Below are 115,343 nucleotides of genomic sequence, written 5' to 3' on the forward strand. Positions count from 1 at the left end.
GCGAGGCCTACACCCTGCTGGACCTGCAGACCTATTTCACGGTCGGCCCCAAGGAAGCCCGCGCCTGGACCATCCACGTCGGCGACACCGGCCCGCAGGCGGCCGGCGTCATCCACACCGACTTCGAGAAGGGCTACATCCGCGCCGAGACCATCGCCTTCGATGACTTCATCAAGCTGGGCGGCGAAAACGGCGCCAAGGAAGCCGGCAAGATGCGGGCCGAAGGCAAGGAGTACGTCGTCAAGGACGGCGACGTGATGCACTTCCGCTTCAACGTCTAAGCGTTCAGAACAAGCCAGCGGCCGGAGCGGAAACGCCCCGGCCGTTTCTCATTGGGGAGTACGCCTATGTCCGACACCGTCACCCTGACCTCCGCCGCCGACGGCTTCCAGTTCACCGCCCTGCACGCCCAGCCTGAAGGCCAGCGCAAGGGCGGCGTGGTGGTGGTCCAGGAGATCTTCGGCCTCGACCAATACGTCCAGGCCGACGTCGCGCGCTGGGCGGCCCTGGGGTTCGAGGTGCTGGCCCCGTCGATCTTCGACCGCGCCGAGCCCGGCTTCGTGGCCGAGCATGACCCCAAGGGGTTCCAGACCGGCGTCAGCTACGTGCAGAAGGTCGGGATCGACGCCATGCTGTCGGACATCCAGGCCTGTATCGACGACCTGGCGGCGCGCGGGCCTGTGTTCGCGGTCGGCTACTGCCTGGGCGGCTCGCTGGTCTGGCTGTCGGCCGGCCGGTTGAGGGGTCTGGCGGCGGGCTCGGCCTATTACGGCAGCATGATCGCCGCCAATGCCGAGCTGGCGCTGACCGCGCCGGTGATCGTGCACCTGGGCCGCAAGGACGCCCATATCGCCGCCGACGAGGTCAAGGCCAGGGTCGAGGCCGCTCATCCCGATGTTCCGGTCTACATCTATGAGGCCAGCGGCCACGGCTTCAACAACGACGGCCGGCCCGACAGCGATCTCGCCGATGCGGAACTGGCGCGCGCCCGGACGCTGGCGCTGTTCGTCGCCAACGGGGCCGCATGATGGGCGAGCGGATCCCTCTGGCCTGCAGGGAGGATGGCTCGCCCTTCGCCGCCTACCACGCCCCGCCCCGGGAGGCCCGGCGCGGCGGCGTCGTCATGCTGCAGGCGATCTGGGGCGTGACGCCGCATCTGCGCGGGCTGGCCGACAACCTGGCCGAGCAGGGCTATGAGGTCATCGTCCCCAGCCTGATGGACTCGGCCGACGCTGACTTCCCCGTCGAGGACACCACCCCCGCGATCCTCGACGCCCGCATGGCCATGGGCAAGGCGACCGGCTGGGGCGTCTCCACCCTGCCCCGCGTCCAGGCCTGCATCGACGCCCTGGACGGTCCGGTGTTCGCCATGGGCTTCTGCTATGGCGGCACCACGGCCTGGCTGGCGGCCTGCCGCTGCGAGCGACTCACGGCGGTCTCGGCCTTCTATGGCGGCGACATCGTCGCCTATCGCGATGAGACGCCCAAGGTCCCGACCATCCTGCACTTCGGCAAGACTGACAGCCTGATCCCGCTGGCCGATGTCGACGCCATTCGCGACGCCCACCCGGACCTGCCGATCTATCTCTACGAGGCCGGCCACGCCTTCGTAGCGCCGAACGGCCATCACCCCGACAGCGCTCGGCTGGCTCTTCTGCGGACCTCGCAGCTGTTTCATCGTTCGGGCGGCAGCAAGGGCGAGGCTTAGCTCACCTTCGCGCAGGCCTGCTCCAAGCGAGGCCTGCGGAAATCGCAGGCCAGCCGGACGAGGGCGGGATAGGCCGGTCCGCTCCAGACCACCGTCGCGACGATCGGGTTGCCCGGCGCGCCGATGCGGCGAATCTGCAGGCTTTGCTTGCGAGGCCCGTCCAGCCGCAGCTCATGCCGGGCGGCTTGTGACACGCATGCGCCGTTGGCGAAGGTGCAGCCAGAGATCCGCTCGTCGGGCGCAAGGGGTCCCGAATGCATAGGATCGGCGCCCCGCTCTCCATAGACGATCAGCAGCTGTCTGGATCCGCCCAGGGCTGCGCGCCCCTCGGCGTCGATCGTCACGCTGGGCATGACTGGGCGCCAGTAGGACGTCGCCGCCGCGTAGACCAAGGCGCCCAGGGCAGCGACGCCGACGATGAGGACGCCCAGAATGGAGCCCTTTGACATGACCACTCGCTCGAAAGTTGATTTTTGTTTTTGATACGGCGGCGCGCACTGCGGCGCCAGGGCCAATTTCGGGATCGTCCGTGCTGTCGCCCCGGGCGCTTGCGGTTCTTCGAGAGCGAGAGAGACGTCAGTGTCCCCGCTCCCGCTGGCATGCCCAGACCATCGCGCCAGCGTCATAGCTGAGTTACGCTGACGCCATGCGTCGCTGCGTAATCGTCCTGGCCCTGATGCTCACCCTGCCCCTCGCCGGCCCGGCCCGCGCGGGGGAGACGGCGTGCTGGTTCGAGAACGGCGCCGTCATCGTTCCGGCGGCGATCGCCGACATGGCCGGCGACTATGTTCTCGACCTTTCGGCCCCGCGCACCCTGCTGCACGAGACCAAGGCCCAGATGGAGGGGATCATCGCGCCGGAGCTGCCTCTGTCGGTGGAGGTGGCGGGCCTCAAGGCGCCGGCCGTATCGGTCAAGGTCGCCGACCTGGACGCCCGCGGCGCCGGCTTCGTCACACCGATCGCCGGGGTCATCGGCATGGACGTCCTGGCCGGCCACGGCGTGGAGATCGACTTCGCCCCCTGCCGCGTGCGCATCGACCAGCCGTGGAGCGCTGCCCGCCAGGTCGTGTTTCCGGTCGAGGTGATCGACGGCCTGCCGACCATCGTCGCGGCCGTCAGCGACGGCCCCACGGCCCTGCGCGGAGCCTTCGCCATCGACACCGCCTCCAAGGCCATGACCCGGCTCTCGACGCGCGGAGCCGCCGCGACCGGCAAGCTCGACCCGAGCGCCCGCCACATCGCGCCGGCGCGGCTGCGCGCCCTGTCGGTCGGCGGGGTCCTGGCCGAGAACGTCCCCGCCACCCTGGCCGACGACCTGCCCGAGGGCGTCGACGGGACCCTGGGCACGGCGCTCTGGGCCCGTCACCGTCTGCGCCTGTCGGCCGACGCCCGCACCTTGTCGGTCGCGCCCTGATGCTGATCGAAGCCAAGCCCGACGACTTCGCCGCCCTCATTCGCGGCCAAGCACCCGCCCCCTATCGCCTGGCCGACAGCGCGGTGGCTCCGCCCGAGGTCCTGGACATGCTGGCGAAGCTGGCCGACCACATCGCGGCGGTGTTCAGTCCCAGCGCCTGGATGATGGTGGAAGACGGTGAGGTCGTCGGCCTGATCTCGTCCGTCCAGCCCCTGGGCGCCGCCGACCGATCCTTGATGATCGGCTATGGCGTCGCGCCCACCCGGTGGGGTCGCGGCGCCGCCACCCGCGCCGTCGCCGACCTGGTGGCCTGGGCGCGAGGGGATGACCGCGTGCTGGCGCTCACCGCCGAGACCTCGGTGGACAATCCGGCCTCCCAGGCTGTGTTGGCCCGCAACGGCTTCCTGGCCGTGGGCGAACGCGAGGACAGCGAGGATGGGCCGCTGATCGTGTGGCGGCTGGAGCTGTAGCCCGAAAAGAAGAAAGGCCCGGTGTTTCCACCGGGCCTTTCGAACTTCAGTCCTTTAGGCGCTGAGCCTGCTTAGTGCGACTCGTTGCGCCACACGGTCTTGTAGCTGGCGTACAGCAGGCCCGAGAGCAGGACGAGGTAGATCAGAACGGCGAAGCCGGTCTGCTTGCGCTCTTCCAGCTTGGGCTCGGCGGCCCACATCAGGAACGCCGAGACGTCCTTGGCTTGCTGGTCCAGGGTCGACTTGGTGCCGTCGTCGAACGTCACCAGGCCAGCCTTCAGCGGCGGGGCCATGGCGATGAAGCCGCCCGGCGGAACATGTTCATGGCTACCCGACCAGTACGACGCCAGGTCGCCGGCCATGTAGGGATTGTAGTGCTGGCCCGTACCGACCTTCAGGCCCTTGGGCGGGTCGACGTAGCCGGTGACGATCGAATAGATGTGAGCCGGACCCTCTTCGCGGGCCTTGGCCAGCAAAGACATGTCCGGCGGCAGGGCGCCGCCGTTGGAGGCGCGGGCCGCGGCTTCGTTGGCGAAGGGCGCCGGGAAGTGGTCGGCGGCGGTGGCGGGACGCTTGATCGCGTCGCCGGTTTCACCATCGATGTCGGCGACCTCGTAGTCCTTGGCGATCGCCTTGACCCACGGGTTCTCGTTCGAGTTCGGGTACTTCTCGCTGTAGAACGGGCCGCCCTTGTCGCCGAGGTTGCGGAAGGCGACCAGCTTCATCGAGTGGCAGGCCGAGCAGACCTCGCGATAGACCTTGTAGCCGCGCTGCAGCTGGGCCTGATCGAACTTGCCGAACGGGCCTTCGAACGACCAGTGGACTTCCTTGGCCTTCAGCGCGCCGCCATTGGCGAGCGCCGGACCAGCGGCGCCGACGACCAGGAGACCCGCCGCAGCCGCGATAACCGAGAGTTTGCGGAGCATCGGGATCAACCCTTATGAGCGTCGGCCGAGAGGGCCGGCGAAGCGATCGAGTCCGGAACCGGCAGGGTCTTTTCGACCAGACCCAGGACCGGGAGCACGACCAGGAAGAAAGCGAAGTAGTAGAGCGACGCGACACGGCTGAGCCACACGAAGCTGTTCATGTCCGAGCCCATCAGCTGGAACGTGGTCAGGTGCGGGATCACCGGATCATCCGGCAGCTTGGCGCCGCAGAAGCCCAGGATGATGCAGGCCACCAGGAAGAACAGGAAGTAGATCTTCGCGGTCGGACGGTAGCGCATCGAGCGCACCTTCGACGTGTCGAGCCACGGCAGGGCGAACAGGCAGGCGATGGCGCCGAACATGGCCAGCACGCCCATCAGCTTATCCGGCACGGCGCGCAGGATCGCGTAGAACGGCAGGAAGTACCATTCCGGAACGATGTGCGACGGCGTCACCAGCGGGTTGGCTTCGACATAGTTGTCGGCGTGGCCCAGGGCGTTCGGCATGTAGAAGACGAAGAAGGCGAAGAGGATCAGGAAGACGCTCATCGCGAAACCGTCCTTCACCGTGGCGTACGGCGTGAAGGGAACGGTGTCGGCCTTCGACTTCGGATCGACGCCGGTCGGGTTGTTCTGGCCGACCACGTGCAGGGCCCAGACGTGCAGGATCACGACGCCCGCGATCATGAAGGGCAGCAGGTAGTGCAGCGAGAAGAAGCGGTTCAGGGTCGGGTTGTCGACCGCGAAGCCGCCCCACAGCCAGGTGGTGATGCTCTCGCCGACCAGCGGCAGGGCGCCGAACAGGTTGGTGATCACGACGGCGCCGTGGAACGACATCTGGCCCCAGGGCAGGACGTAGCCCATGAAGGCGGTCGCCATCATCAGCAGGTAGATCACGCAGCCCAGCAACCACAGCACTTCGCGGGGCGCCTTGTAGGAGCCGTAGTAGAGGCCGCGCAGCATGTGGATGTAGACGGCGATGAAGAACATCGACGCGCCGTTGGCGTGCATGTAGCGGATCAGCCAGCCGTAGTTCACGTCGCGCATGATGTGCTCGACGGACGCGAAAGCGCCTTGGGCGCTCGGCGTGTAGTGCATCACCAGGATGATGCCGGTGATCAACTGCGAGGCCAGGCACAGCGACAGGATGCCGCCGAAGGTCCACCAGTAGTTCAGGTTCCGCGGCGTGGGATAGTCGACGAACGAGTCATAGCCCAGGCGGATGATCGGCAGACGAGCGTCGAGCCAACGCTCGATGCCGGTCTTGGGTTGATAGGTCGAATGTCCGCTCATCTCGCTTAACCGATCTTGACCTTGGTGTCGGTGAGGAAGGCGTATTCCGGAACCACCAGGTTCAAGGGCGCGGGGCCCTTACGGATACGACCCGAGGTGTCATAGACCGAGCCGTGGCACGGGCAGAACCAGCCGCCGTATTCGCCACCGCCGAAGGTCGGCACGCAGCCCAGGTGGGTGCAGTTGCCGCCAACGATCAGCCAATTGGCCTTGCCCGGCTTGACGCGCGAGGCGTCCGTGGCCGGGTCCTTCATCGACGCTTGATCGTCAGCGACGGCCTTGGCGATCTCGGCCTTGGTGCGATTACGCACGAAGAGCGGCTTGCCGCGCCACTTGATGACGACCTGCTGGCCCTCGGCGACCTTGGTCAGGTCGAACTCGGTCGAGGCCAGGGCCCGCGTATCGGCGGACGGGTTCATCTGGTCGATGAACGGCCACACCAGGCTCGCTGCGCCGCCGGCCGCGGCCGCGATCGCGGCGATGTGAATGAAGTCGCGCCGGGAGGGATCGCTCCCGTGTTCCGGCTCGGTCGTTGCGCCCACGGCGGTGTCGGCCACCTACGTCACCCTCTAATTCCGCCGGTCCGCGAAAAGCGGTCCGACTTGGAGAAGCGCTTTGCAGCGCCATATCTTGCTCGACCCGCAAGCGGATCTCCGCCACAAGGCAGCGGTCGGATCGTCGTATCGGACGCGCGGACCGAGTCCGCAAGCCCTTTCGATTCCCGGCAAAGCCCCTGCTGCCCTTGTGGTTGGTTCGCTTATTATGCGTATCGCACTTTTTCAACCAGGCATTCCCCAAAACGTCGGGGCGGCCATCCGGCTGTCGGCCTGTTTCGGGGTCGGGCTGGACGTGATCGAGCCTTGTAGTTTTCCCTTGGATGACAAGAGCTTGAAGCGCGCGGCCCTCGATTATGGGCCGCTGACTCAGCTGATGCGCCACGACAGCTGGGAGGCTTTCCTTAAGGCGCCGGAGCGCGTTGACGGGCGCCTGCTGCTCTTCACGACCAAGGGCGCCACGCCCTTCCACAGGTTTTCGTTCGAACCCGGAGATACCCTGCTGTTCGGCAACGAGAGCCGCGGCGCGCCGGAAGAGGTCCACGCTGCGGCGGAAGGCCGCATCGTCATCCCTATCCGCGCCGAGACGCGCTCGATGAACCTGGCGACCACCGCGGCGATGGCCCTGGGCGAGGCGCTACGGCAGACGGGCGGGTTTCCGGGGAGCTAGTGATCCCCGAAGTCGACGTCGCGACGGGCGGCGACGATCGTCACGATGAAGCCGGCCAGGACGTCCAGCAGCACCATCAGGGTGATCAGGAAGAAGGTCGAGGTCGCGAAGGCCGGGGCGAGCAGGAACTCCACCAGGCACAGGATGAACAGCACCATCGACAGCGAGTGATTGATGATCGCGATCTTGCGGCTGGTGGTCGATTTCAGCAGCTCGACGAACAGCACCACCAGCGAGGCGGCCAGCAGCAGGTCGCCCAGGCTGACGCCCCACTCGGCGCGCGAGGTCATGTGGATGGTGAACAGCCGGTCGGTCATCCGGACACTGGCGTCCACGGCCTTGAAGCCGCCCGTCAGGGTCAGGGCGATCAGATTGTAGATGATGACCGGCAAGGCCAGCAGCGGAACCGCAGCGAACATCGAACTTCCCCCTACGGCGGATGCAAGCCGCCGTCTTGGTTAAGGCGTAGCCGGAATTTGGCCGGGGGTGAAGCGGCCTCGCCCGTGAAGCTTAAGCTTCGTCCACGCCCTGGGGATTGCGGGCCCGCGACTGCAACCACATCACGCCCAGCAGATCGGAGACCGAGGCCTTCAGCCGGCCGAAGTTCGTGTACTTCGACACGCCGGTCTCACGGTGACGGTGATTGACCGGCTGGAAGGTCACCTCGTAGCCCTCGCGCAGCATCAGGGCCGGGATATAGCGGTGGATGTGATCGAAGTACGGCAGGCGCAGGAAGGCCTCGCGGCGGAAGGCCTTCAGCCCGCAGCCGGTGTCGTTGGCAGTGTCCTTGAGCAGGCGCTTGCGCACCCCGTTGCCGAACTTGGAGGCGAAGCGCTTGGCGTTGCTGTCCTGGCGCTTGACCCGTTCGCCGCCAACCAGGGCCAGGGTCTGGGGACCCGCTTGCAGCGCCTTGGCCAGGCGCGGGGCGTCGGCGGGATCGTTCTGGCCGTCGCCGTCCAGGGTGACGATGATCGGGCCGCGCGCGGCCAGAATGCCGGTGCGCACGGCGCGGCTCTGGCCGGAATTCTTCTGGTGGCCCAGCACACGCAACTGCGGAATCTCGGCCTTCAGCGCGACCAGACGGGCCTTGGTGTCGTCACGGCTGGCGTCGTCGACGAAGATCATCTCGTAGTCTTCGCCGGCGAAGGCGGTCGCGATCTCGCGCGCAAGTTTTGGCGCGGCCTCGCCCTCGTCGAAGACGGGCACGACGATGGAAAAATCGGGGGTGGCGTTCATCGGCTTCTAATAGCGGAAAAATTTCCACACGAAAGGATCGTGCTAAAGCTGCGGCCATGACGCTTGAATCTCGCCTGGATGACTGGAGCCGCGGCTGGCGCGGCCCGCTGTTCGCCGCGCTTGTCGCTCTGATCGCCGGCCTGCCCGGCCTGTTCGCCATGCCACCGCTGGACCGGGACGAGTCGCGCTTCGCCCAGGCCACGTCCCAGATGCTGGAGACGGGCGACTACGTGGTCATCAAGTTCCAGGATCAGCCGCGCTTCAAGAAGCCGGTCGGCATCCACTGGCTGCAGGCGCTGAGCGTCAAGGCGTTCTCCGACGCCGAGGACCGCCGGATCTGGGCCTATCGGATCCCGTCCTTGCTGGGCGCGATGCTGGCGGCGGCGGCTTGCGCTTGGGGCGCGGCGGCGCTGTTCGATCCCCGGACGGGCCTGCTGGCCGGCTCGATCCTGGGGGCGACCTTCCTGTTGTCGTCCGAGGCCTTCATCGCCAAGACCGACGCGGCCCTGTGCGGAACAACCACCCTGGCCATGGCCGCCCTGGCGCGCGTCTATGCCGGCCACCTGACGGGCGAGAAGGCGGGGAAGCTGACCAAGCTGTTGTTCTGGTTGGGCCTCTCCGTCGCCGCCCTGATCAAGGGTCCGGTCGGCCTGCTGGTGGCGGTCTTCGCCCTCATAGGCCTGGCGATCTGGGACCGCAAGGCGGCCTGGATGAAGGACCTGGGCTGGACCTGGGGTCTGATCCTGTTCGCGGCCATCTGCCTGCCCTGGGCGATGATGATCACCGTGGCCACCGACGGCGCCTTCTGGGGCGCGGCCGTGGGCGGGGATCTGGCGCCCAAGCTGGCCGGCGGCCAGGAGGGCCACGCCGGCCCGTTCGGCTATCACGCCCTGCTGGCCCCGCTGCTGTCGTTCCCCGCCACCCTGCTGCTGCCGGCCGCTCTGGTCGTCGGCTGGACTCGGCGCAACGAGCCGGGCGTGCGCTTCGCCGTCTGCTGGCTGGTCCCGACCTGGCTGATGTTCGAGATCCTGCCGACCAAGCTGGTTCACTACGAACTGCCCGCCTATGGCGCCCTGGCCATGCTGATGGCCGCGGCCGTGCGCAAACCGCTGGGTAAGCTGGTCCGCTGGCTCGGCGGCGGGCTGTCGGTGCTGATGGGCGCCCTGCTGGCCGCCGTCGCCGTCTACGGCCAGACGCAGTTCGGCGATGGCGGCGATCTCGCCTGGACCGTCTTGGCCGCTGGCCTCGCCCTCGCCGCCGGGATCGCCGGCGCGGTGCTGCTCCTGCGCCGCCACTCGGCCCGCGCCCTCATTACGGCCGGGGTGCTGGGCATCGGCGCGCACATCGCCCTGACCGCCGGCCTGATCCCGCATCTGGAGCCGCTGTTCCTGTCCAAGGACGTCGCCGACGCCCTGGACCGCACCCGGCTTTCGCCCCGCTCGGGCGCGGCCGGCCCCGTGGCCGTCACCGGCTATGCCGAGCCCAGCCTGATCTTCCAGTTGGGCACGGCCACCGAACTGACCGACGGCGAGGGCGCGGCCCAGGCGATCATCGAAGGCCGCCCCGCCGTGGTCGAGGGGCGCGAGGAGAAGCCCTTCCGCGACACCCTGGCCGACCTGGGCCTGACCGCGCATCCGGTCGCCACGGTCGAGGGTTTGAACTATTCCGATGGCGACCAGGAACGCCTGACCATCTACCGCGGCGAGCCCCAGGCCCCCGCGCCCGAAGACGAGGTCCAGCCGTGAGCCGCTTCATCCAGATCGTCGAGGTCGGGCCGCGCGACGGCCTGCAGAACGAGAAGCTGTCCTTGTCGGTCGACGAGAAGCTGGACCTGATCCGCAAGCTGGAGGCCGCCGGCGCCAGGCGCACCGAGGTGGTGTCGTTCGTGAACCCGAACCGCGTGCCGCAGATGGCGGGCGCGGAAGAGATCATGGCCGCGCTGCCGGCCGATCTGGAGCACTCGCGGATCGGCCTGGTGCTGAACATGCGCGGCTGGGAGCGCTGCGTCGCCGCCCAGTGCGACGAGGCCAATGTCGTGGTGTGCGCCTCGGACGGCTTCGGTCGGGCGAACCAGGGCGCGACGGTGCGCCAGCAGATCGATACGCTGGCCGCCATCGCCGAGCGCCAGGCGGTCGAGGGCGGCCCGCCGATCACCGCCACCATCTCGGTGGCCTTCGGCTGTCCGTTCGACGGCGAGATCTCCGAAGACCAGGTCGTGGCCATCGTCCGCGAGGCCGCCGCCCTGGGCGTGCCCGAGATCGCCATCGCCGACACCATCGGCGTCGCCGATCCCTGGACCGTCCGCAAGCGCATCGAGGCCGCCCGCGCCGCCGCGCCGGGCACGCGCCTGCGCATGCACTTCCACGACACCCGCAACACGGGCCTGGCCAACGCCTATGCCAGCGTCGAGGCCGGGGTCGACGTGCTGGACGCCTCGGTCGGCGGCCTGGGCGGCTGTCCGTTCGCGCCGAACGCCACCGGCAATATCGGCACCGAGGATCTGGTCTACATGCTGGAACGGGCCGGCTTCGAGACGGGTTACGATCTGGCGGCCCTGATCGAGATCGGCCGCGAGATCAGCGCCAAGCTGGGCAAGGCCCCCGCCTCGTCCCTGGCCCGCGCCGGAGGCTTCCCCGCATGATCCGCTTCGCCGCCCTGCTGACCCTTGGCCTCGCCGCCTGCGCCGCCGCACCCGTCGACAGCGGCGTCACCGCCCGCTGCGACGTGACCATCAAGTTCGGCAGCTATGGCATGGGGATCGATCAGCCGCTGGCCGCGACGGTCGCCGACATGGTCAGGACCGACCCCGACATCGCCCGCTCGGAGCGCAAGCCCTGGGGCCGCGAAGGCGAGTTCGACCAGTGCCTGACGGTGAAGCCGGGGCGCAATGTGAAGGCGATCTACGAGCGGTACCGCGCGCTGCTGCCGGCGAAGAACCTGAAGGCCCCGACCTCGATCGAGGGGCCGGATGGGGTCAGGTTCGAAACGATCGGGCCGATGTGACGGCGAAGAGCGCCTAAATCGGCCGTCCGGTCAGCTTCCACAGCAACGGCCGGCACACGCTCATCAGCATGATGGCCGGGGCCAGCAGCACCGCCGCCGCGAACAGTTGCAGGCTGTCAGCGCGCTTGATGAAGTAGCGGGTCAAGCCGACGCCCTTGTGGAACTCGACCTTCAGCGGGTGTTCCTGGCTGGTGTGGCCCAGATGGATGACCTTGGCGTCCGGCTGGAACAGCACCTGTCCGCCAGCCCGACGGGCGCGCCAGCACAGGTCGATGTCCTCGACGTGCAGGAAATACCCCTCGTCGAAGCCGCTGAGCACCTCGAAGTCGCCTCGGCGCATGGCGAAGCAGGCGCCCGAGATGGTCGGCATCGGCGCGGGACCGCGCGGCAGCGGCTCGTTCTCGCGATGGATCTCGAAACTGGCCAGCTGAGGGTGGCGACGCGTGAACTGGCCGAAGGTCAGCACGGTGGTCATCGGGGTGACCTCGCCGCGGCGACCGCCACGCTGCTCGGTCCCGTCGACATTGAGCACGCGCGCCCCGACCACGGTCGGGGTCGGCTGGCCCTTGAAGGCGGTGACCAGCGCCGCCACGCAGCCCGGCTGCAGGTTGGCGTCGGGATTGAGGAAGACGATGTATTCACCGCCCGCCGTGCTGGCGCCCAGATTGGCGCCACGGGCGAAGCCGATATTGCCGTGGCCCTGCTTGAGCACGACGCGCGGCTCGGTCAGGGCCAGCGATCGCAGCATGTCCTCGTCGCGAGAGTCCGAGCCGTTGTCGACGATGATGAATTCGTCGACCAGCGGTTCGGCCAGGACATGTTTGATACTCTGCGCCAGCGCCTCTCCCGTCCGGTAGACGACCATGACGACGGACACGTGCGGACGAGCCGGACGCGCACCCGCGGCAAGGGTCGAGATGGACGGGAGAATGCTGTTCATCAGGCGGTCGCGGCCTCCGGAGCGGGTTTGGCCACGCCCTGATTGCGGGCGATATCGGGCGGCGTAGCGTCGGCCTTCAGGACGCGGAGGGCTTCCTCAAGCGACAGGATGTTCTGACCTTCACCGCCGAGGCGACGAAGGGCCAGTTGACCCGTCTCAGCTTCCTTACGACCCACCACCGCGATCACAGGCACCTTGGCGAGGCTGTGCTCGCGAATCTTGTAGTTAATTTTCTCATTACGCAGATCCACTTCCGCGCGCATCCCCAAGCTCGTCAATTTTTCGACGACCTCACGGGCGTAATCATCGGCGTCGGACGTGATCGTGGCCACGACAACCTGAGTCGGCGCCAGCCAGACAGGCAGGGCGCCCGCGAAGTTTTCCAACAGGATGCCGATGAAACGCTCGAAGGACCCCAAGATCGCCCGGTGAAGCATCACAGGACGCTTCTTGGAACCATCCTCCGAAACGTACTCAGCGTCCAATCGTTCCGGCAAAACAAAATCGAGTTGCAGCGTGCCGCACTGCCAGACGCGACCAATGGCATCCTTCAGCGAGAACTCAAGCTTCGGGCCATAGAAGGCGCCTTCACCTGGCTGCAGCACCAAGGTCTCGCCCGCTGCTTCAGCGGCGGCGGACAGAGCGGCCTCGGCCTTGTCCCAGACCTCGTCCGATCCTGCGCGCAGTTCAGGACGCGTGGAGAACTTGGTGTCGGCAAGCGTCATCCCGAGGTCGTTATAGACCGAGCGCAACAATTCGATGAAGCGGGCGCTTTCTTCCGTGACCTGCTCTTCTCGGCAGAAGATGTGGGCGTCGTCCTGGGTGAAGGCGCGCACCCGCATGATGCCGTGCATGGCGCCCGAGGGCTCGTAGCGGTGGCAGGCGCCGAACTCGGCCATGCGCAGCGGCAGCTCGCGATAGCTCTTCTGGCCAACGTTGAAGATCTGGATGTGGCCGGGGCAGTTCATCGGCTTGACCGCCAGGATCTCGCCCTCGGCGCTCTCGCACATGAACATGGCGTGGCCGAACTTCTCGGCGTGGCCCGACTTCTCCCACAGGCTCTTGTCGAGGATCTGCGGCGTCTTCACTTCCTTGTAGCCGGCCGCGTCCAGGCGACGGCGCATGTAGTCCTCGAGCACGCGGTACAGGGCCCAGCCCTTGGCGTGCCAGAACACCATGCCCTTGCCCTCTTCCTGGATGTGGAAGAGGTCCATCGTCTTGCCCAGCTTGCGGTGATCGCGACGCTCGGCTTCCTCGATGCGCTTCAGATAGGCTTCCAGGTCGGCTTCCGAGGCCCAGCTGGTGCCGTAGATGCGCTGCAGCTGGGCGTTGTTCTGGTCGCCACGCCAGTAGGCGCCGGCCAGCTTGGTCAGCTTGAAGGCCTTGCCGACCGCCTTGGTCGAGGGAAGGTGAGGCCCGCGGCACAGATCCTTCCACTTCTCGCCCTGGTGATAGACCGTGATCGTGTCGCTGACCGGCAGGTCGCGGATGATCTGGGCCTTGTAGCTTTCGCCCATGGCCTCGAAGTCGGCGATGGCGGCGTCGCGATCGACCTCTTCGCGGCGGATCTTCTCGTCGCGATCGACGATCTGACGCATCCGCTCCTCGATCTTCGGCAGATCTTCCAGGCTGAACGGCTCGTCACGCGCGAAGTCGTAATAGAAGCCGTCCTCGACGTTCGGACCGATCGTGACCTGGGTGCCGGGGAACAGCTCCTGCACCGCCTCGGCCAGGACGTGGGCCGTGTCGTGACGGATGACCTCCAGGGCGTCCGGCGACTCGCGCGTGATGATCTCGAACTTGCGGTCGCCGGCCAGCAGGTCGGCCGTCAGCGGACGGTCGAGGTCCAGCAGCACGCCGTCCAGCTTGATCAGCAGCGCCTTCTTCTCGAGGGACTTGGAGATGGCGGCGGCGACGTCGCGCCCCGTCGAGCCATCAGGGTACTGACGGGCCGAGCCATCGGGGAAAACCAGATCGATCATTCTTCACATATCCACTTGCGTGGCTGGTGTCGCGGCGGCGGCGGGTCGTACCCAGATCCACCTAACGGATTGCATCGGCAAATCCGTCGCAACGCCAACCAGGAACCCTTGAGCGGGCCATGATCCTTGAGGGCGGCCGCCGCGTACTCCGAACAACTCGGCGCGAAGCGGCACTGACGCCCTATCAGAGGCGAGAGCGTCAACTTGTAGGCGCGAAGGCCAAGGTCGACGGTGCGGTCGTAGAAGGTCATGCCGGCGCGCGACTTTATTGCAATGCGGTTACACACTCCCCGGAGGGAGGGATCAAGCCGCGCCGGCGGTGCTAGTTCGCGTTTCGGAGACAGCTGTGGCCTTACGGACAGCCTCCACCGTCGCTTCAAACGCCAAAAGCGTCGAGGCATGACGGGCGGGATAGTCCTTGACCGGCTCCAGCACGGCGAGCTCCGCAAACCGGCCCGCAGGGTGCGGACCGTTCGTCTTAAGCATAGCGGCAAGAGAGTCGCGCGCCAACTCGATGTCGGAAAGTTCCGCGCCGATGACATGGGCGCCCAGGATCGCGGCGGCGGCCTGGCCCAGGGCGCAGGCCGAAACCTCCTGGGCGTAGTCGACGACCCTGCCGTCCTTCACGACCACGTCGACGACGATGCGGCTGCCGCACAGCTTGGCGTGCTTCTCGCTGCTGGCGTCGGGCGCGGACAGGCGTCCGGCTCGCGGCATGTTGGCCACGAGCGTCAGGATCCTGGCGCTGTAGAGGTCGTCGATCATCCCAAACCTTCGATAAGGGCTGGCCTAAGATGGGGTCTTCTGGCGCTCGGACCAGATAGCCTCGGCGCGGTCGCGCACGGCCTCGCCCATCTCCGTGAAGGCGGCGCGCAGCTGGCGACGCTCCTCGCGCGAGACGAACCGCAGCAGCAAGCCCATGAACAACTCGCCGTTGGAGAAGGTCGCGTTCTGGGGACCCATGCTCTCGATCTCGAGATAACGGATGGCCGTCACGAAGCCGCCCATCCGGCTGGAGCGCCAGTGCAGTTGCTCATAGGGCACCCAGTCCTGGACGATCGGCGCGATGACCTTGGCGGGCTGGCCCGGCAGGTGCTGCTCCAGCGTCAGGGTCGTGCCGATCTTCATCTGCCCCTCGGCCTTGCGGTAGAGGGGGTTCCAGTGATGCCAGGTCTCGAAGTCGGACACGACTTCCCAGACGATCTCGGCGGGGGCCTGGACGCCCAGGCGATGTTCGACGGCGCGCTTCATGACGCGGGACTTACCACTACGGCGCGCGGACGCTCAACTTGGCTCATAGGACGACGCTCAGTCCTTCATGCGCCAGGTCGCGCCCGACGGGCCGTCCATGACCACCACGCCCAGGGCGTCGATCTCGGCGCGGATGGCGTCGGCGGCGGCCCAGTCCTTGGCGGCGCGAGCGGCCAGGCGCTTGGCCAGCAGATCCTCGACCTGGGCCTTCAGCTCGTCGGACGCATCGCCCTCGAACCAGCTGTCCGGATCGGCCTGCAGGAAGCCCAGCAGGGCGCCGGCCTCGATCAGGCGGGCCTTGTTGGCGGCGATGGCGACCGTGTCGCCGGCCGTCACGGCCCGTTCGATGGCGCTGGAGACCTCGAAGAAGCTCGACACCGCCAGCGGCGTGTTGAGGTCGTCCATCAGGGCGGCGACCACCTCTTCCGGAGCCTCCATGGCCTGATCCAGCGGCACGTCCTTGGCGCGGCGCAGGGCGCCGTACAGGCGGTCCAGCGACTTCTTGGACTGCTCCAGAAGCTCCGGCGTCCAGTCCAGCGGCTGGCGATAGTGGGCCGACAGCAGCGCCCAGCGGATCACCTCGCCCGGGACGTTCTTCAGCAGCTCGTGCGGGATGACGACATTGCCCAGGCTCTTGGACATCTTCTCGCCGGCCATGTCGAGGAAGCCGTTGTGCATCCAGTAGTTGGCCAGGACCGGCGTGCCGTGGGCGCAACGGCTCTGGGCGACCTCGTTCTCGTGGTGCGGGAAGGTCAGGTCGATGCCGCCGGCATGGATGTCGATGGTGTCGCCCAGCGTCTTCTCGATCATCGCCGAGCATTCTATGTGCCAGCCCGGACGACCCGCGCCCCAGGGGCTTTCCCACTCGGGCTCGTTTTCCTTCGAAGGCTTCCACAGCACGAAGTCGGCCGGGTGGCGCTTGTACGGCGCGACCTCGACGCGGGCCCCGGCGATCATGTCGTCGAGATCCCGGCCCGACAGCTGGCCGTAGTCGGCGAAGCTTTGGGTGTCGAACAGCACGTGGCCTTCGGCGGCGTAGGCGCTGCCGTTGTCGACCAGCTTGCCGATCATATCGACGATCGCGGCGATATGGTCGGTGGCGCGCGGCTCGAGATTGGGCCGCAGCGCGCCCAGGGCGTCGGCGTCCTGGTGATAGGCGGCGAGGTAGCGCTCGGTGATCACCGAGATGTCGACGCCTTCCTCGGCGGCCTTCTTGTTGATCTTGTCGTCCACGTCCGTGACGTTGCGGGCATAGGCCACCGCATCCTCGCCATAGAGACTGCGCAGGACGCGATACAGCACGTCGAACACCACGACGGGCCGGAAATTGCCGATGTGGGCGTGGTTCCAGACCGTCGGACCGCACACGTACATCGTCACCCGCTTGGGATCGGCGGGAACGAAGTCGCGCTTCTCGCGCGCCAGGGTGTCGTGGATCTTCAGGGTCATTGGGTCGCAGCAACCTAACGTAACGGAGGTGTTGCCCCCGAAAGGGGCCGGCCCCATATATCGTCCTGATACGGTAAGGGCCATGTCGCGATGCGTCTAAATCGCTCCCTGCGCCGTATATGAAACGGGTGGCACGCGTAATTCCGGAGCGAGAGGCGCTTCGGCGCAACTCAGCCCGTGGAAAGACCTCTGAAAAACATGGACGCCTTGTCCCGCGAGCGAACCCTGATCGGCGCCCCCTTCTCTGAAAATGGGGACACCGGTCTTGATCTTGAACCCGGTCAACGCCCCACCCGAGACGAGGCCATGGCCGCCGTCCGGACCCTGCTGGCCTGGGCCGGCGACAATCCGGACCGTGAAGGCCTGCTCGACACGCCCCAGCGTGTGGTCGACGCTTATGGCGAATGGTTCGCCGGCTATCAGGGCGATCCGGCCAAGGAGCTGTCGCGCACCTTCGAGGACGTCCAGGGCTATGACGACATGGTCATGCTGCGGGGCATCGACGTGCAGAGCCACTGCGAGCACCACATGGCGCCGTTCCTGGGCAAGGCCTGGGTGGCGTACATGCCGACCGGCAAGGTCGTCGGCCTCTCCAAGCTGGCGCGCCTGGTCGAGATCTTCGCCAAGCGTCTGCAGACCCAAGAAACCATGACCATGCAGGTCGCCGACGCCATCGAGGACCATCTCTCGGCCGCCGGCGTCGCCGTGCTGATCGACGCCGAGCACCAGTGCATGTCGACGCGCGGCGTCCACCACCACGACGTCTCGACCATCACCACCCAGTTCCGCGGCGTGTTCAAGACCGACAAGGTCCTGCAGCAGCGGTTCATGGATTTGGTGACGCGGAAGTAAGCGGTCGATCCTCCCCCGTATCACGGGGGAGGTGGCCCAGAGGGCCGGAGGGGGCCGGCACGGCCGAGCTCCAGCTTGCCCCCTCCGTCGGCTCCGCCGACACCTCCCCCGCAACGCGGGGGAGGATCTTGTCCCCTAAGCCGCCCGCCAGATTCCCTCGCGCAGCCGCGCCACGCAGGCGTCGACCGGCCGGTGGACCAGCGTCACCAGCACGAAGCTGATCAGCATCAGAAGATACCAGGCGCCTATCTTCTCGATCGGCACCAGATGCCAGCCCTTGGCCTGGCTGGGATAGATCCAGGCTCCGGCGAAGGTGCCGAGGTTCTCGGCGAACCAGATGAACAGCGAGACCAGCACCGCGCCCATCAGCATCGGCATGCGGCGCGCGGTCTGATCGGGCGTGAACACGAACCACGTCCGCCCGAACAGGATCGCCGAGAGGGCGAACAGGCCCATCCGGAAATCGACGATGTAGTGGTGACTGAAAAAGTTGGCGTAGATCAGCACCGCCAGGATGTGGGTGCTCCAGAACGGCGGATAGCGCACGAAGGTGATGTCGAACAGCCGCCAGATCCGGGCGATGTAGCTGCCGACGCAGGCGTACATGAACCCCGTGAACAGCGGCACGCCGCCGATCCGCAAAAGGCTGGGCTCGGGATAGATCCACGAGCCGTGGGCGGTCTTGAACAGCTCCATGAGCGTGCCGACGGCATGGAACATGAAGATGACCATCGCCTCTTCCCAGCGCTCCAGCTTCAGGGCCAGCAGCATCGCCTGGATGGCGACGGCGGCGATGACCAGGAAGTCGTAACGCGCCAGCGGCGCGCCGGCCGGCCAGAACAGGTGGGTGCCGACCAGCAGGGCCAGCATCAGGCCGCCGAACAGGCAGGCCCAGGCCTGCTTCAGCCCGAACAGCAGGAACTCGTAGGCATAGCCGTTCCAGCGCGACTGGCGCGCCCACGGCCTGGCCCTCTCGTCCAGCGCCGCCACGCCGGCCTTGATGCGGTCTTTGAGGTTCATCTCTTCCCCGTGAGATCGGCGCGGAAGCTAGCGCAGGCTCAAGCCCTGCGCCATATGTGGCGCCATGAGCACCGACCTGTTCCCCCAAGCCTACAGTAAGCACGACCTGGAGCGCGGCTCGGCCCTCGCCCCGCGCTTCAACGCCGACGGCCTGGTCGTCGCCGTGGCCCAGCATGCCGACTCCGGCGAGATCCTGATGCTGGCCTGGATGAACGCCGAAGCCCTCAAGCTGACGGTCGAGACCAACATCGCTCACTACTTCAGCCGCTCGCGCAACGAACTCTGGAAAAAGGGCGAGACCAGCGGCCAGCTGCAGGACGTGGTCGAGTTGCGGGTCGACTGCGACCAGGACGCGGTGCTGCTGAAGGTGCGTCCGCGTGGCGACGGCGGCGCCTGCCACGTCGGCTTCCGCTCGTGCTTCTATCGCGTGCTGGAAGACGGCGCGCTGGTCGAGAAGCCCTGAGGCTTTCGACGTAGTAGCCGCGCGGCCCAGGGCTCGAACCAGCGGTGCGCGGCCCAGGACGCGCCCAGCGCCAACGGGATCGCCAGGCCGTTCAACTTCCAATGCGCCAGGCCCATCACGATCGGGATGTGCAGGGCGTAGAGCGCGTAGGACATCCCCGCCAAGCCATTCAGCGGCGGCCTTAACGCCCGGCCCACCTCCGCCCGCGCCGCCGAGGCGACCAGCAGTGGGAAGACGACCAGGGCGGCGACCAGATCGAACACCGCCCGCCCGGCCGCCGGGACCGGCGGCGACAGCGCCAGCACCACCGCCGCCAGGATCGCCAGGATCGGCGCAGCCGGGATCTTCAGCCGTCCCTCGCCCATCAGCCTCGCCAGCAGCACGCCGGCGAAGAAGCCGTAGATCACGCGCGGCGCGCCGGCCCACCAGTTGAAACCATAGGGACCCAACGAGCCCGTGCCGTAGGTCAGGGTCAGCGCCACGTGCGCGACGCCGCCGACGACGACCAGCGCCGCCAGCCATCGGGTCGTCAGCCACGGGGCGACCACCGCATAGACCAGGTTGGCCGCCAGCTCCCACATCAGCGACCACTGCGGGCCGTTCAGCGGGAAGACGTCGCGACCGCCGTTGAACGGGATAAAGGTCAGGCCCAGGACCATCAGCAGCAGGGTCGTCCCCGGGTCCGCGCCCTGGGCCAGCCAGATCCCCGCGCCGAGCAGCAGGCCCAGCAGCGCCATCGGGTAGAGGCGCTTCAGCCGCTTGAGCATGAAGCCCGCGCCCTCGCCGGCGGCCAGGCCCGCGTCATACGCCCGCGCCAGCACGAAGCCGCTGATCACGAAGAACAGGTCGACCGCCAGATAGCCGTGGCCCAGCACCTCGTAGGGCCCGATCGCTCGAGGAAAGGACAGGCCGCGCGCGTGGAAAGCCAGCACCAGCAGGGCGGCGAGGCCCCGCAGGGCGTCCAGGCCGGGGATGCGGCTTGCGGTCATGATCGCATGACGCCATGGATTGGTTGAGAAACCCGGAAAGGCCCGCCCAGGACACCCCGATGACCACGCCCGAGGCGCTTGTCGCCTTCACCCTGGCCGCCGGCCTGCTGACCCTGACCCCGGGCCTGGACACCGCCCTGGTGATCCGCACCGCCGCCGCCGAGGGGCCGCGCCGCGCGACGGGGGCGGCGATCGGGATCGGCCTGGGCTGCCTGATCTGGGGCGCGGCCGCCTCGTTCGGGGTCGGGGCGCTGCTGACGGCGTCCGAGCTGGCCTACACGGTGCTGAAGTGGACGGGCGCGGCCTACCTGGCCTGGACCGGGATCCGCATGATCCTCAAGCCCCGCGACGCCTTCGAGCCCGGCGAGATGAAGGCCATCGACGCCAGCCCGATCGCGGCCCTGCGGCGGGGCCTGCTGACCAACCTGCTCAATCCCAAGGTCGGGATCTTCTACGTGTCGTTCCTGCCCCAGTTCATCCCGGCCGGCGCCGATCCGGCCCGGTTCGGCCTGCTGCTGACCAGCATCCACGTGGTTGAAGGCCTGCTGTGGTTCGCCGCCCTGATCGCCGCGACGGTGCCGATCGCCGGCCTGCTGCGCGTGCCGGTCGTGGTGCGCTGGCTCGACCGGGTGACAGGCTGCGTGTTCGTGGCGTTCGGCCTGCGGCTGGCGCTGGAGCGGCGGTAGGCAATTGCTCCTCCCCCTTCATGGGGGAGGTGTCGGCGAAGCCGGCGGAGGGGGCAGCGCAGGCGCCCTGCGGCGTCGGACCCCATCCACCACTTCGTGGTCCCCCTTCCCCATAGAGGGGAAGGAGAAGCCGTCTACGCTTCCTTCAGCGCCTCGACCCCGCCGCCGCTGGCCGGCGTCACGACGAAGCGCTTCAACACGCTGGTCGTATAGTCGGTCTTGTGAATGGTCGAGACCTGCATCAGCTCGCCCGTCGCCTTGCCGTGCTCCAGGGTCAGCAGCAGGAAGCCCTTGGCGCTGGGGTGAGCGTACTTCACTTCCTTGTTGCGCTGAACGAAGGCCTCGCCCAACGGCACGCCGGGCAGGATGTCGCCATAGCCGGGCGAGGTCACCGAGGTCGCGCCGAACTCGGCCGCCACACGGGTCTTGCCGGCGTCGTCCCACAGCTCGTTGACCCAGAACATGTGGCTGTCGCCGGCCAGCACGATCGGCCGGGCCTTGGCGGCGGTGAAGATGTCGTAGACCCGCTGGCGGTCGGCCGGATAGCCGTCCCAAGCGTCGAGGTTCGAGGGAATGTCGTAGGCCGACATGTCCACGGTCTGGGCCACGCGCTTGGCCGCGTACTCCGGCAGCTTGGCCAGCAGGCCGGCGAACTGGGCTTCGCCCATGGTGGCCTTCAGGTTCGGCGGCGCGACGCGGGCCATGACCACCTGGTTGCCCAGCACCTGCCACGCCGTGCCGGCCTTGGCCGAGGCCCCGACCTGGTCGGCCAACCATTGTTCCTGGCCGTCGCCCATCATCCGGTGCGCGGGGTCTTTCCACTTCTTGACGAAGCCCGCGACGTCCGGCTTGCCGTCGACGATCGCCATGTCGGTGTCGTAGTCCAGCTCGTGCGTGCGGGCGGTCAGCCGCGTCTCGACCATCAGCAGGCTGGCGACGTCGCCGAACTGGAAGCCGCGCCAGGCGGCCTCCGGCAGGGTCCCGGCTTCGCGGATCGGCATCCACTCGTAATAGGCCTTCAGCGCCGCGGCCTTGCGGGTCGCCCAGTCGCCTTCGGTCTTGGGATCGTGGTTCTCGGCCCCGCCGATCCAGCTGTCATTGGCGGTCTCGTGGTCGTCCCAGACGACGATCCAGGGCGCGCGCGCGTGGGCGGCCTGGGCGGCAGGGTCGGTCTTGTACTGGGCGTGGCGGCGGCGATAGTCGTCCAGCGTCACGATCTCATGCACCGGATCGGGCGTGCGCGAGGCGGCCACCGGCGAGTTCATGCCGTAGTCCTTAGGGTCGCCGCCGTACTCGTAGATGTAGTCGCCCAGGTGCACGACCGCGTCGACGCGCTTCAGCTTGGCGATGGCGTCGTAGGCGTTGAAATAGCCGTTCGGATAGAGGCTGCACGACACCACCGCCAGGACGACGTCCTTGGTCGCGCCCTTGGGCAGGGTCTTGGCGCGGCCGACCGGCGAGGTCACCGCGCCCCCTTCCTGGTTTGGCACCTTGAAGCGGTACCAGTACTCGGTCCCGGGCTTGAGGCCGTCGCCGTCCAGGTCGTGCTTGACCGTCCAGTCGCGGCTGGCGCGGGCGCGCAGGCCCTTGCTGCTGGTGACCGGGGTCTTGAAGTCCGGATCGGCCGCGACTTCCAGGTCCAGACGGATGTCGCCAGTGGTCGCGCCCTTGGGCGTGACGCGGGTCCAGAACACTACGGCGCTAGTCGTGGGATCGCCGCTGGCCACCCCATGCTCAAAGGCCACAGGGCCCTTGTAGTCGTTGATGGACTGGGCGGCGGCCTCGCCAGCGGCGGCGCCCGACAGGCCCAGAAGGCCCAGAACCTTACGGCGATCGATCTTCATGGCGCGGCTCTCCGGCGAGCGTACGAAACAACGGAAATAGCCCGCCGACATCCCGCGACGTGTTCGCGGGATGTCGGGTTGAGGAGGTTAGTGACGGAACGTGACGCCCACGCCCATGAAGCGCGGCTTGCCGGCGATGAAGGTCGGGATGCCGAAGCTGTCGCCGGTATTGCCCGCGTCCTTCAGGTACTTCTCGTCGCCGAGGTTCTCGACGAAGGCCTCGACCTTCCAGCGATCGTCCACGGCGCCGAAGCCGACGCGCACGTTCAGCAGGCCGTAGGCGTTCTGGTACTCGTCGACCTGGGTGTCGGGGAACAGGCCCGCCGACTGCAGGTCCGAGCGGTCGTTGTCATCGTCGAAGAACATCTTCGAGCGCCAGGTGTAGGTCGGGGTGAAGGTCAGCTTGCCGCCCAGGGCTTCGTGGCTGAACGCCGCGCCGACCGAGAAGGTGCTGTCCGGCGACAGGCGGAAGTGGTTGCCCTCGCGCAGGCCGGTCTTCAGGCGGGCGTGGTTGTAGCCGTAGGTCGCGAACAGGGTCCAGTAGTCGTCGGCCTGGACGCGGGCCTCGCCCTCGAAGCCGTAGGCCTTGGCCTTGCCGGCGTTCAGGGTCACGACCTGCGCGCCCTGGCGGAAGCTGGTGGCGAAGTTGTCGTAGTCGTAGTGGAACACCGCGCCCGACAGGAACACGCGACCGCCGGCCAGCTTGGCCTTGGCGCCGCCTTCGACGCTGTTGACCTCTTCGGCGTCAACGACGCTGAAGCGCGCCGGACCCAGCGGCGTGGCGGGCGCGCTGGTCGAGATCACGTCCGGGCGACGGCCGCGGGCGTAGGAGGCGTAGAAGCTCAGGTCTTCCGAAGCGGCGTAGCGACCGACCAGGCGCCAGGTCAGGCCGCTGTCGCTGATCTTCTTGCTGAAGCGGTCCCCGTTGTTCGCCGTCGGCTGGGTGATCAGGCCGACCATCGGCAGGGCCGGGTTGTTCACCGCGTTCGGCTGGGCGGCCAGGAACAGGTTGGTCGCGGTCGGGGCGGCCAGCAGGATGCCCAGGATCGAGCGGCCGTTGTCGACGCTCGAGGCATAGGCGGCCTCGCGGTCTTCGCTGGTGTAGCGGATGCCGGCCGTGATCTCGAACTTGTCGGTCAGCTTGAACGTGCCGTCGGCATAGACGTCGTACGCGGTGTTCTCGCTGTAGTTGGCGAAGGTCTCGCGGTGGATCGGCTTCAGGTTCGAGACGATGCCCGGCGCGATCGACGACGGAATGCCGAAGCCCAGCTGCAGCACCTGCGCCAGATAGGCCGGGTTGGTCAGCACGGCCAGCGGCTGCGGGTTCGGACGGCTGATGCCCAGCGGCGTGTTGCCGGCCAGCAGGGCGAGCACGAGCCGCTCGTCGAACTGGCCCGGGATGCGCCAAGAGCCGGTCTCGTGGAAGTAGTTGCCGCCGACGAAGCCCGAGAACCGGCCGCCATTGTCATAGCGCAGGCGCAGCTCCTGGCTCTGCTGACGGCCCTTGGCGTCCTCGGCGAAGGTCAGGATCGGCAGGCTCGTACCGTCCGGATCGAACACTTCGGTGGAGTGGAAGGCGCGCGTGGCGGTGATCGACGACAGGGTCAGGCTGTCGCTGAGCTTGTACTCGGCCAGGGCGGTCAGGCCGTAGACCTTGCGGTCCAGGCCCAGCGGCTTGCCGCCTTCGAAGCCGGCGCCCGGCGACAGGGTCGCGGCGGAGGCCACGCCGGTATCGCCCAGCACGGCGCCCGTGACCGGGTTGGTCGGGTTGAAGGTGTGGCTCTTGAACGAGGTGCCGCTGGTGTCGTCGACCTGATAGTTGCCGATCAGGTCGAGCTTCAGATTGCCCGGCTCCAGGTGGTAGGCGAGGCGCACGGCCTTGCTGTCGGTCGAGTTGAAGGCGTCGCCGCCGGCCGCGTCGTCGACATAGCCGTCGATCTGGCGGGTGCGGGCCGCGATGCGCAGCGCACTGCCGTCGCCGAACGCGAAATTGACCATGGCGTCGCCGGTGAAGTAGCCGCCGGTGCCGCCCTCGGCCTTCAGAGCCCAGTCGTTCTTGGCCGGGTTGGCCTTGTTCTGCACCAGGTTCACCGCCCCGATCAGGGCGCCGCGGCCGAACAGGGTCGACTGCGGACCCTTGGCGACCTCGACGCGCTCCATGTCGAACAGCTCGACATACGAGCCGCGCGAGCGCGAGATCGACACGCCGTCCTGATAGATCGAGACCCGCGCCTCGTCGGCGGACGAGCCGGAGTCGGAGGTGATGCCGCGCATCACGAAGCCGGAATTGTTGTTAGACTGGTTCTGCACCAGGAAGCCGGGCGTGAAGGCCGACAGCTCCTCGAACGACTTGACGCCGATGGCTTCCAGGAACTTGCCCGAATAGGCGGTGACGGCGATCGGCACCTCGACCGGGTCCTGGGCGCGCTTCTGGGCGGTGATGACCAGTTCGCCCAGTTGCGTGGTCTGATCGTTGTTGGTCGGCGTCTCGTCCGCGGCCATGGCGGGAACGGCGACGGCCAGGGCCAGGAGGCTGGCGGTCAACAGCGTGGTGGTGCGGAAAGCGTGCATCGATTATCCCCTCGGCGCCATACTAGACCTGGGCCGTAGGCATGGGCCATGTCGGCTACGCGACGAGTGCGTGACGGAGCGATGAAACCCCCCGTGGGAGGCCGTGTGGATAGAGTCGAAGACCCGCTGGATGACGACGCCCTGGACGCCGATGCTCCGGAAGCGGGCGCCGGCGAGCGCCTCACCGCCGAGCTGCCCGACAGCCTGGCCGGCCAGCGGCTGGACAAGGTGCTGGCCCCACTGTTCCCCGACCTCTCCCGCGCCCGGCTGCAAGCCCTGATCGGCGAGGGCCGCCTCAGCCTCGATGGCCAGCCTATTACCGACGCTTCGCGCAAGGCCAAGGCCGGGACCTATGTCCTGTCCGTCCCGCCGCCGACTCCGGCCGATCCCGAACCGCAGGCCCTGCCGCTCTCCATCCTCTACGAGGACGAGCACCTGATCGTGGTCGACAAGGCCGCCGGCATGGCCGTGCACCCGGCGCCCGGCACGCCGAACGGCACCCTCGTCAACGCCCTGCTGCACCACTGCGGCGCCAGCCTGTCGGGCATCGGCGGCGTGGCGCGGCCGGGCATCGTTCACCGCCTGGACAAGGATACCTCCGGCGTCATGGTGGCGGCCAAGAGCGACGTGGCGCACCAGGGCCTGTCAAAGCTGTTCGCCACCCATGACATCGACCGGCTCTACGTCGCCCTGACGCGGGGCGCGCCGTCGCCGGCCCACGGCACGATCGACACGCAGCTTGGCCGCTCGCTCAGCGACCGCAAGAAGATGGCGGTGCTGAAGTCCGGCGGCCGCCAGGCGATCACCCACTATCGCGTCGAGGCTTCATTTGGGCCGCTGGAGCGGCCGCTGGCCGCTCGCGTGGAATGCCGCCTGGAGACCGGCCGCACCCACCAGATCCGCGTCCACATGGCCAGCAAGGGCTCGCCGTGCCTGGGCGACCCCGTCTACGGCGCCAGCCAGGCGGCGGGGCCGGTGCGCGAGCAGGTGGCGGCCGCGGGCCTGAAGCGCCAGGCTTTGCACGCGGCGGTGCTGGGCTTCGTCCATCCCGTAACGGGCCTGACCCTGCGCTTCGAGACCCCCCTGCCCCCGGACATGGCGGCGCTGCAGGCGGGACTGGAAACGCTCTGAACCCGGCCCATATTCGCAAGGCGGGTTAAACTTGCGCTGCGGCAACAAAAGCGCCCTAATTGCGCTGGCTTGCCTGTCTAGTTTGTCAGTCTGGTCATGTTGGAGCGTCCCATGCGGCATCATCTCGCGATTATCGCCCTGACCGCCGCAAGCATGAGCGCCTCGGCGCTCGCTGGCCCCGCCTTTGCCAGCGACGATGACGAGGTCATCGCGACCGCTCAGGCCAAGCCCTCGGCCCAGGCCCTGACGGCGACGGCTCCGGCAGCTCCGACGCCCATCGCGCCCGTCAAGCAGCTGACCACCCAGGAACAGATCGCCGCGTTCATCGCCGCCAATCCCGGTCCCGAGATCGACGACGGTCCGCGCGGCCTGCTGCCCGCCGACCGCGACGAGAACGGCAAGCGCAAGGTCCATGGCGAGATGGGCGTGTCGGTCGGAACCGGCGGCTATCGCAGCGTTTACGCCTCGGGCCTGTTCCCGGTCGGCGAGAACACCACGGTCGGCGTCGCCGTCTCCAAGACCGACTTCGGCAAGCGTGGCGGCGGCTGGTACGACCCCTACTACGGCGGCGGCTATGGCGCCGGTTACGGTGGCGGCTACGGCCCCGGCTATGGCCGCACGCGCGGCGGCGAGAGCCAGTCGGTCGCCCTGTCGATCATGGCAGGCAACCGCCGCGGCGGCTCCGACACCCCCGACGGATGCGCGCCCGGCTTCCGCGATGGGGGCCGTTACGTCGAACCCCTATGGGTCGAAGGCATGCGCGACGGAAGCCATCCCTGCGCCGCCGCCGACAGGCGCTAAGCCGTCCAGCGCCAAACAGCCTGAAAACCGTCGAAAGCCTCAGCGCTGTTCGCGGATGTTTAACGGCTTGGCCCTCATGGTGCCGGCCTCGGGCGTCTAGGGCTTGTTGATGCAGCCGGAAATCACCGCATACCGCCATCCCGCAACTGGGACGGTGACTTATCTGATCGTCGATCCGGCCACCTTTCTCTGCGCCATCGTCGACCCCGTGCTGGATTTCGATCCGGCCAGCGAAGCCGTGGACACCAGCTTCATCGACAAGATCATCGCCGACATCCGCGCCAAGGATCTGGGTCCGACCTGGATCCTCGAGACCGGCCTGCACGCCGGCCACGTGTCCGCCGCCGGCCACCTGAAATACGAGACCGGCGCCTCGGTCTGCATCGGCGCCAAGGTGGTCGAGAGCCTCAAGCGCCTGGCCCCCAAGTTCGGCGAGACCATGGTCGACCTGGACGGTTGGGACTTCGACAAGCTGGCCAAGGACGGCGAGCCCCTGCCGATGGGCGGGCTGCAGATTTCCACGATCGCCGTGACCGGCCGCCTACCCGGCGCCGTAGCCTACAAGCTAGGCGACGTCCTGTTCACCGGCGACCTCTTGCTGGCCCCCGCCGAGGGCGCTGGCCGCTGCGACGTCCCTGGCGCCGACCCCGGCAAGGCCTGGGACGACGCCCGCAAGTTCCTCAAGCTGCCGCCGCAGACCCGCATCCTGCCCGGCGTCTGCGCCGGCGAGACGTGCGAGTCGACCGTGGCCGAGGAAAAGGCCGCCAACATCCAGCTGAACGACAAGATCGACCGGCTGGACTTCATCGCCCTGCGCACCGCCGCCGACGCCATCCTGCCCGACCCGGTGCTGGCCTCGGCCGCCCTGCGCGTGGCCATACGCTCGGGCAAGCTGCCGTCCGAACCGGACAGCGGCCCGCGCTTCCCTGTGGTGGACATCACCCGGCTCTAGCGCGGACGACTGGGGCTCGCGCTCGCGTCAGACGCCGGCTCGCGCGAGATCATTTCTTTTCGAAACGGACTTGCACGCCAACTTGCGCCACGGATATGGTTCGCACGCGAAACATATGGAGCATGCCGTCATGACCGAGGATTTCAGCGCCGCCCTGACCACCGGCCAGACCGGCTTTCTGCCCGACCTCCTGGGCCTGCAGTGGCAGATGGCCGTACCGGGCCACGTCAAGGGCCGCTTCGACGTCGACAAGCGCCACATGGCCCCGAACGGCTTCCTCCACGCGGCCAGCGTGATCGCCCTGGCAGACTCGGCGTGCGGCTATGGCTGCGTGATCTCGCTGCCCGAGGGCGGGGCCAGCTTCACCACCATCGAGCTGAAGTCGAACTTCCTGGGCACCGCCCGCGACGGCGGCGTGGCGGTCGAGGCCAGACTGGTCCACGGCGGCAAGACGACCCAGGTCTGGGACGCCGTTGTAACCGTCGAGGCCACCGGAAAAACCATCGCCCTTTTCCGCTGCACTCAGATGATTCTGCGACCCAAAGGCTGAAAGCCCGTCCACGTAGGATCTCCCATCCGAAACGGACAAACAGGCTCTCTTTCAAGCGTTTGGAGCATGGTGGTCGCCAAAACCGGCGCCCCCTTTCGGCCGCCATGCTCCAGGCGGAAAAAAGCTGGGAAGAAGGGCTTGCGTCCCGGCGGCGACGCCGCTAGGTATCGCGCCCTCGACCTCGGGCGGTTCAAAAACCGCTCGGAACGGCGGCCTGGAGAGGTGGCAGAGTGGTCGAATGTACCGCACTCGAAATGCGGCGTGCCTGGAAGGGCACCGTGGGTTCGAATCCCACCCTCTCCGCCACCACCCTCTATAAATAATAGCCTTTTCAACCGCCTACGGGCGGAAGCGGCAAACTACACGCGCCGGTTTGCCAACGGCCCGCTCCCCAGAGCTTCTTTGCCCCTCCCAAATCTATTTCAAGCGGGCTATCGCCGCAGAGGCCATGGCGACTTGGTCGAAGGCTTTGGCGTACCGCTCGACCTCCTTGAGGCCCTGGCGCCCGGTGATCGACATGATCTGATGCCGAGGTACATCCCGCCTCAGCGAGACGCCTAGCAGCCGCCTTGCGGAGACCATGGGGGTTAGGCCTGGGGGAAGACCCTCCTCCGCTACACGGTCAACAAACCAACCCGTAAAACCAGCTGGGCTGAATGGCCTTCCTAACTGTGTCATGAGGTAGGTCAGTTGCTCACTAGGCATGGCATCCCACGCCCGCTTGAGCTTGGGATGGAGCGGGATGATTAGCGTCTTGCCGGTCTTCTGCTGTCGAACGGAAATCTGATCGCCAGCACGGTGCTGACGCCCCATACGAACGACATCTGACCGACGCTGCCCGGTGTACAGGAGTAGGCCCGCCGCTCGCTCATCTCGTAAGTCGACAGCAGATAGGCCCCCGCCTCCCGCTCGCGTCGGATCCCGGTGATCTGCTCTTCCGTGAACCGTGATCGCTTCATTCGTCCGTCCCTGTCCTAGGGCGGACCCTAATTATTTCTGGAGGAGTTTCAGGGGGTCGCGTCAACCAGCACGCGCTTGGATATTTCACCCTCAGGTAGGTCTTGCCTGTAGAGCTCATACCGGGCATTGTGCCAAAATGCTCATTTTCCAGGCACAAGTTGTACGGTTCTCGTCGGCGTGCTGTCTATTTACCGGTAGCTGATGACTATGCCGCGTTATCACTTCATTTCGGGCCTTCCGCGATCGGGCTCCACCCTGCTCGCTGCGCTTTTGCGCCAGAACCCAGCGATCAGCGCGGGGATTTCCAGTCCGCTGGGGGCGCTCTTCCACGCCACTCGAAACGCGATGGGCGCGTGGAACGAGACTTCCAGCCTGTTGACGGATGCCCATCGGGAACGCGTTTTGCGTGGGCTTTTCGAGTCTTACTACGCTGATCAGCCGGATAAGCGTCTGATCGTCGACACGAACCGGGCCTGGTGCGCCAGACTACCCGCCATCAAGCGGATGTTTCCCGAGGCCAAGGTGATCTGCTGCGTACGCAGCGTCGCCTGGGTCATGGACAGCATCGAGCGGCTGACCCGCGAGCATCCGTTCACCGAGAGCAAGCTCTTCAACAACGACTCCGAGCGCGCGACCGTGTTCACGCGGGTCGAAGCGCTAGCGCAACATGATCGCCTGGTGGGATTTCCCTGGGCCGCGCTGAAGGAGGCCGTCTACGGAGAGCATGCCGAAAGCCTGCTGCTCGTAGACTTTGACCTGCTGACCTCTGCGCCGGACAAGGTCATGGACCTCGTCTACGACTTTCTAGGCGAGCCGCGCTTCGCGCACAGCTTCACCGACATCGTGTTCGACGAGCCGGCCTTCGATCAGCAGTTGGGGCTGCCAGGTCTTCACAAGGTCCATTCGAAGGTCGCGCCCATCCGGCGCGCGACCCTGCTGCCGCCCGATCTTTTCGACCGCCTCGACGCCATGTCGTTCTGGCGGGAGTTGAAGGGCAGTCGCGCCAATCTCATAGCGGCGACTCCTGTCGCCGCCTGAACCGTAAAAATACAAAAGGGGGGAATCTTCTCATGACCATCGGTGGGGAAGCTTTGGCGCGCGCGCCGGCTCAGGCTGAAATCGTTTTCGTCGACATGCGGGTGGCGAACTACCAGGCGATCGTCGACGCTGTAGCGCCAGGCGCGCAGGTCGTTCTGATCGATCCCTCCCAGGAGGGGGTCCACCAGATGGCGCAAGCGCTCGAGGGGCGAAGCGATATTTCGGCGATCCACGTCGTCAGCCACGGCGCCGATGGCGTCCTGCTGGTCGGCTCCGAGGCGCTGCATGCTGGGAATCTTGCGCAGCACGCTCAAGACCTGGCGACGATCGGCGCGGCCTTGAGCCCTGATGGCGACATCCAGCTCTGGGGCTGCGACATCGCCGCCACAAGTGCAGGGCAAGCGTTTGTCGAGGAGCTCGCCCGGGCCACCGGCGCGGACATCGCCGCCTCCTCGAACGACACGGGCAGCGCCCCCGGCGCGGATTGGACGCTGGAGATCACCACCGGCGACGTCGTCGCCTCTCACGCCTTCGATACCACAGCCCTTGCCGGGTTCCAGGGTAGTCTCGCCACCCTGACAGCCTCGTCCCTGGCTGAGCTCAAGAGCGCTCTGACGACGGCGTCCGGTAATGGCCAAGCCGACACCATCACGCTGCTCGCCGACATCGCGGCGACGGGGACTGGAGACACCGTCAGCGGCTCCGACGGCGCCAAGACCGTGGTCGAAATCAACATTACCGACGGCCAGGCCCTGCAGATCGTCGGCGGCAATCATACGATCGACGCCAACTACTATGGCCGCGTGCTGGAGGTGCAGGCCGGATCTGTGACGATCTCCAACCTCACGCTGCGCGAGGGCTTGGTCTCGGCCAACGGCGGGGACCGAGGGATCGCTGGCGGCCAAGCGCTGGGGGGCGGCATTCTGAACGCCGGCAACCTGACGCTCTCGGGTGTGACGGTGACAGCCAACGGCGCTTCCGGCGGTGGCGGTGGTGGCGGCGCCAGCGGCCTGAACGCAGGCGGCGGCGGCGGCGGCGGCGGTTTGGGCGGCAAAGGCGGGGGCGATGGTGGCACAGGCGGCTACGTCGGCGCTAATACCTTCCTCTATCCTGGGTCTTCGGGCGGCAGTGGCGTAGGCGGTAACGGCGGCGACTGGACCACGCCTACTAACAACCTGTTGAGCGGCAGAGGCGGGGCCGCGACGGGCGGCGCGGGCGGCTCGTATGGCTACTACGCCAACGGCGGCGGAGGTGGCGCCGCCACCAACGGTTCGATCACGATCGGCGGCGGCGGCGGCGGTGGGTCGAATGAAAACAACGGCGGTGTCGGTGGAGCGGCGGTTGGGGGCGTTTACAACTCAGGCACGCTTACGCTGCTCTCCTCGGTGATCAGCGGCAATGTTGGAGCCGGCGGCGGCGGCGGCGGCGGCGGCGCCAATCCCTTCCCCGGGAATGCGAGTGGATATGCTGGCTCTGGCGCCAATGGCGGGCGCGGAGTCGGCGGCCTCTGGAACGCGATCGGCGCCACCCTGAATCTGGATGCGGCGAGTAATTCGGCCTTCGCGTCGAACAATGGCGGCGGCGGCAGTGGCGGCGATGGCCGTGACGGCAATGGCTCCGCGGGCGCCACGACCGCCGACATCCTGAACCTGGGAACCCTAAACATCGTCAACACGGCGCCGACAGCGACGATAAGCTCCGCGCCGGACGTGACCACGGCGGGCGCGACGACCTACACGGTGCGCGTAACCTATGCCGATAGCGATGGCACGGTGGCCAGCGCCTCGATCGGCACGGATGACCTCAAGTTGGGCGGCGTCGCCGCGACCGGCTTCTCGGTCATCTCGGGCGCCGATACCGCCACGACCGTCGTCGACTATACGTTCGCCGCGCCGGGCGGCAGCTTCGATCGCGGCGACAACGGCGTGCTGTCGCTCACCCTGGGCGCCAGCCCAGTAACCGACGATGGCGGCGCGGCTGTGGCCAGCCTCACGACCGGGGCGGCGGACGCCAACGTCACCGTCAACATACCGAACACGAGCCCGACCGGGACCGTCACGGTCACGGGCACGGCGACCGAAGACCAGGTCCTGACGGCCGACACCTCGGCCCTGGCCGACGCCGACGGTCTGGGAACGCTACACTATCAATGGCAGCGCTCGAACGGCGCGGGCTGGGACAATATCGGGGCCGACCAGGCGACCTACACGCTGAACGATCCGGACGTGGGCAAGACCATCCGCGTGGCGGTCACCTATACCGACGGCCAGAGCACGGCCGAGGCGGTCAACAGCACGCCCACCGCGACGATCATCGGTGTCAACGACGCACACACTGGCGGCGCCAATATCACGGGCACGGCTGCCGAGGATCAGGTCCTGACGGCGGTGTCGACCCTTGCTGACGCCGATGGCATTGGCACGCTGCATTACCAGTGGCAGCACGACAACGGCGGCGGCTACGTCAATGTCGGCGCCGATCAGGCGACCTACACCCCGGGCGATGGCGATATCGGCGGCGTTGTGCGCGTCGTGATCTACTACACCGACGCTGGCGGCACGGTCGAAAGCGCCACCAGCGGAGCGACGGCGGCTATTTCGGCGTCGAACGACGCGCCAACCGGCGGAGTGTCGATCACCGGCACGATCACCGAGAACCAGGTCCTGACGGCCGACACCTCGACCCTGGCCGATAGTGATGGGCTGGGGACGCTGCACTATGACTGGCAGCGGAACACGGGCTCGGGCTTCGTGAGCACCGGCGCGGCAGACCAGGCGACCTACACGCTGAGCGATCCGGACGTGGGCGGATCGGTGCGCGTGGTCGTCAGCTATACCGACGGCCAGGGCTTCTCCAACAGCGTGACCAGCACCGGCTCGTCGGCCATCGCCGGGGTCAACGATCCGCATACCGGCGGCGCATCGGTCACGGGCACAGTGACTGAGAACCAGGTCCTGACCGCGGTCTCGACCCTGGCCGATATCGATGGCCTGGGGACCTTGCACTACCAGTGGCAGCACGATGTCGGCTCGGGCTTCGTCAACATTGGAACCGACCAGTCTACCTATACTCTGGGTGACGCCGACGTCGGCGGGGTGGTCCGTGTGGTGGTCAGCTACACTGACGGCCAGGGCTTCTCGGAGTCCGCGACCAGCGCCGCGACGGCCGCCATCGGCGGGGCCAACGACGCGCCAACCGGCGGAGTGTCGATCACCGGCACGATCACCGAGAACCAGGTCCTGACGGCCGACACCTCGACCCTGGCCGATGTCGATGGGCTGGGGACGCTGCACTACGACTGGCAGCGGAACACAGGCTCGGGCTTCGTGAGCATCGGCGCGGCCGACCAGGCGACCTACACGCTGGGCGATCCGGACGTGGGCGGATCGGTGCGCGTGGTCGTCAGCTATACCGACGGCCAGGGCTTCTCCAACAGCGTGACCAGCACCGGCTCGTCGGCCATCGCCGGGGTCAACGATCCGCATACCGGCGGCGCATCGGTCACGGGCACCGTGACTGAGAACCAGGTCCTGACCGCGGTCTCGACCCTGGCCGATATCGATGGCCTGGGGACCTTGCACTACCAGTGGCAGCACGATGTCGGCGGCGGCTACGTCAACATTGGAACCGACCAGTCTACCTACACCCTGGGTGACGCCGACGTTGGCGGGGTGGTCCGTGTGGTGGTCAGCTACACTGACGGCCAGGGCTTCTCGGAGTCCGCGACCAGCGCCGCGACGGCCGCCATCGGCGGGGCCAACGACGCTCCGACGGGCGGAGTGTCGATCACCGGCACGATCACCGAGAACCAGGTCCTGACGGCCGACACCTCGACCCTGGCCGATGTCGATGGGCTGGGGACGCTGCACTACGACTGGCAGCGGAACACAGGCTCGGGCTTCGTGAGCATCGGCGCGGCCGACCAGGCGACCTACACGCTGAGCGATCCGGACGTGGGCGGATCGGTGCGCGTGGTCGTCAGCTATACCGACGGCCAGGGCTTCTCCAACAGCGTGACCAGCACCGGCTCGTCGGCCATCGCCGGGGTCAACGATCCGCATACCGGCGGCGCATCGGTCACGGGCACAGTGACTGAGAACCAGGTCCTGACCGCGGTCTCGACCCTGGCCGATATCGATGGCCTGGGGACCTTGCACTACCAGTGGCAGCACGATGTCGGCTCGGGCTTCGTCAACATTGGAACCGACCAGTCTACCTATACTCTGGGTGACGCCGACGTCGGCGGGGTGGTCCGTGTGGTGGTCAGCTACACTGACGGCCAGGGCTTCTCGGAGTCCGCGACCAGCGCCGCGACGGCCGCCATCGCCAATGTCAACGACACGCCGACCGGCGCGGTGACGATCAGCGGCACGGTCAGCGAGAACCAGGTGCTTACGGCCACCACCTCGGCTCTGGCCGACGCCGACGGCCTAGGGTCGCTTCACTACCAATGGCAGCGCAACACGGGCGCCGGCTTCACCAATGTCGGGAGCGACCAAGCGACTTACACGCTGGGCGACGTCGATGTCGCCGGTACGATCCGCGTGGTTGTCAGCTATGTCGACCAGCAGGGTACGGCCGAGGCGGTGACCAGCCTCGCGACTGCGGCGGTGGCGGGGGTCAACGACCCGCACACGGGAGGCGTGTCGATTACAGGCACGACGACCGAAGACCAGATTCTAACGGCGGTCTCGACCCTGGCTGATGTCGATGGTCTTGGGACTCTCCACTACCAGTGGCAGCGCGACACTGGCGGCGGCTATGTCAATGTCGGTAGCGACCAGGCGAACTATACGCTGGGCGACCCCGATGTTGGCGGTACGATCCGGGTGGTCACCAGCTACACCGACGCTCAGGGCTTCTCGGAGTCGGCGACCAGCGCGGCCACCGCCGCCGTGGTCAACGTCAACGATACGCCTACGGGCAGTGTGACCTTCACCGGCTCGCCGGTCGAGGGACAGGTCCTATCCGCCGCCAACACCTTGGTCGACGCCGACGGTATGGGGACTATTACCTACCAGTGGAAGGCCGATGGCGTGGATATCGCCGGGGCGAATAGTTCGACCTTCCTGCTAACCTCAGCCCAGGTCAGTAAGTCGGTGAGCGTTGTGGCCCGCTACACCGACCAGCACGGCACGAACGAAGCCGTGGCGTCGACTGGCCTCAACATCGCCAGCGCAGCGGTTCCTCCGACCTCGACGAGCAACCTGATCGACGGGGCTCCGGTCGATGTGATCCGCACGACCAATGCCGACGGTTCGATCACTCAGACCACAATCGTCTCAACGGTTACGCCGGTCGCGACCGGACAAACAGCGGACTTCCCCTTGCTGACCTTCAACGGCCAGGAGTTGCTGTCGGTCTCCGCGCCTGTGGGGTATGGCCTGACCATCACCGGTGATGATCGCCCTAGCACGCCGGCCAATTCGCTCAGTGACCTCATCACGGCGATCCGGGGCGCAGGCGGCAACAACGCGCAGACGGGCTCGGGTACGGACTTCCTGCGCGGTCTGCTGCCGACCGACCAAGTCCTGGTCCAGACCATCACGCCGACCGTCAAAGGCGCGCCAGACGAAACCCTTAGCTTGCGGTTCGATGGCGGCCCGGCCAATGACGGGGTCTACACCGCTATCGTGCTGGACGTGAGTCACCTGCCCAAGGGCACGGTCATCAGTCTGAATAATATCGACTTCATCACGCTGGTCGGCGAAGGCCGTTTCGGTGGCGGCGATGGGCGCCAGGTGGTCTACGGCGACGACGGCGCGCAGTACATCGTCCTGGGGGCGGACGATGACGTGCTGCATGGCGGCGGCGGGGACGACACCGTCGGCTCAAAAGGCGGCAACGACAAGCTCTATGGCGATGCCGGCAACGACACGCTGTTCGGCGGCGAAGGCAACGACCTGATGGACGGCGGCACGGGCTACGACACCGTGCTGATGGGAGGTAACCTCAAGGATTACATGTTCTTCCACACGGCCAGCGGTCTGCAGTCCACGAGTTTCGAGGGCAACGACACCATGGTCAATGTCGAGGCCTTGAAGATGGTCGACGGCTCGACGGTCACCGACCTGAACAAGCTGGTGGCCGGGACGACGTCGGTTGCGGTGATGACCTACGAGTTCTTCACCGGCAAGACGCCAACGGCGGCGGGGCTGGAGTACCTCCTGCATGCCCCGGACACCGTCAATTCCAACGACCTGAGCGACGCCTATTATACGAAGTTCAATGTCGACAACCGCTACATCAACTTCGCGATCAATCTGGCCTCACCCCAGGGCCAGGCTCATGCTTGGTTCGAGACGAACTACGGTTTGCTCAACTATGAGCAGACCCTGACCAAGGCCTACAAGGAGATCTTCGGGGTTACTCTCACCAACGACAAGATTCAGCACCTGCTCTACGATCAGGTTGGCCAGGACATGACCCGGGTGCACTATTTCGAGCTCTTTGCCGGCTCGACGGATGGCGCCAAGGCCGGGATCATCGGCTGGTTGCTGGCCGTGGCGGTCCTCGAGAACACCGGCCGTTATGCTGCGGCAAACACCGCCTTCCTCAACGACTTCGCCGATGGGGACGCCAAACTCAATGTCGACCTGGTGGGCGTCTACGGCGACGGCCACGCCTGGGGGGCGACGATCTAGGGCCTACGGCCAGTGCCTCCCGGCAGCCCTTGCGGGCGGGCCGGGCGAGACTTTGGACGGCGGTGCGCTCCGGTGCGCCGCCGTCTGTTGTTTTGGGGCCCAAGACGATTAAGGCGAAGACCTTCCTGAAAGAGCCCGGGCTTGCCGGAGGCCGCAACTCCTGAGAGATACGGGCATTACGAGCAACAAGACGGCGAACAGGTTTTCGCCTGAGGTGCGCGAGCGCGCGGTGCGGCGGGTGTTGGAGCACGAGGGAGCCCATCCCTCGCGCTTGGCAGCGACGATTTCGATCGCAGACAAGATCGGCTGCACAGCCCAGACCCTGAACGAGTGAGTCAAGAAGACCGAGGTCGACGCCAGCAAGCGGGCGGGCGTGCCCGACACCGGTCGCGACGCTGAGCTCCAAGGCGGCCGGTCCAATACGGAGGGCGGCGCGGTTGCGCTCGATGAGACCGCGCCGGGCCGCCCAGCCGAGCAGGGCTTTTGAGACCTGCACCCCATAAGCGGCGCGACGGTCGCGCAAGGCGAAGATCCGCTGGGCGGGGGCCTTGTCGTCCAAGGCGCTCAGCGGTTCACGGCCAAAGGCCCGGCCGATCCGGATGAGCTGCTCGCGATAGTCGTCCTGGGTGCGCGCGGCCAGGCGCTTGAACTCCGGAGACTGTTGATAGCCCCAGATCAGATGAGCAAGGGAGCCGGCCGAAGGCTCGTCGCCGACAATGTCCGCCGGCTGCGCCGAGATTCAGCGCTCAGCCAGGAGGATCTGGCCGGGCAGGCACAGGATTTATGTGGGGACGATCGAGCGGGCCGAACGCAATCTCGCTCGACGATATCGAGCGTTTGGCGCTGGCCCTGAAGGTGACGCCCGCCCCTTTGCTGACGCCGGGCGAAGGGTAGAAGCCGGCCGGCTTGAAAGCGCGAAATCGGCGCGAGCCGTCCAGGTCTGTCCAGCGAGATCGCTACACGGCAATACGGCAAGCGGGGGCCAAAACGGGGGGCTTTCCGCAGAAAACGCTAAGTATCTGAAAGGTTTTCGGTCCGTCCGGCCAATGCCCGGACACCCACTCCGCCAGCCATCCCGTTTGAGATCCCGCTAAAACAGTCGCCGCCCGCCGCGGCAGATTGCCGCAGAGCGCTGGGTCGCGACCCGCCCCAAGATCGTCTTCGACAGCCTGCTGATCGCTCACGCCGTGGCGCTGGAAAACCGCTTCGAGCCAGGCTCAAGCCCGAGGCGATCACTCCCGCTTAGCGTCAGCCGTCGATACGCGAATGAGACGCAAGTACTGACGGGCGAAATTTCAGTATTTGATCAAGATCAAGAGACTGATCGTCGCAGGCCGGATACCGAAATTGAGTTTTCCGCCAGCTTAGCCATTATCCGCTCATTAACAACGAACAGAGATACCCAAGCGGATACCAAGTAGCCTTGCAGATCTGGGTTCGCGCCAAAGATGTCTACAGACAACCTCAAGACGCGGACGTCTTCGTCGCGCAAACTGGAACGCTTCATCACCTTGATGATCGGCGGCCTGAGCGCGTTCTGCGTGTTGGCGGCTCTGGGCGCAAGCGCGTCCATGGAGATTCAGCGCCGCGCCCGCGTGACCGAGTCGGCGCGCGATGACCGGATCAACGCCCAGATGCTGGAGCTGTCGGTGCTGGCCAAGCAGATCCAGCTGGAGATCGTCCAGGTCCAGCAATTCCTGACCGACGTCTCGGCGACGCGCGGACTGAACGGCCTGGATGACGGCTGGAGCGAGGCCGCCCAGAACGCCGCGGATTTCAAGAAGGACGTCGCGCGCGCCGACGCGCTGGCCGACGCCTTGAACGATAGAGAGCTGAAGCAGGCCCTGGATGATGTCCAGGTCGCCTTCCCGGCCTATTATGCGACCGGCCAGAAGATGGCGCATGGCTATGTCAACGGGGGCACCGACGCCGGCAACGCCTTGATGGGCGAGTTCGACGCCACCAGCGAGGCCCTGGCCGGCAAGATGGACGCCGCCCGCGCGGCCATGAAGCGCCTGGAGCAGACCCAGGACGCGGAAAACAGCGTCGTCGAAAAGCGCCTTCACGACCAGCAGATCGCCGCCGTTGTCCTGGCCCTGGCCGTCGCCGTCGTGGCCTGCGTGATCGGCGGCGCGGCGATCATCCTGACCCGCACCCGCCTGCTGCGCCCCCTGTCGACGATCGGCGACTACATGGGTCGCCTGGCCGAGGGCGACTATGAGCGCGAGCCGCCCTTCCGCAATCGTCAGGACGAGCTGGGCGCCATGGCTCGCACGATCATGGTGTTCCGCAACGCGGCGCTGGACCGGCGCCAAGCCCGCATCGAGCAAGAGTCCGCCCGCGACGCCACTGACGCCGAGCGCCGCGCCAACGAACAGGAACGCGCCCGTTCGGACGCCGAGCGCCAGGCGGTGGTGCGCGAACTGGCTGCCGCGCTAGGTCGCCTGTCCGATGGCGACCTGACCGCGTCGATCCACACGCCCTTCCCAGGTGACTACGAGGCTCTGCGCACCGATTTCAACGCGGCGATCGCGCGCCTTTCGACCACCCTGGCGGCCATCGCCCATGGCGCCCGCAACATGCGCGCCAGCTCCGAGGAGATCGCCTCGGCAGCCGATGACCTATCGCGCCGCACCGAACAGCAGGCCGCCAGCCTGGAAGAGACCGCCGCCGCCCTCGGCGAGATCGCCTCGACGGTCGCGCGCGCCAACGACGGCGCCCGGGAAGCCGCCGCCGTGGTCACCAAGGCCAAGACCGAGGCCGAGACCTCGGGCGCGGTCGTCGAGCGCGCCGTCACGGCGATGAGCGCCATCCAGAAATCCTCGGACAAGATCGGCCAGATCATTGGCGTGATCGACGAGATCGCCTTCCAGACCAACCTGCTGGCCTTGAACGCCGGGGTCGAGGCCGCACGCGCTGGCGAAGCCGGTCGCGGCTTCGCCGTGGTGGCCATGGAAGTCCGCGCCCTGGCCCAGCGCTCGGCCGACGCGGCCAAGGAGATCAAGACCTTGATCGCCGAGTCCGGCGCCCAGGTGAGCGCCGGCGTCGAACTGGTGGGCCAGACGGGCGACACCCTGAACCGCATCGTCAACGAGGTGCTGCGCGTGCACGGCCTAGTGAACGACATCGCAAGTTCCTCCGAGGAACAGGCCGTGGGCCTTCGCCAGGTGAACACGGCGGTCAACCACATGGACCAAGTCACCCAGCAGAACGCCGCCATGGTGGAGCAGACCACAGCCGCCACCCATGCCTTGCGCGGCGAGGCCATGGATCTGGCCGGGCGCGTTGGCGAATTCCGCCTGGAGGCCCCGAGCGCTCGGCCCAGAGCGGCGGCCTAAACTCGGAACGAGGACATAAACCATATATAAATCAGTGCTTTAACCTGAAATAAGGCCAAACTTGAGACACTGAAGTCCGACATAGATTCAGAAGAATCCAAGGACTGAAGTCATGAAAGCCCGCAACCGCGCGACCGCTGGCAAAGCCCTGTTCGCCTTGGCCCTGGCCGTACTGCCAAGCCTCGCGACCCCGGCCCTGGCCGACGACGCCCTGACCCTCAAACTGGACTACATGGCGGACGTCGCCGGCGTCGTGCGCGGCGGGACCGCGCACAAGGCCCGGGTGCTCGACAACCTGAAGCTCTCGGCCGATGTCGACCTCGAGCGGGTCCTGGGGTGGTCGGGCGCGACCTTGCACGTCTCGGCGCTCAACAACGCCGGCGCCACGCCGAACGATGACGCCGGGACCTTGCAGGGCGTGGACAATATCGAGGTCGCCCAGCAGCGCGCCCGCCTGTTCGAGGCTTTCGTCGAGCAGACATTCGCGGGCGACAAGGGCTCGGCCCTGGTTGGCCTGTATGACGTCAACAGCGAGTTCTACGCCAATGAGAGCGCTGGTCTGCTGATCGCGCCCGCCTTCGGCATCGGCTCGGAGCTGGCGGCCACGGGCCCCAACGGCCCGTCGATCTTCCCCTCCACGGCCCTGGCCGCGCGCCTGCGCTGGACAAACGCGAACGGCGGTTACGTCCAGGGCGCGGTAATCAACGCTCACGCCGGCGTGCCGGGCGACCCTGGCGGCACCGACGTCAGCTTTGACGACGGCGTCTTGGCCATCGGCGAGGCCGGCTGGACCGGCGCGGGCAAGCTGGCGTTCGGCGCCTGGAGCTATTCCAAGCGCCAGGACGACTGGCGCGACGTCACCGCGGCCGGCGATCCGGTCAAGCGTCGGGCCTACGGCGCCTACGCCCTGGTCGAGCGCCGGATCAGCGGCGGAGAGGACGATCCGGGCCGCATCACCGCCTTCGCGGCGCGCCGGCGTCTCGGATGGCGCCACCAGTCCCTTCCGCGGCGGCTGGCAAGCAGGGATCCTGATCGAGCAGCCGGTCGCCAGCCGTCCGGCCAGCCAAGCCTCGTTCGGGATCAACCAGGGCTTCATCTCGCGTCGCCAGCGCGCCAACGGCTGGGACGGGGGCCAGGACACCGGCCGCACCGAGACGGCGCTGGAAGCCACCTACGCCGACAGCTTTGGTCCCGTGACGCTGCAACCCGACCTGCAATATGTGATCCGGCCCTCAGGCGATCGCGACGCCCGTAACGCTCTGGTGGCCACGCTGCGCGTCAAGATCGGCTTTTAGGGTTCGCCGAACGGCCGGCGACCACCGCTAGCGTCGAACCCGCAGCGCCAGGGATATCATCCGCGGCGTTTGCGGAGTCGTCTGGCGCAAGCGCTTCAGCGTGAACGGGTTGCCGTAGGCGAACGTGTCTCCGGCGCTGTCGAAGAGGTTGTCGACCGCAAGGCTCAAGTCCCACCGCTCGGCGCTGAGGCGAACCCCCGCCCGCGCCGAGACATAGTCGCCCATGACCGGCGCGGTGGCCGCATCGAAGCTGAGCCGGGATCGGCCGACATAGGCCAGTCGAGACTCCAGGCCCAGTCGCCATCCGTCGCCCAGAGGGCGCTCGTAGCTCGCGGAGAGCGACGCCGACCCGCGCGGCACGCCCGCGAGCCCAAGGTCCTCGCGCCCGGGAAAGGCCGCATTGACCGACTCCAGCTCGGGGTTGTTCAGGAGAAAGCTGGCGTCCAGCCGCAGCCCGCCTTGCAGGTAGCTGCCCTCGAATTCGACACCCAGGTTGCGCCCGTTCCCCAGGTTCGCCGTGTAGGGCAGACCGGACGGCAGCAATTGATCGCTCTGGATGTTGTTCCACGTCGCCTGGAACGCCGCCGCGCGCAGGCGCAGTCGCCCTTCGAGGACGCTGGCCTTGGCGCCGGCCTCGAAACTCCACAGCTCGTCGCCTTCGTAGCGACGCTGAGGCTCGCCGCCCTGGGTGTCGAAGACCTGGCTCGGGATGACGGCGGTGTTAAAGCCACCCGATCGATAGCCCTCGGCGGCCTGCACGTAGAACAGGACGGCGCTGAACGGCGAATAGGAGAGCACGGCCTTGGGGGCGAAACCCGTGTAGCTCTGCTCGTCACGAAAGCGCGCCGTATCGCCCAACGCCGTGGCGTGACTGGACGCTTCGGACTTGGTCGCGAACAGGCGCCCGCCCAAGGTGACGTTCCAGCCGCGGCCGAGGTCGCCGATCGCCTCGCCAAACAGCGCCGCCTCCTCCAGCACGTCGCGCCGCGTCTCGCGCGCCAGGGGCGAGGTCGGCTGGCTGGTCAGCAGCAACAGGCCATCGCGGCCTTGGCGCGTCCGCGCCAGGAACACGCCCGCCTGCCACTGGATCCGCCCTTCGGGCCGTGACGCCAGAGAGGCCTCGGCCACCACCGCGCCGACATGGTCATCGTCGTCAAAGGCGACCGCCGCGCCGGCGGGCGCCGCGACGGGCGGCGCGGCGCTGGCGTCGTAGCGGCTGGAGAGATCGTGACGCACGGCGGCGAGCGTGACCTTGGCCTCCCGCCCGAAGAGCTCTCCACGCGCCCCGACATGGACGGCCAGAAAGTCGTTGTCGTGCGGCTCGGCGATGCGATTTCGCCGCGCGTAGGGGCCGACGGAGGGATCGGCATACTGGGTGTCGGCGGAGCTTATGGCCTGGACCGTTATTCCCCCGTCGGCGGTCCAGTTGGGCCCGACCTCGGTCCGCAGCGATAGTCTCAAGCCTGACCGCCGCGTGCGGTTCACGTCCGAGCGCCCCTGTCCCAGATCGTCGATATAGCCGCCGCCGCGCTCCGCATAGGCGACCAGCCGGGCGGCCGCGCGGCCATGCACCAGCGGGACATTGACCATCGCCGAGGCCGATCCGCCGGCCCGCCCCCCTTGGGTGCTGGTCACCGAGGCTTCCGTCCAGGCGTCGAAGCCCGACGGGTCGGGACGATGCGTGACGATCTGCAGAACGCCGCCCAGCGACCCCGCGCCATAGAGCGCGCCCTGCGGACCGCGCAGCACCTCGACCTGGCTGACATCGATCAGCGGCAGATCCGGATCCGGCGCGTTGTAGGTCAGTCGCACATCGTCGAGATAGATCCCGACCATCGACTGGGTCTGGCCGGTCAGGGGTCCGTCCGACAGGCCGCGCAGGATCACCTTGTCGCGCCCTGGTCCAAGGTTGGTCACCGTCATCGCGGGGACCGCCAGGGCCAGGTCGGTGGCGTCTCTCACCCCGCCCGCGGCCAAGGCCTTGGCGTCCAGGGCGCTGACCGAATAGGCCAGACGGTCGGCGAGCGTCGGACGCCGGGTGGCCACGACCACCAGTTCGGACAGCGGCGCCAGGGTCTCGGTCGCGACGTCAGCCGCCTTGGCGACCCGCTCGCGCACGACGGGCGCGGCGCGGCGGACGATCTGAAACGCCTTGTTGTCGATCTGGACCGCATCGCAACCCGTATCCTTGAGAAGCGCCTTGAGCGCCGCCCGGGGAGAGGCCCTGCCGGAAAACCCTGGAGAGGGCCCACAGGCCTCCGCCGCGCCCAGCTCGATCGAAACCCGCGCTTGGATCGCGAAGGCCGTGGCCGCAGCTTTCAATGGTCCCCGGGGAATGGAGAACGCCGCGTCGGCGGCATAGGCGCGCACGGGCAGAACGGCCAATCCGATCGCCGACGCCAACCCGAGGCGCCGTCTGGCCCGCCCGTGCAAATCACGCCCCTCCGAACTCGTCAGGGCGTCACCTTAGGACGATTTCTCCATCGACGCGATCCACCGTCAACGACGCATAGGCGGCGAGAATTCGGATCGCCGCATCCTGATCGTCGAGCGCGATGACGCCGGAAAAACGCTTGAGCGCCGCCTGGGGCGCGATCCGGATCGGGGTGGGGAAGCGGCGATTGAGGTCGGCGACAATGTCGCCCAGGGTTTCGCCATCGGCGACCAGTTGCCCCTGGGACCAGGCGAAGGCGGCGTCGGGCTCGACGCGGCGGACCTGCGAACCGGTAGAGCCTTGGACGTGACGCAGTTCCTGCCCCACGGTCAGGCGGGCCGGCGGCGGCCCCTTTCCATCGCGCTGCGCGACCTCGACAATCCCGCGGCGCACGCTGACGCGGACGCTCCTGGCGTCATGGCGAATGTTGAACTCCGTCCCGACCACGCGCACGCGTTCGTCGCCGACGCCGATCACGAAGGGCCGCGAAGGATCCTTGGCGACGTCGAAACTGGCCTGGGCCAGGCCCATCTCGACCCGGCGCTGGCGCCAGCCCAGCCGGACGCTGAGCCGGGAGCCGCCGTCGAGCGTGATCCGCGTGCCATCGGCCAGGTCGACGCGCCGCGTCTCACCGGGCCTGGTCTCGTAGGTCACTAGGTCGCCCTGCGAGCTTTTCCACAGCGCGGGGCCGCCGACCAGCACGGCGAGGGACGCCGCGATGGCGCCGCTGATCCAGAACCCACGCGCCGGCGCCCTTTTCGGGCGGAAGGCGACCACATTGGGCGGAGCCGGCGACAGCGCCTCGGCGATCTCGGCCTTTCGACCTTCAAGATCGGCGACGATCAGCTCGGCCTCTTCGAAAGCCGCCAGGCGGGCCTCGGAGCCCTCCAGCCAGTCGGTCAGGGCTGACCAGTCGTCGGCCGTGGCCGCGTCGGACTGGACGCGGACCAGCCACGCGACCGCTTCGTCGCGCAGCGTCTCCTTCGTTTCCAGATCCTGACCGTTCATCCGATTTCGCCGTGTGCTGGGAGGCCGGCGGCCATCCCCTTCGCCCCAAAGACGCCATAAAGCCAAAGGCGCCTCAAAAGAATTTCTCGCGCAGGGTTCATGGCCACCGTCCCACCTTGGCGACGATCAGCTTGAGACTGGCCATGATGTATTTCTCGATGCTGGATCGGGACATCCCCATGGCCTGGGCGGTCTCGGCGTGGGTCAGCCCCTCCAGCTTATGAAGGCGGAAGGCTTCCTGCTGCGCCGGCGGCAAGGCCTTCACCGCCTCGAGGACCTTGCCCAGCTGCAGCTTGGCCGCCGTGGCCTCATCAGCCGGGACCTCCTCGGCGATCTGCACGCCGCCCACGTCGGAAACATTGACGCCATGCCATTGGGCGTCGCGGGCCTCGGCCCGCCGGCGGACCTTGATGCGGTCCAGCATCAGGTTCGAGCCCAGGCGATAGAGGTAGGCCGCCGGATTGTCGACGCCCTCCACGGGGCGCGCGGCGATCTTCAGATAGATGTCCTGGACGAGGTCCTCGGCGGCGACGTCTGAGCGCAGGCGCACGCGGAAGTACCGCAGCAGTTCCTCGCGTCGCTCCATATAGACGGCGAGCAGGGGATGGACGTCGGCGTCGTCCAAGGCGCGTTCGCGCTCCTAGCGTGATGGGGTCCGAGAATCCGAACCTGCGACAATCTTTCCGAACCGCTCGCGTCGCGCAACCACTGAAAGCTTTGAGGCGCCGGTCCACGGGTGTCGTCCTTGCCGGTCGAAAGGCGCTCGTGCGCCGCGCCCCCGGGCAGGAGGTCTCCTTGCTGGAAGTCATGATGATGAACGACGGCGCCAGCGTCGGCAGCCTTCGGTTCGACGCCGATCGCATCCGCCGCTTCACGTCGGTCGAGCCGCGGGTGATCTCGATCCACCAGCATCTGCGCCCGGAGCGCGAGCGCGTCGAGCGCTATATCGAGGCGACCTACGCCGAGGCCTTCAACGGCCGCGTGCGCGCCCACTATCCCACCCTGATGAGCGTGCAGGACGCTCACGGCGAAATCCACGCCGCCGTCGGCTTTCGCCTGGCGGCAGGCGCGTCGCTCTTCTTGGAACGCTATCTCGACGACCCGATCGAAGCGGCGCTCTCCCGCGCGGTCGGCGCGGCGATCTCGCGGGGCGGCGTGGCGGAGATCGGCAGCCTGGCCTCCCAGAGCGCCGGCGCGTCCTTTTTCCTGTTCATGGCCCTGGCGCGCTACCTCGACCAGCAGGGCTGCGACTACGCGGTGGCGACCGCCACGCGCCAGCTGCGCCGCACCTTCGCCCGCGTGGGCTTCCCGACCCAGCGCCTGACGGCGGCCGATCCGGCGCGCCTTGGGACGGACGCCAAGGACTGGGGCGGCTACTATGAACGTGACCCCGAGGTCCTGGCGGGCGCCATCGCTCCGGCCCTGGAGCCGCTGACGCAACTGCTGCTGGTCGAGCCGCCGCCGATCGAGGGCGTCTGCTCGCGATTGCATCCCTGCATCGGGGGCCGGGCATGAGCCGGGTTCTCCTCGCCATCGCCGAGCGCGCGCGATCCGACAATGGCGCGATCGCGCTCAGCGACCAGACCATGGCGCTCAGCTATGGCGCGCTCCAGAAGCTCATCGAAGACGCGGCGCGCGACCTCTTCCTGTGGGCGCCGCTGGTGCGCCCAGGATCGCCCGTCGCCCTTCGACTGCCCAACGGCCCGGCCTGGGTGATCCTGGACCTGGCCCTGGCGCACCTGGACTGGGCCAGCCTGCCGCTGCCCGGCTTCTTCACGGACGCCCAGCGCGAGCACGCCATGGCCGACGCCGGCGCGAGCCTGCTGATCGAGGTGTGCGACGCCGCCAACGCCGACCTGACCATCGCGGGAGCGCCGCTCCGGGTGTCGCCCCTTTCCCTGGCGCCACGCGCCTTGCCGGCCGGGACGGCGAAGATCACCTACACCTCCGGCTCGACCGGCCAGCCCAAGGGTGTCTGCCTCTCGCGCCAGCACATGGAGGCGGTGGCCGGCGCGCTGGTCGAGGCGATCGGCTCGGACTATGCCGGCCTGCACCTGCCGATCCTGCCGCTGTCGATCCTGCTGGAGAACGTGGCGGGCCTGTACACGACCCTGCTGGCCGGCGGCCGCTACCACATTCTTCCGCCTGACCAGCTGGGCCTGACCGACCCGTTCCGCCCGGACCTGCCGCGCCTGGCCGGCGCGATCGCCGACCACCACGCCACCAGCCTGATCCTGGTGCCCGAGCTGCTGCGGGCCTTGATGATGGTGATGACCTTTACCGGCGTTCGCCTGCCAGACCTGAAACTGGTCGCGGTGGGCGGGGCCAAGGTCGCGCCGTCCCTGCTGGCCCGCGCCGATGAACTCGGGCTGCCGGTCTACGAGGGCTACGGCCTCAGCGAATGCGCCTCGGTCGTGGCGCTGAATACGCCCGCAGGCCGCAAGGCCGGGACGGTGGGCCGCCCCCTGCCCCACCTGTCGGTCAGGATCGAGGACGGAGAGATCATCGTCGAGAACGCCGCCTTCCTCGGCTATGCCGGCGGACAGGCGCACGCCGGACCCGTCCGCACGGGCGACCTGGGCGACATCGACGAAGACGGCTTCCTGCGCATTTCCGGGCGCCGCGCCAACACGATCATCACCAGCCATGGCCGCAACGTCGCGCCCGAGTGGGTCGAGAGCGAGCTGACCGCCCAGCCCGAGATCCGCCAGGCCGTGGTGCTGGGCGAGGCCCAGGCCGAGCTTTCGGCCCTGATCGTCCCGCTCATCCCCGGCATGGACGAGGCCGCCATCGCACAGGCCGTGACCCGCGCCAACGCCAGCCTGCCGCCCTACGCCCAGATCGGCCGCTGGCTGATCCGCGACGCCTTCGACGCGGCCAGCGGCGAACTCACCAACAACGGACGCCCCCGGCGCGCGGCCCTGGCCGCCCGCCACCGGGACTTCATGGAAAACGCCACGACAGGAGACCTCGCTTGACCTTCTACCAACGCCTCGTGACCGAGACGGTCGACGGACAGATGGGCCTGGCCTCGGTGCCGCAGATCCAGGACGGCCTGACGGGCCGCATCTCGCGCGAGACCTACATCGCCTATCTGACCGAGGCCTATCACCACGTGAAGCACACCGTGCCGCTGATGCAGGCGGCGCGGGCGCGGATGGATCACGACCACCAGCGCTTCGTCGAGGCCCTGGACGAGTACATCACCGAAGAGACCGGCCACGAGCACTGGATCCTCAGCGACATCAAGAACTGCGGCGGCGATCCCGTGGCCGTTCGCGACGGCGAGCCCCGGCCGGCCACCCTGGCCATGACCGACTACGCCTATGACTACATCCGTCAGGCCAATCCGATGGGCTTCTTCGGCATGGTCTTCGTCCTCGAGGGCACCAGCGTGCGCCTGGCCACCCAGGGCGCCGAAGCCGTGGCCCGCAACCTGGGCCTTGGCCCGGAGTGCTTCAGCTATCTGAGCTCGCACGGCGCGCTGGACATGGAGCACCTGACCTTCTTCGAGAAACTGATGAACCAGGTCGACGATCCGGCCGACCAGGCCGCGATCATCGAGGTGGCCAAGGCGATCTTCGAGCGCTTCGCCAACGTCTTCCGCGCGATCCCGCATGTCCGCGAGGCCGCCGATGCTTGAGGGCAAGAGGGTTCTGATCACCGGCGCCTCCGGCGGGCTCGGGAGCCTGGTGGCCGCGCAGTTGGTCGCCGAGGGCGCGCATGTCGTGGCGCTTGGCCGTTCGCGGCCGGAGGGCGTCGACGGCTTCATGGCGCATGATCTTTCCACCCCGGACGGCATCGAGACCGCCGCCCGCGCCGTTGAAGGCGGTCAGTGGGACATCCTGATCAACCTGGCCGGCGTCCAGCATTTCGGTCCGTTCGAGACCGAAGACCCCGCCGAGCTGCTGTCGGGCTATCTCGTGAACCTCGTGGCGCCGGTTCGGCTCTGCCAGGCGGTCGCGCCGGCCATGAAGGCGCGCGGCGGCGGCCAGATCGTCAACATCGGCTCGATCTTCGGCTCGATCAACTTCGCCCACTTCGCCACCTATTCCAGCGCGAAGGCGGGACTGCGCGGCTTCAGCCAGGCCTTGCGGCGGGAGCTGGCGGGAACCGGGGTGGACGTGACCTATGTCGCGCCACGCGCGGTCCGCACCGCCATGGTCTCCGAGCGCGTCCTGGAGTTCGCCAAGCTGACCCAGATGAACATCGATCCGCCGGGAGCCACGGCGCGCCGCATCGTCTCGGCGATCCGCGCCCGCCGTCGCGACGTCTATCTGGGCTTCCCCGAAACCTTCTTCGTCCGTCTCAACGCCCTGCTGCCGGGCCTCGTCGATCGCGCCCTGTCGGCCAACGATCGCAAGGCCGCGCAGCTCTTCGCCCGCTGAAATCCCAGGACATCCCATGCAAACCAAAGCCTTCTTCGCCCTCAGCGCCGCCGTATCCCTGCTGGCCGGCGCCGCCCATGCCGACGCCCTCGACACCCGCATCGACAGCCTGGCCCGCGACTGGGCGCACGTGAACTACGAGGTCACCGACAAGACCGCCCAGGCCAGCGGCGCGGCCAAGGTCGCGGGCGAGGCCGACGCCCTGGCCCACCAGAACCCCGGCCGCGCCGAGCCCCTCGTCTGGGAAGCGATCGCCAAGGCCACCGAAGCCGGCGCGAAAGGCGGCCTGGGCGGCCTCGCTCTGGCCAAGGAATCCAAGGCGCTTCTTGAGAAGGCCGAGAAGATCAATCCGGCCGCCCTGGGCGACGGCTCGGTCTATACGAGCCTCGGTTCCCTCTACGCCCAGGTCCCAGGCTTCCCGCTGGGCTTTGGCGATGCGGGCAAGGCGCGGAGCTATCTGCAGAGGGCCCTGGCGGTGAACCCGAACGGGGTGGATCCCAACTTCTTCTACGGCGATTTCCTGTTCCGCCAGAACGACTACGCCGGCGCATCCAAGGCGCTGCAAAAGGCGATCGCCGCTCCAGGCCGTCCGGGTCACGAAGTCGCCGACAAGGGTCGCAAGGCCCAGGCTCAGGCCCTGCTCACCCAGGCGCAGGCCAAGGCCCACTAGGACCGTACAGTTTCGCACCGACATCCGGCGAGTTCGACGAGGTCGAGCTCGCCCCTCGCGCTAGCGTCGCGTCCCGCCGAGACCAATTGCCACGCGGGGCGGATTCGAAGAAGGATTGCGCCCGCTTGAAATGAAGCCGCAAACTAGGCCAAACGCCGAATAAGGGTGCGCAGCTCAGGGAGGAGCGGGTGCCGGAAACCGTGAAGAAAAGGCATGCCGCCCATGTGCGCGACGTGCTGGCCGACGGTTCCGCGGCGGCGCGATCGGCGCTCGCCGCATCCTGGAAGAGATCGTTCTCCTGGTATGGCCTGAACCCCGAGGACATGACCGCGCCGCGCGTTCTGAGCGAACGCGAATTGCTGGACGCGCGTGAGCGCATCGAACCCCTCCTCGACGCGGCTCAGTCGACGCTCGACAGATTGTTCCTGGCCGTGGGCTCCACCGGTTGCTGCGTTCTGTTCACCGATCGCCAGGGCGTTCCCGTCGATCGGCGCGGCGCTGACGTCGACGACGAGACCTTCCACCGCTGGGGTCTGTGGACCGGGGCGGTGTGGAGCGAGGAGGCCGAAGGCACCAACGGCATCGGCACCTGCCTGGCCGAGGAGCGTGCGCTCACCATCCACCGCGATCAGCATTTCCATGCGCGTAACACCGCGCTGAGCTGCACGGTGGCGCCCATCTACGACCACCAGGGACGGTTGGCCGGCGCATTGGATGTCTCGTCTTGCCGGGCCGATCTCACGGAAGGTTTCGTCGGCCTGATCTCGGCCGCCGTTGTGGATGCGGCGCGGCGCATCGAGCTCGAGCATTTCCGGCGGATGTTCGTCGGGGCCCGACTGCTCGTGGTCGAGGGGACCAAGCACGGCGGCGGCGTGGTGGCGGTCGATCGCGATGACCTGGTCATCGGCGCGACCCGCGACGCCCGTCTCAACTATGGCCTGACCGACGCCCGCCTGGCCGGCCGACTGCACGTGGACGAGCTGCTTTTTCCAGAGTCGGCTCTCGAACAGGACCTGCTGCACCTTGAACGCTCGGGCGTGCAGCGCGCCCTGGCCCTGACCTCCGGCAATGTCTCCGCCGCGGCCAAGGCGTTGGGCGTCAGCCGGGCGACCTTGCACCGCAAGCTGGCGCGGCTGGGCCTCACGCAACGCCGCTAACCCGCGAAACTGTCGCACCCATGCGACAGTCGATCTTGGGGGCTGGGCCCCGCCTCCTGACAAGGTCAAAGCCTTGGCGGATGCTTTCCTCTTGACGCCGAACACGGCGCGACAGGAGGAAGCCATGACCAAAGCCGAGTTCACGCGCACAGCCAAGCCGCCGTTCAAAGCGCGCTATGGCAACTTCATCGGCGGCCGATGGGTCGAGCCGACCGCGGGCCGTTATTTCGAGAACACTTCGCCGGTCAACGGCCGCGTCCTCTGCGAGATCGCTCGCTCCGACGCCGCCGACATCGAACTGGCCCTGGACGCCGCGCACGCCGCCAAGGCCGCCTGGGGCGCGGCCAGCGTCACCGAACGCGCCAATCTGCTGAACCGCATCGCCCAGGTCATGGAAGACAACCTGCCGCTGCTGGCCGCCGCCGAGACCTGGGACAACGGCAAGCCGATCCGCGAGACGACCGCCGCCGACCTGCCGCTGGCGATCGACCACTTCCGCTACTTCGCCGGCTGCATCCGCGCCCAGGAGGGCGGCATCTCCGAGATCGACCAGGATACGGTCGCCTATCATTTCCATGAGCCCCTGGGCGTGGTCGGCCAGATCATCCCGTGGAACTTCCCGCTGCTGATGGCCTGCTGGAAGCTGGCGCCGGCCCTGGCGGCCGGGAACTGCGTGGTGCTCAAGCCCGCCGAGCAGACGCCGGCCTCGATCCTGGTGCTGGCCGAGCTGATCGCCGACATCCTGCCGCCCGGCGTGCTCAACGTCGTCAACGGCTTTGGCCTGGAAGCCGGCAAGCCCCTGGCCTCCAGCCCGCGCATCGCCAAGATCGCCTTCACGGGCGAGACCTCGACCGGCCGGCAGATCATGCAGTACGCCAGCCAGAACCTGATCCCCGTCACCCTGGAGCTGGGCGGCAAGTCGCCCAACATCTTCTTCAAGGACGTGATGGCCGAAGACGACGACTATCTCGACAAGGCCATCGAGGGCTTTGTGATGTTCGCCTTCAACCAGGGCGAGGTCTGCACCTGCCCCAGCCGGGCGCTGATCCACGAGGATATCTACGACGCGTTCATGGCGCGCGCCCTCAAGCGTGTCGAGGCGATCACCCAGGGCGATCCGCTGGACCCGACAACGATGATCGGCGCTCAGGCCTCCGGCGAGCAGCTGGAGAAGATCCTCAGCTATATCGACATCGGCCTCGCCGAGGGCGCCGAACTGCTGGCCGGCGGCGCGCGTAGCGACCTGCCGGGCGATCTGGCCGGCGGCTTCTATGTCAAGCCGACGGTGTTCAAGGGCCACAACCGGATGCGGATCTTCCAGGAGGAGATCTTCGGTCCGGTGCTGTCGGTCACGACGTTCAAGACCGACGAAGAGGCCCTGGCGATCGCCAATGACACGCTCTACGGCCTCGGCGCCGGGGTCTGGAGCCGGGACGCCAATCGCTGCTACCGCTTTGGCCGCGCCATCCAGGCGGGCCGGGTGTGGACCAACTGCTATCACGCCTATCCCGCCCACGCGGCGTTCGGCGGCTACAAGTCGTCAGGCATCGGCCGTGAGAACCACCGGATGATGCTGGACCATTATCAGCAAACCAAGAACATGCTGGTCAGCTATAGTCCCAAGAAGCTCGGCTTCTTCTAGCGCGCCGCGCCGACTTGAGGCGGCGTCGGCATAATCCGGCGTCGCAAACCTCTCCGATCCAGAAGGACATCATCATGGCCAAAACCATGAAGGCCGCCGTCGTGCGCGAATTTGGCAAGCCGCTGATCATCGAGGACGCGCCGATCCCCGAACCGGGTCCCGGCCAGATTCAAGTGCGCATCCAGGCTTCCGGCGTCTGCCACACCGACCTGCACGCCGCCGAGGGCGACTGGCCCGTGAAGCCCAACCCGCCCTTCATCCCCGGACACGAGGGGGTCGGCTTCGTCTCGGGCGTCGGCGCCGGGGTCAAGACCGTCAAGGAAGGCGACCGCGTCGGCGTGCCCTGGCTCTACAGCACCTGCGGTCACTGCAAGCATTGCCTGGGCGGCTGGGAAACCCTGTGCGAGTCCCAGCAGAACACCGGCTATTCGGTCAATGGCGGCTTCGCCGACTATGTCGTGGCCGATCCCAACTTCGTGGGCCATCTGCCCAAGGCGATTTCGTTCAACGAGATCGCGCCGGTGCTTTGCGCGGGGGTCACGGTCTACAAGGGCCTGAAGGTGACCGACACCAAGCCCGGCGACTGGGTGGTGATCTCCGGCGTCGGGGGCCTGGGCCACATGGCGGTGCAATACGCCAAGGCCATGGGCCTGAACGTCGCGGCGGTCGATATCGACGACGCCAAGCTGGACCTGGCGCGCGCGCTGGGCGCGACCATCACGGTCAATGCCCGGACCGTCGCCGACCCGGCGGCCGAGATCAAGAAACAGACCAGCGGCGGCGCCCAGGGCGTCCTGGTCACGGCGGTTTCGCCGATCGCCTTCAAGCAGGCGCTGGGCATGGTCTCGCGCGGCGGGACGGTGGCGCTGAACGGACTTCCGCCCGGCGACTTCCCGCTGTCGATCTTCGACATGGTGCTGAACGGGATCACCGTGCGCGGCTCGATCGTCGGCACCCGCCTCGACCTGCAGGAGGCCCTGGATTTCGCCGCCGACGGCAAGGTGAAGGCCACGATCAGCACCGCGCGCCTGGACGACGTCAACACGGTCTTCGACCGCATGCGCAACGGCCAGATCGAAGGCCGCGTCGTGCTGGACCTCAGCCAGTAAAGCGCAGGGCCTCATGAGGGGCGTGACGGGGTGCGCCGACGCCCCGTCGCGCCCCTTCACTCGTCAGAAAAAATGCCAAAGGGAGTAGACGGCGTGAGCGACGGACAGGTTTTCCCGGTTCCAGAAGCCCTGGCGAAGTCGGCGCATATCGATGCGGCCGCCTATGACGCCGCGCTCGCCCGGGTCGAGGCCGATCCGGAAGGCTACTGGCGCGACATCGCCGCCCGGCTGGACTGGATCAAGGCTCCGACCCGGATCAAGGACGTCTCGTTCGACAAGGACGACTTCCGCATCCGCTGGTACGAGGACGGCGTCCTCAACGTCTCGGCCAACTGCCTCGACCGCCACCTGCCGACCCGCAAGGACGACGTCGCCCTGATCTTCGAGGGCGACGAGCCGGGGACCTCCGACACCCTGACCTATGGCCAGCTGCACGAGGAGGTTTGCCGCATGGCCAACGTCCTCAAGGTGCAGGGCGTCCAGAAGGGCGATCGGGTGACGATCTACCTGCCGATGATCCCGATCGCGGCGGTGGCCATGCTGGCCTGCGCCCGGATCGGCGCGGTGCACTCGGTGGTGTTCGGCGGCTTCTCGCCCGACAGCATCGCCGGCCGCATCCAGGACTGCGCCTCGCACTTCGTGATCACCGCCGACGAGGGCAAGCGCGGCGGCAAGCGCATCCCGCTGAAGGCCAACATCGACGAGGCGCTCAAGCACTGCCCCTGGGTGGGCAAGGTGCTGATGGTCCGCTGGACCGGCGCCGACGTGCCTCTGGTCAAGAACCGCGACATCGTCTGGCAGGACGTGCGCGAGGCGGTATCGGCCGACTGCCCGCCCGAGCCGATGAACGCCGAGGATCCGCTGTTCATCCTCTACACCTCGGGCTCGACGGGAAAGCCGAAGGGCGTGCTGCACACCACGGGCGGGTACCTCGCCTGGGCCTCTTGGACCTTCTGGGCGGTGTTCGACTATCGTGCGGGTGAAGTGTTCTGGTGCACCGCCGACGTCGGCTGGGTCACCGGCCACAGCTATGTCGTCTACGGCCCGTTGGCCAATGGCGGGACCAGCCTGATCTTCGAGGGCGTGCCCAACTATCCCACCCCCAGCCGGTTCTGGGAGGTGATCGACAAGCACAGGGTCGAGATCTTCTACACCGCTCCCACGGCCCTTCGCGCCCTGATGCGCGAGGGCGACGAGCACGTGACCAGGAACGACCTGTCGTCCCTGCGCCTGCTGGGCAGCGTCGGCGAGCCGATCAATCCGGAAGCCTGGCTGTGGTACCACCGCGTGGTCGGCAAGGAGAAGCTGCCCATCGTCGACACCTGGTGGCAGACCGAGACCGGCGGCATGCTGATCACCCCCCTGCCCGGCGCGACCGACCTTAAGCCCGGTTCGGCCTCCAAGCCCCTCCCCGGCGTCAAGCCGCAGCTCGTCGACGCCGAAGGTGGCGTGCTGGACGGCGCGACCGAGGGCAATCTGGTCATCACCGACAGCTGGCCGGGCATGATGCGCACGGTCTATGGCGACCACCAGCGCTTCTTCGAGACCTATTTCTCGACCTATCCCGGCAAGTACTTCACCGGCGACGGCTGCCGGCGAGACGCCGACGGCTACTACTGGATCACCGGCCGGGTCGATGACGTGATCAACGTCTCGGGCCACCGCCTGGGCACCGCCGAGATCGAGAGCGCCCTGGTCGCCCACGAGACCGTCGCCGAAGCCGCCGTGGTCGGCTGCCCGCACGACATCAAGGGCCAGGGCGTCTATGCCTATGTCACCCTCAACGCCGGGGTCGAGCCGACCGAGGACCTGCGCAAGGCTCTGGTCCTGTGGGTCCGCCACGAGATCGGCCCGTTCGCCGCGCCGGACGTCATCCAGTGGGCCCCCGGCCTGCCCAAGACCCGCTCGGGCAAGATCATGCGCCGCATCCTGCGCAAGATCGCCGAGAACGAACTAGGGAGCCTGGGCGACACCTCCACCCTCGCCGACCCCTCCGTCGTCGATGACCTGGTGAAAAATCGGGCCGGGGCGTGACGGCGCCTGGGCCCATGACGAGGATCAAAACTCCTCCCAGGCCTTCGCGGCGGTCGAGGCCGCCACGCCTGGCCTGGCGAAGGCGGCGACCCGCGCCTGGGACTGGGCGACCGGGTTGCGAGCGGGCGCGTGGCGCCCCGGAACGGCGGCTTCCAGCCGAGGCGCGACAGGCGCGTTCCCGGTTTCGAAGCGCGCCACCAGCCGTTCCAGCTCGCCGGCTTCGGACTTCAGGTTGGAAGCGGCGGCCGTGGCCTCCTCCACCATGGCGGCGTTCTGCTGGGTGACCTGGTCCATCTGGTTGACGGCGGTGTTGACCTGATTGAGGCCGGTCGCCTGCTCTTGTGACGACTGGGCGATCTCCGAGACCAGGGCGTCGATTTCGGTGATCTTGCCGACGATGCCCGTCAGCGCCTTGCCCGTGTCGCCGACCAGCTTCACGCCGCGCTCGACCTGGGCCGTGCTGCTGGCGATCAACCCCTTGATCTCCTTGGCGGCGTCGGCCGACCGTTGAGCCAGGGCCCGGACTTCCTGGGCGACGACGGCGAAGCCGCGACCGGCCTCCCCGGCGCGCGCGGCTTCAACGCCGGCGTTGAGCGCCAGAAGATTGGTCTGGAAGGCGATCTCATCGATCACCCCGATGATGTTGGTGATCTGCTTCGAGCTCTGCTCGATCTCGCCCATCGCGGACACCGCCTCGTTCATCACGTCGCCCGACTTGGCGGCGTCCACGGTGGCGCCGGACGCCGCGGTGGAGGCCTGCTGGGCGCCGTTGGCGCTGCGTTTGACCGTCGCGGTGATCTCGTCGAGCGCGGCGGCGGTTTCCTCCAGGCTCGCGGCCTGCTGCTCCGTGCGCCGTGACAGGTCGTCCGAGGCGGCGGCGATTTCGTCCGACCCGGCCCTCAAGCCGCTGGTTGTCGCCGCAATGGCGTTCATCGCCTCGCGCAAGCTGTCGATCGCGGCGTTGAAGTCGTCCTTGATCTGCTGGTAGCGCCCGTTGAAGGGGACCGCGATCCGCGCCGTCAGGTCGCCCTGAGCCAGGCGCTTGAGGCTGTCGGCCAGGGCGTTGACCACCGCGTTCTGTTCTTCGGCGACGGCGAGACGCTCCGCCTCGACGACCGCGCGCTCCTCATCGGCCTTGGCGTTCAGGACCTGGAAATAGTTGAACATGACGACGCTGGCGTCGGAGAACACTGACTTCATCAGGCTCAGCATCAGTTCGTCGGAATTCTTCTCGTTCCAGCCCTTCTCCTTCATCAGACCGGACGCCAGACCAGCGGCGTAGGCCGCGTAGGTCTTGCTGAGATAGGTCGCGAAATCCAGGCTGCTGGAAATGTTTTGGGTAATGACAGCCTGTTGCTCGAAATACTCGGAAGGAAAGTTCCCCCTGGCAATGAAGGAGAATTTTCTCTTCTCGTTCTCCCAGACGTCCCGCGGCAACGCTTGCAGCGAGGGATCAATGACGCGATAGGCATTTAGAAGAGCGCTCTCGAGATGCTTCCCAGCTCTCGTATGAACGATTTCCCCGATGCCTCGATCCTTATCGTTCCAGGTGACGATCTTCGTTTTTATATCGGACACTGTGGAAACCTTCCCGCCTGAGTTTCAGAATACAGCCCTCGGTGAGCCTTTTGGTCTGTATTGGTGATGATAATTATTTTGACGCGAAGCACTTTTTACTTATCTAAACAATCATACTCAAATCGTTATAAGAATCTTAACTGCGAAATCCTCACCTCTTAACCTGTCGCATCCGTGCGACACCGACGAATTCGCCCATGACTCCGCGCGCCCGGCGACGAGGCGCGGCGTGTGAACCAACCTCTCGGAAATGACGGCTAGATCGCCCGGCGTGGGCAGCGTTCGACGGCGGCCACCAGGCTGCGCATGTCGATCGGCTTTTCGATGAAGCCGGTCATCCCAGCCGCGATCGCCGCGGCGCGCTCGGCCTCGGTGATCCCGGCGGTCAGGCATAGGACCGGCAGGTCGCGCAACCTGGCCTGGGCCCGGATGCGGCGGGTGGCTTCCAGGCCATCCATGACCGGCATGTTGAAATCGATCAGCACGACGTCGAACGCCTGGGTCTCCAGCAGGCTAAGGGCCGATCGGCCATTCTCGGCCTCGGCGATCTGGCAGCCCAGGGGCGCCAGCATCATGGCGACGACCTTTCGGTTGACCGTGTAGTCGTCAACGACGAGCACCCGTTTGCTCGTCGCGGGATCGCTTGCGACTTTGCCAGACGGGGTCTCGCGCAAGGCGCACGCGAAGGTCAGGGTGACGGTGGAGCCCTTGCCGACGGCGCTCCTGACGGCGACGTCGCCGCCCATCAGATTGGCGATACGGCGCGTGATGCTGAGGCCCAGGCCGGTGCCGCCCGTCTGGCGCGCGGTGGCCGCGTCGCCCTGTTCGAACGGCTTGAACAGGCGCGAAAGCGTCGAGGCGTCCATGCCGACGCCCGTGTCGGACACGGCGACCTTGACCAGGAAGCGTTCTGGATCGGGGGCCGGCGCACAGGACACGCGCACCAGGATCTGACCCGCCAGAGTGAACTTCACCGCATTGGATATGAGGTTGGCCAGGCATTGACGCACCCGCAGCGGATCGAACACCAGCGCGGAGGGGACCGATGGATCGACGACCAGATCGATCGTGGTCCCCTTCTCGGTCGCCAACGGCAGGTTCAGACGGACGACGCGATCACACAATGCCGCCAGGTCATCGGTGATCGGCGCGATCTCAAGCTTTCCGGCCTCGATCTTGGCCAGGTCCAGGACGTCGTTGAGCAGGGCCAGCAGCGTGCGCCCCCCCTCCTCGATCAGTTCGACCTGATCCCTGACCCGAGGCGTGAGCGGCTCGAGCGTCAGGGTCTGGGCGATGCCGAGCATGGCGTTGAGCGGCGTACGCAACTCATGGCTCATCAGCGCCAGAAACTCGGACTTGGCGGCGTTGGCGCGTTCGGCCTGGGCGCGGGCGGCTTCCACCGCCCGCCCCCGGCGGACATTGGTGACGGCCGCCTGCGCCGTATAGGACACGAGCATCAGGGCCGCGATCACCAGCACGACCCGCTGGCTCGGCGCGTAACCGTTGGCCGACACGCAAAGGGCCACCAGGATCGCCGCCGCCCCGCCCCCGACGATCAGTAACAGCAGCTTGGACCAGGAGGTGAAGGCCTGGGCGTGAACCAGGAGGGCTGCGAGCAGACAGACCGCCGCCAGCCGGAACGCTTCCTGGCCCGAGGTCCACAGGATGACCACCAGGCTCCACCAGACGATATTCATCCAGGCGACGGCGGCGACGTAGGCCAGACGCTGTCGCTGCGTGGTGGGCGAGGCGTTGCGTTGCGGGTGGCTCGTGATCCACACACCCGCCTCCGCGGAGGCCGCGCCCAGGGCCCAGAGACCGCCGATGGCCGGCCCGATCTGCCAGGCGCAAAGCGCCGCCGAAAGCGCCGAGATCGTCAGCCGTAGCGCCAGGGTCGGCAGACTGCGAACGGTCACGGAGGTCACGCCCTCGCCGAGCCAGTCGGACCAATCTGACACGCGCGCCCCCGCTCACATGGACTACCCAGCCACGCTCGCCCGCCGACGGAGTTTCGTTCGATCGGGCCAGACGTCGATGGTCTTGGGTCCGAAGGCGGGCGTCGGCTCGTCCTCGGGCTTGATGTCCACCTAGACCATGGCGAGCCGTCTTGTCACCTCGTCGGCGGGGCTGGTGACAAACCGCGCTTCAGACCTTGGGCGGTGTCGTGAGTATTCGCCGCGCCAGGCGCGCCTGGATCCGCTCCCAGGTCCCGAGCTTTATCGGCTCGCCCTTGCGCAGCTTGGTCCAGGTCGTCTCGCTGATGCCGTAGACGTCCGTGAGATGCTCTCGCGTGATCGCCGGCAAGGCGGCCTTGAGCGCTTCGAAGCGCTCGAAGCTGATGGTGATGGTCTGAACCACGCCGAACTCCGATGGTCGCCGAAAGGTGCGCGGCCGGCGCCGCCTCGAGGAGGACGTGGCGGCGCCGGCTGCTAACGATCGCTTTGGGGGAAAGCGACCGCTACTCGCGTCCCGAGGAGGCGGGCTTGCGATAGTCCAGGGCCGGCGGGCGGTCGCCCAGCATGGCCTTGTAGGCGAAGTTGGGGCCGCGGCGCTGGTCCAGTTCGGCCTTGGCCTTCTTGACGACGTCCGGGTTGGAGAAGAGATCCGCCCCCGTCAGGGCCAGGGTCTTGGCGGCGTTGACCGCGCCCTTGACGCCGATCGACGAGCCGGCGGCGGCCACGTTCTGCCAGCTGTGGCCGGCCGAGCCCGGCACGAAGGTGGCGGTGCCCAGGCCGACGGTCGGGGTGACCCAGCTGATATCCGAGACGTCGGTCGAGCCGCCGCCGCCTTCCAGTTCGATCTTGTAGGGCTCGATCGTCTTTACGGTGTCGATCGACGGCGCGCCGGGCAGGCTCTCCTGCATCTTCTTGGCGAAGGCCTGCTCCTCGGGAGTCCAGGTGATGCCGCCGACCTTGCGCAGGTTGGCGTCCATGACCCGGCCCAGGGTGTCGTTGGGCAGCAGGGCGTAGACGCCGCCGGTGATCTCCTTGTCGACCGTGGTGCCGGTGGCGAGGGCGGCGCCCTCGGCGGCCTTCTCGACCCGCGACCAGACGTCCTTGACGACCGCCGGGTCCGGATGGCGGACGTAGTAGTAGACCTCGGCGAAGTCGGGCACGACGTTCGGCGCCGTGCCGCCGGCGGTGATCACGTAGTGGATGCGCGTCTTGTCGGGGGTGTGCTCGCGCAGGAAGTTGGTGGCGACATCCATAACCTCGACGCCGTCCAGCGCCGAACGACCCTTCTCCGGCGCGCCGGCGGCGTGGGCCGAGACGCCATGGAAGCGGAACTTGCCGCTGATATTGGCCATCGACACGCCCGGGACGGCGGAGTTCACATTGGCCGGGTGCCAGTGCAGCGTGGCGTCGACGTCGTTGAACAGGCCGTCGCGGACCAGATAGACCTTGCCCGAACCGCCTTCTTCGGCGGGCGTGCCGAACACGCGCAGCTCGCCCTTGATGTTGTTCTTGACCATCCAGTCCTTGATGGCGACAGCCGCGCCGACCGAGGCGGCGCCGAACAGGTTGTGGCCGCAGCCGTGACCAGCGACCTGGCCGGGGATGCCGGTCTTCACCGGAGCGGCTGTCTGGGCCAGGCCCGGCAGGGCGTCGAACTCGGCGAGGATGGCGATGACCGGGCCGGCGCCGTTCTTGAAGCTGGCCACGAAAGCGGTGGGCTCACCGGCGATGCCGGGCTTCACGTCGAAGCCCGCGGTCTTCAGCTGGCCTTGCAGCAGAGTCGAGCTCTTGACCTCCTGGTAGCCGACCTCGGCGAAGCCCCAGATCTTCAGGGCCGCGTCCTGGATCTGCGGGGCGTCGGCGTCGACAGCCTTCAGGATCTGGGCGCGGCTGGCGTCGGTGAGCGGCGCGGCATGGACCTGGGTCGCGAGCACGCCCGTCGCCATGCTGGCGGACAGAAGGGCGAGCTTCAGAGCGGAAAGCTTCATGGAACGGTTTCCCCGGGTGGCGAAGGACGACGCCAGACGGGCGCCCACCTATACGACGTGAGGCGGCGACCGCCCCTCACCGGGAATGTGAAAAATTTCCTGGGCTCTGTCCCGCGTCAGGCGCGGGGACGCACCAGTTCGACCCGCGCTTCGTCGGCGCGGCCGACATCGGCCAGGCCATAGGTCTTGAGCGCGGCCACGAAGGCGTCGATCTGGCCGGTCTTGAAGACGCCGCTGACCGGCGTGGCGCCCAGGGCCGGATCGGACAGCGCCAGCTTGCGCTCGGAGAAGCGGTTCATCTCGGCGACGACGGCCGACAGCGGCTCGCCGTCGAACACCAGCCGGCCCTTCAGCCAGGCGGATTCCTTGGCGGTGTCGACCACCGAGATCAGCCAGTCGGCGCGATCGGCGGCCACGAAGCGCGAGCCGGCCGACATCTCGACGCGGCGCTCGCCTCCCTGTCCATTGGCGGGCGCGTCGGCGGCGATGCGCACGCGCCCCTCGACCAGCGTCACCGACAGCTTGCCCGGGTCCATGCGCACGTCGAAGGCCGTGCCGACGGCGGTCACCCGCTTGTCGCCGGCCGCGACCACGAAGGGACGCGAGGGATCCTTGGCGACCTGGAAGAAGGCCTGGCCGCGCAGGAGCGTCAGCCGGCGCTCCTTAGCCCAATGGTTCACCCGCACGGAGGAATCGGTGCTCAGCGTCACGATCGAGTTGTCGGCGAGACGGAAGGTCGAGCGCTCGCCGACCGCCGTGCTGAAGACCGGCTCATCGGGGGCGGGAGCGGGCGCCACATCGCCGCTCAGCCAGCGCCTGCCGAACACGGCCCCGCCCACGGCGGCGACCAGGCCAGCGGCCGCCAGCCCCAAGGCGCGTCGATCCAGATGCGGACGCTTGTCGCCCGCGTTCAGCGCATCGGCGCGCAGGGCCGCGAAGGCCGGATCGCTCTCTAGAGCGGCGACGCTGTTCCAGGTGCGGTTGAGGTCGTCCCACGCGGCGGCGTTGCGAGCGTCGGCCTTCAGCCAGCGCTCGAACTCCCGCCGATCGCGTGGCGGCATGTCATCGCCTTGCCGTCGCGCGAACCACAGGGCGGCCGCGCTATCCGGGTCGTCGTGTATCTCGTTGCCCGACGTGGTCGACGTCATCCTGGTCTCGCAGACGCGCGTGCAGATGACGCAGCGCCTTCATCACATGTTTCTCGACAGCGCTGACGGAGACCCCCAGGCGCTGGGCGACGAGCTTGTAGCTCATCTCCTCGAAGCGCACGAGAATGAAAACCCGTCGCGTGCGTTCCGGCAGCTCGTTGAGAGCCGCCATGGCGCGCGCCATCTGTTCACGTCCCTGTAAGACGCGTTCGGGCGAGACTTCATCAACGGGGTGATGAATTTCTTGCAGTTCGCAGTGATCGGACCGCCGACGGGTGCGGTCGCGACGGCCGCGATCGATCAGGACATTGGCGGCGACCTCGAAGAGATAGCCCTCGACATTGGTGACGACAGCGCCCGGTTGGCGCTTCTGGATCCGGAGGAGAACCTCCTGCACCAGATCCTCGACATCGTTGGCGTGCGCCCGACGGGAGAAGAACGCGCGCAGCGCCGGCGTGAAGCGCGCGCCGCTGTCCGACAGGTCGCGAACCTGCTCGGGAGGCTCGGCGGGCTTGCGACCCCAGATCATTGTTTACGCCCCGACATGACAGTCAGGTGAAATCGCGGTCTCGCCTCTGTCAAGGGCGGTTCCCCGGGTGTGGCGGCAATGACGCAACCTGTGACCAGTTGCCTATTGCCTATGCAACGAGCGATCTTCCGCCGTCAGGCCGCGCCGCGAAGCACGGCGGGCCGGCGAAGTAAGGCATGGTGCGCGCCCTCGACGGCGTGAGGTTCCAGGCCGCCAGGGGAGGTCGGAGTTCGGTGTTGCCCAGGGTCAGAGGCTTGGAAGCGTGCGCGACACGCGGCGCCGTCTTGGCCCTGCTGTGCGCCACGGCCCTGACCGCGACGGCGGCCGCCGCGCCGCGACGGCCGGAGGCCGCCTTCCGCTTTGACCTCCCAGCCCAACCGCTTGGCCAGGCCCTGAACCAGCTGGCGCTGCGCAGCGACCGCGAGATCCTGTTCTCGCCCGCCCTGACTCAGGGCAAGCGCAGCGACAGCCTGAGCGGCGTGTTCACGGCCGAGGCGGCGCTGGAGCGCCTGCTGGCCGGCTCCGGCCTGACCGTTCAGCTCGAGGGGCGCAGCTTCCTGGTGGTGCCGGCCGCCCCGCCCGCCAAGGCCCCTGCCCCCAATGCGGCGTCGGTCGCGCCACCGGACCCGCCGCCTCGGCCGGTCGAGATCGATTCGGTCGTCGTCACCGCGCTGAAGCGATCCAGCCTCGTCCAGCAGACGCCCATCAGCATGACCGTGATCCCCGGCGAGTCGTTGTCGCGCCTGGGCGTCTTCGACCTGGACAAGGCCGCGCCGCTGCTGCCGGGGCTCAAGCTGGCGTCCACCGCCTTTGGCCGACGCCTGGCGCTGCGTGGCGTCTATGGCGCGGGCGAAGCGACGACCGGGCTCTATTACGACGAGACACCGATGACCGGCCCGGTCGGCACCACCTCCGATCCGGGTGTGATGGCGCCGGAACTGGCCTTGGTCGATGTGGACCGCGTCGAGCTTCTGCGCGGACCGCAGGGCACGCTGTACGGCTCCGGCGCGATGGGCGGGGCGCTGCGGATCCTGTTCAAGCGACCGGACCTCTCGCGGGACACGGCCTCGATCGGCGCCTCTCTGTCCTCCGCCGCGCACGGCGGGCAAGGCGGCGGGGCGAACGCCGCGCTGAACGCCGTCGTGATCCCCGAGACCCTGGCCGTTCGCCTGACCGCCTACGACCAGCACCAACCCGGCGTCGTCGACAATGTCCGGCTAGGCTTGAAGGACGTCGACGCCTCCCGCGTGCGGGGCGTGCGGTTGGCGGCGTTGTGGGCGCCGGGATCGCGGCTGTCGGCCCTGCTGTCGGCCACCCACCAGGCCAGCCATCGCGACGACATCTCGGCCTGGAACGATACGGCCGGCCCGTGGCGGACCGTCCACGCCGCCCGCGCGCCCTTCGACGGCGACATCGACCTGGCGGCGACGACCGTGAAATGGCGCGGCGACGCCGTGGACCTGACGGCGGTGTCGTCCTGGTACCGCTGGCGACTGACCCGCCGCTCCGATTACAGCGGCGTGCTGCTGGGCGAGCGGACCAACGCGGCGGGCTGCGTGCGGATGTTCACCCTGGCCCAAGCTTGCGACGCCACGCAGATGGCCAGCTACTCGGCCTATGTCGACAGCGTCTATCCGGCGATCCTGAACCAGCCGGCGGAGCTGACCGCCCAGATCCACGAAATCCGGGCCTCGTCCGTCGGCGAGGGTCCGCTGAGCTGGACGCTGGGCGCCTATCGCGAGGTGCGCGGCGACACCATCGACAGCCAGGTCCGGCACGTGGATCCCGATACCGGCGCCCTGACCGAGCCGCCGGTGCTGATCGGCCGCCGCGACATCGAGAACCACCTCTCGCAGAGCGCGGTCTTCGGCGAGATCGCCTACGCCCTCGCGCCCCAGACCCAGCTGACCCTGGGCGCGCGGCGCTTCAACTACGTCAAGCGGGACCGGGGCGGGGTGCAGGTGGCCAATGTCGTGTCCGGCACCTGGGCCGACTATGCGATCGACGCGCGGAACCAGGAGCAGGGCTGGAGCCTGAAGGCCCTGGCCAGCCGCCAGTTCGCGCCAGGGGTATTCGGCTACGCCCAAGTCTCGCAAGGCTACCGTCCCGGCGGCGTCAATGTGGTGCCCGGCCTGCCCGAGACCCTGGCGGTCTATCGCTCGGATCGCCTGAACAACTACGAGCTGGGCCTGAAGGGGCAAAGCGCCGACCGGCGCTTCACGGCCAATGTGGCCCTCTATCGGATCGACTGGCGGGACATGCAGTACGCCGCCCAGACCCAGAACCGCGCCTTCAACTACGTCACCAATATCGGCGCGGCGCGTATCCACGGGCTGGAGGTCGAGGCCGCGGCCCAGCGCGTGATGGGATGGAATCTCGCCGGCGCACTGACCCTGACCGACGCGCGCCTGACCGCCGACCAGCTGACCAACGCCGCGATCGGCCTGGGGCTGGAGGGAGACCGCCTGCCGGTCGTGCCCCGGATGACGGCCTCGGCCTCCATGGAGCGCCGCTGGACCCTGCCCGGCGACCTCGTCGGCCGCCTGCGGTTCGACGGCTCCTATGCCGGGCTCGCGCGGTCGGCGTTCAACGCCGGCAACAGCGACTATCTGAAGATGGGCGGTTACGCGCTCTTCGGCGCCAGCTTCAGCCTGGAGCATCGCGCCTGGATCCTGGACCTGTCGGTCGACAACCTGCTGGACCGGGCCGGCCGCGCCACCGCCGCGCGCAACACCTCGGGTCCGGTCGAGTACTTCGGCGTGGCGCCGCGCACCCTGCGCCTGGGCGTCGAACGCCGCTTCTGAGGCGCCCCGCCCTTTTTCCCGCGCGTCAAGGTGAGGGAGCGTCTCGCCCTTGCGTCTGATCCTACAGGCCGCCGTCGAGCGCGCCGACAATAGGGGATCTACAATGATGCAGTTTCGAGGCCTTCGCGCCCTGGCCCTGGGCGCCAGCGCCCTGACGAGCCTGGTCGCCGGCCAGGCGTTCGCCCAGTCGAGCGAACCCAAGGACGCCGGCACGATCGAGGAAGTGATCGTCACCGCGCTGAAGCGCTCCACCACCGTCCAGACCACCCCGATCAGCGTCAGCGCGGTCACCGAGAAGTCGCTGCAGGCGCTGGGCGCCCAGGGCATCCAGGACTATTTCCGCACGGTCCCGAACCTGCAGGTCGACGGCAACTCGCCGACCAGCCGCCGCCTGACCCTGCGCGGCGTGCGCAGCGCCGGTGAAGCCACCGTCGGCCTCTACTACGACGAAACCCCGCTGACGGGCCCGGCCGGCACGACCGCCGACGCGAGCTCGACCAGCGCCGACGTCAACCTGTTCGACGCCGAGCGCGTCGAGGTCCTGCGCGGTCCGCAAGGCACGCTGTACGGCTCGGGCTCGATGGGCGGCACCCTGCGCGTGATCCTCAACAAGCCCGACACCAGCCGCTACGCCGGCGCCGTCGAGGCCCAGGGAACCAGCACCAAGGGCGGCAGCAACGGCTACTCGGTCAAGGGCATGGTCAATGTGCCGCTGATCGAGGACAAGCTGGCCGCGCGCCTGGTGCTCTACAAGACCGAAGGCGGCGGCTATGTCGACGACGTCCTGCTGAACAAGAAGGACATCAACGACCAGCACTCCAGCGGCGGTCGCCTGATGCTGGGCTTCACGCCCACCGAAAACCTGACGATCAACGCCTCGGGCCTGTACCAGAAGACCACCCTGGACGGTCAGAACAGCTGGTATCCGGCTCTGGGCAAGGGCGAGTACAAGACCAACGCCCGCGTCATCGCCCCGACCAGCGACAACCTGCGCATGTACAACGTCACGGGCAAGTGGGACCTCGGTTTCGCGACCCTGACCGGCACGTCGTCCTACTACAAGTGGACGCTGCTGCGGAATTCCGACTACAGCCCCACCCTGTCGGGCAGCCGCGCCAACGCCACCTCGTGCCGCAACTGGGTCGCTGGCGGTCCGGCCGCGACGGGCGCGACCAACCCGGCCTGTACGGCGACGCAGCTGACGGCCTACACCGCCTATGCCGACAGCCGCACCCCGGGCGCGCTCTATCAGCCGATGGGCCTGACCTCGTGGAACCACGAACTGCGCATGACCGGCTCGCTGCTCGACGACAAGCTCGACTGGACGGCCGGCGCCTATCTCGAAAAGCGCGAGGACTATATCGAGAGCAAGGTGGCCAAGGGCGACGCGACCACCGGCGTCATCAATCCCAACGACCTGACCGCCTGGCGCCACGTCGGCACCGACACCAAGCAGACCGCCTTCTTCGGTGAAGTGTCCTACAAGCCGATCGACAAGCTGACCCTGACCGGCGGCCTGCGCCGCTTCAAGTACGACAAGACGGTCTCGGGCCAGGTCCTGATCAGCAACTTCATCACCCAGTCCTATGTGGGTCCGGCCGCCCAGGTCGACGCCGGCGCCGACGGCTGGGTCAGCAAGCTGAACGCCTCCTACCAGGTCACGTCGGACGTCATGGTCTACGCCGTGGCGGCCAAGGGCTTCCGCCCCGGCGGCGCCAACAACGTGCCGGGTCTGGCCAGCGCCCTGCTGGGCTACGCGCCCGACAGCCTCTGGAACTACGAAGGCGGCATCAAGAGCCAGTGGTTCGACCGTCGCCTGACGCTGAACGCGGCCGTCTACCAGATCGACTGGTCGAACATGCAGATCTCGGCGACCAGCGCCAACGGCGCCTTCAGCTACCTGACCAACGCCGGCAAGGCGCGGATCAAGGGCTTCGAGATCGAGGCGACGGCGCGTCCGATCTCCGGCCTGACGATCAGCGGCACCGCCGCCATCGTCGACGCCAAGCTGACGGAAGACCAGGCGAACTCGACCATCCTGATCACCGGCTCCACCGGCCTGCGCGGCGACGAATTCCCGAACGTGGCCAAGTACAGCGGTTCGGCGGCGGTCGAATACACCTGGCCGCTGAACGGCGACCTGAACGGCCTGCTCCGCGCCGACTACGCCTATGTCGGCGAGTCCGCCTCGCAGTTCCGTCCGACCTACGTCTACTACGAGAAGCAGGGCGACTACGGCTACGCCAACCTCCGCGCCGGCGTGGAAGGCGCCGACTGGGGCGCGTACCTCTTCGTCAACAACGTGACCGATGAAGTCGGGCTGATGAGCGTGACCTCGGCGGTGAACAACAAGCAGCAGGTGGTGAGCATCAATCCGCGCACGGCCGGCTTCCAGGTCCGGAAGCGCTTCTAGGACGGACGGGCGGGCGGACTTTCCGCCCGCCCTTTCACCTCGGCCAAGGCCATTTGTCTAAGACAGATGGCGGCGCATCACCTCTCCGACCCGCTCGGCGTCGGGGCCGAGGACGAGGTGGACGACGTGGTCGCCGATGCGGACGAGGCCGCGGGCGCCGAGGGTCTTCAGGGCCGGCTCGTCCAGCGCGCCGGGGTCGGCGACGACCAGGCGTAGGCGGCTGGAGCAGGTTCCGACGCTCGTCAGGTTGGCCGCGCCGCCGAGGGCGGCCAGCAGCGCCTTGGCCTTGCGGTCGTCGTCGACGGTCGGCAGCACGGAGGGCGCGGGCTTGGCGGCGGCGACGGGCTTGGCGGGAGCCGGAGCGCCACCGACACCCTGACTCAGGGCCGCGCGGATCTCGCCCGCGACCCCGTCGGCGATGGGGCCGAGCACGACCTGCAGCGCGTTGGCGGAGGGCTTGACGATCCCGCGCGCGCCCAGGGCCTTCAGGGCCGGCGCGTTGACCGCGTCCTGGTCGACGACGATCAGGCGCAGACGGGTGGTGCAGGCGTCGACGGTGGTGAGATTGCCCGCGCCGCCCAGGGCCGCCACGAAGTCCGCGCCGCGTCCGCCGCCGGTGGTGACGGTCTCGACGGCGACAGTGTCCTCGTCCTCGCGGCCCGGGGTCTTGAGGTCGAACTTCTGGATGAAGAACCGGAACAGGCCGTAATAGACCGCGCCATAGACGAGGCCGACCGGGATCAGCAGCCACGGGTTCGTGGCCTTGCCGAAGTTCAGCACATAGTCGAACAGGCCGGCCGAGAAGGTGAAGCCCAGCTTCACGTTCAAGAGGTTCATCAGCGCCATGGCCACGCCCGTCAGCACCGCGTGCACGGCAAAGAGCACGGGGGCCAGGAACATGAAGCTGAACTCGATCGGCTCGGTCACGCCCGTCAGGAACGAGGTCAGGGCCAGCGAGAACAGCATGCCGCCGACGGCCTTTTTCTTCTCGGGCCGGGCGGTGTGGTACATGGCCAGGCAGGCGGCCGGCAGGCCGAACATCATCACCGGGAAGAAGCCGCTCATGAACGCCCCGGCGCTGGGGTCGTCGGCGAAGAAGCGGCGCAGATCCCCGGTCGCGCCGTGATAGTCGCCGACCACGAACCAGGCGATATTGTTGAGCACATGGTGCAGGCCGGTGACGATCAGGATCCGGTTGAGGAACCCGAACACCAGCAGGCCGATCTCGCCCGAGCCGACCACGGCGCGGCTGGCGGCGTCGACCGCGCCGTTGATGCCGTCATAGCCCAGGCCAATCAGTACGGCCATGACCAGGCCGGCCAGGCCCGCGATCATCGGCACGAACCGCCGGCCGCTGAAGAAGGCCAGATATTCCGGCAGCTTGAAGGTCGAGAAGCGGTTGTAGAACAGCCCGCCGATCACGCCCGAGAGGATGCCGATCGGGGCGCTCAGCTTGGCCAGGGCCTTGGCCTTGTAGGCCGCGCCCGCCAGGTCGGCATGGGCCTTGACGAGGTTGGCCGTGACCTCGGCCGGGACGTGCAGCAGGGTCTTGGCGCCCTCGGTGGCGATCAGGAAGCAGACGACACCGGCCAGGCCGGCCGCGCCGTTGTTCTCGCGCGCCAGACCCACGGCGACGCCGATGGCGAACAGCAGGCCGAGGTTGGAGAAGATCGCGTCGCCGGCGGCGGCCATGAAGCCGATGTTCAGCAGGTCGGGCTGGCCCAGGCGCAGCAACAGGCCCGCCACCGGCAGCACCGCGATCGGCAGCATCAGGGCCCGGCCCAGGGGCTGGAGGATCTCGAGCGGAGACTTCATGGGCGTCAGGCTCCTGCCCCAATAGAAAGATGAGACTTCACGAGGGCCCGGACCGCCTCGGGAGACGTCTGGCCCAGCGCCTGCCGGGCCAGGTCACGACAGGCCTCGAGCGAGAGGCCGCGCACGCGGGCCTTCACCTCAGGGGCGATCGAGGCCGTGGTCGACAGCTCCGTGACGCCCAGGCCCAGCAGGATCGGCGTGGCGGCGACCTCGGAGGCCAGCCCCCCGCAGACGCCGACCCAGCGCTGATGCTTCTGCGCCCCACGGCAGGTCTGGTCGATCATCCGCAGCACCGCCGGATGCAGGGCGTCGATGCGGGCGGCCAGCTCCGGATTGCCCCGGTCCATGGCCAGCACATATTGGGTCAGGTCGTTGGTGCCGATCGACAGGAAGTCGGCCTCGGCGGCGAGCAGGTCGGCGGTGACGGCGGCGGCGGGCGTCTCGATCATCACGCCAAGCTCGACCCTGTCGGTGACGCCCAGCTCGCGCTTGGCCTCTTCCAGCACGGCGCGGACGGCGCGCAGCTCGTCCAGGCTGGCGATCATCGGGACCATGATCTTGCATTGGCCGAAAGGTCGAACGCGCAGGATGGCGCGCAGCTGGGTCTTCAGCAGGTGCGGCCGCCACAGGCTGACGCGGACGCCGCGCAGGCCCAGCGCCGGGTTCTCCTCGGCCGGGATCGGCAGGTAGGGCGCGGCCTTGTCGCCGCCGACGTCCAGCGTGCGGATGATCAGCGGCCGACCTTCCAGGGCGTCGGCGATGGCCTGGTACTGGCGGGCCTGCTCGTCCTCGTCCGGCGGGGTGTCGCGCTCCAGGAACAGAAACTCGGTGCGGAGAAGACCGCAGCCTTCGGCGCCATGGGCCACGGCGGCCAGGGCGTCGCTGACCGAGCCGGTGTTGGCGAACACCTCAATGCGGACGCCGTCCTGGGTGACACACGCCTCGTGGGCGGCGGCCTGGGCGGCGGCGCGGCGTTCCTGGCGTTGGGCCAGGGCGGTCTGGGCGGCTTCCAGAGCGGGCGCATCGGGCGCGACCCGCAAGGTCCCGCCGTCGGCGTCCAGGATCAGCGCGGCGCCGTCCTTGACCTTCAGCAGCGCGCCGCCAAGGGCCACCAGCGCCGGGATACCCATGGCCGCAGCCAGGATCGCCACGTGCGAGGTCGGACCGCCGCGCGCGGTGGCGAAGCCCGCCACGGCGGCGGGATCCACGCCCATCAACTGCGAGGGCAGCAGTTCGTCGGCCAGCAGGATCGAACCGGGCGGCAGGACCGCGCCTTCGTCTTCTTCGCCAGTGAGCGCGCGAAGGACCTGGCGCTCGAGGTCGACGAGGTCGTCTACGCGCTCGGCCAGGCGGCGGTCGCCCAGGCCGCGCAGGGCTTCGACATAACCGCCGACCGCCGATCGCCAGGCAAAACCGGCGCTCTTGCCTTCGCCGATCAGGCGGCGGGCGCCGGCGGAGAGTTCAGGATCTTCGAGGAAGGCCAGGTGGGCGCCGAGAATCGCCTTGCGGGCCTTGTCGCCTTTGGCGGCGTTGGCTTCGATCTTCGATCGGACGGTGTCGAGGGCGGCGGCCAGAGCGGCCTCCTCGTGGGCGACGCCTTCGCCGGCTTCGCGCACGACGATGTCGGCGGCCGCCAGGCGCACGGCCTTGCCGATCGCCAGGCCCGGCGCGGCCAGCACGCCCTTCAGCACGCCGTCACGCGGCAGTTCGGCCGGCGCCACAGGCGTCTCGGTCTCGACGGGCGGGGCGCTCTGGGCGGCCACCGGACCGCCCTCGCCCATGCCGCCTTCGATCAGGTCTGCCACCGCCTGGATCGCCGCCTCGGCGTCCAGCCCCGAGGCCACGACCTGGAGGGCGTCGCCATGGCGGATGGCCAGGGACATCACGCCCACCGGGCTCTTGGCGCTGGCGCGGCGGTTGACCGCCACCAGCGCGACCTCGGCCTCGAACTGGCGAGCCGTCTCGGCGATGCGGGCGGCGGGACGGGCGTGGATGCCATGGACCAGGGGAACAACAACCTCGCGAGAGATCTCGCCGGCGCTGACCGGGCTGGCGGCCACCGCGCCGCCCTCCCCTGGAAGATTGGCTGGCGACAACTCCATCAGGAAGTCGCCGACGCTCAGCGCGCGATCCTGGTCGCGGCGGACGATCTGGAAGGCGTCCAGATTGGTGATCACCACCGGGGTGATCAGGCTGCGGGCCTTCTGGGCCAGCAGGTCGAGGTCGAACCCCAGCAGCGTGTCGCCGGCCTTCACGCTCTGGCCGTCCTGGACGAAGACACTGAAGCCCTCGCCGTTCAGGGCCACGGTCTCCAGCCCCACATGCATCAGGATCTCGGCCCCGTTGGCCGCCCGCAGCGTCACGGCGTGGCGGGCGCGATGCACGGTGACGACCACCGCGTCGCACGGCGCGTGCAAGGTCGAACCGAACGGATCAATCGCCAACCCGTCCCCCAGCATCCGCTCGGCGAACACCGCATCCGGCGCCTCATCCAGCGGCGCAATCCAGCCGTTCAGCGGCGAGGTGAGTACGAGGTTGGACACGGGCGCTACTCTTCCTCGGACTTCAGTTCGCGGGCTTCAGGGTCACGCGCTCGATCACCCAGAAGGGATCGAGGGTCTTGGACGTGAAGGTCAAGCACAGATCGGTCTTGCCCGCGCGCGCCGGCAAAGGCGCCGTCACCGTGGACAGGCCCGCGTTCCTGGCGGCGTCGCCCAGCGGGATCGCGGCGATGCGCTCGCCCACGCAGCCCAGGCGCACCTCCAGCTCGCCGCCCGGCGTGGCCGGCGGGCGGAGCGGGATGTTGCCGCGCTCCTTGCCAACTTGGAAGTTAAACGGGATCTGGGTGATCCGGGCGGTCAGCACCGCGCCCTTGTCCAGCTTGGCGCCTTCCCAGATCCAGCACGGGTTGAAGATGTCGACCACCATCATCGGCCGCTTGTCGAAGGCGGCGGGCGCATCGTCGATCAGGGTCAGCGGCACCTTTTCGGTGCAGAGCTTCAGCTGGCCGCTGACGCGGGTGTCCAGCAGGGCGGGCGTGATCGTCCACGACCGCGCGCGGCCCAGGGCCTGGCCGTCGACGAAGGTCTGGGCCTTCACCGTCGCGCCGCTGGCCAGCGTCAGGGCGCCGGCATAGGGCGTCGAGGTCGCCGTCGGGGCCATGCCATCGGTTGTGTAGCGGATCTCGCCGATGCCGAGGCCGTTCGAGAGGGCGATCTGGGTCTTGCCCCCCTCCCCTTCCGAAGGCGAACCTTGCGGCTCGAACGGCACGGTATTGGCGGCGACGCCCAGGATCTGGAGGCGCGCCATTTCTGCCGGCATGCGGCGGGCGAAGTCGTCCCAGTTCGCGGCCGCTTCCGACGACCAGCCGCGCTCGGCCAGGGCCACGGCGCGCGGGAAGGCCATCAGCTCCATGCGCATGTCGGTCTGCATGTGCTCGGTCCAGACATTGGCCTGGACGCCCAGGATGTGCTTGCGCTCGTCCGGGGTCAGCTGAGCCGGGGCCGGATCGAAGGCGTAGACGTCCTTCAGGCTGGAGACGTGGCCGCGACCGGTCGGCTCCTCGGGCGACTTGCTCTGGCGGTTGTCGAGATAGAGCGTCGGATGCGGCGACAGCACCGTATCGTGGCCCTGCTTGGCGGCGGCGATGGCGCCGTCGATGCCGCGCCACGACATCACGGTCGCATTCGGAGCAAGGCCGCCTTCGAGGATCTCGTCCCAGCCGATCAGGCGGCGGCCGCGTTTGTCCAGCGTCTTGCCGACCCGCTGGATGAACCAGCTCTGCAGCTCGTGCTCGTCCTTGAGGCCGAGCTCCTTAATCTTGGCCTGGATCTTTGGACTGGCCTTCCACTGGTCCTTGACCGCCTCGTCGCCGCCGATGTGGATGAAGGTCGACGGGAAGATATCCATCACCTCGTTCAGCACGTCGTCGAGGAAGGCGAAGGTCGCGTCGTCGGTGTTGTAGAGCCAGGGGAACACGCCCCAGTCCCCCATGCGCGAGGCGTCCGGCGCGGCCGTGCCCAGGCCCGGATAGGCGACGATCGGCGCCAGGGCGTGGCCGGGCGTCTCGATCTCCGGCACGACGGTGATGTTGCGGGCGGCGGCGTAGGCCACCAGCTCGCGCGCCTGCTCCTGGGTGTAGAAGCCGCCGTACCTCGGATAGGCGCGCGCCGCGCCCGGATCAGTGCGCCAGGCGCCGACCTGGGTCAGCTTCGGATATTTCTTGATCTCCAGCCGCCAGCCCTGGTCGTCCACCAGGTGCCAGTGGAAGGTGTTGAGCTTATGGGCCGCCATGGCGTCGATGACCGCCTTCAGCGTGTCGAGCGACTGATAGTGACGAGCGCTGTCGACCATCAGCCCCCGCCAGGCGAAGCGCGGGGCGTCCTCGATCGACGCGGCGGGCAAGGCGACCGGGCCCTTGGCCGCGTCCGGCGTCGCCAGCTGCCACAGCGACATGGCGCCGTAGAACAGGCCCGCGCGCTTGGCGGCGGCGATGGTCACGGTCGTCGAAGAGACGTCCAGTTTGTAGGCCTCGCCCGCAGGCCCTTCGCGGGTCAGGACGATGGCGGCTTCACCGACGGCGGGCGGGCCTTCCACCACGGCGGGTTTGAAGCCGCGCGAGCGCTGGATGAGGTCGGCTAGCTGTTGCGCGACGCCTCGCGCCTCGACATCGCCCTTCGCCACATGGATGCGCGTGGCGGCGGAGAGCTTGAAGGCCCCTTCGGCGCGAACCGCCTTGGCCGGCGCGGGGGTCAGGGTCAGGCCGGCGGAGTCGGCCATGGCGCTCGTCGCTAGTACGGCAGCCAGGGCAAACGCCGAGACGGCGATGATGCGGAGCGGGGTCTTGGTCACGCGGCCTCGCAAGGAAACAGGCGGCAAAAAGCGGGCGGGACAGCCAGGCTGCCCCGCCCCAGCTCCATGCTTGCAGTCAGGAGGGGTTCAATCAATGCGCCGTGGCCGGCGGAGGCCCCAGGGGGAGCCCCCGCCGCTGAATGCCAGCCTAGAAGCTGACGTTCAGCGTGGCCTGCAGCTTGCGGCCGGTGCGGTAGACGCCGCGCGGCAGGGCCGTGGTGTTGGCGTAGGCGTAGTACTCGCTGTCCAGCAGGTTCTGGCCCGAGACCGACATGGTGATGTTCTGGTTGATCGCGTAGCCGACCGTCGCATCCAGGGTCTTCGACGCCTTGACGAACATGTCGTCGCCGCGATCGACACCCGTGAAGTACTTCGAGCGCCAGTTGAACGTCGCCCGGGCCGAGAACGGACCGTGTTCATAGAAGGGGCTGAGGTTGATCTGGTTCTTCGAGTTGTACGGCAGCGGCGCGCCGCCCTGGCCGGAGCCGTCGGCGTAGGTGTAGTTGGCCAGCAGGCCGAAGCCGTAGGCAAAGTTCTGCTGATAGGCGACCGCCAGGCCCTTCACTTCGGCCGAGCCCGCGTTGAACGGACGGCTGATCTGATAGGTCGTGACCTTGCCTTGCGACTGGTTGAAGTAGGATTCCGGCTGCGTGCGCGTCAGGATGTAGTTCGAGATGTCCTTGTAGAACACTTCGGCCGACAGGATGGCTTGCGGCTGGAAGTACCACTCGGCCGAGGCGTTGACGTTGCTCGACTTGTAGGGCTCCAGCGCCGGGTTGCCGCCGCCGCCCGTCAGGATGCCGTCCGACAGCCAGAAGTAGTTGGTCATGTCGGCATAGTTCGGGCGGGCGATCACCTGGGCGGCCGCGAAGCGGAACACCAGGTCCTGGCGGGCGTCGACGATGATGTTCACGCTGGGCAGGACGTTGTCGTAGCTCTTCTTCGTCGTCGCCCAGGTCCAGTCGGCGGCGGCGTTGCAGGCCGCGCCGGGCTTGCAGACATAGCCGGCGCTGTTCACCGAGGTCTTCACGTAGCGGACGCCGAAGTTGCCGCGCACGTTGTCGGCCTTGAAGTTGGCCTGGGCGTACAGCGCGTCAATGTTTTCTTCGATGTTCCAGTTGCCGGCCGTGAACTCGGCGGCGGCGAAGATCGACGGCTTGGGCATGGCGGCGCCCGGAGCCAGCCACTTGCCGCTGTCGACGTACGAGACCATCGACTGGCCGTCGATGCGGAAGCGGTTCGACATCTGCTCGCCGACGCCGTCGAAGCCCTTCAGGTAGTTGCTGGGCACGGTCGACGGGTTGAACAGCGAGGCCGGGGCGGCGACGCCGGTGATGGCGATGCCCGAATACTGCTGGCCGGTCTGGTGCTCACGACGCTTGTAGCCGACCTGGACGCGCTGGATGACGCCGTCGAAGTCCTTGCCCAGGTCGACCTGGGCGTACTTTTCTTCGTCGCTGGTCGGCTTGCTGACCAGGTTGCCGCTCCAGCCCGGATCGGTCGCAAAGGCCGACGGGTTGCCCATGACGTTGGTCGTGTAGGTCAGGCTGCCCGGGCTCTTGGGCGCGCCGCTGATGTCGACGGTGTAGTTGGCCCAGTTCAGGAACTCGAGGAAGACCTGGCGCTTGGTGCCGCCGTCGGCGGTCGACTTGCCGATCTCGCCCGACACGTCCCAGCCGTCGGCCTTGTACTGGCCCTTCAGGTGGTAGGTGTCGGATTTCAGCTCGGCTTCGCGATACTGCACGTCCAGCACGCTCAGCGCGTTGTTGAACGAGGCCTTGCTGACGACGCCGTTGTTGACCGTCAGGCCCGTCAGGGCCCCCAGGCTGTTCCAGGTGTTGCCCTGGAAGGCGTACATCGACTGGTTGGTGTTGTCGTAGTCAGCCTTGATCTTCATCCAGTTGAAGTCGAACGACAGGGCGTCGGTCGGCTTCCACTGCAGGGCCGTGGTGTAGGTGGTGCGGGTGCGGTCCTGCTCGAAGTACGAGGCGCCGAAGGCGTTCGGGCTGCGGGCCGTCAGGTTCGAGGTCAGGGTCGTGGCGCACGAGCCGGTGCAGCCCCTGGTCCGCGAGTCGACCGGGTTGTCCGGGTTGCCGCCGGCCCACTGGTTGGCGGCCATGGTGCCGTAGCTTTCGACGCCGTCGCGGCGCAGCTGGTCCTTGGCGCGCTGCACCGAGACGCTGGCCCCGAAGGTCTGGGCGTCGTTCTTCCAGCTCAGCAGCAGCGAGCCCTGGGCGTCGCCCTTCTTGGAGCGGTCGGTGTAAAGATAGCTCACCGCGCCAGCAACCAGGCCCGCCTTCAGGTCCAGCGGCTTGCGGGTATTGACGATGACCGTGCCGCCGATGCTGCCTTCGTCGATGCGCGCTTCGGGGGATTTGAAGACCTCGACCTTGCCGACGATCTGCGGGGCCAGCAGGGCGTAGTTGAACGTACGGCCCGGAGAATCCAGGATGAACCAGTCGGCGGACGCGACGGTCTGGCCGTTGAGCAGGGTGCGGTTCAGCGCCGGGTCCGTGCCCAGGATGCCGACCTTTTCACCTTGACCAAAGGCGCGGTCGACGGTGACGCCGGGAACGATGGTCAGGGCTTCGGCGACGTTGGAGCTTGGAAACTTGCCCACGTCCTCGGCGGTGACGACGTCGACGATGGCGTTGGCGCGGCGTTTGGACTCTATGGATTGCAGCAGCGAGGCGCGGATGCCGGTGACGACCACCTCATCGACGGTGCTGTTATCTTGCGCCAGCGCCGGCGCGGCGGCCATGACGGCCATGGCGCTGACCGATACGGCCAGCACGGATTTGCGGAAATTAGACATAACTCGGCTTCTCCCCATTTTTGCCGGGCCTACTGGACCGGAGCCGAACCCCAAAGCCCAATATGATACCAATTTTCTGGGAGGTTCCGCAGAAAGTGGTACTTCTCAGGCCTCGGGAGAGAACTGTGACGGAAATTTTGCGGATGACAAGGCCAAAAAGAAACCAATTGCAGACCACACTCATATTGGTATGAAAATGGTTATAGGCTATCGCGAGCAGGTATCGGGGCGCCATGATTTGCGCGGCATGGGCGGGGAGGCTGTAAATGACGTTTGCTGAACGGATCGGGCGGCTCGACGCCAAGGACGATCACGCGCCGCTCTACAAGCAACTGCAGCGCGCTCTGCGAGAGGCCATCCAGACAAAGGTCCTCGCGCCCGACGACGCCCTGCCCGCCGAGCGGGATCTAGCCGAGGAGTTCAGCATCTCGCGCATCACCGTGCGCAAGGCGCTGGACGGCTTGGTCAGCGAAGGCCTGCTGACGCGCCGACAAGGCGCCGGCACCTTCGTCGCCGCACGCGTGGAAAAGAGCTTCTCCAAGCTGTCGTCCTTCACCGAGGACATGATCTCGCGCGGCCGCACGCCTCGCAGCGAATGGATCAGCCGCGCCGAGGGCCAGGTCACCCCCGAGGAGTCGCTGACCCTTGGCCTGTCGCCCGGCACGCCGGTCTATCGCTTCGCCCGGATCCGCTATGCGGACGGCGCGCCGATGGCCGTGGAGTACACCACCATCGCGGCCTTCGCCCTGGCCTCCACCGAAGTCGTCGGCGTGTCGCTGTACGAGGCGCTGGAGGCCACCGGCCACCGTCCCGTGCGCGCGCTGCAACGCCTGCGCGCGGTGCTGTTCCAGGCCGAGCAGGCTGACCTGCTGGGCGTGCCCGTCAAGGACGCCGGCCTGCTGATCGAGCGGCGCGGCTTCCTGAAGGACGGCCGGGCCGTGGAGGTCACCCAATCCTACTATCGCGGCGATGCATACGACTTCGTCGCGGAACTGAACGCCCTGTCGTGAGCGTCAGTCTTGAGTGTCTTGAGTCCTGAGGAGTAGAGCTTGGAGGCGACTGTCTTGATCCGTCCTGAGACCCCCGCGCCCGCGAGGTTGTCGCCTGAAGCCACGCGCATGTTCCTGGAAGCGGGCGAGGCCTCGGCGGTCGTGGCCGCGCAGCTGGCGGCCAACGCCGGCGCGATCGAGGCCCTGGCCGAGCGGCTGCGGGCCAATCCGCCGCGCGTGGTGGTGACCTGCGCGCGCGGCAGCAGCGACCACGCCGCCACCTTCGCCCGCTACCTGATCGAGACCAGGGCCGGGGTGCTGACCTCGTCGGCGGGCCTGTCGGTCAGCTCGGTCTATGACGCCTCGCCCAATCTGGACGGCGCGCTGGTTCTGGCCATCTCGCAGTCGGGCAAGAGCCCCGACCTGCTGGCCTCGGTGAAGGCGGCCAAGGCGGCCGGCGCCTATGCCGTGGCCCTGGTCAATGTGGTCGACTCGCCGCTGGCCCAGCTGGCCGACGCGGTGATCCCGCTGCACGCCGGTCCCGAGCTGTCGGTGGCCGCCACCAAGTCATATATCGCCGCCCTCGCGGCCATCACCCAGCTGATCGCCGCCTGGAGGCAGGACGATGAGCTGACCCAGGCTCTGGCGACCCTGCCCGACGCCCTGGCGCAGGCCTGGGCCCTGGACTGGACCCCGGCCGTCGAGCGCCTGACGCCGGCCCGCAACCTCTACGTCCTGGGCCGCGGCGTCGGCTTCGCCGTCGCCCTGGAGGCGGCCCTGAAGTTCAAGGAGACCTGCGGCCTGCACGCCGAGGCCTTCAGCGCCGCCGAGGTGCTGCATGGCCCCATGGCCCTGGTCAAGGACGGCTTCCCCGTCCTGGTCTTCGCCCAGAACGACGAGAGCCGCGCCAGCGTCGACGACATGGCCACGGGCCTGCGCGAGCGCGGCGCCGACGTGCTGATCGCCGCGCCCAATCGAACGGAAATGGGCGAGGCCGGCGGCGGCGTGCTGCCGACCCTGTCCAGCCACCCGGTCCTCGAGCCGATCCTGATGATCCAGAGCTTCTACCGCATGGCCAACGCCCTGTCGGTGGCGCGCGGCTACGACCCCGACAGCCCGCCCCACCTCAACAAGGTCACCGAAACCCTCTGATGCTGGCCTCGCTTGTAAATGGCCGCGTCCTGACGGAAGCCGGCGTCGTCGACGGCAAGGCCGTGCTGGTCGAGAACGGCGTGATCGCCGGCGTCGTCGAGGCGGGCGCGGTTCCGCCAGGGGCCAAGCGGCGAGACCTTAACGGCGGCCTTCTGGTCCCCGGCTATATCGACACCCAGGTCAATGGCGGCGGCGGGGTGCTGTTCAACGACTCGCCCACGCCCGAGGCCATCGCCGCGATCGGCGCGGCCCACCGCGCCTATGGCACGACCGGGTTCCTGCCGACCCTGATCAGCGACGACCTCTCGGTGGTCGACCGGGCCATGCGGGCCACCGAAGCCGCCATCGAACAGGGCGTCCCCGGCGTGCTGGGCATCCACATCGAGGGCCCGTTCCTCAATCCCAAGCGCAAGGGCATCCATGACGAGGGCAAGTTCCGCGTCATCGACGAAGACGCCCTGGCCCTGCTGACCTCGCTGAAGGTCGGCCAGACCCTGGTCACCCTGGCCCCGGAGCGCACGACGCCGGAGATGATCCAGCGCCTGGCCGACGCCGGCGTGCGCGTCGCCGCCGGCCACACCAACGCGCTCTACAAGACCATGCGCCAGGCGCTGGACCACGGCGTGACCGGCTTCACCCACCTGTTCAACGCCATGTCGCCCCTGACCAGCCGCGAGCCGGGCGCGGTGGGCGCGGCGCTGGAGAGCACGAGCGCCTGGTGCGGCATCATCGTCGACGGCCGCCACGTCGACCCGACGACGCTGAAGATCGCCCTGCGCACCCGGCCGCTGGATCGGTTCATGCTAGTGACCGACGCCATGCCGACCGTGGGCATGGCCGACAAGCGGTTCGTCCTGCAGGGGCGCCAGATCGTCGTGCGCGACGGCGTCTGCGTCGACGATCACGGCACCCTGGCCGGCTCCGACCTCGACATGGCCGGCGCGGTGCGCAACGCCGTGGCGATGCTGGGCGTCAGCCTGGAAGACGCCGTGACCATGGCCTCGGCCGCCCCCGCCGCGTTCCTGGGCCTCGGCGCCCAGCGCGGCAAGATCGCCAAGGGTTATGCGGCCGACTTCTGCTTGCTGGATGAGCGGCTGAACGTCACGGCCACCTGGATCGATGGTATCGCGCGCTAACCCTCCGCCCCCAACGGACAAAAGAAAAGGGCGCTGACCTAGCGGTCAGCGCCCTTCCTTTTAGGCCCGAGAGCCGTGGAAGCTTAGAACTTCCACTTCACGCCCAGATAGTACTGACGGCCGTAGTGTACGTACTCTTCCGAGATCATGCGGGTCGAGTCGTCGACCTTGCTGTCTTCCTGGTCGGTCAGGTTGATGCCTTCCAGGGTGATGGTGAAGTTCTTGAAGTTGTAGCTGATCTGGGTGTCCAGGTTGAAGGTCTTTTCCTTGATCCGGACGTCGTTGTTGTTGGTCGCCGACGGGGCCACCTGGATCAGATACGGGTCGCGATACGAGCCCGAGATACGCGCCTTGAACGGACCCTTTTCGTAGTAGAGCGTCGCGTTGAACGCGTCCGGCGACAGGTTCAGCAGCGGCTGGGTCAGCAGCACGGCCGGCGCCGTCTGAACGCGCGGCGTGCCGGCGTAGGTCGGGTTCTTGATCACGTACTCGATGTCGCTGGTGACATGCGTGTAGTTCACGATGCCGCCGAAGCCGTCGAAGGGCTCGGGCAGGAACGTGAACGGACGCTGCAGCGAGACCTCGAAGCCCTTCAGCTTGCCGCCGGGGGTGTTGATCTGGGTCGTGACCGTGAACAGCGTGTCCGGCGTGTTGCCGTTGGTCAGCAGCGAGGTCGGCAGTTCCGTTTCCGAGTACGGCATCGTGACGGCCGACGTCTGGATGTAGGACTTGATGTCCTTCTGGAAGAAGCCGATCGAGAACAGGGTTTCCTTGTCCGGATACCACTCGAAGCTGATGTCCAGATTGTTGGACAGCATCGGGTTCAGTTCGGGATTGCCGCGCGTCAGCGTCTGCGCCGACTGGCTGACGGCGGTGTAGCCCGGCGTCAGGTTCGGCAGCTGCGGACGCGTCATCGCCTTGGCGGCGGCGAAGCGGATGTAGAAGTTGTCGAACGGCTGGGCCGACATGTTCAGCGACGGCAGCGTGTTGGTGTACTCACGCGACACGGTCTGGACGGCGTCGGTCGGGACCGATTCCGAAATGTTGCCGAACGGCGTAGCGACGGTCGTAACAACCGCGCCCGCGTTGTAGTGGCCGGTCGCCGTCTGGTCGGTCTTGATCCAGCGCACGCCGACATTGCCGCGCACCGGGATGTTGAAAATGTCGTAGTCGAAGTCGCCTTGCAGGTAGAAGGCGGTGTCCTTCTCGGTGATCTGACGCAGGGCGCCCAGCTGGTTCAGGACGCTGAGACGGAAGTCGCCGTTGGCGTTGATGCAGTTGCAGTCGTAGCCAAGCTTGGACTGCAGCTTGCCGAGGTCCGGGGCCAGCCACGAGGTCGGCACGCCGGACGGCAGGTTCAGGCCACGGCCGAAGCCGCTGATCACTTGCGAGACGTCGGCGATGGTGACGCCGGCCGGCAGGCCGAAGGCGGCTTCCGAGGTGAAGGTCGTGCCGGTCGTCGCGAGGTTACGCGAATACAGGCGCTGCTCCCACGAGCTGAAGCCGTATTCCTTGTAGTCGCCGCCGTAGCGCAGCTTGAAGCCGTTCAGGATCTCGTAGTCGACATCGGCGCGGAAGGTCTTGAAGGTGTTGACCGCCTTGCTGGGACGCATGCGCAGCAGCGACGGGTCGCCCAGGGCGTTGCTGGGGCTGTAGACGTAGTTGGCCGGGTTCGTCGCATCGAAGCCGTAGTTGAAGTTCGGCAGCTTGTCGTTGGCCGAGTAGTCGTAGCTGTAGCCGTCGGTGTCGTAGCGATCGAACGAGAAGGTCGTCTGGACCGGGTTGTCCTGGATCGAACGCGACTGGCCGTAGGTGGCCGAGAAGTGGCCCGACTCGCCGAACTTGGTCTCGTAGGTCAGGGCCAGCTGGTTGAACTCGGTCTTCAGCTCGTCGTGGCGATACTCGACGCGGGCGTCGACGTCGTCGAACGAACCCTTGATCAGCGAGCCCTTGCTGTCGGCCGTGAAGCTGGTCACATCCGTTTGCGGCAGGCCAGCGCCCGAGCGGCTGAACGAGATGATTTCCAGGTAGGTTTCGTCGCGGTTGTTGGTGAACTTGGCCAGCATCGCGTCGAGAGTCAGCGTCGAGTTCGCGGTCGGGCGCCATTGCAGCGAGCCGGTCACGCCCAGGCGCTTTTGATCGTAGTCCAGGCGGCCGTAGCGCGGGATACGCGGGTGCCACAGGTTGTTGGCGGTGCCGGCGGCGGCCGTGGTGGTCGGCGTGGTGCCGCCGACGGTCGTGCCGATCTGCGCGCAGCTAAGGGCCGGGCCGCTGACCGGGTTATAGGCCGCGCCCGAGCACGGGAAGGCGGTGGCCGAGTTGGCGGCGACCGACGGGTTTTCCCAGCGACCGGTCGAGGAGCCTTCTTCGCGTTGCTTGCGGGTGGCGTAGGCCACCGACAGCAGGGCGCCGACTTCACCGATGCCGGTGTCCCAGCGGTTGCTGACCAGGAAGGTGTAGCGTGGGTCGCTCTTCCGCGAGAGGTCGTTCCAGCCGATCTTGCCCGAGGCGCTCATGGCGAACTGGCCGAAGTCGAACGGGCGCGCGGCCTGCAGGTCGACGATCGCGCCCAGCGAGCCTTCCTCGTTCATGGCCGAGATCGACTTGCGCACGGTGACGCTGTTGAACAGTTCCGAAGCGAAGATCGAGAAGTCGAACTGGCGGCCGCGGTTGGCGCCGCCCGAGCTGTCCTTGCCGCCCGTGGTGGCCAGGGCTTCCAGGCCGTTCAGGCGCACGACGGTGAAGTCGGGACCCAGGCCGCGAACGGTAATAGTGCGGCCTTCGCCGCCGTCACGGTCGATCGACACGCCCGGCACGCGCTGAAGCGATTCAGCCAGGTTCAGGTCGGGGAAATCCGCGATGTCCTGGGCCTTGATGACGTCGACCAGGTCGTTCTCGCGACGCTTGATGTCGAGGGCGTTGGCCAGCGAGGCGCGGAAACCGGTGACGACGACAGCTTCGACTTCGTCGGTCGCGGCCGGAGCAGCAGGCGTCTCCTGGGCCGAAGCGGCGCCAGCGAAGACCATCGCCAGGGCCAGGGCGCTCGCGGACACGCCGTATTGCAGGGCGCGCACGCGTCCCGTGTTATTCTTGGACATAGAACCTCCTCCCGATGAGACCATTTGGAGACGGCGTCACCGCCGCCCTTGGCCTTCGTTCCGACTTCGCGCCCTTCCCACGAAGCCGTTCCCCGGCCTTAGATCTTGATTTTTGCCACCGGTGTCAGAAGCAGACACTCGTTTTTGACACCGGTATCAGAGCACTAACAAAGCGATTGGCGGCCGACAAGGCCACAAAGCGGACACAACCTCAGAGACTCTTACCGCCGTTGCGTTTCCGACACATGGTGACGGTTCGTCACAGTCCCGATCAGGCCTCGTGGGGACGGTAGTGGCTGACCTGATAGAGTCCTTCCAGCATGGCCTCGCGTTGCACGGCCGGCAGCTGGGCGCCCATCGCGCGTAGCAACTTAAACGCGTTGAGATGGACGTCGACCGCATCCCAGCGCCAGACCCCGGCTTCCGCCAGGCTGTCGGCCAGGGTGCACAGGGACACCGCCGCCTTGTCGACCCCGCTGTCGGAGACGAACTGGCCAACGTCGATGACCCGCGAGCCGAGCAGGTAAAGCGCGTCGAAAGGCTCGCTGTCGCGGCCTTCGGCGGTCTTGCCGAAGCGGCGCTCGATCTCCGCGAGCGTCTCGTCCAGAGCGGCCAACGAAGACTCGCGCAGGCTCTCGACGCCTGCCTCGGCGGCGATGATGGCGTCCTGGGCCAGGATGCCGCCCCGCTCCTTGATCATGCTGGCGAGTCGGTTGGGCGGACGGAATTTACGGACGGTCATATCTGCACCTTTGCTGGGCGCATCAGGTTGGCGATTTCGTCATCCGACATGTTGGGCGTCTGCGCATCGCCCACCTCCGCCGGGAGGTCATCCTTCCGCCGTCCATCCGTCCCCGGCGGCGGTCCCTCGTGTTTGAAACGTCGATCGGGCCCTATGTAGGTGTCGCATTCGATGAACTGCCGCTCCTCGCGCGCCACCCAGACGATGCGCTCCAGCAGCACCTTGGGAGTGATCGGCTTGGCCACGACATAGTTCGATCCCGCGTCGCGCAGCTTGAAGATCTGCGAGGTGCGGGTGTGGCCAGTGACCAGGATGACCGGAACGTAGCGGTTGTTCTCGCCGCCTTCCTTCCGCAGCCATTCGATGAACTCGATGCCGTCGGTGACGGGCATCTGCACGTCGCTGATGACCAGGTCGAAGATCTTGGTGCGGATCAAGGTCTGCGCGTCCGCGACACTCTCGGCGCGGAGCAGTTGCTTGACGCCAAAGCCCGAGACCACCTGAGACAGAATGTCCAGCGAGGCGCCGTTGTCGTCCAGGACCAGCACCGTGGCCTTTTCGAGATTAATCCGCGTCGAGGGAAGGAGCGGTTCTGGCATCGGGCGCCTAGAAGAAGTCCAGTTCGCCCGGATCGACGCGCTCGCCCATCCGTTCTTCGGCGCGCAGCCGCTCGACCATGTCAGACAGGCCCAGGCCCCTCAGCAGCGGCTCGATCGAGACGCTCCATTCGCCCGAGGCGTGCTGACCGATCCGCTCCAGCACCTCGGAAAGGCCATGCAGGCGCTGGGTCAGTTCGTCCAGCGACTGCAGGCGCGTGAGGTTCTCCAGCGTCGCCCCGCCCTTGGCGAGATCGCCGGCCACATGCTCGCAGTCCCGACACAGGGCCGCAGCCGAAGCCAGCTCCGCAGCCAGGCGACGCGACAGCTCCCCAACCGGCAAGTGCTCGGCCGGCAAGGGCTCGGCCGCTGCGATCGTCGGCGTCTGGAGCTGAAGAGCGGCCATCAGGCTCAGAACAGATCCACGTCGCCGCTGGCCACGGCCGGCATCGGCGGCGGCGTGGGACGACGAACGTCCTGCGGCGCATTGTCGACGGCCACCAGGCGCTGGCGCACCCGGCCCGAGGTCGGCCAGAACTCGACGCGACGGGCCGAGACCCCGCCGGTGCTGGACGAGACGATCGGGATGCCTTCGTCGCGCAGGAAGCGTTCAGCGAAGGCGGCGTTGCTGGCGCCGACGTCCGAGAGGCCGTCGAACAGCTTGGCCCCGCCGAAGATCTTGGCCTCCATCCGCTCGCGGCGGGCGCCCTTCTTCAGCAGATCGTTGATCAGCACTTCCATGGCGTAGGCGCCGTAGCGCACGGCGTCGCCGCCGGTCCGGCCGTCGCCGGAATCCGGCAGCAGGAAGTGGTTCATGCCGCCGACACCGGCCTGCGGGTCGCGAATGCACGCGGCGATGCACGACCCCAGCACGGTGGTCATCACCACCTGCGGATCGCCCGTCACATGGCTTTCGCCCTGGGTCACGTGAACCTTGATCGCCCGTTCCGGGTCGTCGTGGTGGGAGAATTGCGTCATGTCAGCTGCCCGAACACCTGTTCGATCTTCTCTTTCAAGCCCTGAACCGTGAACGGTTTGACGCAATAGTTATTGACGCCGAACTGCACGGCGCGCTGGACCAGTTCACGGTCGGCGCGGCCTGTTAGCATGACGAAGGCGGTCTGGCGGATCGGCGGATGCGAGCGCACCGCGCGCAACAGCGCCAAGCCGTCCATCTTCGGCATGTTGAAGTCGGAAATGACGAGGTTGGCGGGCTTGGCCAGGAGGTTCTTCAGAGCCTCCTCGCCGTCCGGCGCCTCACGAATGTCCTTGAAGCCGATCTGCTGCAGCGCATTGCGGATCAGAGCCCGCATGGTGAGCTGGTCGTCGACCACGAGTACGGAGATGGTGCTAGCTTGCGGCATGGTTCAGCGCCTCGCGGAGGCTAGATCGAGAATGGATTGGCCCATGTGGGACAGGGAAACCTGCTTCTCCACAGCGCCAATTTCGAAGGCGGAGCGCGGCATGCCGTAGACGACGCAAGAGGCTTCGTCCTGGCCCAACGTCTTGGCGCCGGCCTTGCGCATGGTCAGGAGGCCCTGGGCGCCGTCGCGGCCCATGCCGGTCAGGATGGCCCCGACAGCCTTGTCGCCGACCGCGGCCGCCACCGAGTTGAACAGCACGTCCACCGACGGGCGGTGGCCGCTGACCGGGTCGCCCTGGACCAGGCGGCAACGCAGGCCCGCCGAGCGAACGACCGTCAGGTGCGTGGCGCCGCCGGGGGCGACATAGACCTTGCCAGGCTCCAGCAGGGCGCCGTCGGTGGCTTCCTGCACCTTGGCCCCGCTGGCGCGGTCGAGGCGCGCGGCGAAGCTGGCGGTGAAGGTCGCCGGCATGTGCTGGGTGATGACCGTCGGCGGGCAGGTCTCAGGGAACAGGGTCAGGATCGACAGCAGGGCTTCCACCCCGCCGGTCGACGAGCCGATCGCCACGATGTCACCCGACGGCATGAAGTCCTTGCGGCGCACAGGCGCGGCGCTTGGCGCGGCGCCGGCGTTGGTCCGGACCGAGGCGCGAGCCGCGATCTTCACCTTGGCGACGATCTCGGCCAGGGCTTCCTGGGTGCCGGTGGCGTCGGCGGGCTTGCCCACGCAGTCCACCGCGCCCAGTTCCAGGGCCCGCAGAGTCATCTCCGCGCCCGCCTGGGTCAGGGTCGAGACCATGACCACCGGCATGGGCCGCAGGCGCATGATCTTCTCGAGGAACTCGATGCCGTTCATGTTCGGCATCTCGATGTCGAGCGTGACGACGTCGGGGTTCAAGGCCTTGATCATGCCGCGAGCCTCGAACGGGTCGCCGGCGCCGCCGACCACCTCGATCTCCGGGTCACGCGAGAGGGCCGCCGTGATCAGGCTCCGCATGGTGGCGGAGTCGTCGACGACGAGAACACGGATCTTAGGCATCAGCGACCCACCTTTCGATAGGCGGTCAAGCCGCAGCTTTCGAACGCGGTGATGTTGGCGCTCACGCGCTCGGAGTGGCCGACATACAGTCGGCCGCCTGGCGCGACGAGCGGCGCGAAGCGGCTCCAGACGCGTTCCTGAGTAGGTTCATCGAAATAGATCACGACATTCCGGCAGAAGATTGCGTCAAAAGGCCCCTTCATAGGCCACGACGGACCATTGAGATTTAGTTCCCGGAACGCGACCAGGCTGCGGGCCGCGTCGCAAACGCGCCAGGCGCGACGATCCGACGCATCACGCTCGAAAAACTGGCTGCGCGCCGAGGCCGGAATCCCTTCCAGCAGCGACTCGTCGTAGACGGCCTCGCGACCGGTGGCGAGCACGTTGGTGTCGATGTCCGTGCCCAGGATCCGGATGTCCAGATCAGCCGCGTTCGGCCATACCGACAGCACCGTGAAGGCCATCGAATAGGGCTCCTGGCCCGACGAGCTGGCGGCCGACCACAGGCGCAGGCGGCCCCCGGCGCGCACTCTGTCGACGACCGGCTCCAGCACATTGGCGCGCAGGTCGTCGAAGTGGTGCGGCTCGCGGAAGAAGCGCGTGACGTTCGTCGTCAGCGCCCGGAGCATCTCCTGGCTTTCGTCGTGGCCCTTGTCGCTGGCGACGAAGGCGCAGTAGTCGGTGAACGTCCGCAGACCCAGGGTCCGCAGGCGCTTGGCCAGGCGGGAATAAACCAGCGTCGCCTTGCTGTCGGGCAGGCTGATGCCGGCCAGGTCGTACAGCAGCGCGGCGATGCGCTTGAAATCCTGATTGGTGAACGCGAACTCGCCATCGACGATGGCTTCGCGGCGTTCTGAGGTGGTAGCGGAACTCGTCATCAGGCGGCCAAGGCCTCCCGTTCAGGCAGGATACGGTCCAAGGAAATCTCGCTGATCATGCGGCCCTCGATCGAGATGATGCCGCGGACGAAGTTGCGGACGGTGTCGCAGGCCATGTCGGGGGTCGGCTGGATCATGTCGTCATTGACCGACAGGATGTCCGAAACCGCGTCGACCAGCAGGCCGACAGTGCGGTCCCCCGCCTTGACCACGATGAAGACGCTGCGGACGGTCGGTTCGATCACCGGCATGCCCAGACGGCAGGCCAGGTCCATGATCGGCAACACCGCGCCGCGCAGATTGATGACACCGCGCATGAAACCGGGCGATTGCGGCAGCACCGTCGCCGGGCTCCAGCCGCGGATCTCGCGGACCGCCATGATGTCCACGCAGTACTCCTGGTCCCCCACGCGGAAGGAAATCAGTTCCCGGCGGTCGATCCCCGTGGCGGCGGCATGGTCAGTCATGACTTACTCCGCTGCGATGAGGGTGGGTTCTGTCGGGCGCGGCGCGCCGCCGTCCCGGCGACGCATGGCGATCGTGGCGTCCACGTCGAGGATCAGAGCGACGCGGCCGTCGCCCAGGATGGTCGCGGCGGCGACGCCCTCGACCTGCTGATAGTTCTGCTCCAGCGACTTGATGACGACCTGGCGCTGACCGTGGATGGCGTCGGCCACCAGGGCGGCGCGCGAGCCGTCCTCGCCCTCGACCAGCAGCACCACGCCGTCGGTCGGGTGCGGAGAATGGGTGCGGTAGCCCAGGGCCTGACCGACGTCGATCAGCGGCACGAAGCTGTCGCGGACGGCCAGCACCGAGCCGACCGGACCCAGCGGGCGAACTTCTTCCGGCTTCGGGCGCAGGCTCTCGACGATGGCGGCCAGCGGCACGACCAGGGTCTCGCCGGCGACGTCGACCACCATGCCGTCCAGGACGGCCAGGGTCAGCGGCAGGCTGAGCGTGAAGGTCGAGCCCAGACCCGGGCGCGAGGTGATCGAGATGCGACCGCCCAGGGCCTGGACCGAACGCTTGACCACGTCCATGCCGACGCCGCGACCCGACACGTCCGAGATCTTGTCGGCGGTCGAGAAGCCCGGAAGGAAGATCAGGTTGTCGATCTCTTCGTCGGTCAGGGTCAGGTCGGGCGCGATCAGGCCCTTCTTGACCGCGATCGAGAGGACCCGCTCGCGGTTGATGCCCTTGCCGTCGTCCGAGACCTCGATGACGATCCGGCCGCTGCGGTGCAGGGCGGCCAGGCGCACGACGCCTTCGGGATTCTTGCCGGCAGCCTTGCGCTCCTCGGGCGATTCCAGCCCGTGGTCGATGGCGTTGCGCAGCATGTGGGTGATCGGGTCGGACAGACGCTCGATGACCGTCTTGTCGACCTCGGTGTTCTCGCCGTCCATGACCAGGCGAGCCTGCTTGTGCGTCATGTTGGCGACTTCGCGGACCAGGCGCGGCATGCGCTGGAACACCGACTTCACCGGCTGGGCGCGGATGGCCATGACGCTGTCCTGGATCTCGCGGGTGAGCTGTTCCAGCTCATCCAGACCCATGGCCAGGTTGGAGGACGGTGCGATGCCGTATTCGCCGACGCGCTGCGCCAGCATGGCCTGATTGATCACCAGCTCGCCGACCAGGTCGATCAGACGGTCGATGCGCTCGGGATCGACGCGGATCACCGATTGGCCGGGACCCGGGACTTCGACCTGGGTGGCCTTGGGCGTGGCGGCGGCGGGCTTGGCGGCCTCGGCCGCCGGCGCGGGCGTCGGCGCGACGGCCGCGACCTCGGCGACGGGCGCTGCGACCGCTTCAGCGGCGGGAATTTCGATAACGGCCGGAGCGACGGGCTCGACGGCCATTTCAGATGCGGCGGCGGGCGCCTCGGCGACCGTCAGCAGCGAGGCCAGCGCATCCTCGACTGCGGCTTCGCCACGGGTGATTTCCAGGTCGCAGTCGCCGTCGACGAATTCGAAGACTTCGCGGATCGCGGCTTCGTCGTCCTCGGTCTCGAGGCGGACGCTCCAGGTCACGAAGGCCGCTTCCGGATCCAGGTCTTCCAGGGACGGCAGGGCGCGGTCGTCGAGGGTCGCCTTGATCGGACCCAGGCGGTTCAGCTCGCGCAGCAGCAGCGCCGTCTCGTTGGCCTTGCGATACAGGTCCGACTTCGGACGGATTGACACCGTCCAGACGTTCGAGGGGATCAGATCGGCGTCGGCGGCCTGCGCCTCGACCGAGATGGTCTGCGGCACGAAGGTGAAGCCGAGGTCGTCGTCATCCATCGCGTCTTCGGCGGCGACGTCAGAAACGCTGGCGGCGGCGGAAGCCGTCTCCTCGACCGCCACCGGAGCAGCGGCGGCCGGGGCCGGGGCGGCGTTCGGGTCGGTCCAGGTCTCGAGCTCGGCGGCCATGGCGGCCGAGGCGGCCATGTCGACGTCACCCAGGCCGCGCGCGGCGCTGACGTGGTCGGCCAGGATGTCGGAGGCGCGCAGCAGGACGGCGGCCAGTTCGACCGTGTTGGGCACAGAACCGGCCCGCACGGCGTCCAGCAGGGTCTCGAACACGTGGGCGAAGCGCACCAGCGGCTCGAGGCCGAAGGCGCCGGCGCCGCCCTTGATCGAGTGGACGGCGCGGAACACGGCGTTGACCGTCTCGCTGTCGCCGGCCCCTTCCTGCATGGCCAGGAGACCGCCCTCGAGGTCGGCGAGAAGCTCCTCGCATTCCTGGAAGAAGGTGACCTTGATGGCCTCTAGCTCGTCCATATCCCGTACGTCCTAATTCGCGTCTAGCAACGGGTAGTCAAAGTTCGGTACGCGGTACTGGCCGGGCTTAAGCGGCCCAAACCCTTAGGCGGCGACGCGACGGATCGCGTCGACCAGCTTTTCCGGGTTGAACGGCTTGACGATCCAGCCCGTCGCGCCGGCTTCGCGAGCCCGCTGCTTCTTGGCCGGGTCGCTTTCCGTGGTCAGGACCAGGATCGGGATGGCGCGATAGTCGTCGTCGACCCGCACCGCCTCGATGAAGCCGAAGCCGTCCAGCTTGGGCATGTTGATATCTGTGATGATGATGTCGGGGCGATGGGCGGAGAGAACCTCCAGACCATGCTCGCCGTCGACAGCCTCGACCACATTGAACCCGGCGCCGACCAGAGCCATGCGCAGCATGTCCCTCATGGTGCGGGAATCATCGACCGTGAGAACCGTACGCGTCACGATTCAGCTCCTTGGAATTCCGCCGAGAGGAGCGCCCCTTCGGCGCCGAAAAGACGGGTGGTTTCAACGAAGGCCTGGGAAGGCCCCTTGATGGAAAAGGCTTGGCCATCCCGGTCCCACGCCTTGCGGGCGGCCAGCAGCACCTGCAGGCACAGACCGCCGAGGCGACGGACCTGGTCGGCTTCCACGGTGATCGCCGCGCCGCGGCGTTCGAGGAAGGCAGCCTTGAGCGGGGCCGCGGCCTTCAGATCCAGGGTTTCAGGTAGCGCGATCGCGGCGGCCATCAGAATTCCTCCCAACCTTCGGTGGCGGGGGCCTGGGCCACGGCCGCCGAACCACTGCTCCGGCCCGGACGGGCGAAGGTGTTCAGGCGAGCCTGCTGCTCGGCCACCGGATTGCGCGCCGGAGCGTGCTGCGTCGCGTCGGCCATGGCCGGTCGGGCGTAGGTCGAAGACCCATTGCCCACCTGGAAGCGGGCCATCAGGCGGACCAGTTCGCCGGTCTCACCCTTCAGCGAGTGCGTCGCGGCGGTCGATTGCTCGACCATGGCGGCGTTCTGCTGCGTGACCTGATCCATCTGGTTCACGGCCGTGTTGACTTCGTTCAGACCCGTCGCCTGCTCCGCGGCCGAAGCCGCGATCTCGGTGACCAGGGCGTCGATCTCGCCGACCTTCGTCACGATCCGCTGCAGCGCCTCGCCCGTCTGGCCGACAAGGCTGACGCCCTGGCTGACCTGCTGGGTCGAGCTGGAGATCAGGGCCTTGATCTCCTTGGCCGCTTCAGCCGAGCGCTGGGCCAGGGCCCGGACTTCCTGGGCGACGACCGCGAAGCCGCGGCCGGCTTCGCCCGCCCGCGCGGCTTCGACGCCGGCGTTCAGGGCCAGGAGGTTGGTCTGGAAGGCGATTTCGTCGATGACGCCGATGATCTGACTGATCTGCTTCGACGAGTTTTCGATCTCGCCCATGGCGGACACTGCCTGATGCACGACCTGGCCGCTATGCGTCGCTTCGCCACGTGTCGTGGAGACGACATCCGAGGCCTGGCGAGCGCCGGAGGCCGTGCGGCGCACGGTGGCGGTCAGTTCGTCGAGGGCGGCGGCGGTCTGTTCCAGGCTGGCGGCCTGTTGCTCGGTGCGGCGCGACAGGTCGTCCGAGGCGTGGGCGATCTCGTCGGCGCCGGTGCGCAGGCCGTCGGTCGAGGCGGCGATGACCTTCATCGTCTCCTGCAGCGAACCCATGGCGCCGTTGAAGTCGTCCTTCAGCTTGCGGTACTCGCCGGGGAATTCGGCGGTGACGCGGAAGGTCAGGTCCCCCGAGGCCAGCTTCTCCAGGCCCTGGGCCAGGTTGCTGACGACGGTGGAGGCCTCCTGGGCGGCGGCGGCGGCGGCGGCTTCCTTGGCGCGACGCTCGTCGGCCGTAAGGGCGGCCGACTTCTCCTGCTCGGCGCGCAGCGTGTCGAGGTGCAGCTGGTTGTCGCGGAAGACCTTCAGCGCCGAGACAATGGCGCCCAGCTCGTCGCCGCGCGTCATCTTCTCGAGGTCGATGGTGTTGTCGCCCTTCGACAGCTTGTCAGTGGCGCCGGCGATGTCGTTGATCGACTTGCGGGTCGTCATGACCGTGAACCAGGCCAGGCCAGCAACGGCGGCCAGGGTGATCAGCGACATCACGATCGTGACGCTCATGGCGGCGGTGGCTTCAGCCTGGCGCTTGGCGCTCTCGGCCTCGACCCGCTGGTTGGCGGCGGTGACGACCTGGTCGAGCGTACCGGTCATCTTGGCGTATTGTTCTTCGAACGGCGCGATGAAGCCCACGGCCATGTTGAAGTCGACGCCGATCATCCCGCTGACCGTGTCGATGGCGCTGCGGCACTCGTCCAGCTGCTTGATCAGCTCGGCGATCTTCGGCTGTTCGGCGGCCGGAAGCTTGGCCTTCAGCGAGGCCAGTTCCTTCTTCACCGCGTCGGTCTCGGTCAGGATCGCCGCCATGCGGGCGTCGTTCTTGGCCAGATCGATGTTGCCGGCCTTGTGGGTCAGCACGGTGTAGAGTTCACCGTTGATGTTCGAGATGCGCTTGGAGATCTTCTGGATCGCCATGTTTTCGCGCATGTCGCTTTCAACGACCTGCTTCAAAGCGGCCGACTGGCTTTTCTGAACGACGATGGCGCCGCCGGCCATGAGAGCCAGCATCAGAAGCGCGAAAGCCGGCGCAAAGCCGATCTTGATGATCAACGGCAGATCGACAAGACGTATCCGTTTCATCGCGAGGTACCCTCCAACCAGCGCTCCGTGCCCCCGGATCGCCAACATTGAACCCGGATAATCCCGATAGATTCCTAACAACCTCTGACTTGGTTAAAGGGAATTCGACATAACCTGCTCTGATAGGGCCCAGATGGTCATTTGGCCGCAGGTGCACGGGCGCTGAATCTATAAAGCGGGCCTCGCATAACAAGAGTCCCCGAAAGGCGAAGCGATGGTTACCCGGAAGTAAACTACAATATTATTCGGCGACTCAGATTCTCTTAACTCGCTTCTGCGAGAAAGCTCCTGCGTCCGGATGGCGCGTCGTCCACAGGACGTGACACTTTTACTTGGGAGCAGCGGGATGAAATATCCGATCGCTATTGCCGCGGGAATCGCTGGCAGCTTTTTCGTCGCTCAGGCCGCTTCGGCCGCCGGCGGTTTTGAAGACCAAATGGGCCGTTGCCTGCAGCAGTTCGCGAACACCCGCGACGCCGCTCAGGTGATGCTGGAATGCACCGCCGACGCTGGCAAGCTGTCGGACTGCAAGGTCGTCGACAACAGCGCGGCCGGCAAGGGCTTCGACAAGGCCGCCATGTGCATCGCCGAGAAGCTCCCGATGGGCGCCAAGACCGGCACCGTGAAGGTCCCGTTCCGCTTCCCGGGCGGCGCGTAAGCGTCAATCCCTTCCGGGGAACACAAAACGCCCTCGCCGACACCGTCGGCGGGGGCGTTCTGCTGTCGGCAGGTCAAGATTCGTAGCCGACCGCCGCGTTACTCAGAATTCTTCCCACTCTTCTTTGAGCGCCACGGCCGTATTGCCGCGCGCCACCGGAACCTGGGCGCTCGGGTTGCCGCCCGGCCGGCTTGTCGGACGAGCGACAGGCGGCGCGCGGGTCGGCGCCACGGGTGCGACCGGCGCGGCGGCCTTCTGACGCGCCGAGATCGAGAACGCCGACACCTGTTTGACCAACTCCGCCGTCTGCCCCTTTAGGGAATGGGTCGCGGCGGTCGTCTGCTCCACCATCGCGGCGTTCTGCTGAGTGACCTGGTCCATCTGGTTGACGGCCGTGTTCACCTCGTTGAGCCCCTGAGCCTGCTCCTGGGCCGAGCAAGCGATCTCCACGATCAGGGCGTCGATTTCGGCCACCTTGCCGACGATGCCGCGCAGGGTCTCGCCGGTCTGGCCGACCAACCCGACACCGGCCTCGACCTGCTTGGTCGAAGCGCTGATCAGGGTCTTGATCTCCTTGGCCGCGTCCGCCGAGCGTTGGGCCAGCGCGCGGACTTCCTGGGCCACGACCGCGAAGCCGCGACCCGCCTCCCCGGCCCGCGCCGCCTCGACGCCTGCGTTGAGCGCCAGCAGGTTGGTCTGGAAGGCGATCTCGTCGATCACCCCGATGATGTTGCCGATCGAACGCGAGCTGGTCTCGATCTCGCCCATGGCCGCCACGGCCTGGTCGACGACGATCCCAGACTTCTCGGCCTCGGCCTTGGCGCCGGCCACGACGTCCTGGGCCTGCTTGGCGCCGGACGCCGAACGGCGGACGGTCGAGGTGATCTCGTCCAGGGCCGCGGCCGTCTCTTCGAGGCTGGCGGCCTGTTGCTCGGTGCGGCGCGACAGGTCGTCCGCCGCGGCGCCGATCTCGTCGGCGCCCGAGCGGATCCCGTCGGTGGCTTCGGCCACCCGGCTCATCGCCTGCTCCAGGATGCCGACGGCGTTGTTGAAGTCGTCCTTCAGCTTCTGGAACTCGGACTTCACGTCGGTGTCGAGCCGCCCCACCAGATCCCCGCGGGCCAGCCTATCCAGGGCCTCGCCGAGCGCGGCGACCATATGGGCCTGGCAGGCCTCATTCTCACGTCGTTCCGCTTCCAGTCGCTGACGTTCGAGCTCAATGGTCTCCAAGTAGATCGAGATGGCGAAGTCCATGTCCAGCATGACCGCCTTCATCAGCGCGCTGACCGCGTCGCCGGCCTTGCTCGGGTCGCCCTTGGCCATGAAGCCCTTGGGCCACTGGTCGTTGATCACCGCGCGGATCAGGTGCTCGCTGACCACCGCATAGCCGCCGATGTACCAGCGCGGCTCCAGGCCGATCCGGGCATGGGTCTGGCCGATGGTGCGCACGGCCTTGACGTAGGTCTCGTCAAAGTCGCCGTGCGAGATCACGTCCCAGTGGCTCTGCTGGCGGCTCGAGGCGGCCTGCATGTGCTTTTCGTCGCTGAAGAAATTGCGGGTCTCGGGCGTGGCCCGGACCTTGGCGTAGAACGCCTCGAGGGCAGGCCCGATGTTTTTTCGGATGACAGGCTGGAGCTCGCGCAGGGCGGCCCGCGCCTTGTCGTCCAAACCCATAAACGCCACGCGTTCGTTGATAGCGTGATCCTGGCTCATGGCCGCCCCCGTTCCAAATCAGGAACCAGCCTCGCCGCGCATACTTAATGCCGGCTTAAATATTCGCGGGGTGCGAGCGACAGGATGACGCACTCCCTTGAAGGTCGTGCACACGCCCTTGAGTAGCGGTGTCCTGGAAAATATTGGCGCGCACTGAATAGATCCGCCGCCCATGCGGCGTGACGCCACGGCTCTACGGAAAGACCGGGCGCGACATCCCGCCGCAGCCTAGCCGCCGCGCTTCAAGGTCTCGCGGGCGATGACCAACTGCTGGATCTGGCTGGTGCCCTCATAGATCCGGAAGATCCGCACGTCGCGATAGAGACGCTCGATCCCATAGTCGGCGACATAGCCCGCCCCGCCGAAGATCTGCACCGCCCGGTCGGCGACCCGCCCGACCATTTCCGAGGCGAACAGCTTGGACGCCGCCGCTTCCAGCACGATGCCGGCCCCGCCGTCGCGCTTGCGAGCGGTTTCTAGAACCAGCGCCCTGGCCGCCAGAGCCTCGGTCTTGCTGTCGGCGATCATGGCCTGGATCAGCTGGAAGCTGGCGATCGGCTGGCCAAACTGCTTGCGCTCGCTGGCATAGGCCACGCAGTCGGCGATCAGCCGCTCGGCCACGCCCACGCAGACGGCGGCGATGTGCAGGCGACCGCGGTCCAGCACCTGCATGGCGACCTTGAAACCCTCGCCTTCCTCGCCCAGCCGGTTCCAGGCCGGGACGCGGACATTGTCGAAGGTGACGTCGTGGATATGGGCGCCCTGCTGGCCCATCTTCTTCTCGGGCTTGCTCACCGAAAGACCTGGCAGGTCGCGCGGGACCAGGAAGGCCGACACGCCGCCCCCGCCCTTCACGTCGGGGTTGCTGCGGGCCATCACCGTGAACAGCGAGGCCTTGCCGGCATTGGTGATGTAGCGCTTGGCGCCGTTCAGGACGTAGTGATCGCCGTCCAGCGTGGCGCGGGTCTGCACCGCGGCGCTATCAGAGCCGGCTTCCGGCTCGGTCAGGGCGAACGAGGTGATGATCTCGCCGGACGCGATGCCCGGCAGCCACTTGGCCTTCTGCGCGTCGTTGCCGAACATCACCAGGCCCTGGCTGCCGATGCCGACATTGGTGCCGAACACCGAGCGGAAGGCTGGCGAGGCGCGGCCCAGCTCGATGGCCACCAGCGCCTCTTCCTCCATGTTGAGGCCGAGGCCGCCGAACTCCTCGGGGATCGACAGGCCGAACAGGCCCAGGCCCTTCATGTCCTCGATGACGTCGGCGGGCACCGCGTCGTCCTCGGCGACCTTGGCCTCGATCGGGCGCAGGCGCTCGGAGACGAAGCGGGCCACCGTCTCGATCAGCTGTTCACGGGTTTCCAGATCGAGGGCCATGCGCTTCTTCTCCCGACATCAAACGCTTGTTTTGACGCCGACTGTAGCGATGGCTCTCGGGAATGGAAGCCTTACCCTGCGGCCCTCTCTGCCTGGGCCAGCACGCTCTTGCGGATGCCGTAGGCGAAATAGACGACCGCCCCGATGATGTGGGCGAACAGGAAGTAGAGCTGGGTCTTGGCCGGCAGGCTGTAGAACAGATAGAGGCACCCCAGGATGCCGGCCGGGGCCACGATCTGCCAGAGCGGGGTCGAGAAGACGCGCGGGCGGTTGGGCTCGCGGCGGCGCAGCACGATCACCGACAGGCCCACGGCGATGAAGGCCGCCAGGGTGCCGGCATTGGCCAGCTCGGCGATGTCCTTCAGCGACAGGAAGCCCGACAGCACCGCCGACAGGGCGCCGGTCAGCAGGGTCATGACCACCGGCGTGCCGGTCTTGGCGTTGACCTTCGACAGGGCGCGCGGCAGCAGGCCGTCGCGGGCCATGACGAAGAAGATCCGGCTCTGGCCGTACATGAACGCCAGGATCACGGTCGGCAGGGCGACGACGGCGGCCAGGGCCACCAGCTGGGCCATCTTGCCGTGTTGCAGGCTCTCCAGGATGAAGACCAGCGGGGCCTCGCTCTTGGAGAAGATCTCGGTGCGCGAGGCGCCGATAGAGGCGGCGGCGACGATCATGTAGATGGCCGTGCAGGCGGCCATCGAGCCGACGATGCCGATGGTCAGGTCGCGCTTGGGGTTTTTGGTCTCCTCGGCGGCGGTCGAGACCGCGTCGAAGCCGTAGAAGGCGAAGAAGATCAAGCTGGCGGCGGCCATGACGCCAATCTTGGCGCCATCCGGACCGGCGCCGGCGGGCACATGGGCCGAGAAGCCGTTGGGCATGAACGGGGTGAAGTGGCTGGCGTCGAAGGCCGGCAGGCACAGCACCACGAAGACGATCAGGGCGATGATCTTCACGAAAACGAGGACCATGTTGACGGTGGCGCTCTCGCGGGTGCCGAGGGCCAGCAGGCCGGCCACCGCCATCGAGATGATCACGGCCGGCAGGTTGACCACGCCGCCGGCGTGCGGTCCGGCCAGCAGGTAGTCGGGGAAGCCCGCCATCTTGAACAGGCCGTGGGCGTGGGCCGACCAGCCGACGGCGACCGCCGCGCAGACCAGGGTGTATTCGAGGATCAGGCTCCAGCCGACGAACCAGGCGACCGGCTCGCCCATCGCCGCGTAGCTGTAGGTGTAGGCGCTGCCCGCTGCCGGCATCAGGGTCGACAGCTCGGCGTAGCACAGGGCGGCGCAGGCGCAGACCGCCCCGGCGATCAGGAACGACAGGATCACGCCCGGCCCGGCCAGGCCCGCGCCGACGCCGGTCAGGGTGTAGATCCCCGTGCCGACGATGGCCCCGACGCCCAGGGCGACCAGGTGATACCAGCTGAGGGTCTTCTTCAGCTGATGGCTGTCCGCGTGGCCCGCGGTGATGGTGTCGATCGACTTGCGTCGCGTCCAGAAGCTCAAAACCACGTCCCTCCGACCAGAGCATGGCTCGCGCCATGCTCTGCACTTTCTTGGCGAGCTTGTTTATCCGTCTCGACTGATTCCAGTCGAGACGGACAAGCTCTTGAACGGGACCATGAAGCGGGTTTCGTTCCCCGCCAAGAGCTTCTGGTTAGAAGAATATTCTCGTCAGGGCGTAGGCCAGGACCGCGACGGCCAGTGTGACCGTTCCCAGCATGATGGCCAGCTTCGGCTTGACCTCGAGCAGGGCCTTGGGACCCAGCTTGGCCGAAATGGCCCCAACGCCGGCCAGCAGCAGGAAGCTGGAGCAGGTCGCCATGGTTGCGACCAGGGCCGGCGGGATCAGGCCCAAGCCCCGGCAGGCGGCGAGCGCCGCGAAGCCTAGAACAAAGAGCGGCGGGGCCTTGAGCCCGCCGACCACGCCGCCCTCCTTGGAGCGGCTCAGCATCAGGCCGATCAGGATGACCGCCGGGCCCAGCCAGACGATGCGGGCCAGCTTGGCCAGGGCCGCCGTGCTGGCCGTCTCGGGCGAGACCGAGGCCCCGGCCCCGGCGACCTGGGCAACGTCGTGGATCGAGAGGCCGAAAAACACGCCGGCCTGGTGAGCGGTCAGGCCCAGGGCGTGGGCGATCGGCGGATAGGCCAGCATGGCCACGGTCGACAGCAGGTTGACCCCGACGATGACCAGCGCCGTCGTGCGCTGGTTGGCCGGGCTGGCCGGCGCGGCCTGTGACGCCGCGAGCGCGGCCGACGCCCCGCAGATCGAGCAGGCGGCGGCGGCGATCAGGGACTCGGCGAACGGCAGGCCCAGCGCGGTCCCGGCCAGCGCCCCGATCCCTAAGCCGCCCAGCACCACGGCGCCGCTGGCGACGATGGCCGGACCGCCCAGGGCGGCGAACTCGCTCCAGCTGATCTGGGCGCCCATCATGGCCACGCCCAGCCGCAGGCCGGGCTTGGCGAAGACGTCCAGACCCGCGCCCAGCTGGGCCTGCAGGCCCAGCGCCCCGAGCATCATGCCCAGGATCACCGCGACCAGCGGGGCCGGGGCGTGCAGGGTCGAGGCCAGCAGCTTGGCCAGGATGGCCAGCAGCAGGCCAGCGACCAGGCCCGGCGCCAGCTTGCCGGCCCCGTTGCGCAGCGCGTCCAGCCGGATCGCGGCGGTCGTCATCCGCGAACGGTCTCGCCCGAGATCTGCGTGGAACCGGCGAAATGCGCGTCGGCCTTGGCGCAGCGGTTCGACAGCCGCTCGTTCAGGCGGCGCACCGTCTGGCTGCCGGTGCGCTCGAAGGCGAACGGCAGGATGCCGTGGACGATGCAGGCCAGGCCCGCGCCCAGCAGGGTGAAGCCGAAGCTCCAGGCCACGCCCATGTGCTGACCATAGCTCTCGCCGACCGACTTGGGATGACGCGTGAAGGACAGGTCCATCGGAGCCTCGCTGAATTTCCGAGCTTCCTAGGATGACGCGGATTCGAAGAAAGACATGGTTTGAAAGGTTACCATTCGCGGGATAAGGAGAATTCCATTCTCCAAACGACGGGGTAGCGAGATGATTGATCTCGATCAAATCGACCGCCGCCTGCTGGCCATCCTGCAGGAGGACGCCACCGTCGCCATCGCCGAGCTGGCCGAGCGGGTCGGCCTCAGCCAGACCCCGTGCTGGAAGCGGGTCAAGCGCCTGCAGGACGCCGGCGTCATCACCGCCCGCGTCGCCCTGCTGGACCGCGCGGCCCTGGACCTGAACCTGACCGTCTTCGTGGCCGTGAAGACCGGCCGCCACGACGAGGACTGGCTGACCCAGTTCGCGGCCGGGGCCAGTTCCCTGCCCGAGGTCGTCGAGTTCTACCGGATGAGCGGCGACGTCGACTATCTGCTCAAGGTCGTGGTCAAGGACATCGCCGCCTATGACCGCTTCTACAAGCGCCTGATCGCCACCGCCCCGCTGACCGACGTCTCGTCCAGCTTCGCCATGGAGCAGATCAAGTTCACGACCGCCCTGCCGATCTGCCCGAGCTGATCTCCCTTCCCCCTCGATGGGGAGGAACGTGTTTCATCGACCTCGCGCCGAGCGGCTGCGAGTGGGTATGGGGAGGCGACGGAGCGGCCGGGCGAACCCGGGGACCGTAATGGTTTGTGTGTGTTTCGGCTCGCTGACCGCTCCGCCAGGCTGTTCTTGCCCGTGAGGATGGGGGGCGTGAGCGTATTTCAGCTCGGGACCCCATTTGCCCCCGGACGGGCGCGGACCAAGTCGATCGGCTACATCCGTCTCGACCCCGACGATCCACGATAGGCGGCTTGTACGATCACCGCCCTGTCGCTCCGCTGATGGCTTGGCCCCGGACGGCTCCGTCACCCGCGTGCGCTCCTAAAGAGTAAGCGACGTGGCGCGATGGCTCCGCCAGGAACCGCCAGCGGCCCCGCTCAACCTACCCCCGCCGCCGTCTTGGGCCGGATCCAAACGCCCTCCCCCGCGACGGGGACAGCTCTGAGTATGCGGCGGTGTTGAACGCCGATGATCCAGGGGCGCGAAAAAGTGGGAAGGGATTGATTTCGTGAGGTTCGGCGCCGCGAGCGCCGGGGATAGAGGCCGCCCAATCCTCGCGAGGGCGCCTTTTGAAACCCTCTCTCTTTGAGAGAGGGAGGGGCCCACGCCTGCGGCGTGGGAGGGTGAGAGGTTACACCCTCTCCGGACAAGGCGCCGACGAAACGCGCGGCGGAACGGTCCAGGCTTCCCCGGCCAACAGTGAAACCTCTCACCCTCCCACCGCTACGCGGCGGGCCCCGCCCTCTCTCAAAGAGAGAGGGTTTCCGGTGCGCGCCCCCTTCCCGTCCAAGCCGCCCTTCCGCCCCGGAAGAGCGCCCCCCTTACCTCTCACGGCGAGACGATCGCAGGGCTGTCCAGGTCACTCAGGGACCGCCCTCCGGGCGGCCGCACGCGGCGGCGAAGCCGTCCTTGACTGACCTGGACAGCCCTGCACGCTGCAGCCTCCAAGAGATCTAAGGCGGGCTCCCGACGCGGGTATAATTCCGGGCACCGCGACGCGATGGCCAGCGCGAGCTAGACCTAGCGCTGCAACTACAAAGTCAAAGGGCCGGAAGGGGAACCGGCGTACCAATTTCCCGAAGTCTATCCCAGAGGGCTTTGGCAAGATCCATACGCTCAGGCGTCGCTTTTTGCGGCTTCCGTCTCGCGGTCTCTCCCCACCAATCTTGGACACCCGAAACTTTTAGGAATGCAGCGGTAGCGGCAAGCTCTAAGGTCACAGAATCGCTGGAGCAAGCTACGGCAACAATCTCTCGGGACTTTTCATCCACGTCGCCATTGTAAGATGTGGTGAAAACCGAGAATGTACCGCCCCATTGAGCGACACTTTCAGTCTCCGCAATAAGATCGTCAAGAATGGCGTCTTTAGTCGCAGTCGCGACTTCCTCGCTGTAAGGACCATAGTAATGGTAAGTATAGGAGAAATCGGGGCTCAAACCAGCGATCTTCAGAATATATGCCGTTTTTTGAAGACGGGTTTTCCCAACCAAGCGCCCACCGGCTGCAGCGATAACGTTTCTGACAGCAGTTTCATGTTCGGTCATTTGCGTGCCTCGGTTATCAGGTCTTGCACTAGAGCTCTGGCCACATCGTCGTCTTGGCTGACGTAAAGCCGGTACCCGTGAAAGGGCTGAAGCGCTTGGACAACGTCGGACACATCCGCCAGGTCCATCGGGAGATCGTTTTCCAGAATGTGGATTCGTTCCATCCCGCCCTTTGTCGTTTCGTAGCCTCGTCGTTTGTACGGATTGCGCTCGAACTTATCGATCAGGATTCGGTGAACCAAAGATTGATCTGATGCGACCTTCTCTTGCCAAAGCCGCTTGAACTTGAGGACTCGTTGATCGATCTCGCGCCCCGCGTTCAAACGTCCATCACCCAGACCTCTGCGAACGTCGATTGCCTTACACAATGTGCGTGTGCGGAGCCTTTGCGCTGATTCGGCGATAATCGGATCGGAAGACTGCGCCAACAGCGCCAACGCCCCCCACACGACCGAGTCATCTAAATCGGCATAGTTAACAAGCGTCTTTCTATCTCGGAGATAGCGGACGAGCGGATGTGCGGCAGAAAGACCTGTCTGGTCGACCCCGCCTTCTTCAATCCGAGACTTCAGGGCGCGCATTAATGAGGAGAATACTTTCTCGGCCCCTCGGGTGGTTTTGTGAAGATAGACTGCAGGATAGAGATGGAAAAGCGAGAGCACGTAACTTTCTCCCGCCCATAGCGCTTTCGGACCGAGAACAAAAGTCGATATTTCCGCGAACTTCTGATCGTCCGAACCGATCTCGATATTACGAACCTCAAGATTTCTGATCAACCAAGTGAAATCTATACCACCAAGCTGGGTGCCACTCATCATCCGGTCCCGACGCATGTAGTCAAGACGGTCAGCGTCGAACTGACTAGACACTACAGAAGAATAGATATCTGGTGACGATTCACTCGTGAAGATCGAAGCGACCTCTTCTCCGAAGCCGGCCCGATAACTATTGAGCCTGTCGTAGATCGCAGTTTCGCGAATGAACCGCAGCGTCCATTCTTCGTGCCGACCAACCTCACCGAGAGCATCTTCGAACGCGTGACTGAACGGTCCATGCCCTAGGTCATGTATCAGAGCCGCAGCGATGGCGACGTCCGCACGGTCTCGATTGAAGTCATTACCAAGCTTCTCTTCCAAGACTCTGCATAAGAGCCTCGCCGTGTGGAAAACTCCAACGCTGTGAGCGAACCGGGAGTGTGTTGCACCGGGAAATACGAAATCTGAGAAGCCTAACTGTCGGATGCGTCGTAATCTTTGGAACTCGGGGCTCTCCAGCAGGCTCCAGATCATCCGTTCAAAATGCGTATCCGCGAACTCAATGAGGTCGTGGACCGGGTCTCTCAAGCGTTGAAACATTTCGATCCGATTCGCGCGTAGCGGGTACGTCACGGTAATCAATCTTTCTAGTGACAGTAACAAAAATGCGCGAAACAGATCCCGAGATATCTGTTCTCTTTTTGTTCTATTTCGAAATTCCCATGAGGGCAAGCCCCCCCCCTACTCCGGCCACAAATCCTGCACATCGCCCTTCCTATTCAGCATGTGCGTGGCCCGCTTGATCAGCATCAGCAGGCGCTCTTTCCGGCCGTCCTTGTCGTAGGTCAGGGTCGTGCGCGCCAGGCCCTCCAGCATGAACCTCGCCAAGTCGCGGCTGGCCTGGAACCTCGGACCCGCCCCGGCGTGGAGGATCTTCAGGAAGTGGTCGCCGGCCTGGGCGCGGTCGAACTCGGCCTGGGCCGGGGCCAGCAGGGCGTGGATGGCCGGGTCGGTGCGGCCGGCGTCCTCGAGCTCGCCAAAGGCCTGGAACGGCACGCTGTGCAGCAGGTCCCAGTAGCTGTCGATCGCGTGCTCGGTGACGTCGGCGCCGGCGGGCAGGTTCTCGGCGGCGGCGCGGAACAGGGTCGAGCGCTCGGCCTGGATGTGGGCCACGGCGGCCTCGACCAGGGCCTCGCGGGTGGGGAAGTGATAGAGCATCGCCCCGCGCGTCAGGCCGGCGGCGTCGGCGATCACCGGGTTGGTGGCGGCGTGGTAGCCGATCTCGGCGATCAGGCGCATGGCCTGGTCCAGAATCCGCGCGCGGGTCTTCTGGGATTTCGGCGTGTCCTTGGCGAGGCGGGCGGCGTCCATGCCGGTGATCTAATGGCCGCGATGCTGCACCGCAACAGGCTTGCCGCGCTTGAGCAACCCCAAGCGCCAAAAGGGATTGCTTAACGGTCCAGAATTTTGACGATGACGTCGAAACTGCGCGTTTCGCGGGCAGACGACGGACGGTCGCCGGCGCGCCGCGCCTTAACGACCGGTAAATTCGCCGCGGCCCCATTTCATCAAAGCGACATGCAATCAGCTTAATCGCCTGCCGTTGGCCGCCATCTTCCGATCCGGGGACGGAATGATCTGGCGGCGCCACAACGGGGGTTCGACATGAGCGCCGACGTCGCCGTTCGCCACTACCGCTCCATCTTCATCAGCGACCTGCATCTGGGCACGCGCGGGTGCCAGGCCGAGCTGCTGCTGGACTTCATCCGCCATGTCGAGTGCGACAAGCTCTATCTGGTCGGCGACATCATCGACGGCTGGAAGCTGCGCAGCGGCTGGTACTGGCCCCAGGCCCACAACGACGTGGTCCAGAAGATCCTGCGCATGGCGCGCAAGGGCACCGAGGTGATCTACGTCCCCGGCAATCACGACGACCGGATCCGCGACTTCTGCGGCGTCCACTTCGGCGGGGTGATCGTGGCGCGCGACGTGATCCACGAGGCGGCCGACGGCAAGCGCTACTTGGTTGTCCACGGCGACGAGTTCGACGGCGTCGTCCAGCACGCCAAGTGGCTCGCCTTCCTCGGGGATTGGTCCTATAGAACCATCCTCATGCTGAACACTCTGGTGAATCGCCTTCGGCGCCGCCTAGGGTTCGGTTACTGGAGTCTCTCGGCCTATCTGAAGGTCAAGGTGAAGAACGCGTTGCAGTTCATCGAGAACTTCGAGGCCGCCGTGGCCGATGAAGCGCGACGTCGGGGGGTGGACGGCGTGATCTGTGGTCACATCCACAAGGCCGAGATGCGCGACATCGACGGCATCCGCTACATCAACGACGGCGACTGGGTCGAAAGCTGCACGGCCCTGGCCGAGCACGCGGACGGCCATCTCGAGATCCTGGAATGGGCCAAGCTGCGCTCGTGGTCGGTGATCGACCGCGCCCGGTCCGTCGTTCCGTCCCAAGCCGCTGAAGCCGCCGACGAGCCGTTGCCGGAGCCTGCCGCCGCCTGATGCGAATTCTGCTAGCGACCGATGCCTGGGAACCTCAAGTCAACGGGGTGGTCCGCACCCTGAGCCGGGTGACCGAAGAACTGCGTCTGATGGGCCACGAGGTCGACGTCGTCAGCCCCGAGCAGTTCCCGACCTTCCCGCTGCCGACCTACCCGGAGATCAAGCTGGCGATCGGCGCCTATGAGCCGGTGCAGGAGCGCTTCAAGCAGTTCGAGCCCGAGGCGATCCACATCGCCACCGAGGGGCCGATCGGCCTGGCCGCGCGCCGCATCTGCCTGGAGTGGAAGCTGCCGTTCACGACCAGCTACCACACCAAGTTCCCGGAATATGTCTCGGCCCGCCTGCCGCTGCCGCTGGCGGCCGGCTACACCTACATGCGCTGGTTCCACAAGCCGTCGGGCCGCCTGATGGTGGCCACGCCGACCATGCGCGACGAACTGGCCAAGCACGGCTTCCGCAACCTGTCGCCCTGGTCGCGGGGGGTGGACACCGACATCTTCAAGCCGCGCGTGGAGGGCGATCCCGACCCGTTCGAGGGCCTGCCGCGCCCGATCTTCCTCAATGTCGGCCGCGTCGCCGTCGAGAAGAACATCGAGGCCTTCGCCAGCCTCGACCTGCCGGGCACCAAGGTCGTCATCGGCGACGGCCCCCAGCGCGAGGAGCTGGCCGAGAAATATCCCGAGGTGAAGTTCCTGGGCGCCAAGTTCGGCGACGAGCTGGCCCGCTACTTCGGCGGGGCGGACGTGTTCTGCTTCCCGTCCCTGACCGACACCTTCGGCCTGGTGATCCTGGAGGCCATGGCCGCCGGCGTGCCGGTGGCGGCGTTCTCGGCCCCGGGTCCGGTGGACATCATCCCCGGCTCCGACGCCGGCGTCCTGGCCCCCGGCCAGACGGACGGCCTCAAGGAAGCGTGCCTCGCCTGCCTGGACCTGGACCGCGCGGCGGTCCGCAAGTTCGCCGAGAAGTTCTCGTGGCGCGCCTGCGCCGAGGAGTTCTTCCGCAACCTGCAGCCCTATCCGGAACCGGAAAAGACCCGCTTCTGGCGGCGCCTGCGACGGCTGGCGCGGCTGCGGAAGAAGACGGCGGCTTAACAGCTTCCGGTGCTGGCATCGCTGCGGGCGTGGCTAGGAGCGACGTGGTCAGCCAAGAGGCGACCGTCGAAAATCCGGAACGTTAAACGTGAGCTCTCCGGGGACTGTCACCTGGCGGCTTCGTACGTTGGGATCGGCGAGGAGAGGCGCCAGGCAAGGCAGCTTGGCCTCGATGCCGCGCGTGACAGGATCGGAAGTTCTTTCGATCCAAGCGCCGACTATGCGCGCACCGCCACCCAGCACCGACGCGACCTCACTGGGCAGGACCAGTCGCATGGTTGACTTGTCCGTGACATCGTCAAAGACGACGATGGTCGGCAGGTCCCTTAGAGGGACTGCAACCCGCCTCCTCACCGGGCCGGGAAGCGGAACGTCCACGAACCGCTCGTAAAACCCGATTTTTCCGCGGCCAAGAAACGGAGTCGGATCCCAAGCGTCCCCCGTCCCATAGATGGCTTGGCGAAGCAAAATGAACAGCGTCGGCGCCCCAGGCGCCTCGATCCAGATGGCGTCGCCCAAGGTCCCAGTATGGTAGACCGTCCAAGCGTTTGGGAGCCCGATCACTTCTCCCGCGATAAATTCGCGAACACCCTGCCCGACGTATCGCCTCCCACCGACCTCGACTTCGATCGACAGCCGGTAGCGGTAGCCCTCCTCTTTCAGCGTACAGCCACTGACGCCCAGGAGGGCGGGGCCCAAACCGCAGCAGATCGCTCTCCTGCTCACGCCGCGTCTTTTACGCGGCCCAGTAAAATCACCTTCGCGCATCAAGCCGCCTCCACCCATGCGCGAAACTCGTAACCTACGATGAATCTGCCGGCTAGGCGGCCCCCAAGCTCTCGCTAGAACATCCGACGGCGTAACTTAGGACTTCACCCCAGGGCGTCCGCGACGAGTTCCTCGAATACGGCCAGATCCACGTCCTTCACGGACCGGAACTTGATGCAGTAGCCGGTGACCTTGGCCTTGCCGAGCCGCGCGCCATAGGTCTGGGACAGGTAGGTCTTGTCCTTGAGGCCCATGACATAGACCGACAGGCCGGCCGTGTTGGCGCTGAGGCCGAGCTTGTAGAACGGCCGCGAGCCGCCGTCGGCATAGCTCAGTGTCTCGGCCCCGTAGCCGATGTTCGGATTGGTCACGACCTTGCCGGTCTCGTCCCGGCCGTCGAGGAACCAGAGCTGGGCGGCGGGCGCGATCGTCAGGATGCGCTGGTCCAGATCGCGCAGCTCGGCGCGCTTGGCCGGCGGCTGGGCCTCGATATAGCGGTCGATCTGTTCGCGCACGGTCATGCCGACGGTCTCCCTTTCCTTGAAGACGCTCGTCCCGTCCGCGAACCGACACCGCCTCGACTTAAAACACGCGCCCTTGCAGCCACAGGATCGCCGGATAGGTCGCCAGCCAGGTCCAGAAGAAACGGTTGAGGCCGAACAGGCAGGCATTGGCCAGGTGGAAGGTCGCCGCTATGGCCAGCCCGGCGATCAGGGCCGGCTTCCACAGCAGGGTCAGCGGAAAGGCCAGCTCGAAGCCCATCACCGCCCACGACATCACCAGCAGCAGCCGGGGCCGCTGCGCCCAGCGGCGCAGGCCTTGCGAGACCGGATAGGACGAGAACTGGAAGACGTCGCGCAGCGCCCGGCCCGAACGCCAGTCGGGGTTCACGATCTTGACCCCGCCGGAGATGAAGTAGCTGAGCATCAGCTGCGCGCCGAGATAGCCGAACGACAGCTCCTTCAGCGCCGGGGTCGGCAGCAGGCGGGTCAGGACCAGGCACCACAGCGCCAGGAGGCCCATGCGGTCGCTGCCGCCGTTATAGGGTCCCTGGAAGCGCTCGAGGATGACCAGCGAGACCAGCGCCAGGCCGACCAGCGGCCAGGGCGCGGCGATCCCGCTGGCCACCAGGACGCAGAGCAGGATCCGGATCGCGAACAGCGGCCGCTCGCCGGGCAGGCCGCGCAGGTGCTCCAGGCTCTGCTGGATCAGGGCCAGCGCCAGCAGGATCTCGGTCAGGCGAACGGCGGCTTCTAGGCTCATCGGACGTCGACGTCCTTGAGCAGCCGCGGCGCGGGCTGGACCATGACCTCCTCGGTCAACGCCTCGCCGTCCCGGCTGACGAAGACCAGGCGAAAGCACAGCCACGGCCGCGCCGGGTCTTGCGGCTCGACGGCGAGATCGGCGGCGATGCGCTTGAACAGCTCGGCCTCGCTATGGGCCGGCGTGCGATCCTCGGCCAGGCGCTCGGCGCAGCTCATCACGAATAGGGTCTGGTTCCAGCGCGGATTCCAGACCAGGCGCTTCAGCAGGGTCGCGAGCGAGACGTGCTCCGGCCGGGGGCGAAACTCCCGCCAGGTCCCGGTCGTGTCACCCGGCGAGGCCAGCAGCGCGTACTCCACACGCGGCGCCGGCGCGATCACGTCGAAGAAGTTCCACGACGGGATCAGGGCGGGCAGCAGAAGCTTCAGCGTCGAGAGCGGACTGCCGGTCGTCATGCTCCCCTCCTCCCGGCGCTACTTCAGCCCATCCTGCGCCAAGGTGTGCGCGACCACGGCGTTGGCGTGCCCATGGCCCATGCCGTGCTGACCCTTCAGAATCGCGACCAGTTCCATGTGCCGGGCGGGATAACCGTCCCGCACGATCTGCTGCCAATGGGCGATCGGCTGACCGTACGTCTTCTCGATCGACGGAAAATAGGACGCCGGTCCCTTCACGGGGTCTTGGGTCATGAGCACCTCCTGATCGCCCCGATATCGCACTGGGCGACGGGGGTCCGCAACGGGCGAGGAGCGGACGTTGGCTCAGAAGCGCCCCCTCCGTCTCGATGCGTATCCGCATCGATCCACCTCCCCCGCAAGCGGGGCAGGAGGATGCGGCTTCCTCCTCACCCGTGAAACGGGGGAGGTGGCGCGACGCCGATAGGCGACGTGACGGAGGGGGCGCTACAACGTCCGCTCGGGGTCGGAAGCAGAACTCCGCCCTCACCCACAAACCCGCCATCCCGCGCTTTATGCGCGGGACCTATCTGTCCGCCGCAGGTGCGGAGCGGAAGAAAGCTCGCACGTTGAAATTGAACCATGGGTCCCGCGCATGAAGCGCGGGATGACGACCAGGGTGGGGCCGCCGCTATAGGCCGATCGCAGATCGCCTGGTTCAGCGGCGCCCCTTCGTCGCGTCGCCTAGGCCGCAGGCCGCTTCACCGCGCGGATCTTCTCGACCACGTCCTTCAACTGCTCTTCCGACAGGGCGCCGCGGATCAGGTAGCCGTTGATCACCAGGCCCGGCGTGCCTTGCAGCGCCAGGAGGCCGGCCTCGCGGGCGTTGCGCGCCAGCACGGCGTCGATATCGCGGCCGTGGGTCTTCAGGTCACTTGTCAGCCTGGTCCAGTCGACGCCCGCCTGCTTGGCGACGGTGTCGACCATGTCCGTGTCGCTCAGCCGCGTGGGCGAGAGCATGAAGGCCCGATGCACCGCCTCGTACCGGCCCTGATAGGTCGCGGCCAGCGCCACGCGCGCCGCGTGCTCCGACACGTCGCCGAAGATCGGCCAATCCTTGTGGACCACGGCCAGGCGGCGGTCCGCCTTCAGGGCGCTCACCAGCACCGGCTCCATGCGCTTGCAGTAGCCGCAGTTGTAGTCGGCATACATCACGATGATGACGTCCGGATCCGTCGCCCCGGCGCGCGGCGTACCCGGCTCGCGCAGAAGGTCCTTGAAGCCGTACTCGGCGGCGCCGGCCGGCGCGGACATGGCGAAAGCGATGAGAGCGGCCGCCAGGGCCGCGACGTGACGGAAAAGCATACGGTGCTCCGGGGAAGACGGTCGGTCAGCCGACCTACCCGTCCAGCCCGTCCTTCTTGCGCTTGGTGTGCTTGAGGATGACCTTGTCGATCCGCGAGCCGTCCATGTCGACGATCTCCAGGTCGAAGGCGCCGAGTTCGACATGCTCGCCCTCGACCGGCAGGCGGCCCAGGCGGTCAAGGATCAGGCCGGCCACGGTGTGATAGCCGCCCTCGGCCTCGAAGTTCTCGCCCAGGTGATCGTTCAGTTCCTGGATGTCGAGGCGGGCGTCGATCAGCCAGCTGCCGTCCTCGCGCCGGATGAAGCGCTTCTCGTCGTCCTCGTGGTCTTCCGGGAAGTCGCCGGCGATCATTTCCAGCAGGTCCAGGGGCGTGATCGCGCCCTGCAGCGAGCCGAACTCGTCGACCACCAGGGCCATGTGCAGGCTGGTCTGCTTGAAGACCCCCAGGGCCTTGAGCAGCGACATGGTCTCGGGGATGGCGATCGGCTGCTGGACGTGGGCCTTCAGGTCGAGCGGTTCGTTCGACAGGCAGGCGTCCAGCAGGTCCTTCTTCAGCACCACCCCGACCCCGCCATCGAGATCGTCGTCGGTGGCCACCAGGATGCGCGAGTGGGCGCTGGCGCGGATCTCGGTCAGCACCTGCTCGGGGCTGTCGGCCAGCGACACCCAGAAGAGGTCGCGGCGCGGGGTCATGGCCACGCGCACGGGGCGATCGCCCAGGCGCAGCACCTCGTTGATCATCGCCCGTTCCTCGGGCTCGATCAGGCCGGCGTCGGCGCCCTCGGCCAGGACGGCTTCCATCTCCTCGGTGGTGACGCCGTTGTTGCGCTCGTCGCGCACGCCCATCAGCTTGAGCACTGCGGCGGTGGAGACGGTCAGCAGGGTCACGAACGGGCGCAGCACCATGGCCACGATGGCCAGGAACGGCGACATCCGGCGAGCGATCACGTCCGGGAACATCAGGGCCAGGCGCTTGGGCACCAGCTCGCCCAGGATCACCGAGACGTAGGTCAGGCCGATGACCACGATGGTGGTGGCGATGCCTTCGGAATATTTGGCCAGCGACGGGACGCTGGTCTCCAGCCAGTGGTCCAGAGCGCTGGCGATGGTGGCCTGGCCATAGGCGCCGGCGAAGATGCCGATCAGGGTTATGCCGACCTGGACGGCCGACAGGAACCGCGTGGGGTGCTCGGCCATCTCCAGGGCCAGCCTGGCCCCCCTGTCGCCCCGCTCGGCGAAGCCTTGCAGACGGGCCTTGCGGGCCGAGACGACGGCCAGTTCGGACATGGAGAAGACCCCGTTCAACAGAACGAGGAGGAAGACGACGGCGAGCGCGACGAGGATCATGGCCCTGCAGGGTCAAGGACGCGGGCCCGGACGGCGACCGCGGCGCGGGCATGGGGAGGCCCGGCGCGGTCCACTATACAAAGAAAAACGCCGTGGCCCATAGGACCACGGCGTCTAGCTCGGTCTAAGTGACGAACTGCCGGCTTACGAAGCCGGGCGGCCCATCACGGTCTTGTTGGCCACGACGCCCTTTTGGGCTTCGTGCTGGCCCGGAGGCAGCGGGATCAGACCACGGCCTTGCAGGTAGCCGCCACGGCCCGTCGCGGCGTCCGAGGTGAACTCCTTCAGGAAGTCTTCCAGGCCCGGGGTGACGCCGATGTTGGCCTTCTTCACGTAGATGAAGAGGGTGCGCGACAGCGGATACGAGCCGTCCGAGATGGTCTGGGCCGAGGGACGCACGCCGTTGACCGAGGCGCCCTTGATCTTGTCCATGTTCTCTTCGAGGTACGACCAGCCGAACACGCCCAGCGAACCCGGGGTCTTGGTCAGGGTGCCGACGATGGCGTTGTCGTTTTCGCCGGCGTCGATCCAGCCGTCGTTACGCAGCGGGTCGACCTGAGCCTTGAACTTCTTTTCGTTGTCCGAGCGGATCGCGTCCAGGGTCGGATACTTGCGGGCGCCGGCCTCGATGGCCAGTTCGACGAAGGCGTCGCGGGTGCCCGAGGTCGGCGGCGGGCCGTACACCTGGATGCGGTTGCCCGGCAGGCCGCCGGCCACGTCGTCCCAGTTCTTGTTCGGGTTGGCGACGAACTGGCCGCCCTTATAGACGACCTTCGAGAGACCCATGTAGAGGTTCTCGGTCTTGAAGTTGTAGTCGGCGCCGTCCTTGTCGGTGGCGATGACGATGCCGTCGAAGCCGATCTTGATCTGGATGATGTCCTTGATGCCCTTGGCGGCGCAGGCGTCGAACTCGGCCTTCTTCATCGGACGCGAGGCGTTGGCGATGTCCGGGAAGCCTTCGCCGGCGCCCGAGCAGAACAGCTTGATGCCGCCGCCGGTGCCGAGGCTTTCAACCTTCGGCGCCTTCTTGCCCGACTTCTTGGCGTAGTTTTCGGCGGCGCGGGTGGCGAACGGGAACACGGTCGACGAACCGGCGGCCCAGACGTAGTCGCGGGCGGCGTAGGCGGGGGCGGCGGCCAGGCCCGACAGGGCGACGGCGGCGGCCGCGCAGGACAGGAGCTTCTTCATGGTCAGTTCCTAAAGGAATGAAGCAAGGAGATCGGGCGGACCCGGAGGGATCCGCCCGCGAACACGTCGGTCTTAGAAGTCCAGCTGAGCGCGCAGCTGGAACTGCTTCACGTCGTAGTCCTGGTTCAGGCCGACATTGTCCGACTTGCCGTCGGTGTAGTTGGCCTGGAAGCGGACATACGAGGTCGGGTAGTAGTTCACGCCCATGGTCCAGCCCGTGTACTTGCCGGCTTGCGACACGGCCGGCTTGACGTTCAGGGTGTCGTAGGCGTCGCCCAGGTCGGCGTAGTCGTAGCGCACGGCCAGTTCCAGGCCGCCCGTGCCGCCGGCCGTGACCGGGTTCAGGATCTTCGGACGCTTCACTTCACCGGCGGCGGCGTCATAGTTGCGCGTCTCGCCGGTCGGCCAGAAGCTGACGAAGGCGTAGCCCACCTTCACCTTCGGGTCCTTGCCGACAGCGGCGCCGCCGATGCGGGTGACGTCGATGTTCGAGTACTCGCCTTGGACCGAGAACGGGCCGTGGATGTACATGCCTTCGACGGCCAGGGTCTTGTCACGGTTGCCGATGCCGCCCGTGGTGTAGAACGTGGTGCCGTTGGTGTAGGCGGTCGTCGTGCGGCCGGTATAGGCGAAGGCGCTCTCGTCGCCGCGGTTGCGGTAGCGATACGAGACGCCCAGGTGCAGCTTGTCGGCGTCGGTGTTGAGCAGAGCGTAGTGACCGCGCGCCGTCAGGCCGAAGCGTTCCTTGCTGTCGGCGCCGGCGTTGGCGACGTCAGCGGTGTTGATGCTGTTGCCTTGGATGGCGAAGGTGGCCGAGTAGTTGAAGCCCTGATACTTGGCGACCGCGCTGACCAGGTAGCTGTCGACGCCGAAGTCACCGTACGGACCACGGTCCATGAAGGTGATGAAGCGGGTCGAGGTCAGGTTTTCCAGGCCGGCGGCCTTGATGTTGCCGAACAGCAGCGAGGTCTGTTCGTTCGGCTTGTACTCGA

At 67.2% G+C, this 115,343-nt stretch carries 95 protein-coding genes, 1 tRNA gene and 3 pseudogenes (2 of these 99 cut by a window edge); 40 read left to right on the plus strand and 59 right to left on the minus strand.

Features of this window, described 5'->3' with window-relative positions:
- The 3 genes from ychF to CSW62_RS21800 form a co-directional block, all read left to right on the plus strand.
- Positions 1-281 carry the 3' end of a redox-regulated ATPase YchF gene (gene ychF / locus CSW62_RS21790; protein WP_099581488.1) on the plus strand. The gene continues 820 nt to the left of window position 1, outside the view, so only the last 281 of its 1,101 coding nucleotides appear in the window; its start codon lies beyond the left edge, outside the window; it ends in the stop codon at positions 279-281.
- 66 nt (positions 282-347) lie between these two features.
- Positions 348-1,028: a dienelactone hydrolase family protein gene (locus tag CSW62_RS21795; protein ID WP_099581490.1), complete on the plus strand. Its 681-nt coding sequence runs from the start codon at positions 348-350 to the stop codon at positions 1,026-1,028.
- The gene (locus tag CSW62_RS21800; protein ID WP_099581492.1) at positions 1,028-1,708 is read left to right on the plus strand and encodes a dienelactone hydrolase family protein; all 681 of its coding nucleotides are present in this window, start codon (positions 1,028-1,030) and stop codon (positions 1,706-1,708) included. The genes CSW62_RS21795 and CSW62_RS21800 overlap by 1 nt, the downstream gene beginning before the upstream one ends.
- Here CSW62_RS21800 and CSW62_RS21805 read toward each other — a convergent pair.
- Positions 1,705-2,157, minus strand: coding sequence for a hypothetical protein (locus tag CSW62_RS21805; RefSeq protein ID WP_099581494.1), 453 nt, complete (start codon positions 2,155-2,157; stop codon positions 1,705-1,707). The two genes, CSW62_RS21800 and CSW62_RS21805, sit on opposite strands and share 4 nt — an antisense overlap.
- 197 nt (positions 2,158-2,354) lie before the next feature.
- On the opposite strand from CSW62_RS21805, the gene CSW62_RS21810 reads away from it, so the two are divergent.
- Both CSW62_RS21810 and CSW62_RS21815 read left to right on the plus strand, forming a co-directional pair.
- Entirely contained in the window at positions 2,355-3,122 is a 768-nt protein-coding gene (locus CSW62_RS21810) for a hypothetical protein (protein WP_099581496.1), read from the plus strand.
- Positions 3,122-3,592, plus strand: a complete 471-nt coding sequence (locus tag CSW62_RS21815; RefSeq protein WP_099581498.1) for a GNAT family N-acetyltransferase — start codon at positions 3,122-3,124, stop codon at positions 3,590-3,592. Before CSW62_RS21810 ends, CSW62_RS21815 begins: the two co-directional genes overlap by 1 nt.
- A 71-nt stretch (positions 3,593-3,663) precedes the next feature.
- On the opposite strand, the gene CSW62_RS21820 is transcribed toward CSW62_RS21815, so the two are convergent.
- The 3 genes from CSW62_RS21820 to petA are packed head-to-tail and all read right to left on the minus strand — an operon-like array spanning position 3,664 to position 6,367.
- A complete protein-coding gene (locus tag CSW62_RS21820) occupies positions 3,664-4,518 on the minus strand; it encodes a cytochrome c1 (RefSeq protein ID WP_099581500.1) in 855 nt (284 codons plus the stop codon).
- Between the two features lie 5 nt (positions 4,519-4,523).
- Positions 4,524-5,810: a cytochrome b/b6 gene (locus CSW62_RS21825; RefSeq protein WP_099581502.1), complete on the minus strand. Its 1,287-nt coding sequence runs from the start codon at positions 5,808-5,810 to the stop codon at positions 4,524-4,526.
- A 5-nt stretch (positions 5,811-5,815) separates the two neighbouring features.
- Positions 5,816-6,367: a ubiquinol-cytochrome c reductase iron-sulfur subunit gene (gene petA / locus CSW62_RS21830; RefSeq protein ID WP_099581504.1), complete on the minus strand. Its 552-nt coding sequence runs from the start codon at positions 6,365-6,367 to the stop codon at positions 5,816-5,818.
- 205 nt (positions 6,368-6,572) lie between these two features.
- Here petA and CSW62_RS21835 point away from each other — a divergent pair, with 205 nt between their 5' ends.
- A complete protein-coding gene (locus tag CSW62_RS21835; RefSeq protein ID WP_099582412.1) occupies positions 6,573-7,034 on the plus strand; it encodes a tRNA (cytidine(34)-2'-O)-methyltransferase in 462 nt (153 codons plus the stop codon).
- On the opposite strand, the gene CSW62_RS21840 is transcribed toward CSW62_RS21835, so the two are convergent.
- Together CSW62_RS21840 and CSW62_RS21845 are read right to left on the minus strand one after the other, a co-directional pair.
- Positions 7,031-7,453, minus strand: coding sequence for a hypothetical protein (locus CSW62_RS21840; RefSeq protein WP_099581506.1), 423 nt, complete (start codon positions 7,451-7,453; stop codon positions 7,031-7,033). The two genes, CSW62_RS21835 and CSW62_RS21840, sit on opposite strands and share 4 nt — an antisense overlap.
- A gap of 91 nt (positions 7,454-7,544) precedes the next feature.
- Positions 7,545-8,270, minus strand: a complete 726-nt coding sequence (locus CSW62_RS21845) for a glycosyltransferase family 2 protein (RefSeq protein ID WP_099581508.1) — start codon at positions 8,268-8,270, stop codon at positions 7,545-7,547.
- 56 nt (positions 8,271-8,326) lie between these two features.
- On the opposite strand from CSW62_RS21845, the gene CSW62_RS21850 reads away from it, so the two are divergent.
- From CSW62_RS21850 to CSW62_RS21860, 3 genes are read left to right on the plus strand one after another with little or no spacing between them, the layout of a single operon-like run.
- On the plus strand, positions 8,327-10,015 hold the full coding sequence (locus CSW62_RS21850) for a glycosyltransferase family 39 protein (RefSeq protein ID WP_099581510.1): 1,689 nt from the start codon (positions 8,327-8,329) through the stop codon (positions 10,013-10,015).
- Positions 10,012-10,911, plus strand: coding sequence for a hydroxymethylglutaryl-CoA lyase (locus CSW62_RS21855; RefSeq protein WP_099581512.1), 900 nt, complete (start codon positions 10,012-10,014; stop codon positions 10,909-10,911). Before CSW62_RS21850 ends, CSW62_RS21855 begins: the two co-directional genes overlap by 4 nt.
- A complete protein-coding gene (locus tag CSW62_RS21860; protein WP_099581514.1) occupies positions 10,908-11,273 on the plus strand; it encodes a hypothetical protein in 366 nt (121 codons plus the stop codon). The genes CSW62_RS21855 and CSW62_RS21860 overlap by 4 nt, the downstream gene beginning before the upstream one ends.
- A 13-nt stretch (positions 11,274-11,286) precedes the next feature.
- Here the strand turns inward: CSW62_RS21860 and CSW62_RS21865 are convergent, their stop codons facing one another.
- Genes CSW62_RS21865 through cysS form a run of 6 tightly spaced genes read right to left on the minus strand, consistent with a single transcriptional unit; the run spans position 11,287 to position 16,895 of the window.
- Positions 11,287-12,213: a glycosyltransferase family 2 protein gene (locus CSW62_RS21865; RefSeq protein WP_099581516.1), complete on the minus strand. Its 927-nt coding sequence runs from the start codon at positions 12,211-12,213 to the stop codon at positions 11,287-11,289.
- Positions 12,213-14,195, minus strand: a complete 1,983-nt coding sequence (gene thrS / locus CSW62_RS21870; protein WP_099581518.1) for a threonine--tRNA ligase — start codon at positions 14,193-14,195, stop codon at positions 12,213-12,215. Before thrS ends, CSW62_RS21865 begins: the two co-directional genes overlap by 1 nt.
- Positions 14,192-14,446, minus strand: coding sequence for a membrane protein insertion efficiency factor YidD (gene yidD, locus CSW62_RS21875; protein WP_099581520.1), 255 nt, complete (start codon positions 14,444-14,446; stop codon positions 14,192-14,194). Before yidD ends, thrS begins: the two co-directional genes overlap by 4 nt.
- 52 nt (positions 14,447-14,498) lie before the next feature.
- Positions 14,499-14,960 carry an iron-sulfur cluster assembly scaffold protein gene (locus CSW62_RS21880; RefSeq protein ID WP_099581522.1) on the minus strand — a complete coding sequence of 154 codons (462 nt, stop codon included), beginning with the start codon at positions 14,958-14,960 and terminating at the stop codon, positions 14,499-14,501.
- Between the two features lie 24 nt (positions 14,961-14,984).
- Positions 14,985-15,446, minus strand: coding sequence for an SRPBCC domain-containing protein (locus CSW62_RS21885; protein WP_099581524.1), 462 nt, complete (start codon positions 15,444-15,446; stop codon positions 14,985-14,987).
- A 57-nt stretch (positions 15,447-15,503) separates the two neighbouring features.
- The gene (cysS, locus tag CSW62_RS21890) at positions 15,504-16,895 is read right to left on the minus strand and encodes a cysteine--tRNA ligase (protein WP_099581526.1); all 1,392 of its coding nucleotides are present in this window, start codon (positions 16,893-16,895) and stop codon (positions 15,504-15,506) included.
- Between the two features lie 198 nt (positions 16,896-17,093).
- Between cysS and folE the strand changes: the two genes are divergently transcribed.
- The gene (folE, locus tag CSW62_RS21895) at positions 17,094-17,747 is read left to right on the plus strand and encodes a GTP cyclohydrolase I FolE (RefSeq protein WP_099581528.1); all 654 of its coding nucleotides are present in this window, start codon (positions 17,094-17,096) and stop codon (positions 17,745-17,747) included.
- Between the two features lie 135 nt (positions 17,748-17,882).
- On the opposite strand, the gene CSW62_RS21900 is transcribed toward folE, so the two are convergent.
- Entirely contained in the window at positions 17,883-18,767 is an 885-nt protein-coding gene (locus tag CSW62_RS21900) for a DUF817 domain-containing protein (RefSeq protein ID WP_099581530.1), read from the minus strand.
- Between the two features lie 64 nt (positions 18,768-18,831).
- Between CSW62_RS21900 and hisI the strand changes: the two genes are divergently transcribed.
- Positions 18,832-19,230, plus strand: coding sequence for a phosphoribosyl-AMP cyclohydrolase (gene hisI / locus CSW62_RS21905; protein ID WP_099581532.1), 399 nt, complete (start codon positions 18,832-18,834; stop codon positions 19,228-19,230).
- Here the strand turns inward: hisI and CSW62_RS21910 are convergent.
- Entirely contained in the window at positions 19,188-20,219 is a 1,032-nt protein-coding gene (locus tag CSW62_RS21910; protein WP_099581534.1) for an acyltransferase, read from the minus strand. The genes hisI and CSW62_RS21910 overlap by 43 nt on opposite strands.
- A 59-nt stretch (positions 20,220-20,278) precedes the next feature.
- On the opposite strand from CSW62_RS21910, the gene CSW62_RS21915 reads away from it, so the two are divergent.
- Positions 20,279-20,905 carry a LysE family translocator gene (locus CSW62_RS21915; protein WP_099581535.1) on the plus strand — a complete coding sequence of 209 codons (627 nt, stop codon included), beginning with the start codon at positions 20,279-20,281 and terminating at the stop codon, positions 20,903-20,905.
- Positions 20,906-21,039: 134 nt separating this feature from the next.
- Here CSW62_RS21915 and CSW62_RS21920 read toward each other — a convergent pair whose 3' ends face one another.
- Positions 21,040-22,749, minus strand: a complete 1,710-nt coding sequence (locus tag CSW62_RS21920; protein ID WP_099581537.1) for an alkaline phosphatase — start codon at positions 22,747-22,749, stop codon at positions 21,040-21,042.
- An 87-nt stretch (positions 22,750-22,836) separates the two neighbouring features.
- Positions 22,837-25,320: a TonB-dependent receptor gene (locus CSW62_RS21925; RefSeq protein ID WP_099581539.1), complete on the minus strand. Its 2,484-nt coding sequence runs from the start codon at positions 25,318-25,320 to the stop codon at positions 22,837-22,839.
- Between the two features lie 81 nt (positions 25,321-25,401).
- Here CSW62_RS21925 and CSW62_RS21930 point away from each other — a divergent pair, with 81 nt between their 5' ends.
- From CSW62_RS21930 to CSW62_RS21975, 10 genes and pseudogenes are all read left to right on the plus strand, one after another.
- Entirely contained in the window at positions 25,402-26,451 is a 1,050-nt protein-coding gene (locus CSW62_RS21930; RefSeq protein ID WP_369827516.1) for an RluA family pseudouridine synthase, read from the plus strand.
- Positions 26,452-26,562: 111 nt separating this feature from the next.
- Positions 26,563-27,252, plus strand: coding sequence for a hypothetical protein (locus CSW62_RS21935; protein WP_099581543.1), 690 nt, complete (start codon positions 26,563-26,565; stop codon positions 27,250-27,252).
- 106 nt (positions 27,253-27,358) lie between these two features.
- On the plus strand, positions 27,359-28,204 hold the full coding sequence (locus CSW62_RS21940; protein ID WP_199170737.1) for an MBL fold metallo-hydrolase: 846 nt from the start codon (positions 27,359-27,361) through the stop codon (positions 28,202-28,204).
- 130 nt (positions 28,205-28,334) lie between these two features.
- Positions 28,335-28,754, plus strand: a complete 420-nt coding sequence (locus CSW62_RS21945) for a PaaI family thioesterase (protein ID WP_099582413.1) — start codon at positions 28,335-28,337, stop codon at positions 28,752-28,754.
- A 216-nt stretch (positions 28,755-28,970) separates the two neighbouring features.
- Positions 28,971-29,060 (plus strand) — tRNA-Ser (locus tag CSW62_RS21950).
- Positions 29,061-29,915: 855 nt separating this feature from the next.
- A complete protein-coding gene (locus CSW62_RS21960; protein ID WP_199170671.1) occupies positions 29,916-30,752 on the plus strand; it encodes a sulfotransferase in 837 nt (278 codons plus the stop codon).
- A 32-nt stretch (positions 30,753-30,784) separates the two neighbouring features.
- Positions 30,785-37,396 (plus strand): DUF4347 domain-containing protein, encoded by a 6,612-nt coding sequence (locus tag CSW62_RS27340; protein WP_099581551.1) that lies wholly within the window; start codon positions 30,785-30,787, stop codon positions 37,394-37,396.
- Between the two features lie 175 nt (positions 37,397-37,571).
- A pseudogene (locus tag CSW62_RS27145) lies at positions 37,572-37,727 on the plus strand (IS3 family transposase); the annotation flags it as partial.
- Positions 37,728-38,844: 1,117 nt separating this feature from the next.
- Positions 38,845-40,734: a methyl-accepting chemotaxis protein gene (locus CSW62_RS26665; protein ID WP_099581553.1), complete on the plus strand. Its 1,890-nt coding sequence runs from the start codon at positions 38,845-38,847 to the stop codon at positions 40,732-40,734.
- Between the two features lie 112 nt (positions 40,735-40,846).
- Positions 40,847-42,029, plus strand: a pseudogene (locus CSW62_RS21975) (carbohydrate porin).
- Positions 42,030-42,056: 27 nt separating this feature from the next.
- Here the strand turns inward: CSW62_RS21975 and CSW62_RS21980 are convergent.
- From CSW62_RS21980 to CSW62_RS21990, 3 genes are all read right to left on the minus strand, one after another.
- Positions 42,057-44,414: a TonB-dependent receptor gene (locus CSW62_RS21980; protein ID WP_233206753.1), complete on the minus strand. Its 2,358-nt coding sequence runs from the start codon at positions 44,412-44,414 to the stop codon at positions 42,057-42,059.
- A gap of 76 nt (positions 44,415-44,490) precedes the next feature.
- Positions 44,491-45,471, minus strand: coding sequence for a FecR domain-containing protein (locus CSW62_RS21985; RefSeq protein WP_099581557.1), 981 nt, complete (start codon positions 45,469-45,471; stop codon positions 44,491-44,493).
- Positions 45,472-45,568: 97 nt separating this feature from the next.
- Positions 45,569-46,096 (minus strand): RNA polymerase sigma factor, encoded by a 528-nt coding sequence (locus CSW62_RS21990; protein WP_099581559.1) that lies wholly within the window; start codon positions 46,094-46,096, stop codon positions 45,569-45,571.
- Positions 46,097-46,266: 170 nt separating this feature from the next.
- On the opposite strand from CSW62_RS21990, the gene CSW62_RS21995 reads away from it, so the two are divergent.
- From CSW62_RS21995 to acs, 9 genes are all read left to right on the plus strand, one after another.
- Positions 46,267-46,986, plus strand: coding sequence for a thermostable hemolysin (locus CSW62_RS21995; RefSeq protein ID WP_099582414.1), 720 nt, complete (start codon positions 46,267-46,269; stop codon positions 46,984-46,986).
- The gene (locus CSW62_RS22000; RefSeq protein ID WP_099581561.1) at positions 46,983-48,449 is read left to right on the plus strand and encodes an AMP-binding protein; all 1,467 of its coding nucleotides are present in this window, start codon (positions 46,983-46,985) and stop codon (positions 48,447-48,449) included. The genes CSW62_RS21995 and CSW62_RS22000 overlap by 4 nt, the downstream gene beginning before the upstream one ends.
- Positions 48,446-49,114, plus strand: a complete 669-nt coding sequence (locus CSW62_RS22005; protein WP_233206754.1) for a TenA family transcriptional regulator — start codon at positions 48,446-48,448, stop codon at positions 49,112-49,114. The genes CSW62_RS22000 and CSW62_RS22005 overlap by 4 nt, the downstream gene beginning before the upstream one ends.
- Entirely contained in the window at positions 49,107-49,859 is a 753-nt protein-coding gene (locus tag CSW62_RS22010) for an SDR family NAD(P)-dependent oxidoreductase (RefSeq protein WP_099581563.1), read from the plus strand. Before CSW62_RS22005 ends, CSW62_RS22010 begins: the two co-directional genes overlap by 8 nt.
- Positions 49,860-49,875: 16 nt before the next feature.
- The gene (locus tag CSW62_RS22015; RefSeq protein ID WP_099581565.1) at positions 49,876-50,529 is read left to right on the plus strand and encodes a tetratricopeptide repeat protein; all 654 of its coding nucleotides are present in this window, start codon (positions 49,876-49,878) and stop codon (positions 50,527-50,529) included.
- 188 nt (positions 50,530-50,717) lie between these two features.
- The gene (locus tag CSW62_RS22020) at positions 50,718-51,686 is read left to right on the plus strand and encodes a GAF domain-containing protein (RefSeq protein WP_233206755.1); all 969 of its coding nucleotides are present in this window, start codon (positions 50,718-50,720) and stop codon (positions 51,684-51,686) included.
- 124 nt (positions 51,687-51,810) lie between these two features.
- Positions 51,811-53,328 (plus strand): aldehyde dehydrogenase, encoded by a 1,518-nt coding sequence (adh, locus tag CSW62_RS22025; RefSeq protein WP_099582417.1) that lies wholly within the window; start codon positions 51,811-51,813, stop codon positions 53,326-53,328.
- 74 nt (positions 53,329-53,402) lie between these two features.
- Positions 53,403-54,437 carry an alcohol dehydrogenase AdhP gene (gene adhP / locus CSW62_RS22030; RefSeq protein ID WP_099581567.1) on the plus strand — a complete coding sequence of 345 codons (1,035 nt, stop codon included), beginning with the start codon at positions 53,403-53,405 and terminating at the stop codon, positions 54,435-54,437.
- Positions 54,438-54,509: 72 nt separating this feature from the next.
- Entirely contained in the window at positions 54,510-56,471 is a 1,962-nt protein-coding gene (gene acs / locus CSW62_RS22035) for an acetate--CoA ligase (protein WP_099581569.1), read from the plus strand.
- A 24-nt stretch (positions 56,472-56,495) separates the two neighbouring features.
- Here acs and CSW62_RS22040 read toward each other — a convergent pair whose 3' ends face one another.
- The 6 genes from CSW62_RS22040 to CSW62_RS22065 form a co-directional block, all read right to left on the minus strand.
- Complete coding sequence (locus tag CSW62_RS22040; RefSeq protein WP_099581571.1) at positions 56,496-58,049, minus strand: methyl-accepting chemotaxis protein; 1,554 nt, start codon at positions 58,047-58,049, stop codon at positions 56,496-56,498.
- Between the two features lie 257 nt (positions 58,050-58,306).
- Positions 58,307-59,965: a response regulator gene (locus CSW62_RS22045; protein WP_233206756.1), complete on the minus strand. Its 1,659-nt coding sequence runs from the start codon at positions 59,963-59,965 to the stop codon at positions 58,307-58,309.
- A gap of 229 nt (positions 59,966-60,194) precedes the next feature.
- Positions 60,195-60,407 carry a hypothetical protein gene (locus CSW62_RS22050; RefSeq protein WP_099581575.1) on the minus strand — a complete coding sequence of 71 codons (213 nt, stop codon included), beginning with the start codon at positions 60,405-60,407 and terminating at the stop codon, positions 60,195-60,197.
- A gap of 100 nt (positions 60,408-60,507) precedes the next feature.
- Positions 60,508-61,992 (minus strand): amidohydrolase, encoded by a 1,485-nt coding sequence (locus CSW62_RS22055; protein ID WP_099581577.1) that lies wholly within the window; start codon positions 61,990-61,992, stop codon positions 60,508-60,510.
- 116 nt (positions 61,993-62,108) lie between these two features.
- Positions 62,109-63,140, minus strand: a complete 1,032-nt coding sequence (locus tag CSW62_RS22060; RefSeq protein WP_099581579.1) for a FecR domain-containing protein — start codon at positions 63,138-63,140, stop codon at positions 62,109-62,111.
- Positions 63,094-63,669 (minus strand): RNA polymerase sigma factor, encoded by a 576-nt coding sequence (locus tag CSW62_RS22065; protein ID WP_099581581.1) that lies wholly within the window; start codon positions 63,667-63,669, stop codon positions 63,094-63,096. The genes CSW62_RS22060 and CSW62_RS22065 overlap by 47 nt, the downstream gene beginning before the upstream one ends.
- 284 nt (positions 63,670-63,953) lie before the next feature.
- Here CSW62_RS22065 and CSW62_RS22070 point away from each other — a divergent pair, with 284 nt between their 5' ends.
- The gene (locus tag CSW62_RS22070) at positions 63,954-66,473 is read left to right on the plus strand and encodes a TonB-dependent receptor (protein WP_233206757.1); all 2,520 of its coding nucleotides are present in this window, start codon (positions 63,954-63,956) and stop codon (positions 66,471-66,473) included.
- A 49-nt stretch (positions 66,474-66,522) separates the two neighbouring features.
- Positions 66,523-68,886 (plus strand): TonB-dependent receptor, encoded by a 2,364-nt coding sequence (locus CSW62_RS22075; protein ID WP_233206758.1) that lies wholly within the window; start codon positions 66,523-66,525, stop codon positions 68,884-68,886.
- Positions 68,887-68,943: 57 nt separating this feature from the next.
- On the opposite strand, the gene nagE is transcribed toward CSW62_RS22075, so the two are convergent.
- The 4 genes from nagE to CSW62_RS22095 all read right to left on the minus strand — a co-directional run bounded on the left by nagE (position 68,944) and on the right by CSW62_RS22095 (position 78,367).
- Entirely contained in the window at positions 68,944-70,701 is a 1,758-nt protein-coding gene (nagE, locus tag CSW62_RS22080; RefSeq protein ID WP_099581587.1) for an N-acetylglucosamine-specific PTS transporter subunit IIBC, read from the minus strand.
- 5 nt (positions 70,702-70,706) lie between these two features.
- Positions 70,707-73,244: a phosphoenolpyruvate--protein phosphotransferase gene (gene ptsP / locus CSW62_RS22085; RefSeq protein WP_099581589.1), complete on the minus strand. Its 2,538-nt coding sequence runs from the start codon at positions 73,242-73,244 to the stop codon at positions 70,707-70,709.
- A 22-nt stretch (positions 73,245-73,266) separates the two neighbouring features.
- Positions 73,267-75,552 carry a family 20 glycosylhydrolase gene (locus CSW62_RS22090; protein ID WP_099581591.1) on the minus strand — a complete coding sequence of 762 codons (2,286 nt, stop codon included), beginning with the start codon at positions 75,550-75,552 and terminating at the stop codon, positions 73,267-73,269.
- A 148-nt stretch (positions 75,553-75,700) separates the two neighbouring features.
- Positions 75,701-78,367, minus strand: a complete 2,667-nt coding sequence (locus CSW62_RS22095) for a TonB-dependent receptor (RefSeq protein WP_099581594.1) — start codon at positions 78,365-78,367, stop codon at positions 75,701-75,703.
- A 266-nt stretch (positions 78,368-78,633) separates the two neighbouring features.
- On the opposite strand from CSW62_RS22095, the gene CSW62_RS22100 reads away from it, so the two are divergent.
- The 3 genes from CSW62_RS22100 to nagA are packed head-to-tail and all read left to right on the plus strand — an operon-like array spanning position 78,634 to position 81,644.
- Positions 78,634-79,377, plus strand: coding sequence for a GntR family transcriptional regulator (locus tag CSW62_RS22100; RefSeq protein WP_099581596.1), 744 nt, complete (start codon positions 78,634-78,636; stop codon positions 79,375-79,377).
- Between the two features lie 39 nt (positions 79,378-79,416).
- Entirely contained in the window at positions 79,417-80,508 is a 1,092-nt protein-coding gene (locus CSW62_RS22105; RefSeq protein WP_099581598.1) for an SIS domain-containing protein, read from the plus strand.
- On the plus strand, positions 80,508-81,644 hold the full coding sequence (gene nagA / locus CSW62_RS22110; protein ID WP_099581600.1) for an N-acetylglucosamine-6-phosphate deacetylase: 1,137 nt from the start codon (positions 80,508-80,510) through the stop codon (positions 81,642-81,644). The genes CSW62_RS22105 and nagA overlap by 1 nt, the downstream gene beginning before the upstream one ends.
- An 83-nt stretch (positions 81,645-81,727) precedes the next feature.
- On the opposite strand, the gene CSW62_RS22115 is transcribed toward nagA, so the two are convergent.
- The 13 genes from CSW62_RS22115 to CSW62_RS22175 form a co-directional block, all read right to left on the minus strand.
- Positions 81,728-84,742, minus strand: a complete 3,015-nt coding sequence (locus CSW62_RS22115) for a TonB-dependent receptor (RefSeq protein WP_099581602.1) — start codon at positions 84,740-84,742, stop codon at positions 81,728-81,730.
- 271 nt (positions 84,743-85,013) lie between these two features.
- A complete protein-coding gene (locus tag CSW62_RS22120; protein WP_099581604.1) occupies positions 85,014-85,484 on the minus strand; it encodes a chemotaxis protein CheE in 471 nt (156 codons plus the stop codon).
- Positions 85,481-86,083 (minus strand): response regulator, encoded by a 603-nt coding sequence (locus CSW62_RS22125; protein WP_099581606.1) that lies wholly within the window; start codon positions 86,081-86,083, stop codon positions 85,481-85,483. The genes CSW62_RS22120 and CSW62_RS22125 overlap by 4 nt, the downstream gene beginning before the upstream one ends.
- 7 nt (positions 86,084-86,090) lie before the next feature.
- A complete protein-coding gene (locus CSW62_RS22130; RefSeq protein ID WP_099581608.1) occupies positions 86,091-86,486 on the minus strand; it encodes a chemotaxis protein CheU in 396 nt (131 codons plus the stop codon).
- Between the two features lie 5 nt (positions 86,487-86,491).
- On the minus strand, positions 86,492-87,058 hold the full coding sequence (locus CSW62_RS22135) for a chemotaxis protein CheD (protein WP_099581610.1): 567 nt from the start codon (positions 87,056-87,058) through the stop codon (positions 86,492-86,494).
- A complete protein-coding gene (locus CSW62_RS22140; protein ID WP_010918325.1) occupies positions 87,055-87,444 on the minus strand; it encodes a response regulator in 390 nt (129 codons plus the stop codon). Before CSW62_RS22140 ends, CSW62_RS22135 begins: the two co-directional genes overlap by 4 nt.
- 3 nt (positions 87,445-87,447) lie before the next feature.
- Positions 87,448-88,482, minus strand: coding sequence for a chemotaxis response regulator protein-glutamate methylesterase (locus tag CSW62_RS22145; RefSeq protein WP_099581612.1), 1,035 nt, complete (start codon positions 88,480-88,482; stop codon positions 87,448-87,450).
- On the minus strand, positions 88,482-89,360 hold the full coding sequence (locus CSW62_RS22150; RefSeq protein ID WP_369827518.1) for a protein-glutamate O-methyltransferase CheR: 879 nt from the start codon (positions 89,358-89,360) through the stop codon (positions 88,482-88,484). The genes CSW62_RS22145 and CSW62_RS22150 overlap by 1 nt, the downstream gene beginning before the upstream one ends.
- Entirely contained in the window at positions 89,360-89,827 is a 468-nt protein-coding gene (locus CSW62_RS22155; protein ID WP_099581616.1) for a chemotaxis protein CheW, read from the minus strand. The genes CSW62_RS22150 and CSW62_RS22155 overlap by 1 nt, the downstream gene beginning before the upstream one ends.
- Positions 89,828-89,830: 3 nt before the next feature.
- Positions 89,831-92,119 (minus strand): chemotaxis protein CheA, encoded by a 2,289-nt coding sequence (locus CSW62_RS22160; protein ID WP_099581618.1) that lies wholly within the window; start codon positions 92,117-92,119, stop codon positions 89,831-89,833.
- Positions 92,120-92,203: 84 nt separating this feature from the next.
- Entirely contained in the window at positions 92,204-92,569 is a 366-nt protein-coding gene (locus CSW62_RS22165) for a response regulator (RefSeq protein WP_099581620.1), read from the minus strand.
- Complete coding sequence (locus CSW62_RS22170) at positions 92,566-92,853, minus strand: STAS domain-containing protein (protein WP_099581622.1); 288 nt, start codon at positions 92,851-92,853, stop codon at positions 92,566-92,568. Before CSW62_RS22170 ends, CSW62_RS22165 begins: the two co-directional genes overlap by 4 nt.
- Positions 92,853-94,874 (minus strand): methyl-accepting chemotaxis protein, encoded by a 2,022-nt coding sequence (locus CSW62_RS22175; protein WP_199170672.1) that lies wholly within the window; start codon positions 94,872-94,874, stop codon positions 92,853-92,855. Before CSW62_RS22175 ends, CSW62_RS22170 begins: the two co-directional genes overlap by 1 nt.
- Before the next feature lie 298 nt (positions 94,875-95,172).
- On the opposite strand from CSW62_RS22175, the gene CSW62_RS22180 reads away from it, so the two are divergent.
- Positions 95,173-95,484 (plus strand): hypothetical protein, encoded by a 312-nt coding sequence (locus CSW62_RS22180; protein WP_099444777.1) that lies wholly within the window; start codon positions 95,173-95,175, stop codon positions 95,482-95,484.
- Between the two features lie 102 nt (positions 95,485-95,586).
- On the opposite strand, the gene CSW62_RS22185 is transcribed toward CSW62_RS22180, so the two are convergent.
- The 5 genes and pseudogenes from CSW62_RS22185 to CSW62_RS26670 form a co-directional block, all read right to left on the minus strand.
- Positions 95,587-97,197, minus strand: coding sequence for a globin-coupled sensor protein (locus CSW62_RS22185; RefSeq protein ID WP_099581627.1), 1,611 nt, complete (start codon positions 97,195-97,197; stop codon positions 95,587-95,589).
- Between the two features lie 228 nt (positions 97,198-97,425).
- Positions 97,426-98,574 carry an acyl-CoA dehydrogenase family protein gene (locus CSW62_RS22190; protein WP_099581629.1) on the minus strand — a complete coding sequence of 383 codons (1,149 nt, stop codon included), beginning with the start codon at positions 98,572-98,574 and terminating at the stop codon, positions 97,426-97,428.
- 71 nt (positions 98,575-98,645) lie between these two features.
- A pseudogene (locus tag CSW62_RS22195) lies at positions 98,646-100,102 on the minus strand (amino acid permease).
- A 131-nt stretch (positions 100,103-100,233) separates the two neighbouring features.
- The gene (locus CSW62_RS22200) at positions 100,234-101,250 is read right to left on the minus strand and encodes a putative sulfate exporter family transporter (RefSeq protein ID WP_199170673.1); all 1,017 of its coding nucleotides are present in this window, start codon (positions 101,248-101,250) and stop codon (positions 100,234-100,236) included.
- Positions 101,247-101,507, minus strand: a complete 261-nt coding sequence (locus CSW62_RS26670; RefSeq protein ID WP_199170674.1) for a DUF6356 family protein — start codon at positions 101,505-101,507, stop codon at positions 101,247-101,249. Before CSW62_RS26670 ends, CSW62_RS22200 begins: the two co-directional genes overlap by 4 nt.
- Before the next feature lie 121 nt (positions 101,508-101,628).
- Here CSW62_RS26670 and CSW62_RS22205 point away from each other — a divergent pair, with 121 nt between their 5' ends.
- Positions 101,629-102,096, plus strand: coding sequence for an Lrp/AsnC family transcriptional regulator (locus tag CSW62_RS22205; RefSeq protein WP_099581635.1), 468 nt, complete (start codon positions 101,629-101,631; stop codon positions 102,094-102,096).
- Positions 102,097-103,163: 1,067 nt separating this feature from the next.
- On the opposite strand, the gene CSW62_RS26255 is transcribed toward CSW62_RS22205, so the two are convergent.
- The 3 genes from CSW62_RS26255 to CSW62_RS22220 form a co-directional block, all read right to left on the minus strand.
- Complete coding sequence (locus CSW62_RS26255; protein WP_143324444.1) at positions 103,164-103,667, minus strand: hypothetical protein; 504 nt, start codon at positions 103,665-103,667, stop codon at positions 103,164-103,166.
- Positions 103,664-105,022 (minus strand): HD domain-containing protein, encoded by a 1,359-nt coding sequence (locus tag CSW62_RS22215; RefSeq protein WP_369827559.1) that lies wholly within the window; start codon positions 105,020-105,022, stop codon positions 103,664-103,666. The genes CSW62_RS26255 and CSW62_RS22215 overlap by 4 nt, the downstream gene beginning before the upstream one ends.
- A gap of 141 nt (positions 105,023-105,163) precedes the next feature.
- Complete coding sequence (locus CSW62_RS22220) at positions 105,164-105,793, minus strand: TetR/AcrR family transcriptional regulator (RefSeq protein ID WP_099581639.1); 630 nt, start codon at positions 105,791-105,793, stop codon at positions 105,164-105,166.
- Between the two features lie 294 nt (positions 105,794-106,087).
- On the opposite strand from CSW62_RS22220, the gene CSW62_RS22225 reads away from it, so the two are divergent.
- Positions 106,088-106,933 (plus strand): UDP-2,3-diacylglucosamine diphosphatase, encoded by an 846-nt coding sequence (locus CSW62_RS22225; RefSeq protein WP_099581641.1) that lies wholly within the window; start codon positions 106,088-106,090, stop codon positions 106,931-106,933.
- On the plus strand, positions 106,933-108,024 hold the full coding sequence (locus CSW62_RS22230; RefSeq protein WP_099581643.1) for a glycosyltransferase family 1 protein: 1,092 nt from the start codon (positions 106,933-106,935) through the stop codon (positions 108,022-108,024). Before CSW62_RS22225 ends, CSW62_RS22230 begins: the two co-directional genes overlap by 1 nt.
- 48 nt (positions 108,025-108,072) lie before the next feature.
- On the opposite strand, the gene CSW62_RS22235 is transcribed toward CSW62_RS22230, so the two are convergent.
- The 9 genes from CSW62_RS22235 to CSW62_RS22275 form a co-directional block, all read right to left on the minus strand.
- A complete protein-coding gene (locus CSW62_RS22235; RefSeq protein WP_143324446.1) occupies positions 108,073-108,792 on the minus strand; it encodes a hypothetical protein in 720 nt (239 codons plus the stop codon).
- A 104-nt stretch (positions 108,793-108,896) separates the two neighbouring features.
- The gene (locus tag CSW62_RS22240) at positions 108,897-109,313 is read right to left on the minus strand and encodes a DUF1801 domain-containing protein (protein ID WP_099581648.1); all 417 of its coding nucleotides are present in this window, start codon (positions 109,311-109,313) and stop codon (positions 108,897-108,899) included.
- Positions 109,314-109,374: 61 nt separating this feature from the next.
- Positions 109,375-110,154, minus strand: coding sequence for an HTTM domain-containing protein (locus CSW62_RS22245; RefSeq protein WP_199170739.1), 780 nt, complete (start codon positions 110,152-110,154; stop codon positions 109,375-109,377).
- On the minus strand, positions 110,052-110,510 hold the full coding sequence (locus CSW62_RS22250) for a hypothetical protein (protein WP_099581652.1): 459 nt from the start codon (positions 110,508-110,510) through the stop codon (positions 110,052-110,054). Before CSW62_RS22250 ends, CSW62_RS22245 begins: the two co-directional genes overlap by 103 nt.
- An 18-nt stretch (positions 110,511-110,528) precedes the next feature.
- Complete coding sequence (locus CSW62_RS22255; protein WP_099581654.1) at positions 110,529-110,744, minus strand: DUF4287 domain-containing protein; 216 nt, start codon at positions 110,742-110,744, stop codon at positions 110,529-110,531.
- 450 nt (positions 110,745-111,194) lie between these two features.
- Positions 111,195-111,815, minus strand: a complete 621-nt coding sequence (locus CSW62_RS22260; protein ID WP_099581656.1) for a DsbA family protein — start codon at positions 111,813-111,815, stop codon at positions 111,195-111,197.
- Between the two features lie 34 nt (positions 111,816-111,849).
- Positions 111,850-113,163: a hemolysin family protein gene (locus CSW62_RS22265; RefSeq protein ID WP_099581659.1), complete on the minus strand. Its 1,314-nt coding sequence runs from the start codon at positions 113,161-113,163 to the stop codon at positions 111,850-111,852.
- Positions 113,164-113,307: 144 nt separating this feature from the next.
- Positions 113,308-114,351 carry a substrate-binding domain-containing protein gene (locus CSW62_RS22270; RefSeq protein ID WP_099581661.1) on the minus strand — a complete coding sequence of 348 codons (1,044 nt, stop codon included), beginning with the start codon at positions 114,349-114,351 and terminating at the stop codon, positions 113,308-113,310.
- Between the two features lie 72 nt (positions 114,352-114,423).
- Positions 114,424-115,343, minus strand: partial view of an OprO/OprP family phosphate-selective porin gene (locus CSW62_RS22275; RefSeq protein ID WP_099581663.1) — the 3' portion only. The gene runs 340 nt beyond the window's last position; 920 of the gene's 1,260 nt are visible here — the last part of the coding sequence; its start codon lies off the right edge, out of view — the gene reads right to left on this strand; the stop codon is at positions 114,424-114,426.

Origin of the sequence: Caulobacter sp. FWC2, assembly GCF_002742625.1 — a bacterium.
Taxonomy (GTDB): domain Bacteria; phylum Pseudomonadota; class Alphaproteobacteria; order Caulobacterales; family Caulobacteraceae; genus Caulobacter.

Excerpts from the sequence above, each read along its gene's own strand:
- CSW62_RS21795 (WP_099581490.1), top strand. The coding sequence starts at position 348 with ATGTCCGACACCGTCACCCTGACCTCCGCCGCCGACGGCTTCCAGTTC.
- CSW62_RS21800 (WP_099581492.1), top strand. The coding sequence starts at position 1,028 with ATGGGCGAGCGGATCCCTCTGGCCTGCAGGGAGGATGGCTCGCCCTTC.
- CSW62_RS21805 (WP_099581494.1), bottom strand. The coding sequence starts at position 2,157 with ATGTCAAAGGGCTCCATTCTGGGCGTCCTCATCGTCGGCGTCGCTGCC.
- CSW62_RS21810 (WP_099581496.1), top strand. The coding sequence starts at position 2,355 with ATGCGTCGCTGCGTAATCGTCCTGGCCCTGATGCTCACCCTGCCCCTC.
- CSW62_RS21815 (WP_099581498.1), top strand. The coding sequence starts at position 3,122 with ATGCTGATCGAAGCCAAGCCCGACGACTTCGCCGCCCTCATTCGCGGC.
- CSW62_RS21820 (WP_099581500.1), bottom strand. The coding sequence starts at position 4,518 with ATGCTCCGCAAACTCTCGGTTATCGCGGCTGCGGCGGGTCTCCTGGTC.
- CSW62_RS21825 (WP_099581502.1), bottom strand. The coding sequence starts at position 5,810 with ATGAGCGGACATTCGACCTATCAACCCAAGACCGGCATCGAGCGTTGG.
- CSW62_RS21835 (WP_099582412.1), top strand. The coding sequence starts at position 6,573 with ATGCGTATCGCACTTTTTCAACCAGGCATTCCCCAAAACGTCGGGGCG.
- CSW62_RS21840 (WP_099581506.1), bottom strand. The coding sequence starts at position 7,453 with ATGTTCGCTGCGGTTCCGCTGCTGGCCTTGCCGGTCATCATCTACAAT.
- CSW62_RS21845 (WP_099581508.1), bottom strand. The coding sequence starts at position 8,270 with ATGAACGCCACCCCCGATTTTTCCATCGTCGTGCCCGTCTTCGACGAG.
- CSW62_RS21850 (WP_099581510.1), top strand. The coding sequence starts at position 8,327 with ATGACGCTTGAATCTCGCCTGGATGACTGGAGCCGCGGCTGGCGCGGC.
- CSW62_RS21860 (WP_099581514.1), top strand. The coding sequence starts at position 10,908 with ATGATCCGCTTCGCCGCCCTGCTGACCCTTGGCCTCGCCGCCTGCGCC.
- CSW62_RS21865 (WP_099581516.1), bottom strand. The coding sequence starts at position 12,213 with ATGAACAGCATTCTCCCGTCCATCTCGACCCTTGCCGCGGGTGCGCGT.
- thrS (WP_099581518.1), bottom strand. The coding sequence starts at position 14,195 with ATGATCGATCTGGTTTTCCCCGATGGCTCGGCCCGTCAGTACCCTGAT.
- yidD (WP_099581520.1), bottom strand. The coding sequence starts at position 14,446 with ATGACCTTCTACGACCGCACCGTCGACCTTGGCCTTCGCGCCTACAAG.
- CSW62_RS21880 (WP_099581522.1), bottom strand. The coding sequence starts at position 14,960 with ATGATCGACGACCTCTACAGCGCCAGGATCCTGACGCTCGTGGCCAAC.
- CSW62_RS21885 (WP_099581524.1), bottom strand. The coding sequence starts at position 15,446 with ATGAAGCGCGCCGTCGAACATCGCCTGGGCGTCCAGGCCCCCGCCGAG.
- cysS (WP_099581526.1), bottom strand. The coding sequence starts at position 16,895 with ATGACCCTGAAGATCCACGACACCCTGGCGCGCGAGAAGCGCGACTTC.
- folE (WP_099581528.1), top strand. The coding sequence starts at position 17,094 with ATGGACGCCTTGTCCCGCGAGCGAACCCTGATCGGCGCCCCCTTCTCT.
- CSW62_RS21900 (WP_099581530.1), bottom strand. The coding sequence starts at position 18,767 with ATGAACCTCAAAGACCGCATCAAGGCCGGCGTGGCGGCGCTGGACGAG.
- hisI (WP_099581532.1), top strand. The coding sequence starts at position 18,832 with ATGAGCACCGACCTGTTCCCCCAAGCCTACAGTAAGCACGACCTGGAG.
- CSW62_RS21910 (WP_099581534.1), bottom strand. The coding sequence starts at position 20,219 with ATGACCGCAAGCCGCATCCCCGGCCTGGACGCCCTGCGGGGCCTCGCC.
- CSW62_RS21915 (WP_099581535.1), top strand. The coding sequence starts at position 20,279 with ATGACCACGCCCGAGGCGCTTGTCGCCTTCACCCTGGCCGCCGGCCTG.
- CSW62_RS21920 (WP_099581537.1), bottom strand. The coding sequence starts at position 22,749 with ATGAAGATCGATCGCCGTAAGGTTCTGGGCCTTCTGGGCCTGTCGGGC.
- CSW62_RS21925 (WP_099581539.1), bottom strand. The coding sequence starts at position 25,320 with ATGCACGCTTTCCGCACCACCACGCTGTTGACCGCCAGCCTCCTGGCC.
- CSW62_RS21930 (WP_369827516.1), top strand. The coding sequence starts at position 25,402 with ATGAAACCCCCCGTGGGAGGCCGTGTGGATAGAGTCGAAGACCCGCTG.
- CSW62_RS21935 (WP_099581543.1), top strand. The coding sequence starts at position 26,563 with ATGCGGCATCATCTCGCGATTATCGCCCTGACCGCCGCAAGCATGAGC.
- CSW62_RS21945 (WP_099582413.1), top strand. The coding sequence starts at position 28,335 with ATGACCGAGGATTTCAGCGCCGCCCTGACCACCGGCCAGACCGGCTTT.
- CSW62_RS21960 (WP_199170671.1), top strand. The coding sequence starts at position 29,916 with ATGACTATGCCGCGTTATCACTTCATTTCGGGCCTTCCGCGATCGGGC.
- CSW62_RS27340 (WP_099581551.1), top strand. The coding sequence starts at position 30,785 with ATGACCATCGGTGGGGAAGCTTTGGCGCGCGCGCCGGCTCAGGCTGAA.
- CSW62_RS26665 (WP_099581553.1), top strand. The coding sequence starts at position 38,845 with ATGTCTACAGACAACCTCAAGACGCGGACGTCTTCGTCGCGCAAACTG.
- CSW62_RS21985 (WP_099581557.1), bottom strand. The coding sequence starts at position 45,471 with ATGAACGGTCAGGATCTGGAAACGAAGGAGACGCTGCGCGACGAAGCG.
- CSW62_RS22000 (WP_099581561.1), top strand. The coding sequence starts at position 46,983 with ATGAGCCGGGTTCTCCTCGCCATCGCCGAGCGCGCGCGATCCGACAAT.
- CSW62_RS22010 (WP_099581563.1), top strand. The coding sequence starts at position 49,107 with ATGCTTGAGGGCAAGAGGGTTCTGATCACCGGCGCCTCCGGCGGGCTC.
- CSW62_RS22015 (WP_099581565.1), top strand. The coding sequence starts at position 49,876 with ATGCAAACCAAAGCCTTCTTCGCCCTCAGCGCCGCCGTATCCCTGCTG.
- adh (WP_099582417.1), top strand. The coding sequence starts at position 51,811 with ATGACCAAAGCCGAGTTCACGCGCACAGCCAAGCCGCCGTTCAAAGCG.
- adhP (WP_099581567.1), top strand. The coding sequence starts at position 53,403 with ATGGCCAAAACCATGAAGGCCGCCGTCGTGCGCGAATTTGGCAAGCCG.
- acs (WP_099581569.1), top strand. The coding sequence starts at position 54,510 with ATGCCAAAGGGAGTAGACGGCGTGAGCGACGGACAGGTTTTCCCGGTT.
- CSW62_RS22055 (WP_099581577.1), bottom strand. The coding sequence starts at position 61,992 with ATGAAGCTTTCCGCTCTGAAGCTCGCCCTTCTGTCCGCCAGCATGGCG.
- CSW62_RS22060 (WP_099581579.1), bottom strand. The coding sequence starts at position 63,140 with ATGACGTCGACCACGTCGGGCAACGAGATACACGACGACCCGGATAGC.
- CSW62_RS22065 (WP_099581581.1), bottom strand. The coding sequence starts at position 63,669 with ATGATCTGGGGTCGCAAGCCCGCCGAGCCTCCCGAGCAGGTTCGCGAC.
- nagE (WP_099581587.1), bottom strand. The coding sequence starts at position 70,701 with ATGAAGTCTCCGCTCGAGATCCTCCAGCCCCTGGGCCGGGCCCTGATG.
- CSW62_RS22095 (WP_099581594.1), bottom strand. The coding sequence starts at position 78,367 with ATGTCTAATTTCCGCAAATCCGTGCTGGCCGTATCGGTCAGCGCCATG.
- CSW62_RS22100 (WP_099581596.1), top strand. The coding sequence starts at position 78,634 with ATGACGTTTGCTGAACGGATCGGGCGGCTCGACGCCAAGGACGATCAC.
- nagA (WP_099581600.1), top strand. The coding sequence starts at position 80,508 with ATGCTGGCCTCGCTTGTAAATGGCCGCGTCCTGACGGAAGCCGGCGTC.
- CSW62_RS22115 (WP_099581602.1), bottom strand. The coding sequence starts at position 84,742 with ATGTCCAAGAATAACACGGGACGCGTGCGCGCCCTGCAATACGGCGTG.
- CSW62_RS22120 (WP_099581604.1), bottom strand. The coding sequence starts at position 85,484 with ATGACCGTCCGTAAATTCCGTCCGCCCAACCGACTCGCCAGCATGATC.
- CSW62_RS22125 (WP_099581606.1), bottom strand. The coding sequence starts at position 86,083 with ATGCCAGAACCGCTCCTTCCCTCGACGCGGATTAATCTCGAAAAGGCC.
- CSW62_RS22130 (WP_099581608.1), bottom strand. The coding sequence starts at position 86,486 with ATGGCCGCTCTTCAGCTCCAGACGCCGACGATCGCAGCGGCCGAGCCC.
- CSW62_RS22135 (WP_099581610.1), bottom strand. The coding sequence starts at position 87,058 with ATGACGCAATTCTCCCACCACGACGACCCGGAACGGGCGATCAAGGTT.
- CSW62_RS22140 (WP_010918325.1), bottom strand. The coding sequence starts at position 87,444 with ATGCCGCAAGCTAGCACCATCTCCGTACTCGTGGTCGACGACCAGCTC.
- CSW62_RS22145 (WP_099581612.1), bottom strand. The coding sequence starts at position 88,482 with ATGCCTAAGATCCGTGTTCTCGTCGTCGACGACTCCGCCACCATGCGG.
- CSW62_RS22150 (WP_369827518.1), bottom strand. The coding sequence starts at position 89,360 with ATGACGAGTTCCGCTACCACCTCAGAACGCCGCGAAGCCATCGTCGAT.
- CSW62_RS22155 (WP_099581616.1), bottom strand. The coding sequence starts at position 89,827 with ATGACTGACCATGCCGCCGCCACGGGGATCGACCGCCGGGAACTGATT.
- CSW62_RS22160 (WP_099581618.1), bottom strand. The coding sequence starts at position 92,119 with ATGGACGAGCTAGAGGCCATCAAGGTCACCTTCTTCCAGGAATGCGAG.
- CSW62_RS22170 (WP_099581622.1), bottom strand. The coding sequence starts at position 92,853 with ATGGCCGCCGCGATCGCGCTACCTGAAACCCTGGATCTGAAGGCCGCG.
- CSW62_RS22175 (WP_199170672.1), bottom strand. The coding sequence starts at position 94,874 with ATGTTGGCGATCCGGGGGCACGGAGCGCTGGTTGGAGGGTACCTCGCG.
- CSW62_RS22180 (WP_099444777.1), top strand. The coding sequence starts at position 95,173 with ATGAAATATCCGATCGCTATTGCCGCGGGAATCGCTGGCAGCTTTTTC.
- CSW62_RS22185 (WP_099581627.1), bottom strand. The coding sequence starts at position 97,197 with ATGAGCCAGGATCACGCTATCAACGAACGCGTGGCGTTTATGGGTTTG.
- CSW62_RS22190 (WP_099581629.1), bottom strand. The coding sequence starts at position 98,574 with ATGGCCCTCGATCTGGAAACCCGTGAACAGCTGATCGAGACGGTGGCC.
- CSW62_RS22200 (WP_199170673.1), bottom strand. The coding sequence starts at position 101,250 with ATGACGACCGCCGCGATCCGGCTGGACGCGCTGCGCAACGGGGCCGGC.
- CSW62_RS26670 (WP_199170674.1), bottom strand. The coding sequence starts at position 101,507 with ATGGACCTGTCCTTCACGCGTCATCCCAAGTCGGTCGGCGAGAGCTAT.
- CSW62_RS22205 (WP_099581635.1), top strand. The coding sequence starts at position 101,629 with ATGATTGATCTCGATCAAATCGACCGCCGCCTGCTGGCCATCCTGCAG.
- CSW62_RS26255 (WP_143324444.1), bottom strand. The coding sequence starts at position 103,667 with ATGACCGAACATGAAACTGCTGTCAGAAACGTTATCGCTGCAGCCGGT.
- CSW62_RS22215 (WP_369827559.1), bottom strand. The coding sequence starts at position 105,022 with ATGTTTCAACGCTTGAGAGACCCGGTCCACGACCTCATTGAGTTCGCG.
- CSW62_RS22220 (WP_099581639.1), bottom strand. The coding sequence starts at position 105,793 with ATGGACGCCGCCCGCCTCGCCAAGGACACGCCGAAATCCCAGAAGACC.
- CSW62_RS22225 (WP_099581641.1), top strand. The coding sequence starts at position 106,088 with ATGAGCGCCGACGTCGCCGTTCGCCACTACCGCTCCATCTTCATCAGC.
- CSW62_RS22230 (WP_099581643.1), top strand. The coding sequence starts at position 106,933 with ATGCGAATTCTGCTAGCGACCGATGCCTGGGAACCTCAAGTCAACGGG.
- CSW62_RS22235 (WP_143324446.1), bottom strand. The coding sequence starts at position 108,792 with ATGCGCGAAGGTGATTTTACTGGGCCGCGTAAAAGACGCGGCGTGAGC.
- CSW62_RS22240 (WP_099581648.1), bottom strand. The coding sequence starts at position 109,313 with ATGACCGTGCGCGAACAGATCGACCGCTATATCGAGGCCCAGCCGCCG.
- CSW62_RS22250 (WP_099581652.1), bottom strand. The coding sequence starts at position 110,510 with ATGACGACCGGCAGTCCGCTCTCGACGCTGAAGCTTCTGCTGCCCGCC.
- CSW62_RS22255 (WP_099581654.1), bottom strand. The coding sequence starts at position 110,744 with ATGACCCAAGACCCCGTGAAGGGACCGGCGTCCTATTTTCCGTCGATC.
- CSW62_RS22260 (WP_099581656.1), bottom strand. The coding sequence starts at position 111,815 with ATGCTTTTCCGTCACGTCGCGGCCCTGGCGGCCGCTCTCATCGCTTTC.
- CSW62_RS22265 (WP_099581659.1), bottom strand. The coding sequence starts at position 113,163 with ATGATCCTCGTCGCGCTCGCCGTCGTCTTCCTCCTCGTTCTGTTGAAC.
- CSW62_RS22270 (WP_099581661.1), bottom strand. The coding sequence starts at position 114,351 with ATGAAGAAGCTCCTGTCCTGCGCGGCCGCCGCCGTCGCCCTGTCGGGC.